The 111591-nt window shown below is 70.8% G+C and carries 107 protein-coding genes, 1 tRNA gene and 1 pseudogene (1 of these 109 cut by a window edge); 50 read left to right on the top strand and 59 right to left on the bottom strand.

What is annotated here, in order from left to right:
- From ACWC9R_RS07725 to ACWC9R_RS07715, 3 genes are all read right to left on the bottom strand, one after another.
- On the bottom strand, positions 1–17 hold the 5' portion of the coding sequence (locus ACWC9R_RS07725; protein ID WP_450729466.1) for an AMIN-like domain-containing (lipo)protein. 559 nt of this gene lie to the left of the window's left edge; the window shows 17 of its 576 coding nt (coding positions 1–17); it begins with the start codon at positions 15–17; the stop codon falls past the left edge of the window.
- Positions 18–223: 206 nt separating this feature from the next.
- Entirely contained in the window at positions 224–1012 is a 789-nt protein-coding gene (locus ACWC9R_RS07720; RefSeq protein WP_393361739.1) for a DeoR/GlpR family DNA-binding transcription regulator, read from the bottom strand.
- Between the two features lie 36 nt (positions 1013–1048).
- Positions 1049–2089: an NAD(P)-dependent alcohol dehydrogenase gene (locus ACWC9R_RS07715; RefSeq protein WP_450729465.1), complete on the bottom strand. Its 1041-nt coding sequence runs from the start codon at positions 2087–2089 to the stop codon at positions 1049–1051.
- 252 nt (positions 2090–2341) lie between these two features.
- On the opposite strand from ACWC9R_RS07715, the gene ACWC9R_RS07710 reads away from it, so the two are divergent.
- Positions 2342–3700, top strand: coding sequence for an MFS transporter (locus ACWC9R_RS07710; protein WP_450729464.1), 1359 nt, complete (start codon positions 2342–2344; stop codon positions 3698–3700).
- A 102-nt stretch (positions 3701–3802) separates the two neighbouring features.
- On the opposite strand, the gene ACWC9R_RS07705 is transcribed toward ACWC9R_RS07710, so the two are convergent.
- Together ACWC9R_RS07705 and ACWC9R_RS07700 are read right to left on the bottom strand one after the other, a co-directional pair.
- A complete protein-coding gene (locus ACWC9R_RS07705) occupies positions 3803–5158 on the bottom strand; it encodes a vanadium-dependent haloperoxidase (RefSeq protein ID WP_450729463.1) in 1356 nt (451 codons plus the stop codon).
- 155 nt (positions 5159–5313) lie between these two features.
- The gene (locus ACWC9R_RS07700) at positions 5314–6708 is read right to left on the bottom strand and encodes a tetratricopeptide repeat protein (protein ID WP_450729462.1); all 1395 of its coding nucleotides are present in this window, start codon (positions 6706–6708) and stop codon (positions 5314–5316) included.
- 245 nt (positions 6709–6953) lie between these two features.
- Here ACWC9R_RS07700 and ACWC9R_RS07695 point away from each other — a divergent pair, with 245 nt between their 5' ends.
- Together ACWC9R_RS07695 and ACWC9R_RS07690 are read left to right on the top strand one after the other, a co-directional pair.
- A complete protein-coding gene (locus tag ACWC9R_RS07695) occupies positions 6954–8639 on the top strand; it encodes a purine-cytosine permease family protein (RefSeq protein WP_450729461.1) in 1686 nt (561 codons plus the stop codon).
- A gap of 209 nt (positions 8640–8848) precedes the next feature.
- Entirely contained in the window at positions 8849–9088 is a 240-nt protein-coding gene (locus ACWC9R_RS07690) for a chaplin (protein WP_450729460.1), read from the top strand.
- 168 nt (positions 9089–9256) lie between these two features.
- Here the strand turns inward: ACWC9R_RS07690 and rho are convergent, their stop codons facing one another.
- Positions 9257–10357 (bottom strand): transcription termination factor Rho, encoded by a 1101-nt coding sequence (rho, locus tag ACWC9R_RS07685; protein ID WP_450729485.1) that lies wholly within the window; start codon positions 10355–10357, stop codon positions 9257–9259.
- Between the two features lie 438 nt (positions 10358–10795).
- On the opposite strand from rho, the gene ACWC9R_RS07680 reads away from it, so the two are divergent.
- A complete protein-coding gene (locus tag ACWC9R_RS07680) occupies positions 10796–11527 on the top strand; it encodes a class I SAM-dependent methyltransferase (RefSeq protein ID WP_450729459.1) in 732 nt (243 codons plus the stop codon).
- Between the two features lie 97 nt (positions 11528–11624).
- Here the strand turns inward: ACWC9R_RS07680 and ACWC9R_RS07675 are convergent, their stop codons facing one another.
- The 3 genes from ACWC9R_RS07675 to ACWC9R_RS07665 all read right to left on the bottom strand — a co-directional run bounded on the left by ACWC9R_RS07675 (position 11625) and on the right by ACWC9R_RS07665 (position 14021).
- Positions 11625–12527, bottom strand: coding sequence for an MBL fold metallo-hydrolase (locus ACWC9R_RS07675; protein WP_450729458.1), 903 nt, complete (start codon positions 12525–12527; stop codon positions 11625–11627).
- Between the two features lie 268 nt (positions 12528–12795).
- Positions 12796–13266, bottom strand: coding sequence for an SRPBCC family protein (locus ACWC9R_RS07670; RefSeq protein WP_450729457.1), 471 nt, complete (start codon positions 13264–13266; stop codon positions 12796–12798).
- Positions 13263–14021, bottom strand: coding sequence for an alpha/beta fold hydrolase (locus ACWC9R_RS07665; RefSeq protein ID WP_450729456.1), 759 nt, complete (start codon positions 14019–14021; stop codon positions 13263–13265). The genes ACWC9R_RS07670 and ACWC9R_RS07665 overlap by 4 nt, the downstream gene beginning before the upstream one ends.
- Positions 14022–14084: 63 nt before the next feature.
- Between ACWC9R_RS07665 and ACWC9R_RS07660 the strand changes: the two genes are divergently transcribed.
- From ACWC9R_RS07660 to ACWC9R_RS07650, 3 genes are all read left to right on the top strand, one after another.
- A complete protein-coding gene (locus tag ACWC9R_RS07660) occupies positions 14085–14675 on the top strand; it encodes a TetR/AcrR family transcriptional regulator (RefSeq protein WP_450729455.1) in 591 nt (196 codons plus the stop codon).
- Between the two features lie 171 nt (positions 14676–14846).
- Positions 14847–15521 (top strand): hypothetical protein, encoded by a 675-nt coding sequence (locus tag ACWC9R_RS07655; RefSeq protein WP_450729454.1) that lies wholly within the window; start codon positions 14847–14849, stop codon positions 15519–15521.
- 179 nt (positions 15522–15700) lie between these two features.
- Entirely contained in the window at positions 15701–16546 is an 846-nt protein-coding gene (locus ACWC9R_RS07650; protein ID WP_450729453.1) for an endo alpha-1,4 polygalactosaminidase, read from the top strand.
- A 30-nt stretch (positions 16547–16576) separates the two neighbouring features.
- On the opposite strand, the gene ACWC9R_RS07645 is transcribed toward ACWC9R_RS07650, so the two are convergent.
- The 3 genes from ACWC9R_RS07645 to ACWC9R_RS07635 all read right to left on the bottom strand — a co-directional run bounded on the left by ACWC9R_RS07645 (position 16577) and on the right by ACWC9R_RS07635 (position 19811).
- Positions 16577–17632 (bottom strand): cytochrome d ubiquinol oxidase subunit II, encoded by a 1056-nt coding sequence (locus ACWC9R_RS07645; RefSeq protein ID WP_450729452.1) that lies wholly within the window; start codon positions 17630–17632, stop codon positions 16577–16579.
- Positions 17629–19113, bottom strand: coding sequence for a cytochrome ubiquinol oxidase subunit I (locus ACWC9R_RS07640; RefSeq protein ID WP_450729451.1), 1485 nt, complete (start codon positions 19111–19113; stop codon positions 17629–17631). The genes ACWC9R_RS07645 and ACWC9R_RS07640 overlap by 4 nt, the downstream gene beginning before the upstream one ends.
- A 359-nt stretch (positions 19114–19472) precedes the next feature.
- Positions 19473–19811 carry a hypothetical protein gene (locus tag ACWC9R_RS07635; RefSeq protein WP_362615183.1) on the bottom strand — a complete coding sequence of 113 codons (339 nt, stop codon included), beginning with the start codon at positions 19809–19811 and terminating at the stop codon, positions 19473–19475.
- Between the two features lie 192 nt (positions 19812–20003).
- On the opposite strand from ACWC9R_RS07635, the gene ACWC9R_RS07630 reads away from it, so the two are divergent.
- From ACWC9R_RS07630 to ACWC9R_RS07620, 3 genes are all read left to right on the top strand, one after another.
- A complete protein-coding gene (locus tag ACWC9R_RS07630) occupies positions 20004–21617 on the top strand; it encodes a PucR family transcriptional regulator (protein ID WP_450729450.1) in 1614 nt (537 codons plus the stop codon).
- 261 nt (positions 21618–21878) lie between these two features.
- Entirely contained in the window at positions 21879–23210 is a 1332-nt protein-coding gene (gene alr, locus ACWC9R_RS07625; protein ID WP_450729449.1) for an alanine racemase, read from the top strand.
- A gap of 61 nt (positions 23211–23271) precedes the next feature.
- Entirely contained in the window at positions 23272–24747 is a 1476-nt protein-coding gene (locus ACWC9R_RS07620; RefSeq protein WP_450729448.1) for an amino acid permease, read from the top strand.
- 117 nt (positions 24748–24864) lie between these two features.
- Here the strand turns inward: ACWC9R_RS07620 and ACWC9R_RS07615 are convergent, their stop codons facing one another.
- Positions 24865–25335: a lamin tail domain-containing protein gene (locus tag ACWC9R_RS07615; protein ID WP_450729447.1), complete on the bottom strand. Its 471-nt coding sequence runs from the start codon at positions 25333–25335 to the stop codon at positions 24865–24867.
- A 503-nt stretch (positions 25336–25838) separates the two neighbouring features.
- Here ACWC9R_RS07615 and ACWC9R_RS07610 point away from each other — a divergent pair.
- On the top strand, positions 25839–27170 hold the full coding sequence (locus ACWC9R_RS07610) for a M64 family metallopeptidase (RefSeq protein ID WP_450729446.1): 1332 nt from the start codon (positions 25839–25841) through the stop codon (positions 27168–27170).
- 130 nt (positions 27171–27300) lie between these two features.
- On the opposite strand, the gene ACWC9R_RS07605 is transcribed toward ACWC9R_RS07610, so the two are convergent.
- Both ACWC9R_RS07605 and ACWC9R_RS07600 read right to left on the bottom strand, forming a co-directional pair.
- Positions 27301–28308: an NADP-dependent oxidoreductase gene (locus ACWC9R_RS07605; protein ID WP_450729445.1), complete on the bottom strand. Its 1008-nt coding sequence runs from the start codon at positions 28306–28308 to the stop codon at positions 27301–27303.
- 117 nt (positions 28309–28425) lie between these two features.
- Positions 28426–29937, bottom strand: coding sequence for a sigma-70 family RNA polymerase sigma factor (locus ACWC9R_RS07600; RefSeq protein WP_450729444.1), 1512 nt, complete (start codon positions 29935–29937; stop codon positions 28426–28428).
- Between the two features lie 310 nt (positions 29938–30247).
- On the opposite strand from ACWC9R_RS07600, the gene ACWC9R_RS07595 reads away from it, so the two are divergent.
- Positions 30248–31171 carry a CAP domain-containing protein gene (locus tag ACWC9R_RS07595; RefSeq protein ID WP_450729443.1) on the top strand — a complete coding sequence of 308 codons (924 nt, stop codon included), beginning with the start codon at positions 30248–30250 and terminating at the stop codon, positions 31169–31171.
- A gap of 145 nt (positions 31172–31316) precedes the next feature.
- On the opposite strand, the gene ACWC9R_RS07590 is transcribed toward ACWC9R_RS07595, so the two are convergent.
- On the bottom strand, positions 31317–32126 hold the full coding sequence (locus ACWC9R_RS07590) for an alpha/beta hydrolase (RefSeq protein ID WP_450729442.1): 810 nt from the start codon (positions 32124–32126) through the stop codon (positions 31317–31319).
- Between the two features lie 170 nt (positions 32127–32296).
- Here ACWC9R_RS07590 and ACWC9R_RS07585 point away from each other — a divergent pair, with 170 nt between their 5' ends.
- Positions 32297–32806, top strand: a complete 510-nt coding sequence (locus ACWC9R_RS07585) for a MarR family winged helix-turn-helix transcriptional regulator (RefSeq protein ID WP_093636098.1) — start codon at positions 32297–32299, stop codon at positions 32804–32806.
- Positions 32807–32815: 9 nt separating this feature from the next.
- Here ACWC9R_RS07585 and ACWC9R_RS07580 read toward each other — a convergent pair whose 3' ends face one another.
- The 8 genes from ACWC9R_RS07580 to ACWC9R_RS07545 form a co-directional block, all read right to left on the bottom strand.
- Complete coding sequence (locus ACWC9R_RS07580; protein WP_450729441.1) at positions 32816–34078, bottom strand: amidohydrolase family protein; 1263 nt, start codon at positions 34076–34078, stop codon at positions 32816–32818.
- Complete coding sequence (locus tag ACWC9R_RS07575; RefSeq protein ID WP_450729440.1) at positions 34075–34602, bottom strand: nuclear transport factor 2 family protein; 528 nt, start codon at positions 34600–34602, stop codon at positions 34075–34077. Before ACWC9R_RS07575 ends, ACWC9R_RS07580 begins: the two co-directional genes overlap by 4 nt.
- A 76-nt stretch (positions 34603–34678) precedes the next feature.
- Complete coding sequence (locus ACWC9R_RS07570) at positions 34679–35356, bottom strand: O-methyltransferase (RefSeq protein WP_450729439.1); 678 nt, start codon at positions 35354–35356, stop codon at positions 34679–34681.
- The gene (locus ACWC9R_RS07565) at positions 35353–36294 is read right to left on the bottom strand and encodes a TauD/TfdA family dioxygenase (protein WP_450729438.1); all 942 of its coding nucleotides are present in this window, start codon (positions 36292–36294) and stop codon (positions 35353–35355) included. The genes ACWC9R_RS07570 and ACWC9R_RS07565 overlap by 4 nt, the downstream gene beginning before the upstream one ends.
- A complete protein-coding gene (locus tag ACWC9R_RS07560; RefSeq protein WP_450729437.1) occupies positions 36291–37862 on the bottom strand; it encodes an AMP-binding protein in 1572 nt (523 codons plus the stop codon). The genes ACWC9R_RS07565 and ACWC9R_RS07560 overlap by 4 nt, the downstream gene beginning before the upstream one ends.
- The gene (locus tag ACWC9R_RS07555) at positions 37849–38499 is read right to left on the bottom strand and encodes a thermostable hemolysin (RefSeq protein WP_450729436.1); all 651 of its coding nucleotides are present in this window, start codon (positions 38497–38499) and stop codon (positions 37849–37851) included. Before ACWC9R_RS07555 ends, ACWC9R_RS07560 begins: the two co-directional genes overlap by 14 nt.
- Before the next feature lie 29 nt (positions 38500–38528).
- Positions 38529–39533, bottom strand: a complete 1005-nt coding sequence (locus tag ACWC9R_RS07550; protein ID WP_450729435.1) for a methyltransferase — start codon at positions 39531–39533, stop codon at positions 38529–38531.
- A gap of 882 nt (positions 39534–40415) precedes the next feature.
- Positions 40416–41027 carry a flavodoxin family protein gene (locus ACWC9R_RS07545; protein ID WP_450729434.1) on the bottom strand — a complete coding sequence of 204 codons (612 nt, stop codon included), beginning with the start codon at positions 41025–41027 and terminating at the stop codon, positions 40416–40418.
- A gap of 500 nt (positions 41028–41527) precedes the next feature.
- On the opposite strand from ACWC9R_RS07545, the gene ACWC9R_RS07540 reads away from it, so the two are divergent.
- Positions 41528–41833: a hypothetical protein gene (locus tag ACWC9R_RS07540; protein WP_450729433.1), complete on the top strand. Its 306-nt coding sequence runs from the start codon at positions 41528–41530 to the stop codon at positions 41831–41833.
- A gap of 107 nt (positions 41834–41940) precedes the next feature.
- A complete protein-coding gene (locus ACWC9R_RS07535) occupies positions 41941–42027 on the top strand; it encodes a DUF4326 domain-containing protein (RefSeq protein ID WP_450729484.1) in 87 nt (28 codons plus the stop codon).
- 42 nt (positions 42028–42069) lie between these two features.
- Here ACWC9R_RS07535 and ACWC9R_RS07530 read toward each other — a convergent pair whose 3' ends face one another.
- Positions 42070–42468 (bottom strand): DUF3662 domain-containing protein, encoded by a 399-nt coding sequence (locus ACWC9R_RS07530; RefSeq protein WP_450729432.1) that lies wholly within the window; start codon positions 42466–42468, stop codon positions 42070–42072.
- Between the two features lie 117 nt (positions 42469–42585).
- On the opposite strand from ACWC9R_RS07530, the gene ACWC9R_RS07525 reads away from it, so the two are divergent.
- Positions 42586–43152 carry a GNAT family N-acetyltransferase gene (locus ACWC9R_RS07525; protein ID WP_450729483.1) on the top strand — a complete coding sequence of 189 codons (567 nt, stop codon included), beginning with the start codon at positions 42586–42588 and terminating at the stop codon, positions 43150–43152.
- Between the two features lie 164 nt (positions 43153–43316).
- Positions 43317–43751: an HIT family protein gene (locus tag ACWC9R_RS07520; RefSeq protein ID WP_450729431.1), complete on the top strand. Its 435-nt coding sequence runs from the start codon at positions 43317–43319 to the stop codon at positions 43749–43751.
- A 43-nt stretch (positions 43752–43794) separates the two neighbouring features.
- Here the strand turns inward: ACWC9R_RS07520 and ACWC9R_RS07515 are convergent, their stop codons facing one another.
- From ACWC9R_RS07515 to ACWC9R_RS07480, 8 genes are all read right to left on the bottom strand, one after another.
- A complete protein-coding gene (locus tag ACWC9R_RS07515) occupies positions 43795–44214 on the bottom strand; it encodes a hypothetical protein (protein ID WP_450729430.1) in 420 nt (139 codons plus the stop codon).
- Positions 44211–45785, bottom strand: coding sequence for a hypothetical protein (locus tag ACWC9R_RS07510; protein ID WP_450729429.1), 1575 nt, complete (start codon positions 45783–45785; stop codon positions 44211–44213). The genes ACWC9R_RS07515 and ACWC9R_RS07510 overlap by 4 nt, the downstream gene beginning before the upstream one ends.
- Positions 45786–45800: 15 nt before the next feature.
- Positions 45801–47081 (bottom strand): OmpA family protein, encoded by a 1281-nt coding sequence (locus ACWC9R_RS07505; RefSeq protein ID WP_450729428.1) that lies wholly within the window; start codon positions 47079–47081, stop codon positions 45801–45803.
- Complete coding sequence (locus tag ACWC9R_RS07500) at positions 47078–47980, bottom strand: hypothetical protein (RefSeq protein ID WP_450729427.1); 903 nt, start codon at positions 47978–47980, stop codon at positions 47078–47080. Before ACWC9R_RS07500 ends, ACWC9R_RS07505 begins: the two co-directional genes overlap by 4 nt.
- Positions 47981–48009: 29 nt before the next feature.
- Positions 48010–50319, bottom strand: a complete 2310-nt coding sequence (locus tag ACWC9R_RS07495) for a hypothetical protein (protein WP_450729426.1) — start codon at positions 50317–50319, stop codon at positions 48010–48012.
- Positions 50316–50939 (bottom strand): toll/interleukin-1 receptor domain-containing protein, encoded by a 624-nt coding sequence (locus tag ACWC9R_RS07490; protein ID WP_450729425.1) that lies wholly within the window; start codon positions 50937–50939, stop codon positions 50316–50318. Before ACWC9R_RS07490 ends, ACWC9R_RS07495 begins: the two co-directional genes overlap by 4 nt.
- Before the next feature lie 232 nt (positions 50940–51171).
- Positions 51172–52485: a helix-turn-helix domain-containing protein gene (locus ACWC9R_RS07485; RefSeq protein WP_450729424.1), complete on the bottom strand. Its 1314-nt coding sequence runs from the start codon at positions 52483–52485 to the stop codon at positions 51172–51174.
- A 276-nt stretch (positions 52486–52761) separates the two neighbouring features.
- Positions 52762–52911: a hypothetical protein gene (locus tag ACWC9R_RS07480; protein WP_450729423.1), complete on the bottom strand. Its 150-nt coding sequence runs from the start codon at positions 52909–52911 to the stop codon at positions 52762–52764.
- A gap of 60 nt (positions 52912–52971) precedes the next feature.
- On the opposite strand from ACWC9R_RS07480, the gene ACWC9R_RS07475 reads away from it, so the two are divergent.
- Positions 52972–53481: a VOC family protein gene (locus tag ACWC9R_RS07475; protein ID WP_450729422.1), complete on the top strand. Its 510-nt coding sequence runs from the start codon at positions 52972–52974 to the stop codon at positions 53479–53481.
- A gap of 19 nt (positions 53482–53500) precedes the next feature.
- Here the strand turns inward: ACWC9R_RS07475 and ACWC9R_RS07470 are convergent, their stop codons facing one another.
- Positions 53501–53959, bottom strand: coding sequence for a hypothetical protein (locus tag ACWC9R_RS07470; RefSeq protein WP_450729421.1), 459 nt, complete (start codon positions 53957–53959; stop codon positions 53501–53503).
- A 97-nt stretch (positions 53960–54056) separates the two neighbouring features.
- Here ACWC9R_RS07470 and ACWC9R_RS07465 point away from each other — a divergent pair.
- The 3 genes from ACWC9R_RS07465 to fabV all read left to right on the top strand — a co-directional run bounded on the left by ACWC9R_RS07465 (position 54057) and on the right by fabV (position 57836).
- A tRNA-Gly gene (locus ACWC9R_RS07465) sits at positions 54057–54128 on the top strand.
- 3 nt (positions 54129–54131) lie between these two features.
- A complete protein-coding gene (locus tag ACWC9R_RS07460; RefSeq protein ID WP_450729420.1) occupies positions 54132–56450 on the top strand; it encodes a hypothetical protein in 2319 nt (772 codons plus the stop codon).
- A 177-nt stretch (positions 56451–56627) separates the two neighbouring features.
- On the top strand, positions 56628–57836 hold the full coding sequence (fabV, locus tag ACWC9R_RS07455) for an enoyl-[acyl-carrier-protein] reductase FabV (RefSeq protein WP_450729419.1): 1209 nt from the start codon (positions 56628–56630) through the stop codon (positions 57834–57836).
- A gap of 385 nt (positions 57837–58221) precedes the next feature.
- On the opposite strand, the gene ACWC9R_RS07450 is transcribed toward fabV, so the two are convergent.
- From ACWC9R_RS07450 to ACWC9R_RS07425, 6 genes are all read right to left on the bottom strand, one after another.
- Positions 58222–58692, bottom strand: a complete 471-nt coding sequence (locus ACWC9R_RS07450) for an ATP-binding protein (RefSeq protein WP_450729418.1) — start codon at positions 58690–58692, stop codon at positions 58222–58224.
- Between the two features lie 555 nt (positions 58693–59247).
- Entirely contained in the window at positions 59248–60666 is a 1419-nt protein-coding gene (locus ACWC9R_RS07445; RefSeq protein ID WP_450729417.1) for a purine-cytosine permease family protein, read from the bottom strand.
- A gap of 186 nt (positions 60667–60852) precedes the next feature.
- On the bottom strand, positions 60853–62652 hold the full coding sequence (locus tag ACWC9R_RS07440) for a coagulation factor 5/8 type domain-containing protein (protein ID WP_450729416.1): 1800 nt from the start codon (positions 62650–62652) through the stop codon (positions 60853–60855).
- 287 nt (positions 62653–62939) lie between these two features.
- Complete coding sequence (locus tag ACWC9R_RS07435; RefSeq protein ID WP_450729415.1) at positions 62940–64775, bottom strand: glycoside hydrolase family 15 protein; 1836 nt, start codon at positions 64773–64775, stop codon at positions 62940–62942.
- Positions 64776–65093: 318 nt separating this feature from the next.
- On the bottom strand, positions 65094–65897 hold the full coding sequence (locus tag ACWC9R_RS07430; protein ID WP_450729414.1) for a class I SAM-dependent methyltransferase: 804 nt from the start codon (positions 65895–65897) through the stop codon (positions 65094–65096).
- 99 nt (positions 65898–65996) lie between these two features.
- A complete protein-coding gene (locus ACWC9R_RS07425; protein ID WP_450729413.1) occupies positions 65997–66647 on the bottom strand; it encodes an SRPBCC family protein in 651 nt (216 codons plus the stop codon).
- A 204-nt stretch (positions 66648–66851) separates the two neighbouring features.
- Between ACWC9R_RS07425 and ACWC9R_RS07420 the strand changes: the two genes are divergently transcribed.
- Positions 66852–67505 (top strand): TetR/AcrR family transcriptional regulator, encoded by a 654-nt coding sequence (locus ACWC9R_RS07420; RefSeq protein WP_450729412.1) that lies wholly within the window; start codon positions 66852–66854, stop codon positions 67503–67505.
- A 33-nt stretch (positions 67506–67538) separates the two neighbouring features.
- On the opposite strand, the gene ACWC9R_RS07415 is transcribed toward ACWC9R_RS07420, so the two are convergent.
- On the bottom strand, positions 67539–67922 hold the full coding sequence (locus ACWC9R_RS07415) for a winged helix-turn-helix transcriptional regulator (protein ID WP_450729411.1): 384 nt from the start codon (positions 67920–67922) through the stop codon (positions 67539–67541).
- A gap of 114 nt (positions 67923–68036) precedes the next feature.
- Between ACWC9R_RS07415 and ACWC9R_RS07410 the strand changes: the two genes are divergently transcribed.
- Positions 68037–68444, top strand: a complete 408-nt coding sequence (locus ACWC9R_RS07410; RefSeq protein ID WP_450729410.1) for a RidA family protein — start codon at positions 68037–68039, stop codon at positions 68442–68444.
- Between the two features lie 90 nt (positions 68445–68534).
- On the opposite strand, the gene ACWC9R_RS07405 is transcribed toward ACWC9R_RS07410, so the two are convergent.
- Together ACWC9R_RS07405 and ACWC9R_RS07400 are read right to left on the bottom strand one after the other, a co-directional pair.
- Positions 68535–69275 (bottom strand): DUF6193 family natural product biosynthesis protein, encoded by a 741-nt coding sequence (locus ACWC9R_RS07405; protein WP_450729409.1) that lies wholly within the window; start codon positions 69273–69275, stop codon positions 68535–68537.
- A gap of 115 nt (positions 69276–69390) precedes the next feature.
- On the bottom strand, positions 69391–70191 hold the full coding sequence (locus ACWC9R_RS07400; RefSeq protein ID WP_450729408.1) for an alpha/beta fold hydrolase: 801 nt from the start codon (positions 70189–70191) through the stop codon (positions 69391–69393).
- 109 nt (positions 70192–70300) lie between these two features.
- Between ACWC9R_RS07400 and ACWC9R_RS07395 the strand changes: the two are divergent.
- The 3 genes and pseudogenes from ACWC9R_RS07395 to ACWC9R_RS07385 all read left to right on the top strand — a co-directional run bounded on the left by ACWC9R_RS07395 (position 70301) and on the right by ACWC9R_RS07385 (position 74290).
- Positions 70301–71118, top strand: a pseudogene (locus ACWC9R_RS07395) (IS5 family transposase).
- Positions 71119–71191: 73 nt separating this feature from the next.
- Positions 71192–72316 carry an NAD(P)/FAD-dependent oxidoreductase gene (locus ACWC9R_RS07390; RefSeq protein WP_450729407.1) on the top strand — a complete coding sequence of 375 codons (1125 nt, stop codon included), beginning with the start codon at positions 71192–71194 and terminating at the stop codon, positions 72314–72316.
- A gap of 354 nt (positions 72317–72670) precedes the next feature.
- Positions 72671–74290: a serine/threonine-protein kinase gene (locus ACWC9R_RS07385; protein WP_450729482.1), complete on the top strand. Its 1620-nt coding sequence runs from the start codon at positions 72671–72673 to the stop codon at positions 74288–74290.
- A 133-nt stretch (positions 74291–74423) separates the two neighbouring features.
- On the opposite strand, the gene tpg is transcribed toward ACWC9R_RS07385, so the two are convergent.
- The gene (tpg, locus tag ACWC9R_RS07380; RefSeq protein WP_450729406.1) at positions 74424–74981 is read right to left on the bottom strand and encodes a telomere-protecting terminal protein Tpg; all 558 of its coding nucleotides are present in this window, start codon (positions 74979–74981) and stop codon (positions 74424–74426) included.
- A 9-nt stretch (positions 74982–74990) separates the two neighbouring features.
- Positions 74991–77279, bottom strand: coding sequence for a telomere-associated protein Tap (gene tap, locus ACWC9R_RS07375; RefSeq protein ID WP_450729405.1), 2289 nt, complete (start codon positions 77277–77279; stop codon positions 74991–74993).
- 271 nt (positions 77280–77550) lie between these two features.
- Here tap and ACWC9R_RS07370 point away from each other — a divergent pair, with 271 nt between their 5' ends.
- Positions 77551–77964, top strand: coding sequence for a hypothetical protein (locus ACWC9R_RS07370; RefSeq protein ID WP_450729404.1), 414 nt, complete (start codon positions 77551–77553; stop codon positions 77962–77964).
- A 466-nt stretch (positions 77965–78430) separates the two neighbouring features.
- On the opposite strand, the gene ACWC9R_RS07365 is transcribed toward ACWC9R_RS07370, so the two are convergent.
- Positions 78431–79420 (bottom strand): ArsR/SmtB family transcription factor, encoded by a 990-nt coding sequence (locus tag ACWC9R_RS07365; protein WP_450729403.1) that lies wholly within the window; start codon positions 79418–79420, stop codon positions 78431–78433.
- A 260-nt stretch (positions 79421–79680) separates the two neighbouring features.
- On the opposite strand from ACWC9R_RS07365, the gene ACWC9R_RS07360 reads away from it, so the two are divergent.
- From ACWC9R_RS07360 to ACWC9R_RS07345, 4 genes are all read left to right on the top strand, one after another.
- The gene (locus ACWC9R_RS07360; RefSeq protein WP_450729402.1) at positions 79681–80904 is read left to right on the top strand and encodes an alpha/beta hydrolase family protein; all 1224 of its coding nucleotides are present in this window, start codon (positions 79681–79683) and stop codon (positions 80902–80904) included.
- Positions 80905–81204: 300 nt separating this feature from the next.
- Positions 81205–82206 (top strand): trypsin-like serine peptidase, encoded by a 1002-nt coding sequence (locus tag ACWC9R_RS07355; RefSeq protein WP_450729401.1) that lies wholly within the window; start codon positions 81205–81207, stop codon positions 82204–82206.
- 203 nt (positions 82207–82409) lie between these two features.
- Entirely contained in the window at positions 82410–82907 is a 498-nt protein-coding gene (locus ACWC9R_RS07350; RefSeq protein WP_393361907.1) for a potassium channel family protein, read from the top strand.
- A gap of 102 nt (positions 82908–83009) precedes the next feature.
- A complete protein-coding gene (locus ACWC9R_RS07345; RefSeq protein ID WP_450729400.1) occupies positions 83010–83360 on the top strand; it encodes an MmcQ/YjbR family DNA-binding protein in 351 nt (116 codons plus the stop codon).
- Positions 83361–83415: 55 nt separating this feature from the next.
- Here ACWC9R_RS07345 and ACWC9R_RS07340 read toward each other — a convergent pair whose 3' ends face one another.
- Positions 83416–83574 (bottom strand): hypothetical protein, encoded by a 159-nt coding sequence (locus ACWC9R_RS07340; RefSeq protein ID WP_450729399.1) that lies wholly within the window; start codon positions 83572–83574, stop codon positions 83416–83418.
- Positions 83575–84098: 524 nt separating this feature from the next.
- Here ACWC9R_RS07340 and ACWC9R_RS07335 point away from each other — a divergent pair.
- The gene (locus tag ACWC9R_RS07335) at positions 84099–84983 is read left to right on the top strand and encodes a glycosyltransferase family 2 protein (RefSeq protein WP_450729398.1); all 885 of its coding nucleotides are present in this window, start codon (positions 84099–84101) and stop codon (positions 84981–84983) included.
- Between the two features lie 57 nt (positions 84984–85040).
- Positions 85041–85451 (top strand): hypothetical protein, encoded by a 411-nt coding sequence (locus ACWC9R_RS07330; RefSeq protein WP_450729397.1) that lies wholly within the window; start codon positions 85041–85043, stop codon positions 85449–85451.
- Between the two features lie 161 nt (positions 85452–85612).
- Here ACWC9R_RS07330 and hemC read toward each other — a convergent pair whose 3' ends face one another.
- Positions 85613–86548, bottom strand: a complete 936-nt coding sequence (hemC, locus tag ACWC9R_RS07325) for a hydroxymethylbilane synthase (protein ID WP_450729396.1) — start codon at positions 86546–86548, stop codon at positions 85613–85615.
- Positions 86549–86675: 127 nt separating this feature from the next.
- On the opposite strand from hemC, the gene ACWC9R_RS07320 reads away from it, so the two are divergent.
- Entirely contained in the window at positions 86676–87338 is a 663-nt protein-coding gene (locus ACWC9R_RS07320; RefSeq protein ID WP_450729481.1) for a hypothetical protein, read from the top strand.
- Between the two features lie 157 nt (positions 87339–87495).
- Here ACWC9R_RS07320 and ACWC9R_RS07315 read toward each other — a convergent pair whose 3' ends face one another.
- Together ACWC9R_RS07315 and ACWC9R_RS07310 are read right to left on the bottom strand one after the other, a co-directional pair.
- On the bottom strand, positions 87496–88194 hold the full coding sequence (locus ACWC9R_RS07315; RefSeq protein WP_450729395.1) for a class F sortase: 699 nt from the start codon (positions 88192–88194) through the stop codon (positions 87496–87498).
- A gap of 125 nt (positions 88195–88319) precedes the next feature.
- Positions 88320–88655 (bottom strand): hypothetical protein, encoded by a 336-nt coding sequence (locus ACWC9R_RS07310; protein WP_393361919.1) that lies wholly within the window; start codon positions 88653–88655, stop codon positions 88320–88322.
- 51 nt (positions 88656–88706) lie between these two features.
- Between ACWC9R_RS07310 and ACWC9R_RS07305 the strand changes: the two genes are divergently transcribed.
- Positions 88707–89099, top strand: a complete 393-nt coding sequence (locus tag ACWC9R_RS07305; RefSeq protein ID WP_450729394.1) for a hypothetical protein — start codon at positions 88707–88709, stop codon at positions 89097–89099.
- Positions 89100–90269: 1170 nt separating this feature from the next.
- Here ACWC9R_RS07305 and ACWC9R_RS07300 read toward each other — a convergent pair.
- Entirely contained in the window at positions 90270–90998 is a 729-nt protein-coding gene (locus tag ACWC9R_RS07300) for a Mut7-C RNAse domain-containing protein (protein WP_450729393.1), read from the bottom strand.
- A gap of 244 nt (positions 90999–91242) precedes the next feature.
- Here ACWC9R_RS07300 and ACWC9R_RS07295 point away from each other — a divergent pair, with 244 nt between their 5' ends.
- Positions 91243–92532 carry an ATP-binding protein gene (locus ACWC9R_RS07295; RefSeq protein WP_450729392.1) on the top strand — a complete coding sequence of 430 codons (1290 nt, stop codon included), beginning with the start codon at positions 91243–91245 and terminating at the stop codon, positions 92530–92532.
- A gap of 257 nt (positions 92533–92789) precedes the next feature.
- Positions 92790–93986, top strand: coding sequence for a cytochrome P450 family protein (locus ACWC9R_RS07290; RefSeq protein ID WP_450729391.1), 1197 nt, complete (start codon positions 92790–92792; stop codon positions 93984–93986).
- A gap of 66 nt (positions 93987–94052) precedes the next feature.
- On the opposite strand, the gene ACWC9R_RS07285 is transcribed toward ACWC9R_RS07290, so the two are convergent.
- Positions 94053–94571, bottom strand: coding sequence for a phenolic acid decarboxylase (locus ACWC9R_RS07285; RefSeq protein ID WP_450729390.1), 519 nt, complete (start codon positions 94569–94571; stop codon positions 94053–94055).
- A 104-nt stretch (positions 94572–94675) separates the two neighbouring features.
- Between ACWC9R_RS07285 and ACWC9R_RS07280 the strand changes: the two genes are divergently transcribed.
- Positions 94676–95107 carry a MarR family winged helix-turn-helix transcriptional regulator gene (locus ACWC9R_RS07280; protein WP_450729389.1) on the top strand — a complete coding sequence of 144 codons (432 nt, stop codon included), beginning with the start codon at positions 94676–94678 and terminating at the stop codon, positions 95105–95107.
- A 209-nt stretch (positions 95108–95316) separates the two neighbouring features.
- On the opposite strand, the gene ACWC9R_RS07275 is transcribed toward ACWC9R_RS07280, so the two are convergent.
- Positions 95317–96081, bottom strand: a complete 765-nt coding sequence (locus ACWC9R_RS07275; RefSeq protein WP_450729388.1) for a chitinase — start codon at positions 96079–96081, stop codon at positions 95317–95319.
- Between the two features lie 191 nt (positions 96082–96272).
- On the opposite strand from ACWC9R_RS07275, the gene ACWC9R_RS07270 reads away from it, so the two are divergent.
- Both ACWC9R_RS07270 and ACWC9R_RS07265 read left to right on the top strand, forming a co-directional pair.
- A complete protein-coding gene (locus ACWC9R_RS07270; RefSeq protein WP_450729387.1) occupies positions 96273–96404 on the top strand; it encodes a hypothetical protein in 132 nt (43 codons plus the stop codon).
- Between the two features lie 158 nt (positions 96405–96562).
- A complete protein-coding gene (locus ACWC9R_RS07265) occupies positions 96563–96892 on the top strand; it encodes a hypothetical protein (protein ID WP_450729386.1) in 330 nt (109 codons plus the stop codon).
- A 244-nt stretch (positions 96893–97136) separates the two neighbouring features.
- Here the strand turns inward: ACWC9R_RS07265 and ACWC9R_RS07260 are convergent, their stop codons facing one another.
- Positions 97137–97367, bottom strand: coding sequence for a DUF6296 family protein (locus ACWC9R_RS07260; protein ID WP_362613595.1), 231 nt, complete (start codon positions 97365–97367; stop codon positions 97137–97139).
- Between the two features lie 768 nt (positions 97368–98135).
- Here ACWC9R_RS07260 and ACWC9R_RS07255 point away from each other — a divergent pair.
- From ACWC9R_RS07255 to ACWC9R_RS07230, 6 genes are all read left to right on the top strand, one after another.
- Positions 98136–98525 carry a VOC family protein gene (locus ACWC9R_RS07255; RefSeq protein WP_450729385.1) on the top strand — a complete coding sequence of 130 codons (390 nt, stop codon included), beginning with the start codon at positions 98136–98138 and terminating at the stop codon, positions 98523–98525.
- An 824-nt stretch (positions 98526–99349) separates the two neighbouring features.
- Positions 99350–100051, top strand: a complete 702-nt coding sequence (locus ACWC9R_RS07250; RefSeq protein ID WP_450729384.1) for a hypothetical protein — start codon at positions 99350–99352, stop codon at positions 100049–100051.
- Between the two features lie 291 nt (positions 100052–100342).
- Positions 100343–100900, top strand: a complete 558-nt coding sequence (locus ACWC9R_RS07245) for a methylated-DNA--[protein]-cysteine S-methyltransferase (protein ID WP_450729383.1) — start codon at positions 100343–100345, stop codon at positions 100898–100900.
- Between the two features lie 26 nt (positions 100901–100926).
- Positions 100927–101487 (top strand): hypothetical protein, encoded by a 561-nt coding sequence (locus tag ACWC9R_RS07240; RefSeq protein ID WP_450729382.1) that lies wholly within the window; start codon positions 100927–100929, stop codon positions 101485–101487.
- A 275-nt stretch (positions 101488–101762) separates the two neighbouring features.
- On the top strand, positions 101763–102401 hold the full coding sequence (locus ACWC9R_RS07235; protein WP_450729480.1) for an alpha-ketoglutarate-dependent dioxygenase AlkB family protein: 639 nt from the start codon (positions 101763–101765) through the stop codon (positions 102399–102401).
- Between the two features lie 28 nt (positions 102402–102429).
- A complete protein-coding gene (locus ACWC9R_RS07230) occupies positions 102430–102663 on the top strand; it encodes a DUF2277 domain-containing protein (protein ID WP_450729381.1) in 234 nt (77 codons plus the stop codon).
- 223 nt (positions 102664–102886) lie between these two features.
- Here ACWC9R_RS07230 and ACWC9R_RS07225 read toward each other — a convergent pair whose 3' ends face one another.
- The 3 genes from ACWC9R_RS07225 to ACWC9R_RS07215 form a co-directional block, all read right to left on the bottom strand.
- Positions 102887–103504 (bottom strand): flavin reductase family protein, encoded by a 618-nt coding sequence (locus ACWC9R_RS07225; RefSeq protein WP_450729380.1) that lies wholly within the window; start codon positions 103502–103504, stop codon positions 102887–102889.
- A 492-nt stretch (positions 103505–103996) separates the two neighbouring features.
- Positions 103997–104263, bottom strand: a complete 267-nt coding sequence (locus ACWC9R_RS07220) for a three-helix bundle dimerization domain-containing protein (RefSeq protein WP_450729379.1) — start codon at positions 104261–104263, stop codon at positions 103997–103999.
- 299 nt (positions 104264–104562) lie between these two features.
- Positions 104563–105021 (bottom strand): alpha/beta fold hydrolase, encoded by a 459-nt coding sequence (locus ACWC9R_RS07215; protein WP_450729378.1) that lies wholly within the window; start codon positions 105019–105021, stop codon positions 104563–104565.
- 386 nt (positions 105022–105407) lie between these two features.
- On the opposite strand from ACWC9R_RS07215, the gene ACWC9R_RS07210 reads away from it, so the two are divergent.
- The 3 genes from ACWC9R_RS07210 (at position 105408) to ACWC9R_RS07200 (ending at position 108508) form a co-directional block, all read left to right on the top strand.
- A complete protein-coding gene (locus ACWC9R_RS07210; protein ID WP_450729377.1) occupies positions 105408–106139 on the top strand; it encodes an SDR family oxidoreductase in 732 nt (243 codons plus the stop codon).
- Positions 106140–106168: 29 nt separating this feature from the next.
- Positions 106169–106615, top strand: coding sequence for a cupin domain-containing protein (locus tag ACWC9R_RS07205; RefSeq protein WP_450729376.1), 447 nt, complete (start codon positions 106169–106171; stop codon positions 106613–106615).
- A 435-nt stretch (positions 106616–107050) separates the two neighbouring features.
- Entirely contained in the window at positions 107051–108508 is a 1458-nt protein-coding gene (locus ACWC9R_RS07200) for an FG-GAP-like repeat-containing protein (RefSeq protein WP_450729375.1), read from the top strand.
- A 174-nt stretch (positions 108509–108682) separates the two neighbouring features.
- Here ACWC9R_RS07200 and ACWC9R_RS07195 read toward each other — a convergent pair whose 3' ends face one another.
- Together ACWC9R_RS07195 and ACWC9R_RS07190 are read right to left on the bottom strand one after the other, a co-directional pair.
- Positions 108683–109126 carry a cupin domain-containing protein gene (locus tag ACWC9R_RS07195; protein ID WP_450729374.1) on the bottom strand — a complete coding sequence of 148 codons (444 nt, stop codon included), beginning with the start codon at positions 109124–109126 and terminating at the stop codon, positions 108683–108685.
- Positions 109127–109482: 356 nt separating this feature from the next.
- Positions 109483–110208, bottom strand: a complete 726-nt coding sequence (locus tag ACWC9R_RS07190; protein ID WP_450729373.1) for a dienelactone hydrolase family protein — start codon at positions 110206–110208, stop codon at positions 109483–109485.
- Between the two features lie 523 nt (positions 110209–110731).
- On the opposite strand from ACWC9R_RS07190, the gene ACWC9R_RS07185 reads away from it, so the two are divergent.
- On the top strand, positions 110732–111181 hold the full coding sequence (locus ACWC9R_RS07185) for an SRPBCC family protein (RefSeq protein WP_450729372.1): 450 nt from the start codon (positions 110732–110734) through the stop codon (positions 111179–111181).
- Positions 111182–111591 lie beyond the last annotated feature (410 nt).

The raw sequence follows: 111591 nt of genomic DNA, 5'->3' as shown, positions 1-111591 counted from the left end.
GTCCCCAACCGTCGCATGACTTACCTCCAGAGAAGTGCCTGTGTACAGATGCGTGCGGTAGGACGGGCGCGGCAGCCCGGACGTTGTGCGCCGGTCCGCATTTGGCCGACGAAAGCACCACGTTGTCGCGAAACCGGGGTGATGGCCCCAAAGCACCCCCGCGGAACGGATCACGTCCCCGCTCCGGACGGGGCATCGGCTGCGGGGGCCCGCGTTGGTGCGGTCAGGCGTCGACCACATCGACGGTCACGCCGCCGCGGCGCAGTGCGGCCAGTTCCTCGGCCGGTGTGCCGCGGTCGGTGACGACGCGGTCGTACTGGCCGGTGTCGCCGTAGGCGTGCGTCGCGGTCTTGCCGAACTTGCTGTGGTCCACCAGCAGCAGGGACCGCTGGGCGCACTCCAGCATGGCCTCCTTGACCTCGGCGTACTCGCGGATCGGGTGGAAGAGGCGGCCGTCGAGCACGGACACCGCCGACATCACCGCGAGGTCGGCGCGGATGCGGCCGAGACCGCGCAGGACGTCGGGGCCGACACAGGAGCCGAACTCACCGCGGTAGCGCCCGCCCAGGAGCGTCACCTCGGTGCCCGGCGCCTCGTCGAACAGCCGGGCCACACCGAGGGAGTTGGTGACCACGGTGACGGCTTCGGTCCGGGCGATCCGGGCCGCGAGCGGGAAGACCGTGGTCGAGTCGTCCAGGACGACGGTGCCGCCGGGCCGGATCTCGTCGGCGACGGCGGCGCACAGCGCCTCCTTCACCGGGTGGTTGACGCCGACCCGGAAGCGGGTGGCGGTCTCCATGGTGAGGCTGGGGAAGGGCGCCGCCCGGCCGCGTTCCTTGCGCAGCAGCCGGCGTTCGGCGAGCTGGTCCAGATCGCGGTGCATGGTCGCGAGGCTGACCCCGAAGTGTCTGGCCAGGTCGTCGATGCGGACTTCGCCGTGCTCGACGACATGGGCCAGTACGTCCTGCCGTCGCCGGTCGACCTCGGCCAGCGACGACCGTGTGGAAGCCATCGGGGCCGCCCCTTTCCGGTCGGACAGCGGCAGCGCCTACCGCTGCGGGTAGATGACGGCCTTCACCGCGGTCGCGTCGTGGGTGGCGACGGTCAGTGCGCTCTCGGCCTCGGCAAGACCGTAACCGTGCGAGACCAGCGAGTCGAGCCGGACCGCACCCGAGGCCACCAGCGCCGTCGCGGTGGGCCAGGTGTGGGCGTAGCGGAAGGTGCCGGTCAGTTCGAGCTCGTGGTTCTGCACCCGGCTCAGCGGGAGCGGGATCTCGTCACCGCCCATGCCGACGAGCACCACCCGGCCGGCCCGGCCCACCGTCCGGATCGCCTCGCCGCTCACCGCGGGGACGCCGGAGCACTCCAGGAGGACGGTGGGGGTGTACCCGGCGTCGCTCAGCGGGGTGGCCGAGACGTCGAGGGCGGTGGCGCCGGCGGCGCGGGCGAGTTCGAGGCGGTGCGGGAGGACGTCGGTGACCATGACCTCGCGTGCGCCGAAGGCCCGTGCCGTCTGGGCGGTCACCAGGCCGATGGGGCCCGCGCCGGTGATCAGGACGCGGTCTCCGGGGGCGACCCGGGCCTTGCGGCAGGCCCAGACGGCCACGGACAGCGGCTCCAGCAGCGCGGCCTCCTCGATGGTGAGACCGTCGGGGACCTCGTGGGCGAAGTCCTGGTGCACGGCCAGGTATTCACAGAAGGCGCCGCCCACCGGAGGTGTGGCGAGGAAGCGCATGTCCGGGCACAGGTTGTAGCGGCCCGGCCGGCACTGGCCGCAGCTGCCGCACGGGGTGCCGGGTTCGATGGAGACGCGCCGGCCCATCCGGCGGGTGTCGGTGCCCGGGCCGCAGGCGACGACCGTGCCGGCCGCCTCGTGCCCGAGGACCAGCGGCTCCCGTACGACGAAGTCGCCGATGCGTCCGTGCCGGTAGTAGTGCACATCCGAGCCGCAGGTCCCGACGGCCTCGACCCGGACCAGGACCTCTCCCGGGCCGGGTTCGGGGACGGGGCGTTCCGCGAGGCTCAGCTGCCCGGGTCCGTGCAGGACGGCGGCGCGCATGGTGGCGGGAATCCCGGATGTGGCGGTCATGACGGGCTCACGGCTCCCTCGGGGTGTGGCGATGTGGAGGGGACGTCGCGCGATCCGGCGCTGGACCGGCGGGCTGCAGCGTCGCCCCTGGGCTACAGCACGGTACCGCGCATTTTTCTATCAGAGGAGTCTTGACTTCTCACAAAATGCGAGAAGACTTGCGCCGGCTCACCGTCCGCCCGGCGCACCGGTGCGCCTCTCCCCCGCCTTCGCCCCCTCGCCCCCGTCGAGATCCGCCCCCTTGGAGGGCCCATGAGCAGCCCCGCTTGCAGCCAGCCGGTACGGCCCCCGGACACCGGCACCCCGCCGGTCGGCCGCCTCCGCTCCGGCGTCGCCCGCCTGGGCATACCCCCCGCCCTGACCTGGGGATTCGTCGGAATCCTGCTGTTCATGACAGGCGACGGGGTGGAGACCGGCTTCTTCTCCAAGTACCTGGCCGATCAGGGGCTCGCGAAGGCCGACGCGGCGGTGGTCATCGCCGTCTACGGGATCACCGTCGCCCTCGGCGCCTGGCTCTCCGGAGCCCTGTCGGACCTGTGGGGACCCCGGCGGGTGATGACCGCGGGCTTCGCCATCTGGCTCGTCTTCCAGGTGCTGCTGCTGACGGTCGCGCTGCCGGCCATGAACTATCCACTGCTGCTGCTCATCTACGGACTGCGCGGCTTCGGCTACCCCTTGTTCGCCTACGGGTTCCTGGTGTGGGTCACCGCGGCGACCCCGCCGCAGCGGCTGGGTACGGCGGTCGGCTGGTACTGGTTCGCCTTCACCGGCGGTCTGCCGACCCTCGGCTCCCTGGTCGCCAGCGCCACGATCCCGCTGGCCGGCTCCTACCGGACCCTGTGGCTCGCGCTCGGCCTGGTGATGCTCGGCGGTCTGCTCGCCCTGCTGCTGGTCCGCGAGCCCACCGGCCGGTCCGGGCTCGCCCCCGGCAGCGGGAACCCGCTGACGACCCTGGCGGGCAGCGTCTCGATCATGCGGCGCCGTCCGCGGGTGGCCATCGGCGCCGCGGTGCGCGTCATCAGCACCGGTTCCCAGTTCGGCTTCCTGGTCTGTCTGCCGTTCTTCTTCACCGAGACGGTCGGCTTCAGCACCTCGGCCTGGCTGCGGCTGCTCAGCGTCATGTTCGCCGCGAACATCTTCGCCAACCTGTTCTTCGGCGCCGTCGGCGACCGGCTCGGCTGGCAGCGCACCATGACCTGGTTCGGCGCCGTGGCCTGCGCGGTGACCTGTCTGGGGCTGTACTACGTACCGGTCGTGGCCGGTCCGCACTTCGCCGCCTGCGCGGTCGCCGCCGCCCTCTACGGCATCGCCCTCGCCGGCTACGTACCGATCTCGGCGCTGATCCCCGCGCTGGCCCCGCGCCACAAGGGCCAGGCCATGTCCGCCCTCAACCTGGGGGCCGGTGCGAGCACCTTCGCCGGACCGGCCGTCGTCGCCGTCGCCCTGGGGCCGCTCGGGGTGCAGGGCATCGCCTGGATCTTCGCCCTGCTGCATCTCGCCACCGCGGTCGCGATCCGCTTCCTCGAACCCGACCCGGAGTTCACCGCGTCTCCCACCGCCGCTCCCGTCCCGGCCGCCGACGGCACGGAGCTCCCCGCGGGCCGTCACTGACTTCGCGACGGGCTTCCCGCTGCGCTCGCCGCCGGCCGGGCACGTACGGGCCTGCCGGTGGCGGGCCCGTACACGGAGAGCGGCGAGCGCAGCAGGGCCCGGTCAGTCCGCGGGGTCGCGCGGGCACAACTGACGCACCGGCGGCACGTCGTGCGGGCCCGCCGGGCGCAGCGGCCGGAAGTAGTGGGCGAGCGCCCAGCCGCCGATGCGGCTGCCGGCGCGGCATCCGACGAGGTCCGCGGTGCGGAAGTGAATCCCGCCCCAGACACGGGCGTTGACCATGTCCTCGTTGAACCGCTCCGCCTCGTCATAGTGGCGTGTGGTGCCGGTGATCTCGGAGGGCACATTGAGGTCGAGGTGGGTGGTGCCCAGGATGCCGGTCAGGGTCCGGATCACGGCGCCGGCGACCGTGGTGTGGCCACTGAGGTAGTCGGGGTGCGGTGGCGTGACGAGCAGTGGCTGCCACTGCGGGTCGGGGTCGGTCGCGGGGTTGCCGTCGGTGCCGGCCAGCTGGACGGCGGTGATCGGGCGCCAGAATCCGTAGTGGAGTTTGGCGTCCCATGCGGTGACGACGGCGTCGGTGGCCGACGCGTTCGCCGCGGCGAACAGCCGCGCCGTGTCGGCGATGTCCAGGTGGTGGCGGGCGGTGTGGTCCCGGAACGCCGCCTGGAACTGCACCGCCAGATTGCCGCCGAAGAACAGCGCGGTCTCGGTCTGTTGCGCGGTGCGGCCCGAACCGGTCCTCGCCCCCATCGTCCTCACCTCGTTCACGTCCCGTGCGTAGCGGGCCGAGGAGAGCGCGGGCGGCCCGCCGGGACGGAACTGGTCCGGGGAGGTGAGCAGCAGCGGGCGCAGTACGGCGAGCCACGGGTCGATGAAGGGCTGGTGGGCCGGCGGGGTGGGCCGCCAGACCCCGGGCGCGGGCGCCGCGGTGAACTCCACCGGTGCGAACCGGCCGTCGTTCTCGCGCAGCGCGATGAGGTGGTCGGCGGCGCGCTTCCCGAAGGCCACGCCCTGCCGTTTCGCCGGGCCGTCGGGGATCTTCGCGAGCGAACCGGCGTACGCGGCGTCGAGCGAGGTCTGCGAGGCCGGGAAGTAGGTGCGCAGTACGCGGTGTGCGGCGGCCACCGCCGCGGCCTCGGGCGAGGCGGTGGCGGGTCCGTGCGCCCGCCACTTGTACGGGGCGTAGGTGCGCCGGATGCCGACCACGGCGTTGTAGACGGCGGCCGAGACGAACCCGTGCCAGATGACCACCTGTCCGGAGGGGCGGGCGGGGCCGAGGTGGGCGCTGATGGTGTCGGTGGCGATGACGTTCCAGTCGCGGACCGCCTCGGGGTCCGCGGCCGGCTGCCGGTGGTGGTTGGCGGCCGCCGGGCCCGCCACGGCCGTGAGGGTGAGGAGGAGCAGCGCGGTGACCGCGCTGATGACTGCTCGTCTGACCGAACGAGAAGTGTCCATAACCGGCTTAACAGCCGAACGGGTGGGGGGTCACGCCGCCGCACGGCCGGGTGCGCGTACGCCGGCGCGTCAAGGGGACAGTCGGCGCGGGCCCGGGGCCGTCGAGGGCGCATCGCCGGGTGCGGTGCGCCCGTGGGCCCGGCGTCCCAGGGCGCTCAGCCCGACGCCTGTGTGGCGGCGCGCTCGCGGGCGGCCGCGGCGCGTGCCGGGTCGCCGAGCTGTTCCTCCAGCCGGGCCTTGGCCGACCAGTTGTACGGGCAGACCGGGCGCAGGTGGATACGCTCGCTGAGCAGCGTCCGGGCCAGGTCGGTGCGGCCGGCGCGGAGGGCGGCCTCGACGAGGGTCCGCTGGATCGCGTCCCGCTGGGCGTGGCTGCCGCCGAAGTGGTGCAGCCGGTGGCGGATCGGCAGCAGCAGATCGGCGGCCGCGCCGTACTCCTGCCGTCCGTAGGCGATCAGGGCGCGGCAGACGGGCAGTCCGATGTCGGCCGTCATGGCGCGGTTCGATCCGCCGGGCTCCGTCGCCACCCAGCGTTCCCGGTCCTGGACGAGGCGCTGCGCCTGGGCGACGCGCCCCGCTCCCACATAGGCCATGACCGCGTGTGCGTCGTTGAAGGCGTAGTGGGGGCCGTCCCGGCGGCTCTCCCAGGCGTCGGCGAGCCGGGCCCACCGTGCGCTCTGGTCGTCCCCGGCCAGGTGCAGCCGCCACAACAGGGCGGCGGCGTCGAGCAGTTCCATCGCCACACCGGCCGACCCGTCGTGGTGGAGCGCGGCGTCGTAGATCTCCAGTACCCGGGCGGTGTCGCCGGTCTCCAGTGTGAAGAGGGCGTAGTGCCACCAGTTGTGAACGGTGAGCAGGCTGCCCTCGGACCAGTCGTCGGTGCGGGCGTCGAGGAAGCGGATGCCGTCGGTGAAGCGCCCGCGCATCTCGTAGGTGTGCACCACGCCGTGGATTCCCCACACATCGCGCGGATGCCGCGCCAGGGCGTCCAGGCCGACCTCCTCGGCACGTTCGTAATGGCCCGACTCCTCCAGGCCGAACGCGTACATGCCGAGCAGCGGCCCGCGATGGGGGTCGTCCTCCTCCCAGGCGTCCAGGGCGCCGCCGACGCGGTCGCGCAGGCGCACGGCGTCCCCGGTGAGGAAGTCGTGCTGATGCCCGGCGAAGAGGGCCAGGGCGTCGCGCGGGAAGGCGAGGGTGAGGTCTCCGAGGGTCCGGCCGGCCGTGTGCAGATCGCCGTCCAGCCATGCCGTCGCGGCCGTGAGATGCATACGTTCCCGGGGCGTCAGCCTCGCCGTGTCCAGACCGGAGCGGAAGCGGGCCAGGCCCTCGCGCGCCTCGGCCGTGTCCCGCTCCTCGGTCCCCAGTACGCCCAGATACGCGGTCAGTGTCTGCCCCATCACCGACCGCGGTGCGGCGGCCCGTACCTCCTGGGCTGCCTTGGCGACCTGCGGCCGGAAGAACAGCAGGTCATCCAGCGCCTGTTCGTAGGCGGCCAGGGCCGCGGTGCCGGTGTCACTCATCAGATGTCCGTGGCGGTCCGCTGTCATGGTGGCTCCTGCGGGCTGAGTGCGGTGCGGGTGTGCGCAACTGACGGTGAGTCATCACCTGGTCCCCATCCTTACCCGCTCCACGGCTGGAGCCACGGCGGAAACATCGGGTTCATCTGGGACGAGGCTGCGGGAAACACGTGCTGCCTAATGTCCCCGCCAACGCCGTCGCGCGGGACACGGCCGCCCCTGCTCCGGGTGAGGTACGGCACCGCGTTCCGCTTGTAGCCCCCAGGAGGTCCGGCATGAGTGTCGAGCAGCAACTGACCGCCCCCGACAGCGGCCGGCGGCCCCCGCGCGGCGAGGCGCCCGCCGGGTCCCCCGCGCCCGCCGCGAGCGCGGTCAGCGAGACCCTGGAGGACTACACCCTCCGGTTCGCCCCGCGCAGTTACCGCCGGTGGACCCCGATGGTCGTGGCGACGACGGCGCTCGGCGGCATCGCCTACCTGGCCGACTTCTCGATCGGTGCCGGCATCGGCCTCACGCACGGCACCGGCAACGCGCTGGCCGCGATCGCCGTCGCCGCCGTGGTCATCTTCGTCACCGGCTTCCCGCTCGCCTACTACGCGGCGCGCTACAACATCGACCTGGACCTGATCACCCGGGGTTCCGGCTTCGGCTACTACGGTTCGGTGCTGACGAGCGTCATCTTCGCCAGCTTCACCTTCATCTTCTTCGCCCTCGAAGGCTCGATCATGGCGCAGGGCCTGAAGCTGGGCTTCGGTCTGCCGCTGTGGCTGGGGTACGCGGTCTCGACGCTGATGGTGATCCCGCTGGTCATCTACGGGATGAAGGCGCTGAGCAAGCTCCAGGTCTGGACGACCCCGGTCTGGCTGCTGCTGATGGTGGGCCCGCTGGTGTACCTGGTCGCCACGGAGCCCAGGACGGTGCACACCTTCCTCTCGTACCCGGGCTCGCAGGGCGGCGGAGGCGTCAACGCGGCCTCGGTGCTGCTGGGTGCGGGGGTGTGTCTGTCGCTGATCGCACAGATCGGTGAGCAGGTCGACTATCTGCGCTTCATGCCGCCCAGGACCGACCGGAACAGGCGCGCCTGGTGGACGGCGGTCGTGCTGGCCGGCCCCGGGTGGGTGGTGCTGGGCGCCCTCAAGCAGGCCGTCGGGGTCTTCCTGGCCGTCTACATCCTCGCCGAGGTGGGCCCGGCCTCGGCCACCGAGCCCATTCAGCAGTTCACCGGGGCGTTCGCCGCGATGATGCCGTCCTGGCTGGTCGTCCCGCTGGCCGTGGTCCTGGTCGTGATCAGCCAGATCAAGATCAATGTCACCAACGCCTACTCCGGTTCGCTGGCGTGGACGAACTCGTTCACCCGGGTCACCAAGCGCTACCCCGGCCGGATGGTGTTCGTCCTCGCCAACCTGGGCTTCGCGCTGGCCCTGATGGAGGCGGACATGTTCCGCGTCCTCAACAACATCCTCGGGTTCTACGCGAACTGCGCCATCGCCTGGATCGTCACCGTCGCCACCGACATCATCGTCAACAAGTACCTGCTCAAACTCTCCCCGCACGCCCCCGAGTTCCGCCGCGGCATGCTCCATGCGGTCAACCCGGTGGGGGTGGTGGCCTTCGTCGCCGCGTCCGGGCTGTCGATCGCGATGTACTTCCATGCCCTGGGTGACACGCTCCAGCCGTGCTCCCCGGTCGCGGCGGCGGTGATCGCCTTCGTCGTCACCCCGCTGATGGCGCTCCTGACCAAGGGCAGGTTCTATCTGCGGCGCACCTCCGACGGGATCGAGGCGCCGCTGCTGGACCCGGACGGCAACCCCAGCGCGGCCACGTTCCCCTGCCATGTGTGCCGGCAGGACTTCGAGCGCCCGGACCTCGCCGCCTGCCACAGCCATGACGCGATGGTCTGCTCCCTGTGCCTGAGCACCGACCGGACCGGTGTCCATCTGCTGCCGGCGGAACCGGCCTGACGTAGCGACAGCCCGCGCCTCCGGGGGGGGGCGTCAACACGAGCGGCCATATCACCTAAAGGTCTGCTCTTCACGCCCGGTGTCTCTGGAGCGGGAGCCGGTGGGGAACGAAAAGGCCTGTACGGGCGGCTCACAGCCGTGGCGCACCGCGGTCGTCGGGACCGCGTCGCCAAGAGCCGCCTTTCCTCCACCAGTTAGGAGACCGACCGATGTCTCACCGGATCAAGAGTGCTCTGGTAACTGCGGGTGCCTGCGCCGTCGTTCTCGGCGGGGCGGGCCTCGCCGGCGCCGACAGCGGCGCCGGGGGCGCGGCTCTCGACTCACCGGGGGTGCTGTCCGGCAACAACATCCAGATCCCCGTCCAGATCCCGGTCCACCTCTGCGGCAACACCATCAGCATCATCGGGGTGTTCAACCCCGCCTTCGGCACACCCTGCTGGACCGACTGACGCCGGCCGGCACCCGGCCGTTCAGGAGAAGCCACCCTTCCCGGCCGGTGCCGGCCGAAGTGGCCCCCGGAGATCTCCGGGGGCCACTTTCCATGGGACGGCACGGAGCGGGACGAGCACGGCGCGGGCACAACGGGGGTGGAACGGAACCGTGTGCGGGCGCGCCGGTCAGGCACCCGGTGCGGTGTGCTGGAGCTGCCGCAGCAGCGTCGCGTTGTCGGGAGTCCGCCGGACCTTCTCCAGCAGGGACTGCATGGTGGCCGGTCCGTCGCCGGCCTGGAGGGCGCGGCGCAGCCGGCGCGTCGCCGTCAACTCAGCGGGCGGAAGCATCAGCTCCTCCCGGCGGGTGCCGGAGCCGGCGGCATCGACCGCCGGATAGACCCGCCTGCCGGCCAGCACCCGGTCCAGACGGAGCTCCATGTTGCCGGTGCTCTTCAGCTCCTCGAAGAAGTAGTCGTCGGCGCGGGAGCCGGTCTCGACCAGGGCGGTGGCGAGGATGGTCAGCGAACCGCCCTCCTCGGCGAGCCGCGCCGCGCCGAAGAGCCGCTTGGGGCCGTGCAGCGCGGCGGCGTCGACACCGCCGCTCAGGGTGCGGCCACCGGACGCGGCGGCGTTGTTGTGGGCCCGGCACAGCCGGGTGAGGGAGTCGAGCAGGATGACCACGTCCTGTCCGTGCTCGACGAGCCGTTTGGCGCGCGCCACGGCCAGTTCGGCGAGGGCGATGTGTTCCCTGGCCGGACGGTCGAAGGTGGAGGCGAGCACCTCGCCGCGTACGGAGCGGCGCATGTCGGTGACCTCCTCCGGCCGTTCGTCGATCAGCACGACCATCAGCCGGCATTCGGGGTGGTTCCCGGCGACGGCGGCCGCGAGCTGTTGCAGCAGCACCGTCTTCCCCGTCTTCGGCGGAGCCACGATCAGCCCGCGCTGCCCCTTGCCGACCGGCGCGAGCAGGTCGACGATGCGCGGGGCCGGGCCGCCGGTGGCGCTCTCCAGGCGGAGGCGGTGGCGGGGGTGCAGCGGTGTGAGGTCACGGAAGTGCGGCCGACCGCGCACGGCGCTCGGCCGGTGCCCGTTGACCGTTTCGATCCGGGCGAGCGACCGCGGCCGGTCGCAGGTACCCACGACCAGGTCGCCGGTGCGCAGGCCGGCCGAGCGGATCAGCGCGGCGGGCACCCGGACATCGCGGGGTGAGGCGAGACAGCCCTCCACGCGGAGAAAGCCGGAGTCCTGCCGCTCGTTCACGAGGTCCAGGACCCCGGTGGCCGTGATGACGGGGGCTGCCGAGGTCGCGGCAGCGGGCCGTGCGGCGGTGGGGGCGGTCCTGGGAGTGGAGCCGGTGGTGGGGGTGCTGAGTTGGGTGCTACTGGTCACGGGTGTCCTCTCGGGACGTCGGTGCAGGGCCGATGGGATGGGAGGGAACCGGCGAGGGGGGCGGTGGGATCACGCCCCGCGGGCGGGCCGGAAAGCCCGCGGCCGGACAGAAACTGCGGCAGCGCCGGGCTGCGGGTGTCGAAAAGCGGTGCTGGTTTGCCGGCCGGAAGCGGCGGGCGCGACAGCGGGAGAAGCGATCCGCGAAGCAGTGCACAGCGGAGCAAGAGCGGCACGGGCGCCGAAAATGCGGCGAACACTCGTGCGTCTCTCCAGCACGGTACCACCACCGGGCACGGGCGGTGCGGTGAAGTGGGGGCCGGATCTATGCTGAGGGCGATGTTCGCACCCCAGGGACCCACCGTTCGTGAACTCGCCGTCCAGGCGCTGTCCTCCGTCGAGCGCGGCTATGACCTGCTCGCCCCGAAATTCGACCACACGCCCTTCCGGACCCCGGAACGGGTACTGACGCCGGTGTCACGGGCGCTGCGGGAGCTGGGACCGTTCGGCAGCGGTCTCGATCTGTGCTGCGGAACGGGCGCGGGCATGGACGTCCTGCGGCAGGTCTGCCGGGAGCGGGTCACCGGTGTCGACATCAGCGCGGGGATGCTCTCCGCGGGCCGGACCCGGGAGCGGGTGACCGCGGCCGCACCGCGGGTCGAGTGGGTCCGCGCGGACGCACGGGCGCTGCCGTTCGGGCCGGTCTTCGACCTCGCGGTGAGCTTCGGTGCGTTCGGGCACTTCCTGCCGCGGGAGCGGCCGGGGCTGTTCGCCCAGGTGCACTCCGTGCTGCGCCCCGGCGGCCGGTTCGTCTTCCCGATCGGTGCGCCCGCCCGGCCGGGGTCGGCCGGCTACTGGACGCTGCTGGCCTTCGACGCGGTGATGCGGGTGCGCAACGCGCTGTGGCGGCCGGAGTTCGTCATGTACTACCGCACGTTCCCGCTCGCCGAGGTGCGCGCCGAGCTGACGCGCACCGGCTTCGACGTGCGGCTCCAGGCGCTCCCGGAGCTGGGTCACCGGCCCGACGGCAGCCCGCGGTGCCGGCTGGTGGTGGCCACCCGGTCCTCCTGACCGCGGGCACCGTACGGGCGGATCGCCGGGTCCGGGCGGGCGGCCCGTACGCACCGCAGCAGGCGGCCTCTTCAAGGGTCGGTGCCGCCCGCCCTCGTCACCAGCGGACCGCGGTGAAGTCGACGGGCTGCGGCCGAAGTGCGCGGGTGCGGACGGTCAGCTGTTGCAGGCGGCGGGTCATCTCCTCGGCCGGGAGCCGCTTGCGGTCGCCGTGGCCGGGCAGCACCCACTCGAAGCGCAGCCGGTCGGCCGTCCGGGCCAGGGAGGCGGCCAGTTCGGTGATCGAGTACCAGGTGACACTGGCGGCCACCTCCAGATCGGCGGTGGCCCGCGACCAGTAGAAGCTGTCGCCGCTGAAGCAGTACTTCCCGTCGGCGAGGAAGAGCAGGCTGCCGCGGGTGTGACCGGGCAGCGGATACGCCGTGACCCCGGCGCCGATCTCGACCGGGTCGGTGCCGCGGATGACGAGGTCGGCGTCCGGGGCGGCGTCGAGGTCGCCCTCGTGGATACACAGCCGGGCCCCGAACCGGTCGGCGTAGCGGCGGCCGTGTGCGGCATGGTCCCGGTGGGTGATCAGGACGTCGGTGACGGGGCCCAACGCCTCGTAACGGGAGGCCAGTTCGTCGCTCCAGCGGGGTGTGTCGATCATCATCGTGCTGCCATCGGGCCGGCGCAGCAGGTAGGCGTTCGCCGCGGCCGTCTCACGGGAGTTGTGGCCGCAGAGATGAACGGCGTCGTCGAGGGCGAGGGGGAAGGGGTCGAGGTCGGGGGTGAGGCGTTGAGCCGGGTGGCGGATGGAGCGGGTGTGGCAGGAGAAGGCGGCCGCGTACAACTGCCGCTGCTCCACCTCGTTTCGCGGCTGCCGGATCACCTCCGCCCGCCCGTCCCGTTCCTGGATGACCTCGGGGGCCAGCTGTCGGGCCACGTCGCAGTTGGTGCAGCGCGCATCGACGTACCAGCCCTCGTCGGCCCTCGCCTCGGGCGCCAGGTCCTTGCTCATGACAGGTCCGTCCTTCCGGTTCGTGGGGGTGTTCTGACGAATGGTCAGTGCGCGCGCTGACATCAGAAGTACCCCGCCGTGCGCCAGAAGCGGAAGAGGGGGCAGACCTTGTGGTTTGCCGCGGGAACGTCTCTTCCAGCGAGGAAACGGACACCGGGACGGGGGTGCTTTCCACCCATATGACCTACCTGTCGAGGGCCCCACGGGGCGCGGGCGAGGGACCCTTCCGTCCGTCGCCCGCTCCCCCGCCCGGGTGGGCGCGCACGGGTCAGGCGGCCCTCTGGCACGCGGCACTCAGCCGGCGGAGGGTCGTGCGCATGCCGGCGCGGTTGACCTCGGCGCGCCGGGCGGCCGGGGTACCGGTGAAGAGCAGCCCGAGGAGTTCGGCGAGCCGGCGACGCCACCCGCGGCGGCGGTGGTCGGCCCAGTACTCCGTGACCAGGGTGCCTCGCTCCGTCGGTTCCAGCCGGTAGCCCCAGCGCGCGATGGGCAGACCGAAGGTGATGTTGTCGAAGGCGAACTCCCGGCCGGGGTCGGCGGTGACGATCCGGCAGGTGCCGAACCAGATCCAGCAGGCCTTCCGGTTGACGCCCACGAAGCGGTCCCCGCGGGACCACACCCGGACGACCTCCGGGCTCCACTCCTTCATCCGCCGTACGTCGGCGAGGGCCGCGTAGACATCCCGCGGCGGGACCGGGATCTCCAGGGATTCCTCCACGCTCCATATGCGGCCGGTCATCGCTTCCTCCCCTGGGGCGTCGCCCCGTGTGTCGTCCGGGCCGTGATGACCGCTGCGGCATCGCGCACCTGCCCGGCGAGACCGGCCGTGTCGGCGAGACCGGTGATGTGTCCGCACCTCGGCCGGAGGGCGAGGCGGCCGTCGCGACAGGCGTGGAGGAAACGGCGTTCATCGCGGCGGAAGTGGTCACGTTCACCGTTCAGCAGCCAGACCGGGCCCGGATACGCGGAGAGTGACGCGAGCGGGTCCATGGTCCGTACGGCGTCGACGACGCCCGGTACGACCTCGGAGCTGAGGCCACCCGCGACCATGGCGTCCGCCTGGCGACGGGGCAGTGCGCGGCGGAACGCGAAGGCGCTGAGCCGGTTGACCTCCTCGGGGTGCCTGGCCGCCAGCCGCGCCAGGCCACGGTAGACGGCGCCGAACGACCCGTGGGGCAACGCCGTACAGCCCATGGCCACCAGGCCGAGGGCACGGTCCGGATGGGCGGCGGCGGTGGCGAGGGCGACGTAGCCACCCAGCGACAGCCCCACGAGCAGTGCGCGCCCGCCGAGTTGGTCCATGGCGTCGGCGACCGCCGCCACGGCGCCGGTCATGCTGAACGGCTCTCCCCGCCGTACACCGTGGCCGGGCAGGTCGGGCGCCGCCGTGGGGTGGCGGTCGCCGAGGGCTTGGATCACGGGGTGCCACATCGTGCCGCTCACGCGGGTGCCGTGCACGAAGACGATGGGCAGCCCGGCTTCATTGGGCTCCATGACCGGCACGCTACCCCAAATGCAACGCAACGTTGCGTTGTTTTTTACTGCTAGCCTCTTCTCATGAGCGAGGAGCGGCACGGAACACGGCGCAGCGGCGGCCCACGGAAGGCGCAGGAGATCTTCGATGCCACGCTGGACCTGCTGGCGGAGAAGGGGTACGAGGGGCTGACCATCGAGGGGGTCGCCCAGCGGTCCGGCGTCAACAAGACCACGATCTACCGCTGGTGGCCCTCCAAGGGGGCGCTTCTGGGCGCCGCGCTCATCGGCGCGCGGCAGCTCGACTTCACCCCGCCCGACACCGGCACCCTCGCCGGGGACCTGACGGCCCTCCTCCGGACGATGGTGTCGCTCCTGACCGAGCAGCCGGCCTCCGACATCGCCGTCTCCGTCCTGGGCGCTATCACCCAGAGCCCCGAACTCTCCGCCCCTGTAAGGGAGTTCTTCGCCGACCGGATCGCGCTGGAGCAGCCCGTCTTCGATCGCGCCGTAGCCCGCGGGGAACTCCCGGCGGACACCGACACCATGCTGCTGATCGACCTGCTGGCCGGGGCCGCCTGGGTCCGGTGCGTCCTGCGCGGGCTCCCCCTGGAGCAGGACTTCGTGTCGCGCGCCGTCGACACCGTCCTCGAAGGAGCGCGCGGTCGGAGCTGATGCCGCCTCCGTTTGAGCCCCTATAAAGAGTCTGTTTCAGCATCAACTACAACTTTGCTAATTCTTGGTGTAGTTGAAACAGATTTCACACCAGTCTCAAACGTAACAGCGACGAAGGTCACACTCGGACTCGTCGCTTCCACAAGGCTGGGCGAGAGGTAACACAGCACGATGACAAGAAGCAGACTCATCCGCCACGGAAGCCGGCTGCTGGCGCTGTCCACGGCGGCACTGGGGCTGGTCGCGACCATGACCATGCCGGCCGCAGCGGAGGACCAGCCCACCCGGGAGCAGCTGATAGCCGACTGCGGTTCGGGAGAGGGGAAGTGCAGCTTCAACGAGCCGAAGCTCGGCAAGGCGTTCCTCGGGGACTTCCGCCAGGTCTCCAACTCCCTCTACAACTGCTCCACTTCGGACGCCACCCAGTCCATGGGCTGGTCCGACACCGTGGGCTCGACCGACTCGGCGGGTGTCTCCGTGACGGCCGGTGGAAACATCGCCGGTCTGATCGACCTGAGCGTCACGGCGACCTACAGCCACACCTGGTCGTCCTCGCACACCGAGAACAGCTCGCTGAACATGACGGTGAAGCCGGGCGAGGTGGGCTGGATCTCCCGTGCACAGGTGATGCAGACCGTCTCCGGCACCTGGCAGACGCACTACGACGACCCGAAGTGGGGCCACTACTTCTGGTTCGTGCCGGACACCGTCACCGGGCCCGCGCCCAACGGGACGGACGGGCGGAGCAACGCGGTGACCGTCAAGACCCGCAAGATGACCACCGCGGAGAAGAACTCCTGCTCGGCCGAGTCCAAGAAGGGCACGTCGTTCGTGGTCAAGCGCTGACCACGGCGACACCGCGCAGCTGAACGGGGGCGCGGTCCCGCGCTGTTGGCGCGGACCGCATGATCACAGCCGCCGGCCCCGTGCCTCTCGGCTCCCAGGGAACCGGGAGGCACACTCGGACCACCTGGCCGGCGTCCCGGCCGGCGTACGGGTACGGCGCCCGCGCGTAGGCTCCGTCCGTGCACTCCCCACGCTTCCGCGCCGTCGGCGCCCTCCTCCTGATTGCGGTGCTCGGCACGGCATGTTCCGCCGGGCCTCCCCCGCACTCCGCCGGGTCCGCCACTTCGGCGCCCGCCGCTCCCACCGCGGTACGGCCACCGGCCGCCAACGCAGTCTTCGACTATCAGCTCGGCGGGGCGTATCCGCCGCCCGGCGAGGTCCGGGCGGTCTCCCGGGACCGCACGGCACGGCCGGCCCCCGGCCGCTACAACATCTGCTACGTGAACGCCTTCCAGGCGCAGCCCGACGACACCGGCTCCTGGGAGGACGACCACCCCGGCCTGCTGTTGCGGGACGGGCACGGCGACCCGGTCATCGACGAGGACTGGAACGAGCCGCTGTTCGACATCTCCACCGGCGCCAAGCGCGCGGCCCTCATGGAGATCGTCGGCCCCTGGATCGACGGCTGCGCCAAGGCCGGTTACGACGCCGTGGAACCCGACAACCTCGACTCCTACGAGCGCTCCGAAGGCCGTCTCACCGCCCGGCACGCCGCCGCCTTCGCCCGGCTCCTGGCCGACCGCGCCCACCGGCGGCGGCTGGCCATCGCCCAGAAGAACACCGCCGATCTGCTGCCCCGGCGCCGCCGCATCGGCTTCGACTTCGCCGTGGTCGAGGAGTGCGCCCGCTACCGGGAATGCACCGGCTTCGCCACGGCCTACGCCAACCGGATCTTCGTCATCGAGTACGCGCGGCGGGACTTCACTGCTGCCTGCCGCGCCTGGGGCACGAAGCTCTCCCTCACCCTGAGCGACCGCGAGGTCCGTCCGGCCGGCACCAAGGGCGCCTTGCGCCGCCGTTGCTGACCGCGGCCGGTCCGGCGGCGGCAATCGTGGTCAGTTGTACTCGGCCGGGTCGTCGCGGGCCGGTTCGGCCCGGCGCAGGTCGGTGTCGGAGAGCGGTTCGAGTTCGCCGTGGGTGTCCAGCCAGTAGAGGAAGGCCACGGCCGGGCAGACGAGCACCACGGCCACGAGGCTGACCAGAGCGGTCCAGCGCAGGCTGGCGGGGTCGCCGGCGCCCGCGGCCACGGTCAGGGACGTGGGGATGAGGTAGGGGCGCTGGGCGGCGCCCCAGGCGATGACCGCCGCCGCGACCACGCCGACGGCGGTGACCCGGGACCAGACGCCGGACCCGCGCAGCAGCAGCCAGCCGGTGGCGAGGGAACAGACTCCGGCCAGGATGACCAGACCGAGGCCGACGCCGTGGGTGAGCCCGTGCCAGACGTGCGGGGCATCGCTCCGGGTGACGGTCAGCATGACGCCCGCCAGTACGGCGAGGACGACGACGCTGCCGAGCGCCCGCCGCCGGAAGTAGCCGACGAGATCGGGCGCGCCGAAACGCGCGGCGTCGCCGGCCAGGAAGACGGCGCCGAGGAAGGCCGTCGCCACGATGGCGATCAGTCCGAAGAGGACGGAGGTCGGGTTGGACCAGGCGTGCGCCGAGGCCTCCGTTCCCGGGACCGCCCGGCCCGAGGCGACCCCGCCGACGGCGGCGCCGAGGAAGAACGGGGTGAGCAGCGAGGAGATGGCGAAGACCGCGCCGTAGAGGCGCCGCCCGGCGATCCGGCTGAGGGGTTTGCGCAGCGCGAAACCGGCGCCGCGCAGGACCAGGCCGATGGCGGCCAGGGCCAGCGGCAGCCACATGGCGGAGAACACCGTCTGGAACAGCGTCGGAAAGCCGGTCCACATGATGACGAGGACGAAGACCAGCCAGACGTTGTTGACCTCCCACACGGGGGCCATGGCGTGGTCGATCAGCCACCGGGGACGCGCCCCGCGCGCCGCGCCACCGGCCGTCAGGTCCCAGAACCCGGCCCCGTAGTCGGTGCCGCCGGCGCAGGCGTAGGCGGCCACGGCGAGCAGCAGCACCACGGCGATCACATCGGCGATCATGACCGGCCGTCCTCGGCCGGTCCGGGCCCGGCGGCGTCGGCGGGTGGCGGGTCACCGGCCGGTACCCGCGCGCGGGGCCCGTACGGGGTGTCGGCCTCCGGTTCCCCGGCCCCCTCCCCCGCCGCCCGGCGTGCGTCGGCGAGCCGCCAGCCCGTACGCATCTTCAGCAGCACGGCGAGCAGCGAGCCGAAGATGAACACATACACCACGATGACCAGGCCCAGCATGATCCAGAGACTGGTGGACCGGGTCGCCGTCACCGCCTCGGCGACCCGCATGTGCCGGTAGACGATCCACGGCTGGCGCCCCACTTCGGCGGTGATCCACCCGCATTCGACGGCGATGACGGAGGCGACGCCCGCGCAGGCCGCGCCGCGGAAGAACCACGGGGAGGCGGGCAGCCGGTGCCTCCGCACGCGGCACCAGCCGTACCAGAGGGCGAGGAGGATCAGCAGGGAGCCGATCACCACCATGAGGTCGAAGGCCCAGTGGGCGATGGTGGCCTGGGTGGCCGTCGGCCGGTCGGCGGCCGGGACGGAGGTCAGTCCGGTCACCTTGGTCCCGGGGGTGAACCCGGCCAGGATGGAGTCGAATTGGGGGATCTTGATGCCGCCGGAGATGGTGCCGTCCGGGTGCAGTCGCCCGAAGATGTACTCGGGTACATGGGTGTCGGTCCGCCAGACGATCTCCGTCGCGGCGAACTTCACCGGCTGCTTGTGGAAGACCGACCGGGCGATCGAGTCCCCCAGCAGGAACTGCACCGGGGTGAACACCGCGGCGAGGGTGAAGGGAACGGTGAACCCGAGCCGGTGGTAGCGGTCGCGGCGGCCGCGCAGCCAGCCGACGGCGTAGACACCGGCGACGGTGTAGCCCGCGGTGATCAGCATCGCCACGACGAAGTGCCAGTACTGCGGCCCGAACATCGGCGTGAAGATCGCCGACCAGACGTGCACGTCCCGGGGTGTGCCGTCGGCGTCGAGGGTGAAGCCCTGGGGCGTGTTCATCCAGGAGTTGGCCGCCAGGATGCCGAACGCGCCGAGCAGCGCGGCGGCCGGCAGGGGCAGGCCGAGCAGGAAGTGGGTCCGGGGCTTCAGCCTCCGCCAGCCGTAGAGGTAGATGGCGATGAGCACCGCCTCGAGGAAGAAGGCCCAGGCCTCCACCCCGAAGCCGATACCGAAGACGCTGCCCCACTTGCCCATCAGGCCCGGCCAGAGCAGTCCGAACTCGAAGGACAGCACGGTGCCGGTGACCACGCCGACCGCGAACTGCACCGCCATCACCGCCGACCAGCGCCGCGCGAGGAGCAGCGCGACGGGGTCGTTGCGGCGGAGACCGCGGTGGTGCATCACCAGGGTGATCAGCGGGAGCGCCACCCCGAGCGGCACCAGGATGATGTGCGTGGCCAGGGTGAAGGCCATCAGCTCCCTGGCCGGGAGGAGTTGGGCCGGGGCGCCGGCCAGCAGGGTGACCGTGGTGTGCATGGCTACGTGCCTTCGCTGCTCGGGACGTTCAGGAGAGCGCCGGCCTCGGCGTCCACGCTTGCCTGCCTCCTCGGTGCACGGCCCCGGCCCTGCGGGGCACCGCGCCGGTCGCGCGGCTCGTCACCCAACCACCGCGGAACGCGGGGCGGCACGCACCGTGCGCCCGGGTTGAGCCGTTGCGCCGACGTTCTTCGCCCGGTCGGCCCAGCCGGTGGACCGCCGCTCCTCAGGAGCGGTCCGGCGGCAGGCCGTCGGACCGACCCCGGACAGCGCGGGAGGGGCCCGGCAGCCCCACACCACCGAACCCCTCCGCCGGGAGACCCGCCGGTCTCCCTCGCGCCACTGAGCTTCTCGTCCCCCTATGCCGTCTCGTGGCCGGCGTTGCCGTTGATCTTCTCGATCGCCTGCCGGGCCTGCTCCTGCGGGGAGCGGGCAGGCAGCGGCGACACCGTCGTGGACGCCACGGCGGGCTGGGCCCGCTCCTGCGGCATGGTCTTGGCATGGGCAGCGGCCGGCCGGATGCGCAGCCGGTGGCTGGCCGCCTCGTCCAGGGTCACCGGGCGTTTGAACCGGGCAGCCAGCCGCGCGGCGTCCTGACCGAGGGCGGCGACGTCCTCCCACTGCAGACGCACCACCAGAGAGACTTCGGCGTCTCCGTCCGGCATTGCCTGCAGCTGCGGGATACCCGGGTCAGTCATGCTGCCTCCTCACTTCGTGGACCGGTGCCCAGGGGCACGGATATGGAGAGATACGCAGCCACGGCCGCTGCCGTTCACCTCCCGTCGGCGGAAAACGAGGCCGGTGGCGGTCGCCGGGGCGGCCCGGCCGGCGGAGGCACGAATTCCGTAAGGCACGATGGTGGGTGGAACGGTGAGCGGGTGATGCCAGTGATGAGTCTGCAGCGGCTTCTCAGCTCCGTCGGACCGGCCGTACTGTCGGGGGTGTGCGCTCCCGGAGGCACCGCGGTGCCGGTGGGAGACGTGGTGATCGCCGAGCCGGACGGTGGCTTCGATCTGCGGCCGGGTGATGTCGTCCTCGGCGTGAACCTCACGGACCGTGCGCAGGCCCTGCGGCTGTTGGCGTGGTGTGCCGGGCGGTCGGCCGGCGCGCTGCTGCTCAAGGCTCCGGCCGCGGTCGAGGAGTCGGTGGTCGCGGCCGCGAGCGCCGCGGGACTCCCACTGGTGCGGGTCGAGCAGCAGGCGGGCTGGGCGCAGGTGGTGTCGCTGCTGCGGGCGGTGCTCGACAGCGAGGGGTACGCGGACCCCGGCAGCGGGACGGCCGGTGCGGAAGCGGGTGATCTCTTCGGGCTGGCCGACGCGATCGCCGCCGTGATCGACGCCCCGGTCACCATCGAGGACCGCAGCTCCCGTGTCCTCGCCTACTCCGCACGGCAGGAGCGCGGTGACGAGGCGCGGGTCGCCACGATCATGGGGCGGCACGTTCCCGACGAGGTCAACGCCCAGTTCCGCCGGTACGGCGTCTTTCACAAGATCGCCCAGGACACCGGCCCGATCTATGTCCCCGCGGTGGTGGAGGGAACGAAGCCTCGGCTGGTGATGCCGGTGCACGCCGGCGGGGACGTGCTCGGCTCGATCTGGGCGATCGTGCCAGGACCGGTGCCCGCCGAGCGGGCCGCGGCCTTCGCCGACACGGCCGCGACGGCGGCGCTGCATCTGCTGCGCCGGCGGGCCGGTGCCGATGTGGAGCGCCGGGTGCTGACCGACATGGTCGCCACGGTGCTGCACGGCCAGGAGGGGGCGGCGGACGCGGCGCGGCGCCTGGGCCTCACGACCGGCCCCTGGCGGGTGGTCGCCGTGGGGGTGCGCTGCGCGGACGAGGGCGAGGCGGAGCGGCAGCGGCTGACCGTATGGGAGCGGATGTCCCGGTTCCGCGGCAGCCGTCTGCGGTCCCCCGCGGCGGTCGTGGGAGGCGTGGTCTACGGGATCGTCCCGGCGGAGACGGTCACCCCCGGCGGCGGCGAAGCGCCCGGATGGCTGGAGGCGCTCCGTACCACCACCGGGAGCCCCGCCCCGCTCGTGGCGTTCGGCGGGCTCGCGGCGTCGGTCCCCGGGCTGGCCCGCTCGCGTGCGCAGGCCGATGACACGCTCGATCTGCTGCGGACGGGGCTGATATCCCGCGACCGGGCCGTGCACGACGAGGTGTGGGCCACGGTCGTGCTGCGCCATCTCGCACGGTCCGCCGCGGCGGACCGGATCGCGGGCATCGGGCCGCTCCGGCAACTGGTGGACCACGACCGTGTGCACGGGACGACCTGCGTACCGACGCTGCACGCCTGGCTGCAGGAGCGGGGCGACCCACGGGCCGCCGCCGCCCGGCTGCACATCCACCCCAACACGCTCCGCCACCGGATGCGCCGGCTCCAGGAGGTCGTGGCGCTGCCGCTCGACGACCCCGAGGTCCGTACCGCCCTGCTGCTCCAGCTCACTGCCCGCCGCTACGGCACGGAGGGCGGCCCGGACGACGCGGTGCGTGCTTCCGGGTGAGGGATTCCGGGCCGCTGCCCGGTTTTTCGACCCCCACCGGTATGTCGCTTTGGCGGATCTGCCTCCCGGTATGCCGGGATTGACTCATGCCGCCCTCCCGTATGCCACCTCCCGGCCCCCTCCCCTTCCCGTTGTCCCGGCCCCACTGCCGGGCGGCCCGGGACGGTGCCGAGCGCACGATGACGGGCCGTTCCCCCGCCGAAACCATGGGTCCACCCGCAGCCCACCGGGCAGCAACGGTTTCCCTGGAAGGACGGTGGCATGGCATTCGGCATTCCCCGCGAGGCCGAGAGCGCAGCGGCCGGCCCCGGAGCGGCGGTGACCGCGGTCGTCGACCGGCACCCTCCGCAGAGGTCCGCCGGGCCGGCCCCGGCAGCGGTCCCGGCGCCCTCCGCAGGACCGGACCCGGCCACCGGACCGGCGGACGACGGACCCGCCCGGCCCCCGCAGCCGGCCGGAACACCCCACGCCCAGGCCCGAGTTGACCTGGCGGCGATCCGGTCCAACGTCAGCCGGCTGTGCGCGACGGCGGGGTCCGCCGAGGTGATGGCCGTGGTCAAGGCCGATGCCTACGGGCACGGCATGGTCCCCGTCGCCCGTGCGGCGCTCGCGGGCGGTGCCACCTGGCTCGGTGTCGCCGGGATGCGGGAGGCGCTGACCCTGCGCGCGGCCGGTCTCTCCGCGCGGCTGCTTGCCTGGCTGCTGACACCCGGTGACGACTGGACCGCCGCGGTGGCGGCCGGAGTCGAGCTGTCGGCCGGTGCGGAGTGGGCGGTAGGGGCGGCGGTCCGTGCGGCGCAGGCCGTGGACCGGCCCGCGCTGCTCCACCTCGAAGCGGAGACCGGGCTCGGCCGCGGGGGCGCCGCCGCGGGAGACTGGCAGGCGCTGGTGGACAGCGCGGCGGCCGCCGAGGCCGCCGGGTACGTCCGGGTGGTCGGCGTGTGGTCGCATCTGGCGCGGGCCGACGAGCCGGGGCACCCGTCCTGCGCCCGGCAACTGGCGGAGTTCCGGGACGCGGCCGCACTCGCCCGCCGGGCCGGGCTCACCCCCGACGTGCTGCATCTGTCCAACTCGGCCGCCACGCTGACGCTTCCGGAGGCCCACTTCGACCTCGTCCGGCCCGGACTCGCCGTCTACGGACTGAGCCCGGTGCCGGACCTGGCCGGGCCCGCGGAGCTGGGGCTGCGGCCGGCGATGACCCTCACCGCCCGGCTCGCCTCCGTCAAACGGGTCCCCGCCGGGCAGGGCGTCTCGTACGGCCACCGGTACCGCACCACCCGTGAGACGACGCTCGGGCTGGTGCCGCTCGGCTATGCCGACGGCGTGCCCCGGCATGCGTCGCAGGCCGGGCCGGTCCTCCTCGGCGGGCGACGGCTGACGGTGGCGGGGACCGTGTGCATGGACCAGTTCGTCGTGGACCTGGGAAACGCACCGGCCGCGCCCGGGGACGAGGTCGTGCTCTTCGGGCCCGGCGACCGCGGGGAGCCCGGCGCGGCGGACTGGGCACGGTCCGCGCACACCATCTCGCACGAGATCGTCACCCGCATCGGCTCCCGCGTGCCCCGCACCTACGACGACACCGCCCCCGGCTGACACGCCCCGCCGCCCCACGCCCTCCGGATGACCACCGCCCCCGACGAAAGGAGCCTCCACCATGTCGCACCGGCCTCCACCGCCCGCACCGCGGCCCGCCCACCGCGCGGAACCCGGCCCCGACTGCTCCGGCCCCGAACTCCACCGGGGTCTGCGGTCCCGCCACATCCAGATGATCGCCATCGGCGGCACGATCGGTGTCGGGCTGTTCCTCGGTTCCGCCGGAGCGCTCCATGAAGCCGGTCCGGGCCTGCTGTTCAGCTACGCGCTCGCCGGCGTGGTCATCTTCTTCGTGATGCGCGCCCTGGGTGAACTCCTGGTCCACCGGCCCGTGTCGGGTTCGTTCGCCACCTACGCGGAGGAGTTCATCGGGCACTGGGCCGGGTTCGCCACCGGCTGGAGCTACTGGCTGATGTGGGTCGTGACCGGCACCGCCGAGCTGACCGCTGCCGGGATCTACGTCCGCTTCTGGTGGCCGGAGGTGCCTCAGTGGCTGCCCGGGCTCATCGCCCTGGCGATCCTCGGCGTGGCCAATCTGGCGGCGGTCCGGCTGTTCGGGGAGTTCGAGTTCTGGTTCGCCCTGATCAAGGTGCTGACCATTGTCGTCCTGCTGGTCATGGCGGCCGCCATTCTGGTCTTCGGCTTCGGCCCTCTGGGGGACAGCGCGTCGCTGAGCAACATCTGGACGCACGGCGGCCTCTTCCCGCACGGCATGGCCGGGCCGTTGCTCGCCCTCCAGGTGGTGGTGTTCGCCTTCGTCGGGGTCGAACTGCTCGGGGTGACCGCCGGCGAGAGCAAGGACCCCGAGAAGACCCTGCCCACCGCCGTGCGCCGGGTGATCTGGCGGATCGGCCTGTTCTACCTGGGTGCCCTCACCGCGGTCATGGCCCTGGTGCCGTGGAACCAACTCGATCCGGAGGTCAGCCCGTTCGTGCTGGTCTTCGCCAAGGTCGGCATCCCGGCGGCGGCCGGTGTGGTGAACCTGGTCGTGCTCACCGCGGCCCTGTCCTCCTGCAACAGCGGGGTGTTCTCCACCGGCCGCATGCTGCACACCCTGGCCCGGGACCGGCACGCACCGGCCGCGCTCGGGAGGGTCAGCCGCCAGGGCGTCCCCGCCGCGGGCATCCTCGCGTCCATGGCCGTCATGCTGCTGGGTGTGGCCGCGAACTACTTCGTTCCGGAGCAGGCCTTCGCGTATGTCACCAGTGTGGCGACCATCGCCGCGGTCTTCACCTGGGGCATCATCACCTGGTCCCATCTGCGCTACCGGGCCGCGGTCCGCGCCGGCCGCCTCCGGCCGGTGTCCTTCCGTATGCCGCTGGCCCCGGTGTCGAACTACTTCGTCTTCGCCTTCCTCGCCCTGGTGCTCGTCCTGCTCGCCTTCGGCACCGAGACCAGAATCGCGCTGTACGTGGCCCCGGTCTGGGCGGCGATCCTCGTGACCGGCTACCTCGTTGCCCGGCGCCACCGGGCCGCAGAGCCCCAGGCCACACCGCCGCCCGACGAGGAGAGCCCGGAGCCGTCGGGGAGCAGATAGCCGGTCGGCGAAAATGGCGGTGCGCCACAGGCTGGCTGCCTGGGCGCACCGGGTAGAGGATGGGTGCCCGGTGAGGGGGACATGGGCCGTCTCCCTCACCGGTCACCTCCTGGTGGGTCAGTGACGGTGACCGTGGCCCCAGCGGACCTGGTCGACGACCCGGCGGTGGTCGTTGCGCAGGGTCGCGGAGTCACGGCTGTCCCAGACGTAGTCGCGCCGGTCCTGGTAGACGTCCCAGCGGTTGTCGTGGCCGCGGCCGGTGTGCACCCGGACCTGGCTGTGGCCGGCCAGTCGCACGTTGCCGAAGCGGTAGGTGTTCCCGCTCCTGTCGGAGAGGGTCCAGCCCCGGAGGCTGACGGGCATGCGGCCGTTGTTCCGCACCGTCACCCACTCCGCGTTGAGGCTGCGGTTCGAGCGGTCGTCGCGTCCCGGGCTGTCGTACTGGACCGGCCCGAGGGCCACGGCGGAACGCGAGTGCTGCGGGGTGTGGCGGTGGTGGCCGTCCGCGCTGGCTGGGAGGGCGGCGGTGGCTGCCAGGGCGGCGGAGCCCAGAACAGCCAAGGCGACACGCGAAGCGTTGCGGAACATCGAACCTCCTGTGGTGGACGTCGCTTTCAGGGCGTCCAAAAACCGGATTCCCGGCCGGTTTGACCGGGCCCCCACAGAGTGACGGCCGGTCACGCCTTGCCGGAAGAAATCCGTGTTGGTGTTACAAAACACGGACATATACACAACCACACCACGCCAGGCGCGTACGCCCCCGCGCTCGCACCACCACCCGCAACACCCCTTACACGTATCCCGGTGCGTCCCGATGGCGCGCCGGTCATCCACGGACCGAGCAGCTCAGGCACGGGCCGACCGCCCGGACAGCGGCAGCCCCTGCGCCGGTCACACAAGTCCCTTGCCAGTAACGGATGTTGCTCCCGTGGGCGACTTCACGTGCCCTGGGGTGACCCGAAACCGGCTGCCCGGTGCGCCACTCAGGCACCATCCGTTGCCTGGAGCCCCCGGAGCCTCTACGTTGAGCGCGCCTGAATTCAGCTCAGCCCGCCGCCCTCGCGGCGGGCTTGCTTCGGGAGGAACCCCCCATGCAGAGAAACACCTCCGGGCCTCGCCGCAGACGCCCCTCCATACGCACCGCGGTGTCCGTCGGCGTGGCCGCCCTGGCGGTGGCCACGGCAGCCACGGCCACCGCCGAGGGCGCCACACCGGCCCCGCCCGCCCAACGCACCCAGCACGTCGAGTACTTCAACGGTGCCGACGGTCACCCACGGCAGACCACCGTCCCGGCACCGAAGCCGCTCGCGCCGTCCGAGAAGGCCGCGATCGCCGCCGGCGACGGCGATGTCACCTCGGTCGTGCGGAGCGGCCCGGTCGACTCCACGCTCGATGTCGTCTTCATCGGCGACGGCTACACCGCCGCCCAGCAGGAGGACTTCCACTCCGACGTCCGCGCCAAGTGGGCCAAGATCTCCGCCGTCGAGCCGTACGCGACCTACCGCGGCCTGTTCAACGTCTGGGCCGTGGACGCCGTCTCCCACGAGTCCGGCGTCTCCGGGGACCCGACGAAGGACGTGGTCCGCGACACCGCCCTCGACTCCGCGTTCTTCTGCGAAGACACCGAGCGGCTGCTGTGTGTCGACACCGACAAGGTCGAGTCCTACGCGTCCAAGGCCCCGGCCGCCGACCTCGTCGTGGTCCTGTCCAACTCCACCAAATACGGTGGTGCGGGCTACAACGACATCTCCTCGCAGGTCGGTTACGACGGCATCGCCACCGCCTCCTCCGACAACGACCAGTCGGACCAGATCGCGGTGCACGAAACCGGTCATTCGCTGGGCAAGCTCGCCGACGAGTACGACTACGGCCAGTCCGGCACCTACTCAGGCCCCGAGCCCGCCCAGGCCAACCTCAGCAAGCTCTCGGCCGACCAGATGACCGCCCAGCAGCAGAAGTGGTACCGCTGGATCGGCCAGCAGTCGCCCGACGGCGGCGCGGTGGGCGCGTTCGAGGGCGGCGGCTACTACCAGTACGGGCTCAACCGCCCCACCGAGAACTCGATCATGCGGACCCTGGGCCAGGAGTTCAACCTCCCCGGCCGTGAGGGGATGATCGCGGGCTTCTACCGCTATGCGAAGGTGCTGAGCAGCCCGGTCTCCACCCACCACGCGGTGTCTCGCGGGACCCGTATCCGGGTCACCGCACCCGCCTCCGCGACGCTGACCTGGTCCGTCGACGGCCGCGAACACAAGGCCGCGCGCGGCCGGTCCACGGTGGTCCCGCGCACCCTGGGCGTCCCGGCCGACGGCCGTACCCATACGGTCACGGCCCGCGCCACCGACCGTACGAAGGCGGTCCGAGACCCGGCACTGCGCAAGCTGCTGTCCCGCTCGCTGACCTGGCACGTGGCGCCCCGGTAGGCCGCTGCCGCCACTCGCACAACGCCCCGGTCACCGGGCGGGCCGTTCCACCCGCCCGCCCGGTGACCGGGGCCGAGCCCTACCCGGGGTACGACGACGCGGCCCCCGAAGTGCCGGGTATCCGCCGCGGTCAGAGGCGCACCACCATCTTTCCGGTGTTCCGGCCGTCCATCAGCCCGAGGAACGCCGCCACCGCGTGAGTGATGCCGTCCTCGACCGTCTCGCGGAAGGTGATCTCCCCGTCGGCCAGCCAGCCGCCCATCTCCTCGGCGAAGCGCGGCTGGAGACGGGCATGGTCCCCGACCTCGAAGCCGCGCAGGGTGATCCGCTTCTTCACCAGCTCGACCATGTTGCGCGGGCCCGCCGCGGGCTCGGTGTCGTGGTAGCCGGAGATCGCCCCGCACAGCGCGGCCCGCCCGTTGAGGTTCAGCGCGTCGATGGCGGCCTCCAGGTGGTCACCGCCGACATTGTCGAAGTACACGTCGATACCGTCCGGGGCGGCCTCGGCGAGCAGTTCGCGTACCGCGCCGGACTTGTAGTCGAAGGCCGTGGTGAAGCCGAGTTCGCCGGTCAGGTACGCCACCTTCGCCGCGGACCCGGCGCTGCCGATCACCGCCCTCGCCCCGCGCAGCCGCGCGATCTGCCCGGCCAGACTCCCCACCGCTCCGGCCGCGCCGGAGACGAAGACCGTCTCGCCCGCGCGCAGGCCCGCGATCTCGGTCAGCCCGACGTACGCACTCAGTCCGGGCATCCCCAGCACGCCGAGGAACGCGGAGTCCGGTATCCCCTCGACGCGCCGCAGCCTGGTGAAGCGTCCGGCCGGGGCGACCGCGGCGGTACGCCACCCCAGATCGCTGAGCACCAGGTCCCCCGGCGCCAGACCGGCCGCCCGCGACACCACCACCTCACCGACCGCGCCACCCGTCATCGGCCGGTCCAACGCGTAGGCCTGGGTTCCGGTCTCCTCGGTGCTCATCAGGGCCCGCATGTACGGGTCCACCGAGAGGAAGGTGTTGCGGACCGACACCTCACCTTCGGCCGGCGCCGGCAACTCCCGCTCCACGAGCCGGAAGTCCTCCGGCACCGGGCGCCCCACGGGACGTGCGGTCAGCTGCCACTCCTGCGCGGTGTCGGGCATGCGCGGTGCTCCTCGTGTGCGACGGACTGGTGCTCCGTCAGGTGCAGCGCTGCCGGCCGGCGGGGCATTCCCGGAGCGCCGTACGTCGGTCCCATGACTTCTGACGCCCCGTCACGGTCAGCGGGGTGCCGCGAGGTCCTGGGTCCACCAGGGCCCGCCCGGCCCCTCGACGACGCCGATTCCGACGTCCGTGAAGGAGCAGTTGAGCAGGTTGTCGCGGTGCATGGAGTCGCCCATCCAGTCGTTCACCGCCCCGGCGGCGGTGCGCGGGCCGCGGTCGAGGTTCTCGCCCCAGCTGCTCCACCGGTAGCCGGTGGCGGTGATCCGCTCGTCGGGGCCGGTGCCGTCCGGGGCCTGGTGCTCGTAGTACTGGCGTGCCGCCATATCGGCGGAGTGGCCCTGCGCCGCGGTGTGCAGGCGCCGGTCGATGCGCAGCGGGCCACAGCCGGCCCGCGCCCGCCGCTGGTTGATGAGTGCGGTGGCCTGCTCTTCGAGGTCGGGTGGGGTGGCCGACGGGGTGGGGGTCGGCGAGGCGGACCGGGTGGGGGGCTTGGGCGTGGAGCGCGACGGGGTCGGGGTGGGCGTGGGAGTGGGGCGTGGCGAGGGAGTGCGCGCGGCCACCGTACGGGTCGTCCGCGGCTCGTCCTTCCGCTTGTCGGGGGGCGTACTGGACGACCACCACACGGTGGCGCCGACGGCCACCACGAGGGTGGCGGCCCCCGCGACGACCGGGCCGGTCTTCCCCCGGGGCGGCCGCTTCGCGAGGTGGTGTGCGGCGGAGGTGTCGGACGGGTGGTGCGGGGCTGCCGCGGCCGCCTGCGCGGTCGCCGCGGCGGGGGCGGGGAGGACGGTGTCCGGGGTGAGGTGCGAGGGCAGCGGCAGCAGGGCGAGACCGGCCAGCAACCCCTCGGCGGGCACCAGGCCGTCCCAGTGCCCGGAGCAGTCCGTGCACTTCCGTGCGTGGCGGGCTATTCGCTTGCGCCAGAGGGCGCAGGGCTCCTGGTCCCAGCCGGCCGTCAGCCGGGACAGCTCGGGGCAGCGGGGCGTGGCCGCGAGCGCGCGGACCACGACCCGGCCGGCCTCCAGCTGTTCCTTCATGCGCTGTACCCGGACCGCAGTGTGACGGGAGTCGATCCCGACCGCGGCGACCAGCTCCGGCCGGGTGATCTCGCCGGCCGCCTCCAGCCACCACAGGGACAGCAGCGCCCGGTCGCCCTCGTCCAGCCAGCGGGTGGCCGCGGCCACTTCACGGCGCTGGCCGGACAGACCCAGTTTCAGGATGGTCAGGTCCGTGAAATCGGCCGCGCGGTCGGCCCGTTCCGGCGCCTGGTCCAGGCCGACGACGGGGGTCTTGCGGGCGGTGGTCCACCGGCGGCGTACCTGGTTCATGGCGATGGCCACCAGCCAGGAGCGGAAGGACGCCGGTTCCCGCAGGTCGGCCAGCGACTCCAGGACCCGCAGCATGGTCTCCTGCACCACGTCGTCGACGTCCGCATGGCCGTCCAGGGCCCGCCCCACGACGTTGTAGATCAGCGGCAGGTATGCGGCGACCAGCTGTTCCCGGGCCTCTTCGTCCCCGGCCTTGGCTGCCGCGACGGCCTCCGTCGCGTTTTCCTGCTTCACGCCCATTCGTTCCTGTTCGTTCGTGCGTACCCGAAGCCCCCGCACTCCGGAGATCCCGCGCGCTCGCCGCGATAACGGAAAACCTACGTGTATGCGGATGAGCCCTGTTCCCGGGCCCGCGCGCGGGGTGCGCTCCGGTCTCCCGGGCCCGCGGGCACCGCGCGACATCCGGCCGTCGGGGGCGCACGAAAAAAGTTTTCGCACTTTCCGTTATCCGGCCCAGGTCCCGCGCTCTCCCATGTGCCGGCCGCAAAGGCACCGGGTCTCCCCGGGCTCCGTGGCCGGCGGATCGCTGTCCCCCACAGGAAACGGAACCATGAACAACGACCACCTTCAGAACGGCCGCCACGACGAGACTCCGGCCGGGAGCAGCCGCGGGGCGGACGGGGCCGGGGCGCACCGGCGTTCCGGCGGGGCGGACGGCCGTACGGGAGGCCGGCACGGGCGGACCAGCGGCCTGCACCGCGCCGCGGGCACTCCGCGACGCAAGGCCACCCTGCTGGCGGTGGCGGCCGTGGTCACCGTGGGCGGCGCGTCCGCGGTGCTGATACGCCCCGACTCGGGAACCGACCGGGCGCTCGCGGCGGACCCGGCCGTGCCGTCGGCGCCCGCGGCGAAGCTCTCCGCTTCCGCCACGCCGGACTCCTCGCCCTCGCCCAAGAAGCCCCGCAAGCCCTCGGCCTCCCCGTCGAAGGCCAAGAAGCACCCCAAGCAGCACGCTTCGCCGCGGTCGCAGGCCAGCCGTCCGGGCAGCGACACCCGCAGCGCCCGGCAGACGACGCCCCGTGAGCCGCACCTCGATTCCGGGGCAGGTGCCACCACGCCGAACGGGGCGCGGGCCGCTTCGGGCACCGCCGCGCAGTTCGCGCAGAAGGTCGTCGAGCTGGTCAACGCCCAGCGGGCGCAGCACGGTTGTGGCCCGCTCACCGTCGACGCCCGGATTCAGCGCGCGGCGCAGGCCCACTCGGACGACATGGCGGCCCGCAACTACTACGAGCACAACACCCCGGAGGGCGTCGACCCCGGCACCCGGATGACCAAGGCCGGTTTCCCGTGGGCCAGCTGGGCCGAGAACATCTTCAAGAGCCCCAAGGACCCGGCCACGGCGGTGGACGGCTGGATGAAGAGCCCGGGCCACCGCGACAACATCCTCAACTGCTCGTACAAGTCGACCGGCGTGGGCGTCAATCTCAGCGGCAACGGCCCGTGGTGGACGCAGGACTTCGGCACCCGCTCGTAGGGCACCAACCCCCTTCGGACGGTGGCCTGTTCGGATGCCTCATGGCACAGGCGGGCGGGCCGCCGCTTCCCGGTGTGACGGGACGGGGTTCCCAGCGGTGCGCGCCGGTTCCGGCCGCACCGCTGGGGCCCGCGGGGACGACCGCTCAGCCGCGTGCCGGGGCGAAGGTCCGGTCGAGGAAGCCGTCGAGGCTGCGCCGGGCCTTCGCGGCGTCCGGGCCGGCGAAGATCTCGGCGGCGTGGAGCTTGCCCGGCAGGACCGTGACCTCCGCCTCGGGGAAGCCGTGGGCGACCTCGCGCAGCCGGCCTTCGTCGGAGAGCGGGTCGTCGGCGGTGCCCAGGAGCAGCAGTTCGCCCTCGTAGGACCTGCCGTTCCCGGCGGAGTAGCCGCCCAGTGAGGCGAGCGGGCTGATGCCGGCGACACCGGCCGGGCGGGCGGTGCGGTCCGTCAGCATGCCGAGCATCAGCGTGCCCCCCATGCAACCGCCCACCCATGCCACGTCCTTGGCGCCGCGTGAGCGCAGCAGCCGGGTCGCTTCGGACACGGTGCGGCGGCGGCCCCCTCCCCAGTCGAAGGTGACCACGTGATAGCCATCGGCGGCGAGCCGCTTGGCCTCGGCCGCCCACTCACAGGCGTCGCCCCAGGAGATGGGGGCGAAGACCACCCCGCGGGGGCCGGTGCCCAGGGTGACCATACGGCCGTCCCCCGAGGAACCGGGCGGGCGGTACGCGGTGGCCCCGGAGACGCCGTGGAAGCACGACGGCAGCCGGTCGGGTGTGGCGCTGAACTCTCGCACTGCGATGGTTCCTTCCTCCGTGGAGCGGCGGTTTTCCGCCATCGCGCTCCTCTGCGGGGGCGTCTTCGCGTCACCTCCGGCGCAGGCGGTGGCGCTGGTCAGGGCCAGAATCAAGACCGCCGTCATGGCCAGGGCACGTCTCGGCTCACGCTTGAACATGACAGAAGCATAGAGAGAAAGCATTGGAAAAAGCTATATTGAAAGGTAGATGGAAAGCTTTCACCGCGTCCACATCTGGCAGGCACACAGTCTCCCCAGGTCAGAACGTGCCCGCGTGGAGGGTGAGATATCTTTGTACTGAGCATCGGGTAGAGGGAAGGCGGTTCACAGTGGAGCCTGACCACGTAGACGAGATCATCTCGGCATGGGGCCACGAACTGCCCGAAATCGCCGGTCTCCCACTGGAACTGGCCAAAAGGACCGCCCTGTTGGTTTCGGCCTTCGACATCGCGGCCGGCGCCGAGCTGGAGAAGCTGGGGCTCACCCAGGCCGAGTACGGAGTGCTCGCCACCCTCCGGCGGATCGGCGCCCCCTACCGCCTCAAGCCGACCGACCTCACCCATGCGCTGCTGCTGTCCTCCGGCGGGACCAGCAACGTCATCAAGCGCCTGGTGGCCGCCGGCTATGTCACCCGCGCGGCGGCCGAGGACGATGCGCGCAGCAGCTGGGTGCAGCTCACGCCGAGCGGGGTGGAGACCGCCGAGGCGGCGGTGCGCGCCACCACCGCCGTGCACGCCCGGCTCGTCGACCGCATTCCGGAACGCACCGCGAAGGCCCTCAGCGAACAGCTGCGCATCGCGCTGGCCGCCATCGAGGAGGGCGTGCTGATCCGCCGCTGAGGCGAGAGGTCAGGGGCGGGACAGCCGGTCGCACACCTCCTCCGCCCGTGCCAGCAGCCCCGGCAGTCCGGCGTACCGGAGCCGCCCCGCGCGCTTCACGATCCGCCCGGCGACCAGCACGGTGTCGACATCGGCCCGGTCCATCGACGACACGACAGCCGCGGTGGCGTCGTGCACCGGCGCCACACCGGGGCGGTCGGTCCGCAGTACCAGCAGATCGGCCTGCTTGCCCGGGGTGAGAGAGCCGATCCGGTCCGCCATCCCGAGTGCCTCGGCGCCGCCGAGCGTCGCGAACTCCAGCACCTCGCGGGCCGTGAGCAGCGGCGCGTCCGGACCCGCGTGGCCCTGCAGCGCGGCGAAGCGTCCGATCTGGAAGGCGGCCCGCATCTGGGTGAACATGTCGCTCGGCGCGGCGACTTCGACATCGACGCTGAGGCTGGGACGCAGACCGGCGGCCGCCGCCGCGGCGAACGGCGGCAGTCCGTGTCCCATGGTCATCTCGATGGCGGGCGCGACCGACAGCGCCCCACCGCTGTCGCGGATCAGCTCCAGCTCGCCGGCCTCCATCCCGGTGCCGTGGATGAAGACCGTGCCGGGGCGCAGGACGCCGAGGCGGCGCAGCCGGGAGACCGGGCGGCCGCCCCGGACGTGCAGCGCGGTCGGCACACCGAGTTCGTCGGCCAGGGCCCAGCCGCGCCGGATGGTCGCGTCGCTGCCCGCCTCGGCGTTCAGCGCCATGGTCACCAGGCCGTCCGCGGAGTGCAGCCGGCCGCCGCGGATACGGCGGGCGTCCTGTGCCGTGCCCTGCCCGTAGGCGAAGACGCTGCGCAGCCCGGACTCGATGAGCGCGTCGAGCAGCGCGTCGGTGTGCCCCTCGGTCGTCTTGTCGACGTTGGAGATGTCCTGGACGGTGGTCACCCCCGCGTCCAGGGCGCCCAGTGCGCTCAGCAGATTGCCCAGGTGGAGGTCCTCGGCTGTGAGCCGGGGCGCCTGGGTGTGCAGGACGGTCGTGAAGTACTGGTCGAGGGTCTGGTCGGCGCCGCTGCCGCGGAGCGCCGCCTGCCACATGTGCCGGTGGGTGTCGACGAAGCCGGGGAGCACCAGGCACCCCCGGGCGTCGATCCGCTCGTCGGCCTCCGTGGGGTCGATGTCCGGGCGTACCTCGGTGATCCGGCCGTCCGCCACCAGGATGTCGGCGGACGGCAGTTCACCGGTGGCCGGGTCCATGCTGAGGACCCGGCCACCGGTGACGAGCAGACGTGCGGAGGTCATGCAGTGCCCCACCCCTGCGGCGGTGTCAGGCGGCCCATCTGCAGGTTCCAGTACTCGGTGTTGCGCCGGCAGCGGCCGTCGGGCGCGAAGGTCAGGATGTTGCTCTCCAGCAGGGTGACCCAGTGCTCGCCGTCGGGGTTGAGGGCGGGGGCCCGCATCGTGACCCAGAGTTCGACGGCCGCCCGGTTGCCGGTGATGACGGGGGTGCCGTGCCGGCCGGTCATCTCGCTCTGGCCGGCGGTGATGTCGCGCCAGTAGCGGCCGATGGCCTCGCGGCCGCGAAAGGTCTGCGCGGCCACGCCGGGGACCGCCTCGTAGAGGGCGTCGGGGGTGAAGAGCCTGACCGCGGCGGCGTCGTTCCTGGTCCGCCAGGCCTCAAGATAGGCGTCGGTCCAGCTCGACACCTGGCCGACGCTGAGTTTGGCGGGTCGTTCGGCGGCCTGTGCGGCCGATGTCACTGCCGCCAGGGGCAGCGCGGCGACACCGGCGCGGAGCAGGGTACGGCGGTGGGTACGGGGATTCACAGGTGTTCGGTGCCCTTTCCGTGCATACGGGGTGACGCGGTCGGCGACGGCTTCGGGAAGCCGGGCGGAACCGGTGTCACGGCCCTTCCTGGAGGCGGACGGAGAATTCGATGCCGTCGCCCAGCGGAAGCTGCTGGGAGAGATAGCCGTTGCCGGCGGTGCGGACGTGGTCGGTGAACTCGGGTGGCAGCATCGGCAGGTTGTCGGAGACGACCAGGCCGCCGGTGCGCAGTGCGGGTTCGAGCAGCTTGAGGACCGGGAGGTAGAGCTCCTTCCAGCCGTCCAGCAGCAGGAGATCCACCGGGCCGGGCAGCGCGACGAGCTGGTCGCGGGCGTCGCCGGTCCTGATCTCGGCGTAGTCGGCGAGCCCGGCGCGCTCCAGGTGGCTGCGGGCCCGGTCGGCCTTTCCGGGGTGCAGCTCGGAGCCGATGATGCGGCCGCTGCCGTTGTCGCGCAGGGCGGCCGCCGCATAGATCGTCGAAGCGCCGAAGGAGGTGCCGAACTCCACGACGAGGGCCGGGCGCAGGCTCCGTATGAGCTGGTACAGGAAGGTGCCGACCTGCGGGTGCACGGGCAGCGCGGCCTGGGCGCACAGCTCGGCCGCCTCCTGGGCGGTGGGCGGCTGCGGCCAGTCGGCCGCGGTGGCGTAGGCGCGCTTCATGACGTCCGGGTCGTTGCGCTCGGCGCTCCGGGCGATCTCGCCCAGGACGGCGCCGACCCGCTCGTCGTCGAGGCCGGTGGCGGCGGTGGTCATGCCTGTGCCCTCCCGTCCCGCACGGCGGCCAGCAGCGCGGGGTCGAGGTAGCTCTGCGCGTTGTAGATGGTGCGGTCGGTGTCGAGTATCTCGCGCCGGCCGTGCATCACCCGGGTGTTGTCGATCAGGGCCACGTCGCCGTCCTGCCAGTCCAGCTCCTCGGTCAGCTCCTCAGTGAGGCGGCGGAACTCGGCGAGGAGCTGCTCGGGGATCTCCGTGCCGTCGGCGAAGGTGATGTGCGGCGCCTCGTAGTTGTACGAGGGGCCGAAGACGCTGTTCGCCCAGGAGAGCCGGCTGCCGAAGAGCGTGCGGTGGACGGCGCCGGTGCGGTACGCGTAGTGGAGGGAGCCGTCGTCGTCGAGCTGGAGGGTGGTGGACACATTGCCGCCCACCAGGTCCTTCATATCGGCGAAGGTGATGTCGTCGAGCTTCTTGCGGCCCTCCGTCTGGTGGCAGACGAAGGCCTTCCACTTGGCCTCCTCCACCCGGCGGGTGTACATGATGTCCTTGACGCCGAAGACCTCGCGGGCGGTGTCGCTCGCCGCGTCCCAGACGCGGTAGCCGTCGCAGACGGTGGTCTGGGAACCGCTGGCGGCGGCCTTCTCGCACAGGAACCAGGTCAGGTCGGGGCCGAAGGGGCTGTTGCCGTTCTCCAGGTGGAGGCCGACGGCCGCGGTGCCCGCGTCCACCTTCTGGGCGACCTCGCCGCCGTGGAAGGAGCGTGCCGGGTCGAGGGTGATCCGGCTGGAGTGCGCCTTCACGAAGGAGGTGAACTCCTCCAGGTCGGTGCGGAAGCCCCGGAACAGCAGAAAGCCGGCGTCGGCGAGCAGCCCGGTGACCCATGCGGGGTCCAGCGCGCCGAGCGACCTGTCCCCGGTGGGCAGGACGAGCCGACCGGTGGCGGCCCCGTAGGGCTCGACGTCAGCGATGGTGGTCATGCGTCTGCTCCTTGGTGGTCGTACAGCGTTCCGTTGGACAGGGCGGTGCGGATGGCTGTCCGCATGGGTCTTCCGGTGACGGTGAAGAACCGGCGGTAGAGGCGCTCGTCGGCGACGGTGAGGTGCGGTACGGCGATCCGCTCCACCTCGGAGAGGTGCGCTTCGCCGAACTCCCTGACCGCGGCCTCGGCCGCCGCCAGGTCGGTGGACTCCTTGACGAGGAAGAGCCCGTGGAGGGCGGTCATCCCGTCACCGATCACGGCGACCGCGCGGACGAACGGGAGTTGGGCGTACTGCGCCTCGACCCATTCGGGCGCCACGTTGCGGCCGGCCGCGGTGATGATGACGTTCTTCTTGCGTCCGGTGATGCTGATGAACCCGTCCTCGTCGATCCGCGCCAGATCGCCGGTCCGGAGCCAGCCGTCGGCGTCCAGGACCAGGCTGGAGGGGTCGTCGCGGGTGTACCCGGCGAACAGCGAGGTGCTGCTGACGAGGAGTTCACCGTCGTCCGCGGTCCGGACGCGGACATGTGGCAGCGGCCGGCCCACGGTGCCCGGGCGGCGCGCGTCCGGGGTGTTCCAGCTGACCACGGAGCTGTTCTCGGACAGTCCGTACCCCTCGTGCACGGGGAGCCCGTGGTCCTCCAGCCGCCGCAGCAGATCGGGGTGGACGGGCGCCCCGCCGCAGCAGATCAGCGGCGCTCCGGGCGTGCCGAACAGGGCCGGCGCGACCGGTCGTCCGCTCGCCACGGCGTCGTCCGCGGCGGCGGCGAAGGCGTCGGCCAGCGCGGGCGTGGCGACCATCGCGGTCGGCCGGGCGGCCGTCACATACGGCAGGACATCGGCGGGGGCCGCCGCCGCGGTGCCGACCAGGGCCTTGCCGGGCGGCATCAGGACCACGGTCCCTCCGTCGAGCAGGACCATGTAGAGGCCGGTGACCTGCTCGATGAGCAGGCTGAACGGGACGACGGAGAGATAGCGGGAGAACGCCCCGTCGGGCATCACCGACCCCAGTGAGCCCAGCAGTTCGTTCAGGGCCGCCGCCCGAATCCGTACCCCCTTGGGGCGTGAGGTCGTCCCGGAGGTGTGGATGATCTTGCATTCCCAGTCCGCCGCCCCGGCGCCGGCCGGCGGCAGCACCAAGGGCGCGGACGGCACCGGCCCGTCCGTGGACAGCGGCAGCACCGTGCAGTGCGGGGGCAGGACGCGTTCCCTGCCCCACTGGTTCAGCTGCGCCTGCCCGGCGGCGTCCACCACGCACAGATCGGTCTCCTCCAGCAGACCGGCGGCCTGCTCGGCGGAGAACGCCAGCGGGACGGGCACCTCGGTGGCGCGCGCGGCGATGAGCGCGAGGTCGGCGACCACGAATTCGGGGGTGTTGCCGCAGACCACACCGATGCGCGGCGGCCGCCCCGCTCGGGCGCCGATCCGCTCGGCGAGCTCCGCGGCCCGGCGCGTCACTTCCTGGTAGCTGAGGGTCCTTGCCAGGGTGCCGTCCTCGCCCAGCACCTCGATCAGCGGACGCGCCGACTCGCCGAACCTGACCAGGCTCTGCTCAATGCCCAGCATGACCGGCCACCTCCATGGCGCTGATGCTCAGTTGGAGATCGGTGACGGAGTAGCGTCCGGTGGCGTCGGAGAAGAGCCGGTCCAGGGCGTTCAGCGGGATGACGCCGACCTGCGGCTCGTGCTCGTAGTACGTGCCCCAGCGGGCCGCCTCGTCGGGAGTCAGCCGGAGCGGGTCGGCCGGGGCGAACGGCACGAAGGAGATGCCGGTGCGGTCCAGCGTGGTGATCAGGCTCCGGGTGACGGTGCACAGGATGTACTCCATGCCCAGGCACCAGGCGATGATCGGGGTGGCTCTGATCAGTTCGCGGCCGACCGAGGCGCGGCGGGTGGCCAGTGCCCCCACTTCCACCACCCGCCTGCGGTCGACCGGGGTCCCGAGTCGGGACAGCGCGGCGTCCTCGACACCGGTATCGAGGTACCGCTCGGAGAACAGCTCCTGGTCTCTGCCGAAGGTGAGCCCCGCGCAGGCCAGTGGCGCGCAGGGCTTCTCCGCCGCGCCGCAGGCCGGCCGGGCGACGATGAACGAGTCGGGCCGGGGCGCCACATCGGCGCCGTATGCCTGGGCGTACACCTCACGAGCGAGGTCCGCGGCGTCCAGCCATGAGCTGGTCGACCGGTGTGCCAGATCGATCTGCACGGTGCTCCCCCCTTCCCCGGCTGCCGGCTTTACTTGGTGCCGACGACCAGAGACACGGATGAGGGCAGCGCGATGCGCTCGACGGACTTCATCCCCGCGTCGCTGAGCCATCCGGAGATCTCCGGCTCGCTGTAGGTGCGGTCGCCGGAGCAGGCGTACATGGCCAGCGAGAACGCCGCGTTGTGCTCCTCGAGCTGCTCACCGCGGACGTCTTCGAGCACCACGATCCGGCCGCCGGGACGCAGCGCCTTGGCGGCCCGGGCGACCAGGTCCCGGTTCTCCTCGTCGGTGTGGTTGTGCACGATCTCGAAGAGGAAGACGACGTCGTACCCGGTGCCGAGGTCGCCGCTGAGGAAGCTGCCGCGCTGGAGCGTGATCCGGTCGGCCAGGCCCGCCTTCTCGATCGCGGTGCCGGTGTCGGCGAGCGCCTCGGGCAGGTCGAGGATGGTGGCGGAGAGTTCCGGGTGCCGCTGGCACATCGCCATGGAGTGCAGTCCGTGCGAGCCGCCCAGGTCGAGGAGGCGCCGCGCCCCTTCGGGCAGCGGGACGGCGTCGACGATGGGCAGCACGGTCAGACGCGACTTGACCCGCATGTACGCGGAGAAGTCCCGCCCGGCCTCCGGGTTGTCGGCCCAGCGCTCCCACAGGGACTGGGCGGGCTTGCCGTCCCGTACGGCCTGCGGCAGCTCCCACATCACGTTGGTGAGTTCGTACGCCCACAGCAGCGCCGGGGTGAAGTCGTACTCGGCGTTCTTGCCCAGCCAGCGCTCGGCGAGGGGGCCGTTGCGGTAGCGCCCGTCCTCCAGGGTCAGCCAGCCGAGGACGGCGGCGACGTCGGCCACCGCGCGGGTGCCGTCCGTGCTCGCGCCGATCGCGGTGGCCAGCTCGTCGAGGGTCTTGGGGCCGCCCTCCTCCAGGGTGCGGAAGATGCCGAGCTTGGCGGCGGAGGTGAGCGCCGCGTAGCGGATGGTGGAGCCGATCACCTCATCGATCGGGTTGCCCGCCAGTTCGGCGTCGGTGGTGGTCTTGAACATGGCTGATCTCCTCGGGATGGCAGGGAACGGCCGCACAGCGGATGCGCGGCCAGGACATCCCGTGCGCGCGGCGGGCGCGGGCACGGGAAAGGTACGGGGACTGCCGAACGGGGACGAGCTTCAGCCGGCCGGGACCGGTGGGAACCGGTACGCCTGGGGGCGTACCGGCTCCGGCGGCGCCGCGAGGGCGCGCAGGAGGTGTGCCACGCCGTGCCGGCCGTGGTACCTCACTCCGGGGAAAGGTCCCCGGGGCGGTGTGGCGTCGGGCCGCGATCGGCTGCCTGTTGACGCCGTCCGGCGCCGGGACGGCACCGGAGCGACCGGCCGGGCCTCGCGGGGCCGCGGAGCTTGCGCGGCCCCGTCGCTTCCTCTCCGGTCCCGTGACGGGGCCGGCAAGGAGCCGGGAAAAGGCGGCCTGGGCCGGTGGGTGGAGGAGCGGACATCGGAGGGTCGGGGCCGGATGAGGCAGGCCTCGCGGAGCCCGTGCGGCGACGACGTCACCGCCTCCCGGGACATGCCGGCCACGGGTGGCGCCGGGCGGCGGCCACACGGGGCCGGGAGGACAGCCGGGCCCTCCGCTCCGGCCCGCGGCGCACGGCTGACGGCCGATGTGCCGGGGCCAGGGGCGCCGCACGGCGGGCGGCCCCGGGGGCGGGCCGTGGCGCCCGGAGGGGCACCTGGAGCGAGCGTGGCCATGGTGCCCGCGCCCCCACGACGCGGGCCGCCATTGCCCCGGCCACCGCCGTCCCGATGAGTGGGTGACGGCTGATCACGCCGCGGTGCACCACCCCGGACCGTGAGTCCGCAGGGGACGCCGCCGGCTCCTGACGGCTGTTCATCGGGTCCCCCCGTCGCAGCTGCCTCAGTGCGGGTCACCGATGATCAGGCGGACACCTCGTCGAATCCGACGGCCGCGCGTCCCGCCACGTGGACGTGGGCGGTCTCGGCGATCCGGCGGCCGAGTGCCTCGGCGGTGCGCAGGTCGCTGGCACAGGGGGTGACGTCGGCGCCCTCGTCGTTGTTCGACTGGGACATGGCGCCCAGCCAGCTGCCGAGCCGGTTGAGGTCCTCGGGGCTGCCGGAGGAGGTGTTCCAGCCGCCGTACTCGGCGAGGCCGACCCAGACCATGCCGTGCTGGGCGGCGAACAGCGCGATGTCGATGAGGGCGTTGAGCTTGTCCCCCGCCATGTTGCCGCTGTTGGTGAAGCCGCCCGCGATCTTGTTCTTCCAGCGCATGTTGTCGCCCCAGACCTGGCTGGTGGCCTCGACGAACGCGCGGAAGACGGCGCTGCTGCCGCCCATGTAGGTCGGCGTGCCGAAGATCAGGGCGTCGGACTCCTGCAGCACCTCCCACAGTTCGTCGTTCAGCTCGGCGAGGGAGACCAGTCGCACCTGGGTGTCGGGGACCTTCTCCGCGCCGGCCGCGACGGCCGCGGCCTGCTTTGCGGTGTGGCCGTATCCACTGTGATACGCCACCGCAACCTTGATCTGCATACTTCTCCCCCACCCGGGAACGAAACGATGGTTTTAGCTTTCACTAAAGCTGTCCAGAAAGCTTTAGGCGCTGGTTACGCTATCCATGCCCGCACATCCAAGGCAAGCGTCTCCGGCCAACACCCTGAAAAGAACAGGTAAATCCGCAGGTCGGGACATCCTGCACAAGCAATCCCACACCTCCCGACACGGGCACATCACGCCGTACACCCGCCATCACGGCCGATTCGGCGCCGACCTCGCACCCCCAGACGAAATCGGGCGCCACGGCACACTTCCCTACCAGACACGCGGAGCCACTCCCAGGGGGCCGCCCACCCGTCAAATCCCTTTTCGGTCAAGGAACTTCGCCGGTCGCCGCCATGAGCACGGGACCCCGCTCACCCCCAACAGTGATGTGACCCAGGTCACATGAAGAGGTGTCATACGTCGCGGGGGTGTCATCCGTGTGCAGGGTGACGGGCCCGCACGGGGCCCTGATCACGGGGAAAGGACAACCCATGCGTAACAGGCGAATTCTCAGCACCGCGGTCGCCGCGGCCGCGCTCACCGTCATCGGCCTGACCGGGGCCTCCCAGGCGCACGCCGCCACCGGGGCCGAGGGCGCGGCGCCGACCGTCTCCTCCGCGCAGCAGCAGGTCAAGCCGATGGACGGCCCTCCCGGAACGGTGTGGACCGGCAAGAAGTTCTGGACCCTCAGTGGCTGCCAGGCGGCCGGCACCGACCTGGTCAGCAGCGGCAAGTGGGCCGACCCCTTCTGCGACGGCTCGGGCCTCCAGTACGACCTGTGGGCCCGGCCGCTGTAAACCCGCCACGGAAGCGGCAGTTGACCGGTAGCCGCTGACAGTGACCCGAGCAGGGCGGCCCGTTCCCGCGCACATCCGCGGTCACGCGGGGACGGCCGTCCGGCCGGTTGCGGGGCCGCCGGCTCGGCTGCTGGTGTGTTCCGGAGCCCCGCCATGCCCAGGTGCTCGCCGAGCTGGCCGACGCGGCGGAGTGAGCGCCCGGCGCCGGCCGGGGTTCGGGGTCGGGCCCCGGCGGGTCACGCCCCTCGGGGACCGGCGGCGACGGCGGGAATATGGGCGAGGGCCGCGCTGGAGATGCGGTAGCGGCCGTTCGGTACCTCGGCCGCGGTGACATGGACGGTGAGCGGGCCCGCCCATTCGTAGCCGCGGTCGGCGGCGTGCCGGGCCAGCACATCGGTCAGTTGCCGGCCCACCTCCCCGCCACGGGCGGCCAGTTCGTCGTGCACCCGCTGCGCGAGTTCGACGGTGTAGTCGTTGGGGACGAGGACCCGGCTCGGGCTGCACACGACCGCGTGGTTGTCGCATTCCTGCCGTAGCGCGTGGAGCAACTCGACCGGTTCGGTGTGGAAGATCTTGGCCAACAGTGCGCTCTCGCAGTCCTCCACCACGCGCTCCCAACGCCTCAGTATTCCCATGCTTGTCGCCTGCCCCAGGGGGAACGCCACATGCCGGCACCATGCGGGGGCGGGGTCCGGCGCCGGAACTCCCTTGGCCTCCGCCGTGCGGGCCGTCACAATGAGCGCGTGCCGATCATGACGTTCCCGGAAGCCGCCACCCCACCCGCGCTGCGGACGCAGGTGTGCGAGCTCCAGGACGAGGCATGGCCACCGGACTCCGCGTCGGCGCCCGGCACGTTCGCCCACGACCCGGCGTTGCGGCCGGTGTCGATGCTGCTGGTCGAGGGTGCCACGGTGCTCGCCGCGCTGGACATCCTCACCAAGGAGATCGTGCACGCCGGACAGCGCTACCGGGCCGCGGGCCTGAGCACGGTCGTGACCCGCGGCACCGCCCGTGGAATGGGCCACGGCCACCGCCTGGTGACGGCCGCCCGTGCGGCGATGGCCGGCATGGACCTGGACGTCGGCCTGTTCACCTGCGACCGGCCGCTGCGGACGTTCTACGAAGGCGCGGGCTGGCAGTGGCTGCCCGGTGCCGTGCTCATCGGCGGCACGCCTGTGAACCCGTTCCCCAGTGACCGGCCCGGCTTCGACAAGGTCACCCTGGGCGGCTTCTTCTCGCCTCTGGCGCGGAGTCACCGTTCCGCGTTTCCGCACTCCCGTATCGAGGTGTATCCGGGCGAGGTCGACAGGCTCTGGTGAGGACGGCTCGCCCGGGACGGCGGACGGCGGCGTACACATGGCCGGAAGCGGGTCAAGCGCCGCATGCGCGGGGCCCATGGTCGATTATTGAGGCAGAGGATGTGCCCGTCGGCCCGGGCCGGTGACACCAGTCCGACCCGCCCGGCCAGCCCTGCGGAGGAACGATGGTCAGTGATGGGGAGTTCCGCGAACTGGCCGACGAGACACCGCCGGAGGTCCGCCCGCGGCGTCCGCTGAGCCCCCGGCTGCCGGGCTGTCCCTTCTGTCTGATCGTCTGCGGGCGGGCGCCGGCCACGGTGCTGCGCGAATGGCCGGAGACCATCGCCATCCGGCCCCGTCACGGTGGTGTCACCGACGGGCATGTGCTGGTCATCCCCCGGGTGCATGTCGCCGATGTCGCCGAGGACCCGGTGGTGTCGGCGGCCACCATGCTCCGGGCCGCCGAACTCGCCGCGGAGGCCGGGGACTGCAACGTGATCACCTCGCGCGGCGCCTCGGCCACCCAGACCGTCCGCCATCTTCATCTCCACCTCGTCCCGCGCGCCGAGGGCGACGGCCTGCTGCTGCCGTGGACCGCCGTTCGGCCCGCGGGGAGCTGAACCGCAGCGCGGGCCGTGCGGGTGCGGGGACCGTCCCCGGCGGTCAGGCGAGGAAGAGGACCGTGATGGTGTCGATGGCGACCAGGACGCCGTAGGAGAGCAGCATCGTCCGGGACAGTGCCACCGCCCGCCAGGGCACGGGGCCGCCGTGCCGCTCGGCGTCCATGCTGAACGGCGGCACCCCCGGGCTCCCGCGCTCGGCGACCTTCTCGTACAGGCCGCGGAACCTCCGTTCCTGGCGGAGGTAGTAGCTGTCGAGCAGCCAGAACCCGGCCGCCAGGCCCAGGGCGACCGTGGCCGTCTTCCAGCTCGGCCCGCGGGTGGCGACCGCGATGAAGGCGCCGCTGACGGTCATGGCCCAGCTCTTGACCAGGAACGAGGTGTTGGCATGGCGGGCGATCACGGCCTGCAGGAACTCCAGGTGTTTCACCTCGTCCGGGCCGAGGTGGGCGGGCGCGGTCATGAGGCCGGGCCTCCTGCCTCGGGCGGCCGGCGGTCCGTCCCGGCGTCGTGGGACTCCCCCGCGGGTGGTTCCGCGGGCCCCGGCCGGTCCTCCTCAGGTGCCTGGTGCTCCTCAGCCGCCTGGTCCTCTTCCGGCGCGTGGTCCGTCTCGGAGGCCGGGACGTCCTCCGGTGCCGGGGCCCCCTCAGGTGTCCGGTCGCCGCCCGGACTCGTCGTCTCGGGCTGCGCGACGGGCTGCCCCGGCGCGGCATGGAACTGCGCGTTCAGGTCGGCGGCGATGTCGTTGAGGCGTTCTTCGAGCGCGTCGGGGCCATAGCGTTCGAGCACCGTGTAGGCGTGGTCGAGGAGTTCGAGGCGGGCCCGGGGCGGGGTGGGACGGTCTCCGGTGCCCGGCCGGGTGCCGTTGCGTGCGGCGGCGGGGCGGGGCCAGACGGGTGCGGTCAGCGGAAGGTCGTAGCTGCCGGCCACACCGGTGCGGGCGCGCTCCTCGACGATCCGGATACAGGCCTCGTCGAGCGTACGGTGGGCCTCGCTCACCGCCGCCTCGACGGTGGACCGCAGTCGCCACCAGGACGCGGTGTGCGCCACCAGGCTGCGCCGGGCGGCCCGCAGCAGCTTCCCGCCCTGCTGCTCGGCGTCGGCGACCCCCTGCCGGGCCTCCCGGTCACTGTCGGCGCAGGGGTTGTGGGCGAGCACCTTGACCACGATCGCGGCGGTGCTGAGCACCAGGGTGAGGATGACGACGGCGCTCTGGTCCGGTGCCAGGTCGACGTGCTCGCGCACCGCGCCGGCCGCACGCATCCGCGCCCAAATGCCGACCATGGTGAGGATGGCCAGGGTGAAGAGCACCGGCCCGGCCGCGTTGGGCCAGGGCAGCTCGCCGGCCCTGCGGCGTTCCGTACGCGGGCTCCTGGGCCAGAGCGCCTCGCGCAGGGCCGCGATCGGGCCGCGGCGCGTCCGCTCCAATGTGCGGGCGGTACGGGTCCGCCGCCGGAAGACCGACTCGGCGAGGAGGCTGCCCGCGGCCAGCAGGCAGACCGCGACGCCGAAGCCGGGCAAGTAGGCGAGGTAGTAACCGAATTCGCCGTCGCCCAGTCCGAAGAACCGCTGCATCAGGGTGCCGATGAACATGGTGTCGAAGGCCACGCAGGCGACCAGGGTCGGCCACAGCAGCCGTCGCCAGAGCACCGGCCGGCGGCGCAGGCTCTCCGGCCCGTCATCGGCATGGCGGGCTCGCAGTTCTCCGACCCGCTCCTGGGCCTGCTGGGATGACCGGGCCACGACGAACCGCTCGGCCGCTTCCAGGGTCGTCCGGGCGTCCTGGAAGGTCTCGGTGACCGCGGTGGCCGCGGTGCCGAGTCCGGGCTGTGCCGCGGTCAGCGCGGTGTTGGCATCGGTGAAGGCGCGCATGAGGGCGGCCTGTTCCCGGCTGTCGGTCTGGTCCACGGGCCTGGCGGACGGCCGTTTCCTGAGGTCCAGGCCGACAAAGGCGGGGTCGCCGCCGGAGCAGTCGACCGCCGACTGGTAGCGGGCGGCAGGCCCCGCCCGGTCCTTTCCGTTGGTGGTGTTCATCGCTGCCCGCCGCCCTCACTTCCTGGTGATGTGGATATCGACGCGCCGGTCGCACTGCAGCCTGTCCTCGGCGGACATCCGGCCCCCCGCCGCGTGGTCCGGCTTCGCGCAGCCCGTGGGCAGGCCCCGGCCGTGTGCCGTCACCCGCCGCACCCCGAGTCCGGTCAGCACGTCCTTCACCGCGTCGGCGCGTGCCTGGGACAGCTGGTGGTTGTTGTCCGGCCGGCCGCGCGGGTCGACGTAGCCGAGGACGGTGACCCGGCTGCCGGGGGTGGTGCGGGCGCTGACCGCGACATCGTTGAGCAGGGGCAGGGCCTGCGGGCGGACGGTGGACGCGTTGGTGTCGAAGAGCGCCGCACCGGGGAGTTCGTAGCTCTCCGGGCGGTCCTGTGCGTAGCGCACGGCCGGGTCCTGGGGCACCTTCTTCCGCGGGCGGCTGTGCTCTGCCGTGCCGATGGCGGTCGGGGCGAGGGTGCAGGAGGTGCCGGAGGTCTTCTTGCGGCCGGCGCCGCACAGGGTGCGCCACAGGTCGCTCAGCCAGGTCCGCTGGGCCGCCGTGGGCGCGGGCCGGTCAGCGGCGGGCTGGCCGAGACCGGCGAGCGTGAGATGTACCCCGGTCAGGTCCGGTGTCTCGTCCCGGGCGGTGCAGACCCGGGTGATGGCCTTGATCTCGCTCCGGTCGCGGAAGGCGGCCGCACGCAGATCGGCGCAGCCCGTTGTGGACAGCCCGTCGGTCAGTACGAGCAGGCCGCGGCGGCCGGAGGTGCCGTCGAGCGAGGACGCTCCGGCCGTGAGGGCGGCGAGGACATCGCTGCCGCCGCTGCGGGGAGCGGCCCGCTGCGCCTTGCCGACCAGGCCCGTCAGGCATCCGACGGCCTGTTGCTTCCGCTTCTTCTGGTTGATGGCGTTGTTGTTGTCCCTGAGCCAGTCGGTCGAGCGGTCCTTGGCGATCCAGGTGATCTGCGCGGGGTCGCCGCTGAAGCTGCCGACCGAGACGGTGTCCTTGCGCTCGACCAGCGCCGTGAGCAGCGGGCCGATGCTGTGGGCGTAGTCGCGTCCGGCGGTTTCGCCGCGTACGGAGCCGGAGTCGTCGACGAGGACGACCGTATGGCCGGTGCTGTCGGCGGGTTCCTTCATCCAGGCGCAGGCGTCCAGGCGCGGTGCCTCGCCGCATGCCCCGAGGAGGCCGGCCAGCAGCGCCGTTCCGAGGGCGCCGGCGAGGGCGGGCGTGCCCCGGCGCCGTCCGGTCCGCCGGACCGCTGCCGCCGTGTGGTCCGTGGTGTCGGTGACGTTCACGGAGCAAGCTCCCCGACCTCGCCCACGGTGTCCACCCAGGAGAAGGGGCTCAGCCCCATCTGGCGGCAGAACTCGCTCAGGGCCTTGTCGTAGGCGTTGGCGTACTCGAACAGGCCCACCTGCTCATGGTGTTTGGCCGCTGCCGTGAGGACGTCGGCGAGCGCCTCCGCCCCGTTGCGGCGGGTGTTCTTGAGGGCCTGCATCACCTTGCAGAAGTCCTCGTCGGCGAGCGCCGCGGCGAACGGCACCAGGAGCCGGCGCTCAGCCGCGCCGAGGGTGCCGAGGAGCTCCAGTTCGCTCATCACCTGCAGCCAGCGCTCGGTCAGTTCCTGCACCTGGTCGGCCTTGAGCCTGCCGAGGCGGTGCTCGTTCACCATCCGTACCTCGGCGAGGTGGAAGGGCCGCACATGGTCGCGCAGCGCCGGGTCCATCCGCATCCGCACCGAGGGGCGGCAGCGGATGAGGCCCTTGTCGTCGTGGTAGCACCAGCCGCCGCGCAGCTCCTTGTTGACAGTCTTCTCGGCGGCCACCGGGTCGCCGGGGTCGCAGGCGCGGGCGACGGACCAGGCGCGTCGCAGCAGTTTGCGGCGGGCCGCCTCCTCGTGGAGGGCCGCGCGCTCCCGCAGGACGTCCAGCGTCATCTCCCGGCTGCTCCAGCGGAAGTGGGGGACGAGTTCGAAGGTGAACACATCGCCCTCGGCCGCCACGGACAGCGTCTCCTCGGCGGGCGGCAGCTCCACGGCCACCTCGTGCTGTGCCGCCTGTCCGAGCGCCGGGCCGTCCTCGTGCTCCGGGTCGTCGGCGGTGTCCGGGCCCCCGGTGGGCTCCGCGCCGTCCCTGCCCGTTATCCGGTGCCACCAGTTGCGCAGCCTGATGCGGAGTCCTGTGCGCTGGGTCATGGTCTCGCTCCTCTTCGTACGGGGTGTCGTCAGGACGCGGCGCCGGAAGCGGACCGCGCCTCGGGCGGCCCGTCCCGGAGCTGGCGGATGGTGCGTGAGTCGGGGTGCCGGCCGGCCCATATGCCGAGGTAGAACCCGGCGCGGAGGGAGAGCGGCGGGGCCCAGACGCGCGGCACGAGGACCTCCAGGAAGGCGGCCAGTTCCTTGTCCGCGTCCCCGGCGAGCAGCCAGCGCCGCAGCAGGTCCCAGGAGCGGGTCGCGCTGTCCTGCCCCATCAGGGCGTGGCGCCACAGGCGGACCAGGGCGTCGGCGCGGTCCTCGTCGCTCATGGCGGTGTCGGCCAGGACGGGCCGGTCGCGGCGGTCCGGCCCTGCGCCGTAACGGCTGAGGATGAGCAGGGTGCGGATCGCGTGTTTGCTCAGATGGTCGTTGCCGGAGGTGATCCAGCGGTCCAGGGCGTCGGCGGTCGGGCCCGGGGCGCCGGCGAGGTAGAGCCAGGACATCGAGAACGCCACCGAGCTGCTGAACGCCAGCTCCGGCCGGGTGCCCAGTTCGCGCAGCGCCCAGAGCGCGTCGGGAACGTCCTGGGCGCCGACCAGGGTGCCGTACGCGCGGGCCGCGCTGTCCTGGAACTCCCACCGGGGGCTGCTCAGCCAGCTTCTGATCTGCGCCCGCACCCTGCCCACCATGCGGGGGTCGTGCGCGGCCATCTCCAGGGCGAGCGCGGCGGACTGCCGGTACGCCGCGGACTTGCGGGCCCAGTGCCGGATCAGGTCCCGGTAGACGCTGTCGAAGTCATGGCTGAGCAGAATCCCGGCGATATGCGCGGCCCGCACCCGAATCCGTTCCAGCGGCCCGGCGACCAGCGCGGTCAGCCACTCGCGCAGGGGGTCGCGGAGGCTGTCGTAGTCGTGCCAGACGACCTCGATGACGGCGTGCATCAGCTCCTCGTCCACGAGCCGGGCGCAGCGGGGGTTGTCGTCGGCCCGGCCGCCGGACATGGCATCCCCCGAGGCGCGCATCTCCGGTGGGATCAGCTGGTCCAGCTCCCGCTCGAAGACGTGGTTGGTGGGTGCGGGTTCCCGGGTCTCGTAGCGCGGCAGCACGGTCGCGCTGAGGACGGCTCCGGCTTCGAAGACGTCGGAGAGCGGGTGGCCGTGGAAGAACGCGTAGGCGATCCGGAACGCCTGGCGGTGCGGGTCCAGGACCGGGCCGTGGGTGGTGTCGGCGGGGACCTGGAGCAGCTGTTTGGCCAGTCGGCGCAGCCGGTCGCGCCACTGGCCGATGAGGTCGCTGAGGCTGGTGTCCTCGGCGTGGATGCTCTGCGCCAGCAGCTCGGCGAACTCCACGACGCTGCGTACGGACGGGGCTCCGTCGAGGGTGCGCTGCACCTGCTGGGACTCCAGCATCCGTGTGGTGAACGCGGTGGTGTGCTCGGCGGTGCAGTCCTGGTGGGGGCACCCTCCGGGGTGTCCGGCGAGCAGTCTGCGCAGATGGACCGCGAGGATCGCGCCGAGGGCCGGGCGCCGGTGCTCGACGGCGTGGGGCTGGAGCCGGTCGGGGTCCACCCGGCCCAGTTCGCCGAGGATGACGAGGTAGGCGCGGTGTTTGCGGGCGAGGTGGCCGAGGGTCTCCAGGGTCGACAGTTTCAGCGGCTGGTCGTCGAGGTCCACCACGAAGCCGCCGGGGGTGAGGAGTTCGTCGGCGCGTTGGCAGAGCGCCTGGAGGATGCCCTGGGCCTCGCTGTGCAGGATCTTGAGGTGGTCGTCGGGGCAGCGGCCGGCGAGCAGCGTCAGTGCCGTGGCCTGGCGGCCGCTGCCCGGCTGCCCGGCGAGCACCAGGACGTGCTGGGCGGCGAGCCGGGCGGCCATCTGGGTCTGCTGGTCGACGTCCTGATGGGAGTCCAGGTGGTGGGCGACGGTCAGCGGGGAGACGCTCAGCACCTGGATCTCGACGCCGCTGTCGCCGCCGAGGGTCAGCTGCTCGGCGTAGAAGGCGGAGCCGCTGCCGTTGGCGACGGCACTGCGCTTGAGCTTGTTCAGGGCGTTCTGCTGCCGGGCCTCCTGGTAGCGGGTGAAGTCGCCGGCGTCGCCGGTTTCCCGGCGGGGAGTTGACCGGACGGTGTCCTGGGCCGACGGCCGACTGTCGCCGTTCGTGGCCGCGGCCGGGTCGTCCGGCGCGTTCGCGGTGGTGGTCCCGGTGCTGTCGGACGGTCCGGCCGGGCTCGGCTCCGCGGGGTCGGCCGCGGGCGGTGCCGGTTCGGCCACGGCGGCAGCGGACTCCTCGACGGGCGCTTCCTCCGCCGCGGCCTGCGGCCCGGCCTGTTCGCTCTCGCTCACTGCCGGCCTCCGCCCCGGGCGTCGCGGTTCTGGTTCACGGTGGCGTTGCCGCTGCCGTTGGCGACGGCGCAGCCGTCATAGGTGGAGTGCGAGCCGGGCTGCGGGGCGCCGTACGCGGGCGGCGACGGCTGCGTGGTGTGCTGCGGCTCCGTCCTGCGCACGGGTACGTGGGCGCGCAGTGCCTCCGTGATGACGGGGAGGTCGAGATGGGCGTACGGCACCCGCAGCTGCATGAACTGCCGCTCCGCCAGCTCGGCGATGCCGGCGGGCAGTTCCTCCTTGGCCGGGAGCCGGGCCGAGTCGATCAGCACGGGGATGACGGTCCTGCGCCAGGTGAGGGCGTGGTGGATCTCGTCGTGGACGTAGTCGCCCGGTACGTCGATGCGGCGTCGGCCGTCGGTGTCGCACACGGAGAGCCAGTTCGGGCCGATAAGGACGAGGAGGACCCCGCTGCTTTCCAGGTGGCGCCAGAGCTCGGGCGGAAAGTGGGCGCCCGGCGCCGTGGTGCGGCGGTCCCGGAAGACGTTCTCCGGCCCGAATACCTCCTTCAGTTTCTCGTCGAGCAAGACAGCCGCCACGGCACCGTCGCCGGTCCGGTAGTTGATGAATACTCCGGCCATGAGTGTTCTGCCTTTCCTCAGGATGACAGCGGTGGATTGCGGCAGCCGGATGCGGTGAGAGTTCCTAGGGCTGTCGCGGGCACAGGGGGATAAAGCCGAGATTCACAGGGGTTTGAGGCGTGGTCAACGCGTTGCCCTCGGCCTTTCGGCCGGGCAACGGAACACCACGGGTTCGGCGGGTGTGCGGTTCTTCGCGCGGTCTTCCGCGCGGGGCGGGCGGCGGTTCGGGAAGTCAGGCCGGTGCGCCCGGACCGGTCCGGTGGGTGTGCAGGCCGATCGCGAGCTGGGGAAGGGTCCGACGGACGAGAGGATTCTTTGGCCAACGATTCAGGGCGCGGCTCAGACGGAGAAGATCAGCGCGGATGGTGGCCGAGTCGATGAGGGCAACATGGGAGGCGACCAATTCCGCGATCGCACAGGCCTGCTCGATTTCCCCGACGTTCGCCAGTGCAAGCGCCAGCCGGGCACCATATCGGGCTCTGGCGCGGCGGAATTCCGGCGGAATGGCGTCCAGACCATCGGCGAGCAACGTCACGGCCTCCGCCGGGGAACCGAGGTCGTGCATGCACCAGCCGGCGACGAACACCGTCAGATCCGGCAGATGGATACTGCCGAGGACCGGGTCCGTACCGTCCGGCGGCACCGCACCGGACGTCAGCTCCGCTCCGCGGTCGAGCGCCCGGCGGCAGGCGTCGCGGTCCCCCACCAGCGCGTGCCCCTGTGCCTCGCGCTGTGCGGCGAGACCGCGGATGCGAACGCTGCGGGCCTGCTGTGCGGCCCGCCGTGCCAGCTGGACGGTGGCCACCGAATCGCCGGTGTACAGGGCGAGTTCGGCGCGCCGGATCAGGGCGTAGGCGGCCAGTTCGTCATCGCCGCCGTCGGCGGCCAGCTGGACCGCCTGTTCGGTCCACCACAGTGACGCGGCGTCGCTGCCCGCCTCCTGCGCCATCCAGCCGGTGTACTCGGCGAACCGGGAGGCGAGCCGGAGCACGACGGCGCGGTGGGCGGGCTGCGCCTGGTGCGCCATGCCCCGCAGCGCGCTGGTGGCCGCGATGCTGAGCTGCGCGACCACCGAGGGTCCGAAGAGCTGCCCGAGCCGGCGGAACTCGTCGAAGACATTGCGGAAGTACGGCAATGCCGAATTCGTCTCCCCGCTTTCGAGGAGCGGTGGCGCGAGAGACCAACTCACAATGGTGGAGGGCAGGACACCACCACCGGGCGATCCCGGATCGAATGCCGTGAAGTCGCTCTCGCCGCCGGCGTGCATACGTAAGGACCAGGGCGTCCCGACATCCGCCTCGGTCATGGGCGTGACGGCGGTATTCCGCTCGGGTGCGGAAATGAGGCTGCCGAGTTGCCCGTCGGCGTGGAGAGCGCTGTCGCATAACTGGGCAAGATCGTGACTGGGCGCCTTCACGCCACGTTCGATCTTGCTCAAGTGCCCTTTGGAAAAGCAGATCAGGCTCGCCAGTTCACCCAGCGACAGCCCCGCTTCAATCCTTCGCCGGCGTAACTCCGCCCCGAACCGCACAGGAATCCGCTGCACCCCGCTCGCCCCCCTCGTCGTTCGCGACCGGTGAAGGGAGTGTGCCACGCATCACAGCAACTTCCACATACCCTTCACGAATTGCTTGCTATCGGTTTCATCACGCTCCGCTTCTGGCAAGGTAAATCGCCTTCTCCCAGGAAGGACGCCGTACACCACGGCCACTTCGAAGCCGCCGCCCGTTCCGCAACACCCAGAACTCCGCCCGGACGGACGCCCTTGTCGCCCCCTGGGCGAGGGCAGCGGCGGGACGGGGCGACGGTCCGGCTCGGCCGTTCAGCTCCCGACAGGGACCGGACCGTGCTCCAGGAGATGGCCGACGGTGTGGACAATGCGCTCCAACAGCGCCTCGTCATACGGCAGGAACGGCAACGGAGCGGCCCGCCGGCCTGCGGGCGGGGCGATCTCGACCGGATCGCCCTTCAAGCCCGCCGCATTATGGAGTTTTCCCGCCGAAGAGGGCGATATCTGTGGCAGGGTCACGGCATGACGATCAAGGATGAACCGGGCCCCGTTCCCGCTGGCTACTCACGGATCGACCCCTGGGTGATATCGCAGGACACCGGTGCGGAGATCGAGTTCCTGCACCAGGTGTTCGGCGCCACCGAACGCGGTGCCCGCGTGCTCAACGAGGACGGGAGCGTCGGCCACGCCGAGGTGGACGTGGCGGGTTCGGTGGTGTTGATGTTCGACCGTCAGCCCGGCTGGCCGCACCTGCCCTCGCATCTGCGGGTCTACGTCGAGGACGCCCGGACGACCGTCGAGAAGGCCCTCGCCTGTGGGGCCCGGCTGGTGACGCGGCCGACCGAGCTGGCCTTCGGCCAGATGGCCGCGCGCGTCCGCGACCCGCAGGGCCACCTGTGGTGGATCTTTCAGCGCCTGGAAGAGGTCTCCGCCGAGGAGATGGCGAAGCGGTTCGCCGAGCCGTCCTACCAACGAGCCATGGAGTATGTGCAGAGGTCTCTGGCAGAGGAGCTGGAAGGTCACACGCCGTAGCCGGGAGCGAGTGCTCCGGTCAGCTGATGAGGTCCTCGGGCCGCAGGTACCCGGCGGGCCGCTCGTGTTCGCCGAACCAGCGGTGTGCGGCGCCGGAGCGGGCCGCCTCGATCAGTGCGCCGCCGTAGTGGCGGACGGCGAAGACCGGGAGGCCGATCCGGTAGCGCCGGTCCGGTATGCCCGCCGGACCGGCCTGCTCCTCGACGAACAGCGGTGCCAGCTCCGGTTCCTGCGGTTCCGGCACGCCGCCGGTGGGGCACAGTTCGAGGCTCATCAGCCGCCGCCCCGTGTTGCCCGGCCCCGGGCACCAGAACAGGCCCACGGTCTCCAGCGCGTCCCACGGCATGACCGCATGCGCCGACTTGCCGTGCCACCGCCACACCCCGGTCGCGTCGAACGCCGGGTAGGCGTCCCGGTCACCCCACACGGCCCACGCCATGACCACCCCGGCCGGACCGAACACCAGGAACCAGATCACCGCGAACACCCAGGTGCCGACGCCAAGTCCGGGTCATACGCCCGCCGTCGAAAACTCGTTTGCCCGGCCGCCGTGCTGCCTCTACTCTCCCGATCATCGACGTGTAGCTCAGCAGTAGAGCGCCGGGCTTCCTACCCGGAGGGCGCGGGGGCGGCACCCGCCACGTCGGCTTATGAACGACGACGCTGAGCAGCAGCCCCTCACCCGGGTCCCGTCCTATGCGCACGACCAGTTGGCGAAGGCCTTCGTCACCGCGCTGACCCACGAGGAAGACGGGACCCGCCGGCGCGCGGAGGACCGGGCCCACCGCTGGCAACGCGTCCTGGACGGCCTGGCCGGCGGCTCGTTGACGGTCGGTTCGCGCACCCCGGTGGCCGGTCTTCCGGCCTGGGTGACCCCCGAGGTCGTCCGGGGTGGTTTCGCGACCGGTGAGGCGAGCGCCGGCGGACCGCTCCAGCCGTACGAGGAGGAGGCGGCGCGCCTGGCGGGTGTGGCGGCCGACCGCCGGGCGCTCTTCGTGCACGCGCTGTCCGCGGCCGGGCTGGCCGGCCTGTGGGCGCTGCTGGACAACGGGCGCTATGAGGTGGCGGTGCCCGAGGAAGCCGCACTGCTCACCGTCGCCTGGCTGGTGCGCTCCGGGCGGCTGACCGAGGCGGCGGAGCTCGTCGAGGTGCTGGAACCGTTCGCCGGCCGGCTGCGGTTCACCCCCCGGCCGTCGGCGGCGCCCCTGCCGGACGCGTCCGCCGTGCATCGCCGGACGGTCGCCGACGCCGGCCGGACCCTGGCGCGGCGGCGGCCGCACGCCGCGGTCGAGGCCCAGCGGGAGGCGCTCACGGTCTGGCAGCCGTTCGCCGACGAACTGCTCGTCCTCTGGCTGGAGACGGCGGAGGGAGAGCGTGTGCTCGCGCGCACTCCGGACGCGGACTGGCGCGAGCGCGGGGCCGTGCTGCTGCGCCGGTACCGGCAGCTCGCGGCGGCCCATACGCACTGCCGAAAGCACCGCAGTCCCAAGGAGAACCTGGGCATCCTGCGCCGCGCCCTGGCGGAGACCGTCGCCGGGCGTCCGCTCAGTGCCCGCCGGCTCGGGCTGCTGCGGCATGCCGTCGCCTCGATGGTGCGGCGCCGTGGAGTGCCCGGGTCCGAACGGCATCAGGCGCTGCGTGGCCGGCAGGCGGCGCAGGGGGCGCTGCCCTCGCACCACGCGCTGGCACAGCTGGTGCTCCGCCGTCTCGGCGCGCTCCCCCAGGACATCGGCGCGGCCGATGTCGACGCCCTGGTGGTCCCGGTGACCGAGGAGGAGCGCCGGGAGACCGGGCTGCCCTCGGGGGCGCCGGTCCCGGCGACGATCCGCAGGGTCGTCGAGGCGGCGCTCAGCGCTCCGCTGGGCACCCTTGTCGAACGGGGTGTGGTGCCGTCGGCCGAGGTCCTGGCCGAGCTGGTGCCGCAGCTGGTCGCCGCCACGACCGCTCAGGCGTACCCCGACGCGGCGCTGCGGACCCTGATGGCCGCGAACTACCGGGCGTTCCGTAACCGCCGTTCGCTGCTGCTGCTCCGTCTGGAGCGGCAGGTACGGGTCGAGGAGCTGCCGTGGGTACGGGCGGTGTCCGGGCAGCGGGGCGACGAGGCGGCGCAGGAGGAGGCGCATTCCGCGCTGCGGCAGCTGGGCGAGCTGGCGGTGCAGGGCTTCCCCGGCACGCTGCTGCCCAACCCCCTGGTCCGCGAACTCGGTGTGCTGGCCCGCCAGGCCGACCTCGGCGCGCCGATGGTCGAGGAGCTGGCGGCGGACATCTTCATGGGCACCTTCAGCCCGAAGTTCCTCACGGCCGCGCGGATCGCGGGCGAGCTGCTGCGCGGCTCGCTGTACGAGCGCTACTACGGCATCGACTACAAGGCGATCCGCGACCTCGCGGTCGTCGAGGCCGGTGAGGCGCTGACCCGCAGCTACCGGCCGCGCAGCTCCCCGCGGTTCGCGCAGCTGTGCATCGCACGGGCCGGGTCGTCCGGGCGGAGCTGGGTGGCGGCGAACGGCCAGGTGATCGAGCAGGCGCAGATCCTCACCACGCACAACCTGGCCACGCTCGTACGCCAGGTGGGCATCGCCCCGGAGCCCGGCTGGCAGGACCTGGCGGGCCGCTGCTTCCGTACGGTCTGCCGGCTGACGGCCCAGGTGCACCACCACCCGCGGCCGTTGGCCACGATCAAGGACGCGGCGTACGCGTGGCGGCAGCTGGTCTTCTTTCTCTCGCTGTGCCCGCCCGCCGAGCAGCCCCAGCTGCTCGACCGGCTGGACGAGGAGACGGCCCGTCACCCGGCCCATGTCGCCGCCCGGCTCGCGCCCGCGCTGGCGGGGCTGCGCCTGGTCGCGGGCGGCGGAAGCTTCGCCGACGACGGAACGGCGCTCGACGGCCGGGCCCGCCGCTTCCTCGGCTGGAGCACCGGGGAGCACTGGCTGCGCCGGCTGCCGCCGACGGGGCAGCCCGCGACACGCTGATACGTCAACACGCCGCCCGCCCTGCCCGAACTGAGCGAAAATCTCCAAAACCCCCTGCTCATTACTGTGCCCGCGCAATCGATCATGCGAGGGTGCTTGGTCGCAGACTTGCAGGACGCGGTGCGCGCCGGTGCGCCGGCCGCCCCTTCCTCCGCGACGACCCGAAGGACGTGCGTCATGAGCGAACGAGTCATCACCCCGCGCAGCCGCGGTTTCCTCTTCCTCGACTCCCATCCGGCCGGCTGCGAGCGTCTGGTGCAGGAGATGTGGCACGACGTCCCCTCCCCCGCCGAGGTGCCGGGCGATGCGCCGGTGGCGCTCGTCATCGGCTCCTCGGCGGGCTACGGGCTGGCCGCGACGATCGCCGGCCTCGCCCGGGTGGGCATCCGCGGCATCGCCGTCTGCTTCGAGAAGGCCCCCACCGAGCGGCGCACCGCCACGGCGGGCTGGTACCGCACCGCCGCCACCGCCGAACTCGCCCGCCGGCACGGTCACGAGATGGTCTTCCTCAACGGCGACGCGTTCTCCGACGCGATGAAGGACCAGGTCGCGGAGCTGCTCCGGGAGCGCTTCGGCCGCCTGGACCATCTGGTCTACTCGGTCGCCGCTCCGCGCCGCACCGACCCGGACACCGGCGCCACCTACGCCTCGGCCCTCAAGCCCATCGGGGAGGCGTACCGCACCAAGACGCTCGTCTTCGACAGCGACGGGACGCCGGAGGTCAAGGAGGTGGAGACCGCGCCGGCCTCGGAGGACGACATCGAGCAGACGGTCGCGGTCATGGGCGGCGCGGACTGGGAGCGGTGGATCGACCATCTCGCCGGCCGCGAGCTGCTCGCCGACGGTTTCACCACCGCCGCCCTGTCCTACATCGGTTCGCCGCTGACGGACGGGATCTACCGGCAGGGCACCATCGGTGCCGCCAAGTCCCACCTCGAAGCGACGGCCCGTACGCTCGACGAGCGGCTGGGCAAGCTGGTCGGCGGCCGTGCGGTGACCTCCGTCAACGGCGCCGCGGTCACCCAGTCCTCCACCGCCATCCCCGGCATCGCGCTCTACGTGGGCCTGCTGCGCGGCGTGCTCGGTGACGGCATGGTGCCGCCGGTCGCCCAGCTGGCCGGCCTGTGGGACCAGCTCACCGGTGCCCGTCCCCTCGACGTCGACGACGACGGCCGGGTCCGTCTCGACTCCTGGGAGCTCAACAGCGCGGTCCAGGCGGCGGTCACCGAGCGGTGGGAGTCGGCCACGACCGAGAGCATCACCCGCCTCGCCGACCTCGACTGGTTCCACTCCGAGGTCCAGCGGCTCTACGGTTTCGCGGTGCCGGGAATCGACTACACGGCCCCGACCGCCACCCAGGTGCCCTGGCCGGACGCCCGCTCCTGACCCGGAAGAATGCCGACGAGCGCTCGGCAGCGGTGAGGACGAGGATTTCGAGTGCCCGTCACCGGATGTGGTCGCGTTTCCGTCACCCTGGGGTTTGCCGGAGTAACTCGCTGCGTTGACCCGGCTGTTGACCGGCCGGGGATTCGAACAACCGTGAGGCGGTGCAATCGGAACGGGATTGCGCCCTCAGACAATTCGGGGGCGATGTCGGGGCGTCGTCTCGGCCCTTCCGGTTTCGCCGTCCTCATCCATCTGCCGATGGGGATGATCCGTCTCACCGCTGATGCCGCGCGCCTTGCGTGTATACCCCCATCAATTCCCAGGGGATCAACTGGCGGGCGCGGTGACGGGAGTCACCGAGAATTGCGGGGTGTGCGGTGCGCTCTCAGGCCGTGGCTGTCGCGTCACGGTCTGAGGGACCGCTGCCCGAGGAGTCCTGACGGGGGATGACCGCCGTCACCGTCTTACCGGCCGGCTTGCTGTGGACCTCTACGGAGGACGCGAGGCGACAGACCATCGACCAGCCGAAGCCGCCGCCCTCTCCGGACACGTCGGGGGTACGGGGCCGCGGCAGCGCGGGGCTGGAGTCGCCCACGGTGACCAGCACCGACTCCGGGTCGGCGGTCAGCCGCAGCGTGCAGAGCTTCCCGCCCGCATGTCGTACGGCGTTGGTGACCAGTTCGGAGACGACCAGGATCACCGCGTCCCTGGAGTCCTTTTCCAGGGCGGGCTCCAGGCGCTCCAGGAAGGTTGCCGCAAGATGCCGGGCGGGCCCGACCACTTCGGAATAGCAGTCCAGTTGAAGCTCCAGCACCGGCAACGCCGTGACCGTGCGCGGAGCCTCGGCGGTGCTCATGATAAAGCTCACCTCGTATCGCGTCGACTTGCCTTCAGGCCGGAAAGCGTGCCCCCTTCCCGAGCTATCAACCACACATATCCGAGTTCGGACGAAAATGTTTGCCGTTCGCAACATCGGAATGATCGAACCCTGACCTGTCCCGGCGGACACGGACAAGCGAAGTGCCGCGGACCATCTCACGGTGCCGGAAGCCGGACGGTGAGCACGATGACCTCCCGGGCCATCAGGCTCACCGTCCGATTCCGGCACCGAAAACGATCAGTGCGGCAGCATCAGAAGAAGGGGTACCGCAGTTGTCATCCTCCGGACATTCGCGTGCCCGTATCCGTCGCGGGCATTCGGAATTTACGCCGCAGTTTGCCGTTCGATTCGACGGGTAAAAGTGCCTGCGTTCCTTCCGTCGCACGGCGGGCGCCTCAGTGCAGCGGCCCCCGGACCCACCTTCCGCCCGCCCGGGGACGCCCTTGCCACACAAGGGCGGCGCAGCCACAGACACGCCTCAGGGCAGACGCCGCGCCCCACGCCCGGCGCCGTCCACAGCCCGCCCCCGGCTCACCCTTCCGTTCCCCGTGCGGCCGCGACCGGCTCCGCCACCTTGGCACCGTCAGCGCGCGCCAAAAGCCGCAAAGGTGCATAGGTCGCCACAGACACCAGGAAAGCCACGTAGTACGCGAAATCGGCACCGTGCAGCGCGGCCGCCACCGGGCCGACGAAGAGGGTGGTGTCCATGAAGGGCACGGCCGCGGCGAAGGCCACTACGAAGGCGACACAGGCGGGCCACCACGGCTGGGGACGGCCGAACTCGGCCTCGACGTCGATCGGCGCACCGCCCCGGGCCCTGGCCCGCAGCCACGCGTCGACGAGCACGATGCCCACGAAACCGGGAATCCAGTAGCCGACGAACAGCAGCACGTTCTGGAAGCGGAGCGCGGTGTCCGCGCCGTGCATCCAGAGGACGAGCAGAAAGCCGAGCACGGCGGCCGCGGCCGCGGCGAGCGGCCGGGGAACCCGTATGCCGGCCGCCTGCAGGGCCAGCGAGCCGCTGTAGTCGTTCATGGCGTTGCTGCACACTGCCGCGGCGGCGATGGCCAGCAGCCCGAAGGCGCCGAGGACGCCGCCGCCCAGCAGTCCGTGCACCCCGGCGGCGGTCTGGTCGGTGAACAGCTCGGCTCCCCACAGCCCCAGCGCCTGGACCCAGGCGAAGGAGAGCACCATGCCGAGCAGGGAGTACCAGAACATCCGGCGCCGGGATGTCGTCCGGGGCAGGTAGCGGCTGAAGTCCGAGGCGTAGGGCGCCCACGAGACGGCCAGGCTGAGCGCGATGGTGCTGGTCAGGACGAAGGCCCCGAACCGGTCGGCGCCGTGCGCGGAGCCCGAGACGGGCAGCGGCACACCGGACAGCAGCCGCACGCTGAGCACCACGAACGCGGCGCCCAGCACGAAGGTCATCACCGTCTGGAGCTGATGGAGCGCCTCGTAGCCGAAGACGCCGACGACCCCTTGGAGCAGTAGGACCACCAGCGCCCCCAGCCAGAACGGCCAGCCGAGGAGCTGCGCCAGCGCCTCGCCGCCGAAGAGGCCGATGAGCGCGTCCCAGGCCACAGAGGAGAGCCACTGCATGATGCCGGGCAGGGCCACCCCGCGCCCGAAGGCGAGCCGCGAGAGCGGGAGCTGACCGGTTCCGGTCTGGCTGCCCCACGTGCCCAGGTAGGCGGCCGGGACCGCGCCCACGACCGTACCGAGCACCATCGCGGTGAACGCCGTCCAGAAGTCCAGCCCCAGCGTGACACCGACCGTGCCGGAGAACACTCCGGTCATGGTGAGGTTGGGGGCGAACCAGACGGTGAAAAGGCGGGCAGCCTTTCCATAGCGGTTACTTTCGGGCACCGGGCCGATTCCGTGCCGCTCGACCGCCAGGTCGCCGGGCCGGGCAGGCATCCGCCCCCGGAAGGCGGATTCTTCGATGGTCATGACTCTCCAGGCATCAACAGATGCGCCCTACGGTAGGCCGGACAGCCGGCCCGCCCGTCACGGCCCCCTGACACGGCGCCGCCACCGCGGCCGCTACCGTACGGAGGCTGTGCCGTCCGCAGGGCGCCGGGCGGGTGCGCCGTGGCCTGGGATGGCGGCGGTCCCCGGATCACCTCCACCGGACGGTCACGGGTAGGAGACCAGCGTGGACGGCAGGGTCGAGGTGCCCGAGGTGGCAGCACCAAGGTTGTTGATCACGTGCTCGTACTGCCCCTTGCCCCCGAGGGAGACCACCAGCAGATGGTGGAACCGCACGCCCGGTGTGGCCGGCGCCTGGAACCCGTGGTCCTGGCGGATGGTGGGATCGACGTTGTAGTAGCAGTAGCTGCCCAGACCCCACCCCTCGTGGGTGGTCACGGTGTCGGCGACCTTGTAGGCGGCGTAGCCCTTCGTGGCGCCGTTCTGGATGGCGGCCTGGTTGGGCGCGTCGTAGGCCTTCTCGTTCTGGAAGAAGACCGTGCGTCCCCGCTCGCCGCGCCACTCCACGTCGAACTTGTTGAAGTGCTCGACGAAGAGCCCGGTGGCCAGGACGTCGTCACCGTTGACGCGGACCCCGTAGTCGGCCCGGTTCGTCTCCCAGCCCACGCCGTCGCCGTGGTCGGCCCGCCAGACCCAGGTGTGATCGATGACGGTGTGGTTGCTGTTGATCACCATGCCGGTGGTCGCCTTGCCGGGTCCCGCCCCGCCGATCCGCAGGAAGACGTCCTGAACCGTGGTGGGGTTCGCGGCATGGTCGGCGGACGCGCCGTCAGGGCCGACCTCCAGGAGCGTGGCGGAGTTGACCGGGCCGGCATCGATGAGGAACCCGGCGAGCCGCACCCCGTCGACATCGGCGACCTTCAGGGCCGTCGCGCCGTTGTCCGGAACGAGGGTCGGGTATCCCAGCCCCAGGACCACGGTGTTCGCACGCCGCACCTCGACCGGCCGGTCGAGGTGGTAGATCCCGGGGGTGAGCAGCAGGTGGAGCCCCTGGGTCAGCGCCGCGTTCAGAGTTGCCGCATCGACACCGGGCCTGGCCACATAGAACTCACTGAGCGGAACGGACTCGCCCCTCGGTGTGCCACTCCCCCATGTGGTGCCACGGGAGTTGGTCCGCTTCTCCGGGAGGAAGACCTTGTAGTCCGCCCCGTCGAGATACAGGAACGGCTTCTCGCGGGAGACCGGGGTGGTGGCGAGCGTGGTGTACGGCGGGTCGGGGAAGCTCTGCGCCGGGGCGCCCTCGACGCCCGAGAACACCATGTTCCAGACGGCGTTCTGCCAGCCGCCCACCGCACTGTCGCGGATGTACCACTGTTGCTGTGAGTAGGGCGCCACGGTGCCGTCGATGCGGCTGTCGGCGATATAGCCACCGCTGGCCCAGCCGTAACCGTCCGGCGCCAGGTTCAGTCCGCCCTTGACGTGCATCCGCCGGAACGGCGCCGCCTGCGCCACGGCCCACCGGTTCGTGCCGTTGGCCGGATGGAGTGTGAGGTTCTCGGCCGAGCGCCAGAAGTTCTGTGTCGCGTTGCCGTCGAACCAGCCGGCGTCGACGGTGACATCGCCGTGGAAGGTGGTGTCACCGGGCGACAGTCCGAGGCCCGCGATCGAGGTGTAGAACCCGATCTGGGCGTTCAGGCCTCGGTACGTGCCCGGTTTGAAGAGGAGCGCGAACCGTCCGTCGCCGAACTGGGCCGACTCCTGCCGCCGGAAGATCTCGTCAAGTCTGCCCTGGATATCGGGCATGGCGGGATCGAAGACCAGCACATTCGGACCGAGGTCCCCGCCGCCCGGCAGCGCAGCGGGGGCAGGCGCCGCGGACGCCCGGGTGGAGAGGACCGACAGGCTCGCCGCGGGAACGGCGGCCGCCACCGCGGCCAGCACGCTGCGTCGGGAGGGCTTCGGCGTGCCGGGCGCGGGCGCCGAGTCGGCCGTGGGGGGTATGGGCATGGGGCAGCTCTCCTCATTCAGGAAGTGAACGATGGAAGTTCATGGGAGCGCTCTCTTGCCCGAAGCATGTTCACCATGTGTGATCGATGCGTCAAGGGTTCTGTCAGGAAACCGGGAGAGCAATTGATAGCCCGTCACATTGCTGCCGTTCAGGGCTGGTTGATGCAGCACGAAACCGTACCTTCAAGATCCCAATGCTGCGTCCGCTGAGGCTCCGCCTTCAGGAGGTGGTGTCACCGGGCCCGCAGCACATCGAGCGGGCGACCATCTGCCTGATGTGCGCGGCCTCAGCCCAGGGCGCGGTCGAGGTTGAATGCGGCGCTGATGAGCGCCAGGTGGGTGAAGGCCTGGGGGAAGTTGCCGGTCTGTTCGCCGGTGCGGCCGATTTCCTCCGCGTACAGGCCGAGGTGGTTTCCGTAGGTGAGCATCTTCTCGAAGGCGAGCCGCGCCTCGTCCACACGGCCGGCCCGGGACAGCGCCTCGACATACCAGAACGAGCAGATCGAGAAGGTGCCTTCCTCGCCCCGCAGCCCGTCGGGACTGCTGCGGGGGTCATAGCGATAGACCAGCGAGTCGGACACCAGCTCCTCCCCCAGGGCGTCCAGAGTGGAAAGCCACTTCGGGTCGGTCGGGGAGATGAACTTGGCCAGCGGCATCATCAGAACCGAGGCGTCGAGCACATCGTCACCCTCGTGCTGAACGAACGCCTGCCGCTTGCCGGACCAGCCACGGTCCATGATCCGCCGGTAAATGGCGTCCCGGGCCGCGCCCCAGCGGATCATGTCCGCCGGCAGGCCCCGGTGAAGGGCGATCCGCATCGCCCGTTCCAGCGCCACCCAGCACATCAGCTGTGAGTAGAGGAAGTTCTGGGTCTTTCCGCGGGTCTCCCAAATCCCTTCGTCGGGCTGGTCCCAGTTGTCACAGACCCAGTCCACGAGTTTGCCGACGGTGTCCCAGTGCTCGCTGGACAGCGGCTCTCCCCATTTGTCATAAAGGTAGAGCGAGTCGATCAGCGCGCCATAGATATCCAGTTGGAGCTGGTTGACGGCGTCATTGCCGATCCGGACGGGGCTGGAGCCCAAGTGGCCCTCCAGATGCAGGAGTTCCTCCTCGGGCAGTTCGCTGCGCCCGTCGATTCCGTACATGATTTGCAGCGGACCGGCGGCACAGTCCGTGAGGCAGACGTTCTGGGACAGGAAGTGCACAAAGGCCTTGGCCTCGTCGGTGAAGCCCAGCCTGAGCAGCGCGTAAATGCAGAACGCGGCGTCCCGCACCCAGGCATAGCGATAGTCCCAGTTCCGCTCGCCGCCGATCTGTTCCGGCAGGCTGGTCGTGGGCGCGGCCACGATCGCGCCGGTCGGCGCGTAGGTGAGGAGCTTGAGAGTGAGCGCGGAGCGGTGCACCATCTCCCGCCAGCGTCCTCGATAGCGGGAGTGCGACAGCCAGTTACGCCAATACCGCACCGTGCTACCGAACAGCTCCTCCGCCTCCGTCAGCGGACAGGCCCGCGGCGCCACCCCGTCACCGATCCGGTCGAGGGCGAACACCGCGGCGTGGCCCTCGTCCAGCGTGAACGTGCAGCAGGCGTCCGGACCGTCGATCTCGACCGGAACGCTGGACGACAACGCCAGCGAAAGACCCGGGGAGTCAAACACGATCTGGCCCTGCTGAGAACTCACGGTGTGCACACTGCGCCCGTAATCGAAACGGGGAGCCACCCGGGCGGTGAACGGCAGCGATCCGCGCACGCAGAGCACCCGCCGGATCAGCCGGTGCCGGTCCGCTTCACGGGAGTCGTCGACGATCGGCATGAAGTCCTGGACCTCGCCGACCCCGTTGTCCGCGAAGAATCGCGTGATGAGGATATTGGTGTCGGGAAAGTAGAACTGTTTCGTCCGGGCAGGCACGTCCGCGGCCAGCTCGAAGGCCCCGCCACGATCGGCGTCCAGGAGCGCCCCGAAGACACTGGGCGCGTCGAACCGTGCGCAGCAATACCAGTCGATGGTGCCGTTGGTACCGACGAGCGCAGCGGTACGCATATCGCCGATCATGCCGTGCTCGGCGATGGGCGTATAACGGAGTGCGTCCGCCTTACTGGGGCGGAGGCTCACACCGGCGGTCATATACCCTCCCCGGCTGGGGGAGCAGATGCAGTGAATTCAGATTACCCCCCAGACAATGCGAGCGGCGACCGGCCGGATGAAGCAGAACTACCCGGCCCGGCGGTGCGATGGCGGTGTCGTGGGGCATCGTGGGGCGGGCGTAGAGGCATGCGTCGTGGTGCTTGTGGCGTGCGTCGTCGCGCGGCGGGAGAGGGACGATCCTCGGTCGTCGCCCACCCCAGCCACAGGGTGACCATTGGCCACTCACCGTGACGGGCATGTCGACTCCCGCGCCCTCGCCTTGCCCGGCTCCCCGCGCCCCGGCGCCCTCGGGGCGGGTTACGGACGGCGTCCCCAGGCGGAGATCATCGGGGCGGTGGCCAGGTCGAGCCGCCCGGTGGCGACGTTCGCCAAGTGCCGTTCGATCTCCGCCTCGGTCGCCAGTCCCTCCGCCACCAGACGGTCGCGGATCTGCCGTACGGTCGCGTCCTCCAGCACGGCACAGGCCGGCGAGGTGACGGGGAAGTACGCGTCGGCCTGCACCTCGCCCAGGCCGGCTTCGCGGAGCACTCGGGGCAGGGTCCGCCCGTAGGCGAGGTCCGCGCCGCGCGCCGCCATCAGGGAACGGAAACCGGACCGCAGCCGGTTGGCGAGCTGCTGTTCGGGGCCCGACTCGTCCGGGCACAGCAACGGCTGCAACGCGGGGTCGGCGTCCTCCAGGAGCAGCCAGCCACCGGGCCGCAGCGCCTGGACCATCCGGCGCAGGGCTTCGGCGCGGTCGGTGACATGCACCAGGACCAGCCGGGCGTGCACCAGGTCGAAGCCGCCGGGCGGCGGCGGGTCGGCCGCCACGTCGTGGCGCAGCAGCTCGATCGGGCCGCCCGCGATCTCCCGGGTCCAGGACACATCGATGTCGGTGGCGACCACCGCACCGCGCGGGCCGACGCGTTCGGCCAGCCCGAGGGCTACGGAGGGACCACCGGCGCCGACTTCCCAACACCGCATGCCCGGACCGATTCCGAGCCGGTCGACGTGCCGGAACGTCACCGGATCGAACAGCTCGGCAAGGGCACCGAAGCGGACTCCCGCCTCGGACTGCCTGTTGTCCAGAAGGTAGCCGCGTGCAGCGTCGTCCTCAGCCATGCGGCGATTCTGGCAGACAGCCGGAGGCGGGCCCGTGTGCCTGTGGACAGGCGCTGGAACCGCCGACTGACGCGCAGTGGCCGCGGCCCGGTCCGCGGCTCAATGCGGCCGGTTGTGGGCGCGGGCTTCGGCCTCGGCGGCGGACTTCAGGTCGCGCAGCCAGGCTTCGAGGCCCTCGCGGAGGAGCCTGGTCGCGGTGGGAACGTCCGCTTCGACCTGGGCGCCGGTGTGGGTCTCCTCGGTACTCACCCGGACACCGCCCCTGACCTTGGTGAAGCTCCACACGTGAACACCCTCGATGCGCAGTCCGTCGCCGATCGCGGGGCCGGTCCAGCGGATGCACGCATGGTGCCTGATCTGCTGGACGGTCGAGGTGATGTCCAGGCTGGTGGCGGGAGTTGAGGGGTTGGGGGGTATCGGAGTCGTCCACCGGAATGCCGAACCCCTGCGGAAGGGGCCCTGGTCAAGGCGTTTCACCGTCTCCACGGGGGACTGCCAGGACGGCCAGCGCTCCACGTCGGTCTGCAGCTTCCAGATGATGCGCAGCGGGGCGTTGATGACGGTCTCGGTCCGGTGGCGGACGAGGGCAGCGGGGTCGACACCCTTCCCACGGCAGGTGAGGGACTTACCAGGGTGGGAGGTGTGGGTGCCGGTGGCCCCGGCGGGTGCGGCGGCGGCGCCGAGGACGGCGAGGGCGAGCGGGGCGGCGAACAGGGTGGCGCGGAGGCCGGTACTGCGGATGCCGGACATGGAGTTCTCCTCTGTCGGTCGGGAGGTGAACGCGGCCCGAAGCGCGGGCGGCGTGGCCGTGCTGCGGCGCCGCACCCCCACCTAATTAGAGGCTCACACGTTCGTTATAAGTTGTAACGCTTACAAAGTAGCCGGTCAATAGGCGCGTGATAACTTCTCACCATCCCTTGAGGGTGTAGCCGATTGATTGGGGACGGGCAGGCCATGGCGACGACGGGCACGAACACCCCACGGGAGCGCTATCGGGCCCAGGTGCGAGCGGAGATCACGAAACGCGCCTGGGAGCAGATCGCCACAGCGGGGGCCTCCGCGCTCTCCCTCAATGCGATCGCCAAGCAGATGGGCATGAGCGGACCGGCGCTCTACCGCTACTTCGCCAGCCGCGACGACCTGGTCACCGAACTCGTCCGGGAGGCGTACCGAAGTCTCGCCGAGACCCTCAGTACGACCGCCGCCAACGGCGCCGACCTGGCGGGGCTGGCACACGCCCTGCGCGACTGGGCCCTGACGGACCCTCAGCGGTACTTCCTCGTCTACGGCACCCCCATCCCCGGCTACCACGCGCCCGCGGACATCACCGCCATCTCGTCCGAGATCATGACGACCCTGCTCGACGCGTGCACGGCGCTCGCCCCGGACAGCGCCACGTCACTCTTCGCCGCCTACCTGGAGGACCACCGGGACTGGGCCGCCGACCACCCCGCCACGCCCGAGGCCCTTCACCGGTTCCTGACCTTCTGGACCCGCCTGCACGGCGTCCTGTCACTGGAACTCGCCGGCCACTTCACCGGCATGCGCCTCGACCCCGCCCGGCTCTTCGCCGCCGAACTGGACGACCTCTTGGCGCCCCGGGCCTGAGGTCGGGCACGGCCCGCCTTGAGCCGGGCGCCGTCAGCCGTCGAAGCGGTGGCGGGCGGTCTCGATTTGGGCGAGGTACCGGTGGGTCCAGTCGCACATGCCGGAAACGGTCGCTCGCAGGGCTCGTCCCGGCTCGGTGAGGGTGTACTCGACCCGGGGCGGCACGGTGGGGTGCACGCACCGGTCGACCAGGCCGTTGCGCTCCAGCATGCGCAGGTTCTGGGTGAGCATCTTGTGGCTGATGCCCTCGATCGCGTCGCGCAACTCAGTGAAGCGCAGGGTGCGTTCCCCCACGGCCTCGATGATCAGGAAGGCCCACTTGTTGGCGACGTCCGAGAAGATCTCCCGCGCCAGCGAGTCCGCGCGCGTCAGGTCCGCCTCGTCCTTGGGCGAGCCCGTGAACTGCTTGGTCACCATCAGGTTCCCCCGTCACCGAAAAGTGCGTTCTTCCATGTCAGCAGGCACTCTCCTACGGTTCCTGAGTAACCACAAGAGACCACAGGGGTCTCTCGCGACATGGAGGCAGGCAGCATGACCGTCACCCTGATGAACCCCAGCGGACTGCCCAGCATCGACGTCTACCGACAGGTGGCGGTCGCCTCTGGGTCACGACTGGTCTTCATCGCCGGACAGGTGGCCTGGGACGCCGAGGGAGTCACGGTCGGCGAAGGCGACCTCGCCGCACAGGTCGAGCAGTGCTACCTCAACATCGGCACCGCCCTGGCCGCGGCCGGCGGTTCCTTCGACGACGTGGCGAAACTGACCGTCCACGTAGTCGACTGGACCCCCGACAAGATGCCGCTGCTCCTGGAGGGGATCTCCCGGGCAGCCGCGAGACTGGGAGTCACCCCGGTCCCGCCGGCCACACTGCTGGGTGTCGCGGCGCTGGACGTCCCTGCCCATCTGGTCGAGATCGAGGCCACTGCGGTCCTCAACTGAGCTGCCGATCCTTGCCTGTTGAGCGTCGAAGTGACCACCTGCGGTGCGCAGCAATCTTTCACCGCGGCACGGCCGTGCCGCCGAGCAGAGTCATTCGCCGAGCGCGACCGGGCCGAGCCCGGACGGCAGTTGGCACACAACCAGCGCCACTGCCTCCTGCGCCGTGGAGAATCGACCGAGATCCTCGCGGGCAAAGTCCCGTTCCACCCTGTACGTGCCGTCGCTGTTCGCCATCAGACACGGTCCGACCACGGTCAGGCGCGGCCGGGTGGTGGACGAGAAGCGCAGCGCCCAGTGGCTCGTGAACGGGTAGAGGGCGCGCAGCGCCGGCTCGGCGTGCGCCGTCTCGATCAGGGCTTGGTACGCCTCCTGCCAGACAACATCAAGCTCGCTCGCCTCCTGGCGCAGGCTCTGCCACTCGGATTCCGCCAGGCGTGCGGGATCGGGGGCGGGCACCTCGAACCGTCCGGTCAGGTGCACGAAGGGCGCCGCCTGGCGGATGTCGTTCAGGGGCGCCCCGTCGTGCCACGCCCGGGCGGCCCTGGCGACCTCCGCCAGGTCGTCCGTCGTGCCTTTGATGAGGGTCAAGCCCTGGAACGGTTCCGTGCCGCGGATCGACCACTGCCGTTCGTGCCACCAAGCGCTGATCTCCAGCGGATCGCGATGCGGCAAGGTGCTTGCGACGGCCGCGTGGAGCAGCGGAGCGGTGTCCCGGGACGTCACGGGGACGGCATCAAGTCGGCTTTCGGCCTCTGCCTGGAGCGCTGCGGCGAGACTGCCGTAGGCCGCGACGTCGGGGTACAGGACTGCGGGGTCAGGTGCGGTGGCCACGGCTCCTGATTGTGCCCGAGCCACCGAATCCCGGGGCGGGCGGCCCCGGCGGTGAGCAGACAGCGGCCGCTCGTTCGTGGTCTTGGTAACGAGGCACCAGGCCCCGGGACCGGCGTCAGACCACGGCGAGGAAGTCGCGGACCGCAGCCGCGAATCCGGCCGGGTCGTTGGCGTATACGAAGTGGTCGGTGTCCAGCTCGACGAGGTCGGTGCCGGGGCGTCGGGTGACCATCTGTGCCGCCTGCTCAGCCGGCAGCACGCCGCCCTTGGCGCCACGCACCAGCAGTGCCGGGCAGGTGGAGCCGGTCCAGTCGGCCCAGTGGTCGCCGTGAACTCGGTCCTCGGAGTCGTATATGTCCTGGGGATGGAAGTGCAGGCCCCAGGTGCCGTCCGGCCGCTCGCGAACGGCTGACTCGAAATGCGGTGCGTACGGGCCGAGTTGTGCGACGAAGGCCTCCCGGTCGGGGGCGCCGCCCTCCGGCAGGTTCCGTACGAACGCCAGCGGATTGCTGCCGTCCAGGCCGAGTTCGGCGCACCCCTCGGCATTGATCAGCGCGGTGACGCGCTCGGGGTGCCGGGCCGCGAACTGGTAGGCGTTGATCGCGCCGAGCGAGTGGCCGAGGACAGCCGCCCGGTCCAGACCCAGGTGATCCATGAGGGCTTCGAGGTCGGCGAGGTAGCCCTCCCGGCCGTAGTCGGCCACCCGGTCGGACTCGCCGTGGCCGCGCTGATCGGGGGCGATGACCCGCCACTCCGGGGCGAGACGGGCGGCGAGTTCGGCGTACGACAGGCCCTCGGACATGTGCCCGTGCAGGGCGAGCAGCGGCCGGCCGGTGCCGCCGAAATCCACGTAGGAAAGGGCGCGGCCGTCGACGGTGAACGCGGCGCGCTTGGCGGTGTCGGTGTCGGTGTCCATGGCATCACCATAGAGAGGATCTATACGCACGTACAAGACGTTTGTTTAAGTGTGACTGGGCACTTTAGACGTCATCTCATTTGGCGGGGTCAGTAGGCTCAGGACCGTGATGGGGATCGTTGAGCGGCTGGTGCCGGACGAGTTGTGGGCGTTGTTCCAGCGGGTGGTGCCGGAGGCACCGTCGCGCCCGCAGGGCGGTGGCCGACGCCGCCACGGGGACCGCGAGGTGCTGGCCGCCATCGTGTTCGTCGCCACGTCAGGGTGCACCTGACAGCAGCTGCCCGCCGCGTTGTTCGGGCCCTCGGGAGCGACGGCCCACCGCCGCTTCGCCGAGTGGACGAAGGCCCGGGTCTTTGCCAAGCTGCACCGTCTGGTCCTGGCTCAACTCGGCTCCCGCGGCAAGCTGGACTGGTCGCGCTGCGCGATCGACTCGGTGAACATGAGGGCCTTGAAAAGGGGGACCTGACAGGTCCGAATCCTGTCGACCGAGGCAAGTACGGCTCAAAGATCCATTTGATCACCGAGCGGACTGGTCTGCCCCTGTCCATCGGTGTCTCCGGCGCCAACCTGCACGACAGCCAGGCCCTGCTCCCGCTGGTCAAGGGCATCCCGCCCATCCGCTCCCGCCGAGGACCACGGCGCCGCAGACCGCACAAGCTCCACGCGGACAAGGGATACGACTCCGCCCACCTGCGGCGATGGTTATCCAGCCGCGGTATCCGGCATCGCATCGCCCGAAAGGGCGTCGAGACCTCGCAACGACTGGGCCGGCACCGCTGGACCATCGAGCGCACCATGGCCTGGCTCGCCGGCTGCCGCCGCCTGCACCGCCGCTATGAACGCAAGGCCGATCACTTCCTCGCCTTCACCAGCATCGCCTGCACCCTCATCTGCTTCCGCAGACTCACCAATGAGCTGACCTCATAGTGCTCACCGTTCCACATGCCTGCATGCTAGAAACGGGAGTTGAGTTCGCCCGTAATCCGGGAAGGGGGCGTTCGTGAGGACCGAGTCCGTGAAGCGGCCTGAACGTGTTGCTGTCATCGGAGTGGGCATCCTCGGAGCCAGCGTGGGCTGGAACCTGTCCCGGCGCGGTGCCAAGGTGGTCTTCATCGACGCAGGCCAGCCAGGCGAAGGCGTCACCAACTGGTCTTTCTCCTGGGTCAACGCCAGCAACAAGACCACGCGCAAGTCCTACTTCGACCTGAACGTCGCGGGCATGGCAGCGTACCGTGAGCTTGCCAGGACCATCGGGCCAGACTCATGGTGGTATCCCAGCGGCCACCTGCGCTGGGCAGACGATCCCGCAGCAGAGACAAAGCTCCTCAAAACGGCCGAACAGCTGGCCAACTGGGACTACCGGGCTGAGGTGTACACGGGGGCCGAGGTATGCCGCCGCCTCGAACCTGCTCTCACGATGCCCAGTGAGGTTCCAGTCGTGTTCTACCCCGACGAAGCCTGGGTGCACGGACGTCATCTCGTCAGCCGCCTGGTCGGCCAGGCCGTTGCATCCGGCGCCGAACTCCGGTCCGGCACCGCGGTCTGCAACATCGACACAGGTGCCGACGGGAGCATCCAGAAGGTTGCTCTATCGGATGGGAGCTGTCTCGACGTCAACATCGTCGTGAACGCAGCAGGCCCCAGCGCCTCCCACGTCGCCGAGCTCATCGCACGGCACTTGCCGATGCGCCGGGAACCCGGAGCCGTCACCCGGATCGACTGCACTCAGGTCCCGGTTCACCGGGCCATGCACGCGCCGCACATCGAGATCCGTCCTGACGGAGACGCTTCGGTAGTCCTCCACAGCCGCGAGATCGACGCACTCATCGACGCAAGCGAAGATCCAGCGCAACTCGCACGGCTGCTCCACGAATCGGCGCGGCAGGTCGTTCCCGAACTCGGCAACGCCCGCATCGCACAGACACGGGTAGCCCACCGGCCCATCCCAGCCGACGGATTCCCCTCGGTGGGAGCGGTGCCGTCCGTGCCGGGCTACTACGAGGCCGTCTCCCACAGCGGCATCACCCTCGGGCCGGTAATCGGCCGGCTGCTTGCTTCGGAGATCCTCAGCGGCAAGAGAAATGAGATGCTCGCGGACTTCCGCCCGGAGCGGTTCCCGCCGTGACAGCCCGGGCAAGTGCCACCAGTACCGCGACCAGGCGGGCGCGTCTCCGTGCGCCCGAAACAGTCTCGTAAAGCCGCGCCGCCGCGTCACACGAGCCGGAAAGACCGGACGGTCCTCCACCTCTGCCGCTCCACCCCGCGCACGAGTCACCCGCGTCTGGTGGTTGAGCGCCACACCAAGAGACGTGTTGCAAGCATCACCAGCTGCTCAGCGATCCCCATCACGGTCCTGAGCCTACTGACCCCGCCAAATGAGATGACGTCTTAATTGGCGAGTTGAGCAAAGCTGCCCGCCAGATACTGCCGGACCGGCCTACCGTTGTCCGCTGTCGGGCGGCATGATCTGTGCTGGGAGGTGGTGGCGGTGGAGCCCCTGGCGGAGGCTGACCCACGGGAGATCGGGCCATACCGATTACTGGCCGTACTGGGCCATGGCGGTATGGGCCGAGTCTTTCTAGGCACTGCGCCGGACGGCCGGGTGGTGGCCGTCAAACTCATCCGCGCAGCTCTTGCCGGCGACGCGACGCACCAGGCACGGTTCAGGCGGGAGGTCGCCGCGGCGCGGAGGGTGCGGGGCGCCCATACCGCCCCTGTGCTTGACGCGGACCTCGACGCGTCCACCCCATGGTTGGCCTCGGCCTTTATCTCCGGCCCGTCCTTGCAACAGGTGGTCGATGTTGGTGTGGCTGCCGGCGGCGTCACCGCCGATGCCGCCACCGTCGGCGTCGCTGCTGGGACGCTTCCGGAGGAGGCTGCTTTGCGGCTGGCTGCCGGCTTGACCGCCGCCCTCGACGAGATCCATGGGGCAGACCTGGTGCACCGGGACCTCAAGCCGGACAACATCCTCCTCACCGATGAAGTCACCACGACGGGTGTTCCGCTCACCGGCCGGGGCAGCGCGCTGGTCAACGACGAGGGCGTCCGAGTGGTCGATTTCGGTATTGCGCTGGCCACCGATGACGCCCCAGGCAGCACCAGGCTGACACGAACAGGGTGGGTGGTTGGCTCGCCGCCCTACATGTCTCCCGAACAGGTCGAAGGAGCCACGATCACGCCGGCGAGCGACATCTTCTCGCTCGGTTCGGTGCTGGTCATGGCGTGTACCGGAGCGAGCCCGTTCGCGGGAACGTCGCTGCCGCAGGTGCTTCACAACGTCCTCCACTCCGAGCCCGACCTGTCGGCGCTCCCCGACCCCATACGCGGGATCGCAGAAGCGTGCCTGGCCAAGCACCCGACTGAGCGGCCCGACCTGAACCGGCTGCACGACCTCATCGGTCAAGCCGCCACGTCCACGCGGCCCTGGCCTTCGCGCATCAAGGGCCTCATGCGGGCCCAGCGCGCCGAGGTCGACCGGATTCTCGGACCCGTTCACGGCACGACCACCGCGGGAACAGAGGGAGACGAAAAGATCGATCCGGCGTCATGGCGCAACATGGCAACCGATCCGGTTCCGTTCACGGCGGACGCTCTGTTGCCCGAGAAGTTCGTCAACGACCTCGAAACCGAGTACCTACGGGTGGCGGCGGGTCCCCGGCCGACTGAGGAGGTCGGGCCCGGAAACGTGGTCTCCATGCTTACCTCCTGTGGCTGTCCGCAGGTGATGGCCGGGGTCTACCTGGAGCAGCGCAGCTCGAACCCGCCCGTCCTGGTCTCCGTCACCGTTTTCCCGATGCCGGACAGCGCGACGGCCGAGATGACCTACAACTTCCTCCAGAAGGACAGCTTGTACTTCAAGGAGCTGACACTCTGGTCCGCCCAGACCAACAGCGATGGCAGCCCCCGCCGCAGCAACTTCAGCGACGGGTATTTCATGCGTGCCCACATCCGCTGGACAGGGCGTTATGTGATCACCGTCCGCGCTCTGCGCACCGACCTCGCCACGGATGCATGGCTCTATCCGTTTGTACTTGCCGCGGTAGGCCGAGCGGTCCGTTCCTGTGGCCCGGAGAACTACGGAAAGCGCTGGCTGAGCTGATTCTCGACGCCTACGCCGCCCAGCTCAACCGAGCCGACGACGCAGCCCGCTCAAGTCGCCAACTCGCACGCTCACTCGCCAACTGAGGCACACAGTCACATTAAGTCCGGTGCCCACCCCCTCAGCGCAACCGCTAGAAGTCCAGCTCCACATAGTCGATGTCGGTGAACTCCACCTGGAGCCCGTCGGCCCGTCGGCCGCTGTCCTTGAAGTAGATCTCCTGCAGGCCTTCCGCTGCGATGTCCTGCAACTGCTGTTCCGACGCTCCGGTGGCTTGGGCGTCGAACAGGCGGGCCGCGTACGACGGGGGCAGATGCTGGGTGATGAGCCGGATGCGGCCGTCGTCGGTGGTGCCCGGTGCGGCGGTGAACCCGAAGCGCGCCCGGGTCTCGATGACGATGCCCGTCGTACTCGCCGCCTTCTTCTTGGCCCGCTCTCGGACCCGCGGCTGCCAGCCCTTGGTGACCTCGGCGACGAGACGAGCGGCCAGTTCCGCACGGGGGCGCTTGATCTGGTCCTTGAGGTAACGCTCCACCGTGCGCTGGGAAATACCCAGCCGCTGCGCCACCACCCTGGTCGATCCCTTCTCGCGCTTGACCAGGAATCGCATCTGCGCGCCGGCGGATTTCGGGATGGGGCGCGTGGCGGTATGCGCCGCGGCCTTGTCGAGGCTGTCGCCGAGAATTCCCATCGCGTATGCCTACTCTCCGCCGACCGCGGCGTCGCTGCCCTTGATGTGCCGGGCCGGGTTGATCTGCTCGTCCTCGATCATCGAGGCCACCCACAGGAAATCCTGGGTGCCCTCGTGCTTGACCATTCCCGGGGAGACCCCGAGCCGGAACCCGCCCGGCAACGGCTTCCCGTCCTCCGTACGCGGAAGGAAGTCGAGCGGGCCGGGACCGTGCGAGAGGTAGACGGCGCAATCCGACAGCACGGCGACCGGGAAAACCCCGGCCGAGGCGAGCTTCCGCATTTTGCGGTGCATGTTGGTGCGGGCCTTGCCGATCAGTTCCGCGCGAATGTGCGGGCTCCAGGTCGGCCGCTCCAGAGCAGGCCACCGCTCGCCGTATGTGTAGCCGATGCCCTGCGGCCGCTCACGGAGCTTGCCGATACCGCCCTTCACGGACGACTTGATGGCCGACAGTACGGCGGTCTGTCCCGGGTCGACGTCCTTGTGCCGGGCCATGGCGGCGAGGAACTCGTCGTCCGGCATCCCGGCGGTGACACCGAGATCCGCCATGGTGGCCATGTACGCGTCGCGCAGCCGGGTGTACCAGGCGTCCAGGTAGGCGCCGTTCTCGTACCGGACGTACGCCTCGGCCGGCTGCACCCGGGCACCGAGTTCCACCGCGTAGGCGACGGTCGAGGTCGCGTACCAGGCCGGGCCGGCGGGGCGGGTGCCCCTGGGGGTGAAGGGCGACGGAAGCCGCGGATCGAGGTCGATGTGGGAGAGGTCCACCAGCCAGGTGCCGGGCAGCTTGGGGTCGAACGCCGGGGAGCTGACATGTGTCGCCGGGCCGGTCCCGACGGTGAGGCGATTCGCGGCGGCGGCGAAGGCCATGTTGACGTCGATCCCGACCCCGTAGGCGTAGCCCTGGGCACACTCCTCGTCGGTGAGCGGCCGGAACCAGTCGAAGGCCTCCTCGTCCAGGACCTGGTCCGGGGTGCGTTCGTGGTGACGGGGGTAGTGGGCGGCCACGACCGGATGCTCGCCGGGCGCCTCCGGGGGCGCGGGGTCGGCGGGCTCGGTCAGGGCGCCGGGGTTCGGACCGGACACCCATGAGCCGGTGGCCCCGTCCCTGACGGCGCGGGTCGGCGGGCGCAGTGCCGTCATCAGCTCCAGGCCGCAGACGGCCGTCGAACCGCGCGGGGTGATGACCCGGGTCGCGTACGAGCCGAGTACCCGCGCGAGTTCGGCCGGCGGCAGCTGGCCCGAGTCCCCCCAGGAGCGCGTGTCGAGCGCACCCCAGGGAAGGATCGCGAACTGCACACACTGCCGCTCCCCGCCCTGCGCCGGCCGGTAGATCCGCGGCCAGGGCCCGAAGCCCCGGCGGGTGAGCCGCCACTTCGCACGCAGGAGTTGCCGGACGACCCGGTGGTCCTCCGGCAGCCGCAGACCACGCCGGTCCGCCAACTCGCCGGGCAGGCCCAGGCGTTCGGCGGCCTCGGCGGTGATGACGACGAGCGGATCAGCGTCCTTGCCGTGGCGGTGGAGGCGGGGCGCACCGAGCTTCGCCTCGTTCAGCGCCCAGTCGACCAGGGCCGGAAAGGTCGTGGCAGGGCAGTCGAGCACCAGACCGTCGACACAGTAGGCCGAGCCGTCGCCGTCCAACACGGCGAGCGGGCCGTGGACGAACCGGGGGTCGGCGGCGGGCGGGGGCGCGGTCGACGTAGCGGCCGGACGTGTGGCCGGTGTTTTGCCCGCGGTCTTTCTGGCGGGCGGGCGGCGGGACGTGGACGGGAGTGGGGCGGAGGACGAGGGCGCGGGAGTGGACGAGGGTCCGGTACGTCCGGTGTCTGCCAGCCGGGTGGGAGCGGGGACGGGTGCAGACTCGGGGGCGGGAGCAGGCCCAGGGGCAAGGGTGGAGGCGGCAGCGGGATCGGGCGCAGGGGCGGGGCCTGGCGCCGAGGCCTCAGCCCGGGCCGGAGGTGGTGGCGTGGCGGCCGAACCATGGCTCCCTCCGGGCGCAGCAGGGGCCGGCGTGCCGCCATGCGCGTGAGCCCCCTGAGCGGGGAAGCGTTCGGCCAGGCCCTCCAGGAGCCGGATGTAGGCGGCGCGCTTCGGGGCCCGTGGCTCGGTCCGGCCCAACTCCCAGCTGGTGATGGTCTCGCGCCGCACCGACAGGGCCTTGGCGACCTGATCCTGACTCAGGCCACCGGCCTCCCGCAGCCGCTTACGCTCGGTCGGCTCGGGCAGAGCGTCCTGCACGGCAGCCTGCGCGAGCAGCGCATCAACCGACGCGAACAACGCATCCTGATCATTGGGCACAGGGAACACCTCCGCCACCACCCTATCCGAAGCGCACCACGAAACACCGACGAAACGCACACCGGATCGCACCGCCCAGCAGGCGGTCTACACATGTCCTGTCCGGGCTGGTCTGGCACCGTTTGGTAGGTGAACCCAGTCGCTCCGTCATCCCCCGGGGCGACGCCGACAACGCCGCCGGCGTCGCCCCGGCTCACCGGCTCACCGGCTCACCGGCTCACCGGCTCACTACTAGAGGTGTTCGCAGATCAGGCCGCGTACCCTCGGCTGCGTGCCTCGCCATGCGAAGAAGTCCCGCCGGCTGGTCGCCGACGGGCGCGTGTACCTGTGGACGATGCGCCACAGCCACCGAACGGACGACGACGGGCGGTCCGTGGACTGCCGCCAAGTCCTGGCCCTGTCCCCGCAACCGGCCGGCACCGGCGGCCCGCTGCGCATTGTCTTTGCCGACGGTCCCGGCAGGTACGTCCCGGGCGGCGCCCCGTTCGGCTCCGGGGACGTGGGCTTCACCCGGGGCGCAGGCCTGAATCTGCACGAGCCGGGCGCCGTCCGGGCTTTGCTCGATGTGGCACTGGCCGGTGGGTGGCAGCCAGGGGAGCGGCGGGCGGTGGAGGTCGACGGCTGGTCGCTGCTGGAGCCGGCGGCCGCCGCGCGAGCCGGGGACACCAGCCCCGAGGGCCGGTAGGGGGCTCCTCGCCGCCTGACTTCATTGAAGCCAAGGCGAGCCCACCACCGCGCGGCGAGCAAACTCCGATGAGACGGGCTCCGAACAGGCCCCCGTCCACAAGCGACACAGCTCTCGCGGAGAGCCGGAACTTCGTGCCTCCCGGCGGCCGGCTCGTTCGGCGCCGTGACGAGGACGGTGTCAGCGATCCGTACGACCCCCGTCCAAGACGGCGGACACCATCGCGACCCGGGCGCGACCACCACCCTCGCCGCGCCTGAGGGACGGAACTCGACCGGTGTGCCCGCCAGCTCCACCCACAGCTCCTGGGCGCGAGCGAGTAGGAGAGCGTCTGCCATGGCCGCATCCTGTCGGCTTCGCCCCCGGAGCGCGACCCGGATTCCTGCCGTATAGGCAGCCCGTACGGCAGGGGCACGCCCAACAGGCCCCGGGGCCTCACACCTCCCAATCCACAGCAGCAGCAGCCTCAACCCCTCGCCCCACTCCCCCGTCGGTCACCGTGACGTACCAGCAGGCTCCCGAGCGCGGTGCGCCGGTGCAGGACCGATCGTCCCGCGCGGGTCGTGGTGATCAGGCCCGCGCCGCGTAGTGCGGCGGTGTGTGCGGAAGCCGTGGCGTTGCTGACGTTCAGGCGGCGGGCCAGTTCGCTGGTGGTGTGCTCCGCCGCGAGGTGGAGCAGGATGTCGAAGCGGGTGCGTCCCAGTACTCCGGCGAGCGCCTCGTCCGTGCCGACCGCCCCGGACGGCGAGAGCGGCAGCCCCGGTCCGGCCGGATAGGTCACGGCCACGGGGTGGTCGGGCAGGTCGGAGATGAGCGGGTGGCCGGTCCAGTGGAAGGTGGGCAGCAGCAGTACGCCGCGGCCGTGCAGCTCGATGTCGTTCTCGTAGGGCGTCGCGCATTGCCAGACGTTGTCGTGCAGCCGGGCGCCCGGGACGAGTGCGGCGAGTGCGGCGCCGATGCCGTGCTCGGCGACGGCCAGGGCGTGGCGGGTGAATTCCGCCTGGTGGAGATCCTGCACCAGGGGCCATACGGGGCCCAGGGCCGTATCGAACGCCGCCTGTTGGGCGCGGCGGAGGACGTGCCAGGCCGCGCCGTCGCCCTGGTGCAGATCGCGGAGCCACAGCGGTGCCGGGGACGGCTGCCGGGCGTAGACCCGCTCGATTTCGGAGCGGACCAGGGCAGGGGGCGCTGCGCGGACGGTGTCCAGCCCGTCCTCCAGGGTGTCGCTGAAGACATCGAGGAAGTTGGGGGCCACCTCTGCGGGAACCAGGTCGCCGAGCGGCTGGACGGCGGGCGGCAGGGACCGGAGCAACCGTCGTCTCCAGCGGCCGAAGAGCAGGGGTTCGTCCGGGTAACACATCTTCATCAGGGCCACGTTCAGCTCTTGCAGCGGGGCCGGACGGGGTGCGAACCGGACACGGGCGAAGTCGGCAGCCGTGAAGTGAATACGGAGCACTACTCCCCCTGTCGGCAGAATCGCCATCGTTTAGGGCAGGGCCTCAACGATGGCCCGCTCTCCCCGCCGGGTGCCAACCTCCAGGTCAAGCCCCCTCTATTCACTCAGGGGGCCGCCGGAAGGCACAAGGACCGACGTCACAGAAGCACAAGGGGAGAGTCATGTTCCGGAAGAGCGTCCATGGTGGTGAGCGCGCAGGCGGAGCTTCTGCGGCGGATCACGGCAGCGATGGCGTGCCCAGGGAGGAGAAGGCGACGGGGGTGAACCGTCGGGCCGTCACCAAGTCAGCCGCGGTGGCGGGCGCGATGCTGCTCGCGGGCGGCGGCGTGGCGCGGGCACAGACCGGGAAGCCGCGCAGCACGAAGGAGCTCACCCTACGGTTGCCGGCCCCGACCGGGCCGTACCGGATCGGGGTGACCACGCTGTATTTGGTCGATCACGCCAGGCGCGACCCATGGGAGTCGCTGCCCGTTCGGGAGGTGATGGCCACGGTGTTCTATCCGGCCCGCACGGTGAGCGGCTACCCGGCCGCGCCGCAGATGACCAGGGGCGCCGCGGAGCGTCTGCCGTTCATCGACCCCCTCTTCCATGAGGGGCTGCCGGCGAAGGGGGTGAACTGGGCGGCCACCAGGACGCATGCGCACACGGGCGCGCCCGCGCAGGCCGTGCGACGCCCCGTGCTCCTGTACAGCCCGGGAGGGGGCGATCCGCGCACCCTCGGTACCGGGATCGCAGAAGAGCTGGCCGGCCGCGGATACGTGGTGGTGACCATCGACCACCCCGGCGACGGCAGTGAGGTCGAGTTCCCCCGCGCGCGGGCGGGGAGGAAGAGGGTCCGCGAAACGGTCTTCCGGGGCGACCCCCGAACAGACCCGGCACTGTTCCGCACGGTGATCGACACCCGGATCGCGGACATCCGGTTCGTGCTCAACCAACTGGAGACCCTGGCAGCCGGGCGGAACCCGGACGCGGCGGGCCGCCCGCTGCCGCAACACCTCGGTCGGGCCCTGGACCTGCGGCGGGTGGGCATCTACGGCCACTCGGCCGGCGGCACCACCGCGGCCGAGGCGATGTACGAGGACCGGCGCATCCACGCCGCGATCAACCTTGAGGGTTTTCTGGACCATCCGCCGGAGTCCCCCGGCCAGGAGGGCCAGCTCTTCCCGATCGCCCAGTACGGCACGGACCACCGTCCGCTGCTCCTGCTGGGAACCGATGGCTTCCCCCACCAGAAGGAGCTGGAGCGTTCCTGGTCGGCGATGCTCGCCCGCTCGCCCGGCTGCACCAGCCGCCGGGAACTCGACCACGCCGCGCACTGGGTATTCACCGACTACGCCGCCCTCGCGCCCCAGCTGCAGGCCGCCGGGCTGATGACCGCCGTCAACCGGATCAAGCTGATCGGCGCACTGGACCCGGCCGTATCGGTTCCCCTGGTACGCCATCACGTGCACGCGTTCTTCGCCCGGCATCTGCCGGTGCGCTGACGGCGCGGTCGGGGCCTGTCGGACGGGCCGGGCTAACCGCCGCCCCTGGGCCCGCCGCTGGCCCCGGACCCGCCTCCCGGACCGGCGGCCGCGGCGGCCAGGCCCCGATGCCCCGGTCCGAGTACAACGAGCAGAAGAAGCCCTGATTTCCACACCCGGCCCCCATCCCCGCTCCCTTGACGGCCAGTCACGAATTCCGGGCCCGTCCTCTCGCCATACGCTCGCGAGCCGTAGGACCATGGCACGTCGCCTCGCGCATGTCTCTCGTTCCGTACGCCGGCCCTCGGAAGGACCTGGCTCATGAGCAGACCGATTGCCGTACGCCGCCGCCTCGCCCTGCTGCTCACCACGCTGCTGCTCGGAACGCCGTTCGCTCTCGCCCCGGCACCGTCGGCGCACGCCGCATCTCCCCCGAACGGACCCGGGCAGTGGCAGTGGCATCAGCAGGGCCACAAGTCAGGTCTCGCCGCGTCGGCCGACACCTACTGGACCCCACAACGGATGCGGGCGGCACGCGCGGCCGCCCCGGGAAAGGGCACTGCGGCCGCGCGCCCGGCGGCGGCCGCCACCCCGCCGAGTCACCCCTTCGACGGCCTGCCCCAGGTGGGGACGTTCTTCTGGACGGACGGCAGCAACACCGGCCGGTTCTGCGGCGGCACGGTCGTCCGCAGTCCGCACCGGAACCTGGTGGTCAGCGCCGCCCACTGTCTGCGCTCCCCCGATCCGAAGCGGCGGCTGTCGTTCGTGCCGCAGTATCACGACGGCCTGAAACCGCACGGGATCTACCCCGTCGAGCGCCTCTACCTCGACCAGCGGTACTACGACCTCGGCACGAGCGCGGGAGCCCGCTGGGACTACGCCGTCGTGCGCCTCGGGGCACGGGAGGACGGGGCCGAGGTGGGGGAGGTGACCGGCGGCTTCGACCTACTGCCGTACCCGGGCTATGACCACCGGAAGGTAAGGCTCATCGGCTACCCCGGCAACAAGGACAGCAGCCACCCCAAACCCCTCGACTGCACCTCCGCCACCCACCGCTACACCAGCTCCGACCCGGCCGCCCCCGGCGACTTCCTGGAAATCTCCTGCGCCGGCTATATCGGCGGCACTTCCGGCGGGCCGTTCCTGGTTCGGGGCCTCACCGGATACGCCCTGATCGGTGTCATCGGTGGTTACCACACAGGCGGCGATTCCCCGGACGTCTCCTACAGCTCGTACTTCACGGTCGACACCCTCGCCCTCTATCTGCACGCCGTCCATGGCGATCCGCCCGCCACACCACATCAGGGAAACGCGTCGCTCTGATCGTGCAGTGTTGCGGCCGGGCAGGCCTGAGGTGCAGACCGCATAACGTCCACGGAGAAGCGGAACGGAGCGGTGACCACGGGACCACCACCGCACTCAGGTGCTCACCCACCGACATATCCGGGCACGGCACTGCCTCCTGTTAATGTCGGCGAAGGCGGAGGGCCGGTTGCCCGCCAGGCCACAGTGGAAGGTGACGCCCGTTGGTGCCGTCGTTTCTCTTGTCCGTACTGAATCGCCTCTTCCGTAATGAGGCGTGGCGCCGGCTGCACGCACAAGCGGCGCTCTGGGTCACCGTGGTCATGACCTCGGTACTTCTTGCCGGTGCCGCACTGGTCGTGGTCGCCGAATCCGGTGCGCCGCACGCGAATATCACGTCGTATCCGAAGGCCTTGTGGTGGGCGATCGAGACGGCGACCACCGTGGGGTACGGAGATTTCTACCCCGTCACGCTGTGGGGCCGCATCATCGCTTCGCTGCTGATGCTCAGCGCGATTACGGCATTCGGGGTCATCACAGCGGCGCTGGCCACCTGGTTCGTCGGCCGCGCGGAACAGGACATGGTCCGCCTGGGCAAAGCCGTGGGGAACCATGCACGCGAGGACGCGGAGGCACTTCGTTCAGAGCTGCACACACTGCACGAGCGCTTCGACCACGTCGAGAATCTGATCCGGGACAAGGGGACGCACTCCGCCTCCTGAGAAGGGAGGCGCGGGCACGGGCCACAGGCCTCGCCGGGAGTCTCCGCGTGCGCGGGAAGCCCGGGAATACCTGTTCGTGCGGTCCGCCGCGCGTCTAAAGTGATGCCCGTGATCGATTCAGCAGACGTCCGACGTATCGCCCTCTCGCTGCCCGAGACAGTGGAGAAGGAAGCCTGGCAGATGCCCACGTTCCGGGTCGCCGGGAAAATGTTCATCACGGTCCCCGACGATGAGACGTCATTCGCCGTGCGCTGTCCCATTCACGAGCGCAAGGAGCTGATCGCAGCGGAACCGGAGAAGTTCTGGGTGCCTCCGCACGAGGCGAGCTCCCATTGGGTGCGCGTGCGGCTGGCCGCACTCGAGGACATCACCGAACTGCGGGACATCCTCGTCGACTCCTGGAAGCAGGCGGCCCCGCCACGACTGGTGGACACATTCCCCGGAAGCGACTGACCCAGCGGGTGATCCTGCGACTGCTTCCGCGGTCGCCGGCTCCCGCCCCTCGCCCTCAGTCGCGGCGGCGCAGATCGCTCCAGTCCAGCGCCTTGGACGCCGTCAGCTGCGAACGCTCGGCGGCCTCGCGGGCCTCGGCGAGAATGTCTCCGTGCTCCTCGACGAGCTCTTCGTAGATCGGCGTGGTGCTGGAGGTGTGTGTGGAGGTCGTCATGTCTGATCCCGTTCCCTTGTGATTCTGTGTGCTGCGGCTTGGTAGGTTCTGGCCGCCCTGGGAAGAAGGGAGCACCACGGTGGAAAACGTGATGCGCAAAGGGAGGTTGTCCCCACACGTGTGCCGCTCCCCCGTGCGGCGCTGGACATCGTGTCATGTGCGCGGCGAGCACGCAAAAGATCATCCCAGAGCCTGAGACCGCTGGTGGCACCACACGAGCCGAGCAGATCGGCTGGTCCATGACCGCGCGTCGACACACTCTGCGGGCGCCTGGCCGAGCCGACCACCTATCGGTTGCGCGTGTTCGTACCCGACGCCGCGGCCGATTCCACCAAGGGCCGACCGACCGGCCGCTAGGGTGAGCCGACCCAGCAGGTGAATTCCGGGCATCGATAAAGGGTTTACGGCATGAGCGGCGCCTTACGGGTGGCCGGGGCGCGTCGGCCGGCAACTACGGACGGCGCTCTCGTCACCCGCCCCGGGATTGCAGACCTGGCCGACGCAGCTCCCATGAGGTACCGCTGATGCCCCTCCCCGTGCCCCTGCCTCGCTTCGGCGCGATTCTGCTCACCATGAACGACCGGCCGGAAGACTTCCCCCGCGCCCTGGAGTCGCTGCTGACTCAGCAAGGCATCGAGCTGGAAGTCGTGGTCGTCGGCAACGGTGTGGTGCCCGAGCAGGTACCCGACGGCATCAGGACCGTCACCCTCGAGGAGAACGTCGGCATCCCGGAAGGCCGCAACATCGGCGCCCGCGCCCTCGTCACCGACCCCGACCTGTTGTTCTTCTTCGACAATGACGCGGTGCTCCCCGAGGCCGACACCCTCGCGCGGCTCGCCGAGCGCCTCCGTTCCCATCCGCGACACGGTTACATCCAGCCACGTATCGCCGATCCGGCGACCGGCACCACGGTCCGCCGGTGGGTACCCAGGCTGCGCGCGGCGGACGTACAGCGATCGGGGACCGTGACGGTCATGGCGGAGGGCGTGGTCGTGATCCGTCGCGAGGCCTTCGAACGGAGCGGTGGCTGGCCGGGCCATTTCTTCCTCTACCACGAGGGCATCGACCTCGCCTGGCGCATCTGGAACCTCGGCTACACCGGCTACTACGCTCCGGACTTGATCGTCCATCATCCGGCGACCGACCCGGCTCGCCACAGCCGCTACTACCGGCTGGTCGCCCGGAACCGGGTCTGGCTCGCCATAAGGCTCCTCCCGCTGCCGCTCATCCCCGTATACCTCGCCACCTGGGTCCTGCTCAGCCTCGTCCGCATCCACTCCCCCAAGGCGCTCCACACGTGGTTCGGCGGCCTCCGGGAGGGACTGATGGGAGGCTGGGGAACACGAACTCCCTTGCGGTGGCGGACCGTTCTGCGGCTGACGCGCGCCGGCCGGCCACCGGTCGTGTAGCCGGAGCGCCACTGCGACCGGGACATGAGCACGGGCATCAGCAGGAGGCGATGATTCATGAGTAGCATGTCATATGTGCGGTTTCAGGGGCTTACGCGTAGCCCGCGGGGCCATTTCCCGGGTGTTTTCGCTCTCGCCAACGGCCTGGCGAGGAAGGGAAAACTGACCGACGAGCAGTTCCGGTTCTGGCGTGCCGGTAATGATTGGTACGACGCGAATTACCCCAACCCCACGGACGTGGACCCCAGCGCCTACGACCCCAGTCTGAACCCGGGAGCGGTGGCATGGTTCAAGGCCTCCGCGGTGCATCTGATCGAGCGAGTGGACGGCTACCTGGAGATCCTGGCCGCCCATGAAGTGGGCTGTGAACGCGTCGAGTCCACGGCCCCGGGGCGCATTGTCTACGAGGACGAGGTGCAGGTTGTTGTCGTGCCGTGGGAGAAGGAATCCGCCCCGGCTGGAGAGTGAGCCGACAGGCCGCGAGGAGTCGCGTCGGGGCCGTTTCAGGAATGGGTGACGCACACGCCCGCAGCCGCCCGACGCGGCCCGCCCCGGACCACTCCCGGCCCGGAGAGCAGGGTCCCCGCCGGTCGGGCCGGGCCGGACCGCCACCCTCGGGGTACGCGGCCTCAGTGCGCGATGCTGTCGATGAGTTCGCGCGCGCCCTGGCGCAGCAGGGCGACGGCCACCGAGGTGCCGAGGGTCTCCGGGGTGAGCGGACCGGCCCACTCGTGCGCGTTGAGGACGGTCTTGCCGTCCGGGGTGAAGACGCAGGCCCGCAGCGACAGTTCACCGCGACGGTCGGTCTTGGCGTAGCCGGCGATCGGGCTGTTGCAGTGGCCCTGCAGGACGTGCAGCAGCATGCGTTCGGCGGTCGTCTCCTGGAACGTCCGGGGGTGTCCCAGACCGCTGACGGCGTCAATGGTGTCGTGGTCGTCCTCGCGGCACTGGAGGGCCAGGACGCCCGCGCCAATGGGTGGGCACATCTCGTCCACGGAGAGGATCTGGGTGATCACGTCCGTGCGGCCGATGCGTTCGAGGCCGGACACGGCCAGCAGCAACGCGTCCGCCTCGCCCGCCGCGAGCTTCTCCATCCGGCGGTTGGCGTTGCCGCGCATCGGCACACACCGCAGATGCGGGTGGGAGGCGGCGAGCTGTGCGATCCGGCGGACCGACGAGGTGCCGATCCGGGTGCCCGCGGGGAGTGCGTCGAGACCGAGCCCGCCGGGGTGGATCAGCGCGTCCCGGACGTCATCGCGTTCCAGGAAGGCGGCGAAGGTCGTGCCGGCCGGCAGCGGACGGTCGCCGGGGATGTCCTTGACGCAGTGCACCGCGAGGTCCGCCTCACCAGCCAGGAGGGCCGCGTCGACCTCCTTGGTGAACGCCCCCTTCCCCTCGACCTGGGAGAGGGCGCCCATCCAGCGGTCGCCGGTGGTCTTGACCGGGACGACCTCGGTGGCGATGCCGGGGTGCAGCGCGCCGAGTTCGGCGCGGACCCGCTCCACCTGGGCCAGGGCCATGGGCGAGTCGCGGGAGACGATACGGATCAGTTCTGGGGCGGACATGGGCCCACGATAGACCGTCAGATACCTGTGCCGACCCACCCGCACACCCCGGCGCCGCCGGTCTCCCGCGCCTGCGCGATACGGTCCCACCATGTCCTGGTCAACATCTCGATCGACGTCCCCCACCATGTCCCGGTCCACCGAAGCCGCGATTCCGGTCCCGCCACCCGCCGTCACTGCGGACGATCTGGACCGTACGGTGCAGCTCGCCGTGTCCGTACTGCGCCAGGCGCCGGCAGCGGCATGGGATGGCAAGGCAGGCTCGCTGGAGTGGGACTGCTGGGAGACCGTCGAGCACCTCAGCGATGACCTCTTCGCCTACGCCGTCCAACTCGGTCCCAGAAGGCCGCCGTTGGGGGGCAATGTGCCCTTCGTGTGGGAGAGCCGACGGGCCGGCGGTCCCGCGAACGCCGTGCATGCCGACCGTGCGGCGGGGCCCGCCGGGCTGCTGCAGGTGCTGGAGGCGAGCGGCGCGCTGCTGGTGGCGATGGTGCGGACGACGCCGCCCAAGGTACGCGCACACCATGTGTTCGGGGTGTCGGACCCCGAGGGCTTCGCCGCGATGGGGGCGGTGGAGACCCTCGTGCACACACATGACCTGGCGGAGGGCCTCGGACTCTCCTGGAACCCGCCCGCCGACCTGTGCGCCGGGGTACTCGCACGACTGTTCCCGGACGTCCCGGAGTCCGCCGACCCGTGGCGCACCCTGCTGTGGGCCACCGGGCGCGCCGAACTGCCGGATCGCCCCCGGCGCACCACATGGCGCTGGGACGGGAGCGTGCGGGCGTAGGTCAGCGCGGCTGCGCCACCCGGGTGAGCCGGGCGGCCCGGCCGTCAACCAGCCGTTTACAGTACGCAGTCACCGAGCCCAGGCCGACGACGGAGCGACGGCCTGGGCTTGTGCCGCGGATGCCGGGGCGGTCTCCGCGATGCGCAGAAGTTGCCGCTCAGGCGTTCCGGAACGAGGCGAGGTGGGCGAACACCACCACGTTGTCCACGTAGTCCTTGACCTTCCGGTCATAGGCACCACCGCAGGTGATCACGCGGAGCTGCGCGGTGGAGGCGTCGGCGTAGACCCTTTCGTTGGGGAACCTCGCCTTGTTGAAGGTCTCGACGGAGTCGACCTTGAAGGTGGCGACGATCCCGTCTTCCCGGGTGATGTTGATCGTGTTGCCCGGCTTGAGCGACTCAAGTTGCAGGAACACCGCCGGTCCGGTCTTGGTGTCCACGTGACCGGCGATGATCGCCGATCCGCGCTCGCCCGGCGCCGCGCCGTCCTTGTACCAGCCGACGAGGTTCTTGTCCCCCGCGGGCGGCGCGTTGAGCTGCCCGGTCGGGCTGATGGTCAGGGGGGTGAAGGGCGCGTCAACGGCGATCTGCGGAATCGACAGCCGCTTCGGTGCGGAACGGGGCAGGGCCAGGTCAGGAGCCGCCGGAGAGGCGGAGCCGCGCGGAGCTGCGGACTCGGCCACGGCGGAGTGGGACGACGGCTTGGGGTCCGCCGAGGTGTCCACGGAGTTGTAGACGAGGAGTGAGCCGAGCAGAAACGCTCCCGCAGACCACAGCAGACCGCGGCCAACGGGGCGGGACGCGGAAGCGGTCCGGGAGGGATTCGAATTCGGCTGGGGCGACTGCGGGGCGGTCATCTCAGGGTGCCTTTCATGAGCGACGCGGGGGGCGTGAGGGGGACATCGGTAGCGCAATCGCCGCGGCCACCGTCCACGTGGAACGGTGGCCGCGACAGCGCTTCGGTCTCCGTGCGGGTGCCTTATCAGGCAGCCGCGCTACCCGAGGCGTTGCGACGACGCAGCATGTACGCACCGGCGCCGAGGCCACCGAGCATCAGGACGGAGCCGGCGGCCATCCCGCCGCCGGTCGCCAGGCCGCCACCACCAGTGTGGATGCCGCCGTGCGGCTTGCGGTGGTCGCCGCGCCCGTAGCCACCGTCACGGTCGTGGTCGCCGTAGCCACCCCGGCCGTGGTCGCGGCCGTGGTCGCGGTCGCCGTAGCCGCCGCGGCCGTGGTCACGGTCGCCGCGTCCGTGCTTGTCGTGGTCGTCGCCGTAGCCGCCGCCCTGGTCCCAGTCACCGAGCACGGTCTTGGCCATGGCGCCGCCACCGGTGTGCACGCCACCGCTCGGCCTGCGGTTGTCACGGCAGTGGTCGCGTCCGTAGCCGCCGCGGCCGTGGTCCCGGCCGTCGCGGCCGTAGTCACGCCCGCCGTCGCGGCCACCGTCACGGCCACCGTCGCGGCCTCCGTCACGGCCTCCGTCACGGCCGTTGCCCCGGCCGTCGCGGCCGTCGCGGCCATCGCGGCCGCCACGCCCGTCACGGCCATCGCGGCCGTCCCGGCCGTCACGGCAGTGGTCACGCCGGCGGTCACGGTCACGGTCGCGGTCGCGGTCCCGACCGTGGTCACGGTCACGGTCACGGTCGCCGTTCGTGGCCTGCTGGTGGTTGCTGGAGGAAGCGCTGTCCGACGCAATGTCCTCCGTGATCATGGCGTTCGCAGCGGGAGCAGAGATTGCAAGCACCGCCGTAATGGCGGCTGAGGCGAACAGGGTGCGAGCAGTGCGCATGGGGACATGTTCCTTTCGGCGCGACTGCGAAGGCTGACTCTTTGTCGGCTCATCGGATCGCAGTGGCGACGTGATCACCGTCAGCCGGATTGCGACCGCGCACCACCGGAGAACGTCGCATTCGAGGTACGCCGTGGGCTCTTTGGGTGGCGGAAGGCGGCGGATTCACCCATTGGACGGCGCGCGTCGTCGGCGTGTCGCGTAACGAGTGGGCTAGAGGCGCTTCTGCGGCCCTCCGCGGCGGCTCATTCCTCGCGAACGAGCACGGCGAGCGGGGCCCTTCCACGACACATCGACGGCTCCTGACTGCGACACGCCGAAGGTCCCTGACGGGTCGAACAGCTCTGCGGCAAGGGTGCCGGGCGGACGTCGCTGCCCCGGACCCTCGCGCGGACGGCGGCTCATATTCGGCTCGGTTGGGAGGCTGTCGCTGGCTGGCAATTCATGGACAGCCAAGGGAAATTGGTTCGGATTTCCCTGCCGTCCAGGGTCGCGCCGGGCCGCGAAGCCTCTCGATATCCGCGAAGTCACCATGGTGGTTCGCCTCTTGGCATTCTGGCCTTGTCCAGAACGCCGACCACGATTTCCTCAACGGTCCATTGATGCCGGGCTCTTCGCGTCGGACTGCAGGCCAAGTCTCGTCGGACAGCACCGGCCGGAAACGGCTTCGGGGCCGCAGCGCCCCGACCCCCCTCGCCATGATCGGCGGAAGCGATCGCCCTGGGCCGAACGCCGAGGCCGGTATCGCCTTGCTTCCAGAGGAAGTTGGGCTGTACTGCGGCCCTGGTCACCGGCCTGTGCGGCGGTCCCATCGCGGAGGAGCAGCGCCCACCCTGGCACGGCGGCGCCTTGGACGAGCCCCCGGCCCTGCCAGGCCGCGCGTCGCCGACAGCGGCTCCGGCGCGGCGCCGGCGCCGCCCGCCCGACACGGCGACCTCACTGCCCATAGGCGCTCCCCCGCACTACCCATTGACGCCCCTCCGCCGTTTCGGGCGGCTCCCGCACGTACGGAATGACCGGCCCCGTGCACACCAATGGTGAAGCGTCCCTCACCCGGATTGAGGAATGCGTACGCCCACAGGGGCCAGCCGAGAGGCTGGCCGATGTTTCATGTGAAACATCGCGGGCGGTCCGCCCCGTCCCTCAGGTGGTGCTCTCCCGAAGCGCCTTCTCGACGATTGCCTCCAGGCGGGCGTGGTGTGCACCTCGCCAGTAGACGCGGCCGCATGCCGTGCATTGCGCGAAGACGTCGTACGTACGCTGCGTGCCGTGTTCCAGGTGCTCACGGACGGAGTTCTTGTCGGCGTCCATGAGCCGGCCGTTGCACGCGGTGCAGCGCGTCCAGGGCGCGAGGGTGGGGGCGAAGCGCCCCAGGATGTCACGGAGTTGGTCATCGGGACGGTCGCTGTAGACGAACGCGCCCGCCCAGATCTCCCGCCGCCGCAGCAGTCCGCGGTCCCGGGAGAGCAGTACCCGCTGCTCCTTCGCCGAGAGCGCGGCCAGCGCCGCGTCGCCCGGGTCCTCGTTCGTGTAAGCCGCGTCCACGCCGAGCAGCCGCAACCTGCGCGCGAGGGTGCCGAGGTGAACGTCGAGCAGGAACCTCAGCGGCGCACCGGGCAGCCGCTGCGGACGCTCGACGGCTTGCACCTCGACGCTCTCGCCGGCCTGCGGGACGTGGGAGACCGGAACCTCGGTGCCGTCCACGACGAGTCGGCCGACCTCGGTGAGCGGGACGCCGAGCGACTCGACGACATGGCCGAGTGTCGACGATCCATCTGTCGCCACGGGCGTACTACCGGCGGTGCTGTGCGCTGAACCCACAAACAGGTGCAGGGCGGGGTCGAAGCTGAAGTGGATCTCGGGTCCGTTCACGCCGGACAGCATGCCATCGGGCGCGCCATGGCAGCCAGCGGATTCCTGCCGGTCAGAGGGGTGCGGCGGCCACTCGGACAACTCGTGACGGGCGGCGGGCGGCGGGCAGCCGTCCATCTGGCTACGTACGGACCGTAGCGGTCCACGCCCCCGGTTTGTTCATGATGGAGCAGGCTCCGCTCCCCCGCCGCCCCTAGCCTCACTGCCACCACATCACCACCATCACCAGTGAGGGGCGGTACCGGTGAACTGGCTCATCCACGACTACCGCGAGGACGATCTCGCCGAAGTGGTCCACCTCATCGACTCCACGGCCGAGCTCGGGCAGGAGTCCGTCTTCTCGCTCGCCGAGTGCATCAGCGCGCTGACCTCTCGGCAGCCCGCCGTGGTCGCCGTCCACCAGGGCGCGCCCATCGGGGCGGCGCTCGCCTGCGTGGCGGGTGAGCGGGGCTGGGTGATGCGGATCGCGATCTCCTCGGCCTGGCGTGGGCGGGGGCTGGCGAGTGCGCTGCTGGTGGAACTGGAGCGACGGCTGATCGCCGCCCGGGTGAGCCGGATCGCGTATGTGCTTCCTGAGGAGGATCTGCTCGGGGAGGGGCTGCTGAACGCGGGCTATACGCGGCAGCCCGCGGTGGCCTACTTCGAGAAGGTCGAGCCGCACCACGGGCCCGCGGCCAGCCTCCTGGAGGACCTCGGCGGGCGGTTCCTGCCCGCTGACCTGTGGGCGAAGGTCGCCGGTATGGCGGCGGAGAAGGACCTCATCGAGCGGCGGGTCGTGCTGCCGCTGGCGGAGCCGGAGCGAGCCGCCCGGCACGGGGTGCGGCCGCCGCGGGCCATCGCCCTGTTCGGCCCGCCGGGCACCGGGAAGACCACCTTCGCCAGGGGTATCGCGGCCAGGCTCGGCTGGCCCTTCGTCGAGCTGCTCCCCTCCCGGCTGGCCGACGAGGGCAACCTTGCGGCGGCGCTGCGCAGCGCGTTCGCCCGGATCGCGGAGCTGGAGCGGGTCCTCGTCTTCATCGACGAGGTCGAGGAGATCGCTCCGGTCCGCCATGAGCCGGCGCAGCCAGGCGGACTGCACGGGGTGACGAATGAGCTGCTCAAGCTGATACCCGGGTTCCGGGAGCGGGACGAGCGGCTGCTGGTGTGCGCGACCAACTCGATCCGCTCGCTCGATCCGGCGTTCCTGCGGCCCGGCCGGTTCGACTACCTGATCCCGATCGGTACGCCGGACACGGCGGCTCGGTCGGCGATCTGGTCCCGGTACACGGACGGCCGGGCCGAGGTGGACGTGGCGGCGCTGGTGGCGGCCAGCGAGCTGTTCACCCCGGCCGATATCGAGCACGCCGCTCGGGTGGCCGCCCAGACGTCCTTCGAGCGTGACCTGGAGGCGATCGGCGGCGGCGCGGGCACCCACGGACGGCTCGGCGCGAGCACCGACGACTACCTCGCGGCCATCGCCCGGTGCCGGCCGACGGTCACCCCCGCCATGGTCGACGAATTCAGCGCGGGCATCACCGCCCACGCCCGCTGCTGACGGCTGATGGGCCCCGGTGTGCCGCCCCCTAGACTCCGACGGCCGCCGCCGTGCACCTTGCCGTACCACCACGGGGCCGCGACCGGACGACAGAAGGCTGGCGGTCGGCGCACTACAACGAAAGCAGTACAGCGGGTGGGCAGCGGCCGCTGCGACTCCTCCGTGGGGCCGATGTTGCTGCCGGGATTCGCCGCATACGGTCTGAACGGTGCCGGAAGTCGTGCATCATCGGGGATCATCAAGAGGGGCGGGCGCGTATGGCGGAGATTGTCGATCTGGAGGCCTACGGCAAGGACTTCACCACAGATCCGTATCCGTACTACGCCAAGCTGCGCGCCCAGGGGCCCGTACACCGGGTGCGTCTCCCCTACGGCCAGGAAGGGTGGCTGGTCGTAGGGCACCGTGCGGCCAGGGCCGCGCTCAGCGATGCGCGCCTCAACAAGGACTGGCGCAAGACCGGGCTGCAGAACGACGCGGGCGAGGAGTCGGCCCTGTGGACGAGCATGCTGGACGCGGACCCGCCCCACCACACCCGGCTGCGGAAGCTGGTGGCCAAGGAATTCACGTCCCGCCGCGTCGAGGCGCTCCGGCCGCGGGTGCAACAGATCACCGACGAGCTGCTGGACGCCATGCTCGCCGCCCCGGAGGGCCGTGCCGACCTGGTCGAGGCGCTCGCGTTCCCGCTGCCCATGACCGTCATCTGCGAACTGCTCGGCGTCCCCACCGTGGACCGGGAAGCCTTCCGAGCCTGGTCGAACGAGATCGTCGCACCGACCGGTGAGGAAGCGGCCCAACAGGCGGTCGTGGCGATGTCCGGCTATCTCGTCGACCTCATCGAATCCAAGCGGAAGGCCCCTGGCGACGGCCTGCTCAGCGCCCTGATCCGCACCAGCGATGAGGACGGCGACCAGCTCTCCCGCGACGAGCTGATCGGCACGGCCTTCCTGCTGCTCGTCGCCGGCCATGAGACGACCGTCAGTCTCCTGGCCAACGGGGTACGAGCCCTGCTGCAGCACCCGGCCCAACTGGCGGCCCTGCGGGCCGATTTCTCCCTCCTCGACAACGCCGTGGAGGAGATGCTGCGCTACGACGGCCCGGTGGAGACGGCCACCTGGCGCTTCACCGCGGAGCCGGTCCAGATCGGCGACACGCTGATCCCGGCCGGCGAGACCGTCGTGATCGCCCTTGCCTCCGCCTCCCGCGACCACGAACACTTCGCCGCCGCCGACGACTTCGACATCACCCGCGACGCCCGCGGACACACCGCCTTCGGCCACGGCATCCACTTCTGCCTCGGCGCCCCACTGGCCCGCCTGGAGGCCCGCATCGCGCTCCGGTCCCTCTTGGAACGCTGCCCCGACCTCGCCCTGGACACCGATATCGACGACCTCATCTGGCGCACCGGGATGCTCATCCGGGGAACGGAACACCTGCCGGTGCGCTGGAGCAGCTAGGGCCGCATCAAACGCCGTTCGCCCTGTTGAGGAGAGTCGAGGAGAGGGGTATACGGGAGCACGGGGTCAGTTGACGCGGTCGGCATAGCCCTCGGGCAGGTCGGCCGGGTCCACGGCGATGACGCCTTCGTTGTTCTCGCCGCAGTCCTCGAAGAAGGTGATCTTCGCGAACTCGGGGACCACGCAGATCGGGTAAGCCGGGCCCTGCTCACGGTACTTGGCCATCTGCTCCAGGTGGTCGTTCTGGTAACAGACGCTGCGCTCGGGGTGCTGGTGCACCCAATGCGGGAAGAAGATCACGCCGTGGAGCAGGCGCTTGGCGGGCAGCACGTTGACGCTGACCGAGGTGCCGGTGGGTTCGGTCCAGGAGATCTTGTAAACGTCCGAGTCGAGACGGACGAGGTCAACTGCCTGGTCCTTCACCCAACGACCGCCGACCATGCCGGTGTGGATGCGGTAGTCGATCGTCCGGGAGTTCTTCACGTACATCTCGTACTGCCAGCCGTTGGCATAGGTGTAGATGAAGTGCTTCCCGGTGAGGCCCGAGAGGTCCTGCGCAGGGACGGGGTTCGCGACGGTCGTCATGGCCTGGCTCTCCTTGCTGGTGTACGGCGTCTCGCGCTGTCCGTCACTACACTTTGCAACAAAACTACTTTGAAGCAAAATCATCCTGCTGCCACAATGGAGCCGTGAACACCGCCGCCGACCTCAGCCGCCTCCTCGGCCCCCTACGCCGGGCCGTACTGCGCTCGACCCGCGCCGCCGAGGGCCTCCCCGACTTGCCCGACGCCCAGATCGAGCTGTTGCGGGTGCTGTCCGCCGACGGCCCGCTGGGCACCCGGGCGGTCGCCGAGAGGCTTCGCATCTCCCCCTCGACGGTCAGCAATCTGGTGCGCACGATGACAGCGGCAGGACTCGTGGAACGTCACTCGTCCACGACGGACCTCAGGGCGGTGGACCTGTCCGTGACCCCGGGCGCGCGGGAACTGCTCGAGCGCTACGACCGGGCCAGCCGGGAGACGCTGGAGCAGGCGATGGACAGGCTTCCCCCCGGCGACCGCGACACACTCACCGCAGCCATGCCGGCCCTCGCGCGCCTGGTGACCACCCTGGGCGGATGAGCGGACGGCCGGTGGAGGCCGGTGGTGACGCCGTTTCGACGGTCACCAACGGGGCGCGTCTTGATCTGATGTGGCACGCAGCTGGCCTGATGCGGCATCAGGGGTGGGGTTCGGCGGACCGTAGGCCGGGGCCTGCGGGGCAGCGCCCAGCAGTGGGAGATCCGTCCACCACCCACCGCCGGCCACTGCGGCCCTGCCGCACCTTCGCGTCAGCAGCTCAGATTGCCGCCGGGCGTGGTCCCCAGGATCTGCACGAAGCCCTGGTAGCTGTTGATCCGGCTCTGCACCTGGCCGGGGTTGCCGCCGTTGCATTCGAGGGCACCGTTGATACTGCGGATGGTCTCGCCGAAGCCGGCGCCGCTGACCATCGCCTGGTGCGGGGTCATGGTGCCGGGCCCGGTCTGGGTGTTCCAGTACCAGAGGGCGGTCTTCCAGGCGACGGCGGCGTCCTGCTCCACCAAGGAGGGGTTGTTCAGCAGGTCGATGCCGAGCGCGTCGCCCGCCGCCTTGTAGTTGAAGTTCCAGCTGAGCTGTATCGGCCCGCGGCCGTAGTAGGCGGCCTGGCCGGCGGGGCACCCATACGGCTGGGTGGCGTCGCAGTAGTGGGGATAGTTCTCGGTGTTCTGCTCGACCACGTGGACGAGGCCACCGGTCTCATGACTGACGTTCGCGAGGAAGGCCGCGGCCTCCTGACGCTTCACGGTGTCGCTCCCGGTGTTCGCGAACTCCGGATAGGCGCTGAGCGCCGCGGTCAGCCCGCTGTAGGTGTAGAACGCATTCCGGTTCGGGAACATCTGGTTGAACTGAGCCTCGCTGACGACGAACCCCTCGGCCCTGACGTCGGCACCGGGCGAAGCCGCGGCACAGTGGGAACCACACCCCGTCGCGGCAACCGCAGGCATCGTCGGCACCACGAGGGCTACGCCCACGGCGACGGTCGCGGCACTCAGCAGCGCGGCAATACGTGACCTCATTACGGTGACTCCTTCTCGCCGGCCACCCTCCGGGCAGGGAGGGGTCACGGCGTGTGGGGGGATCGCTCAACCGGCAGCGTCAGTTGCCGCCGATCACCAAGACCAGGAGCGCGCGGCCTGTACCACCGGGCGCCGGACCAACTGGCGTGCGGGAAGCGGGGCGTTGGAGCGCGGGCGGGTCAGTGGGGCAGGTGACACGAGACCGCCAACTAGCGCGGCGCGACGGCAATGACAACTACGGCTACGGCTACGGCTACGGCTACGGCTACGGCTACGGCTACGGCTACGGCTACGGCCAGCATCGCGGGAATGCTGCGGTCTAGACCAGCGTTAGATTATGGCTCCGCCTTGTGCATGTCCATACCAATACAGTGATCCATCGCAAGGCACGGGTTGAGGGCATGGCAGGCGCCAACTTCACACACTCCCCCGGTTTTTGTGGCGGGCCGAGGTTTGAACTGACGGCAGGTACCCTGACGTGGTGTCGCGTACCGAGTTAGAACGACTGGCCAGAATCCGGATGCAGGTCACCGGTGAGACGCTCGAACGCGCCATGGCGGTACTCGAAAGCCATACCGCCCGCACCACACCGCAACCCGGACCCGCCTCCCAGCCCCACTCCGCCGAGATCAGCGGCGGCGAGGAGGGCGAGCAGGAGACAAGCCAGGCCGAGAACGACCGAGGCGACGAAGCCGGCACGGTCAGCGAACTCGGCGCGACCGGCGAAGAGAGCGCTGCGGATTCCGCACAGGCGCCGAAGCCCGACGCCCCCCGATCACCTCGAAGGCGCGGCCATCTGCGCGGCCTCTGAATTTCACCCGGCCACGGAATGCGGCCGGAGATCACGATGCTCACCACCCCCAGATATCGCGCGCCGCGAACTGCTCACCTGACGCAGTCAGCGAAACACAGAAGGCGATGGGTGGCTTGCAGGAGGAGGTTCGCAGCGGGGCGAGGCGCTCGAATGTCGCGGGCTCCACACAGCGCAAGGGGTGCTCTACAGAATGTGCGCACGCATACGCACACCCACCTACGGGATGGGCTGCTCCTGAAGCTCACGGGGTGAGGGGACGCGCGAGCATCGGCGTGCGGAGCATCTGGTGTCCCCCGCTGGCCTGCATGCGGACCTCGCCCCGGTCGCTGATCTCTGCGCGTACGATCCCCGACTCGTCCTCGTAGACCGGATACCCGCCCGCCCCCGCCCGCTCGGTGCGATGGACGATCACCACGTCGTCCTCCACCGCGGGAGCTTGAAATACCAGCTCATAGCATTCCGGGTAATCCATCAGGGCCTCCCGATGAAACTGGGCAGGTACCTCCGACGGCTCTCCCCGCCGCCTCTCTCAGCGCGCCGCTACACCCCGCCCTTTCCATCGTCACCCACTCCCGCCCGCAGCGCCTGAGGAGGATGCCGGGGAGAGGCCTATGCCTGGCCTCTGCACCACCACACCAATGGGGACGACGGAGATCGACTGCTGGCGGCAGCCCTCAACCGGCAGCGCATTCATGCCCCCGTCACCCTCGCCCCTTCGGCAGGCACCTGCGACTGAAGGTCGGCCACCGCCGACCTACTCGCGCAGACCGCGCTGCCACCTCCGCCGCCGCCTACTCTGCGGTGAGGAACGACGCCGCAGGGTGGCAGGCCGCTACGGGAGTCGCCGCCGTCGAACCGGCCACCCTCCTCGTCGCTCCGCCGCAGGACAGTCCGCTCCCTGCACGCCACCGAGAGGCCCGCTCTGCCGCTCGGACGAGTGCTCCGCTCCCGTGCGCTGTCACGGGAGCGGAGCGGGTCCGAGAAGCGCCAGCAGCTCGGATAGTTACCGAAACCACGGTACGGGGCACCACTGACAACGCGGGTCGACAGAACACGGCGGTGGGGCCAAGGAGCGGCCTCCCTGGGAGTTCCGCTGCCTGAGGTCGATGCGGGAGGGCCGCTGCTCCAGTGGGTATCCCCTGAGGTTCTGTCGTGGGAGGCCCCGTGCGCACCGGCGCCAACCGGGACCTGAGACGTCACTCGATCGAGAGGGGCAGGTGTGACGGGAGAGGTGTCAGCAGTGGGACGGACGATGGCCGGGCGGCCTCGGATTTCGTTTGCGGCGGTGGTCTTGGACTGCCTGGATGCTCATACGCTTGCGGACTTCTATCGGCAGTTGCTCGGCTGGGAGGTGAAAGCCAGCGAGCGGGACTGGGTGCTGCTCGCCTGCCCGGACGGCGGCACCGGTCTCTCATTCCAGTCCGAGCCCGGATACCAGGCGCCCGTGTGGCCGGAACGCCCCCAGAAGCAGCAGAAGATGCTCCATCTCGATCTCCGGGTCGATGACCTTGACGAGGCCGAGGCCTATGCGGTCGCGATCGGAGCGAGGCGCGCCACGTTCCAGCCGCAGGACGATGTCCGGGTACTTCTTGATCCGGCGGGGCATCCGTTCTGCTTCTTCCTCCATTGAGCGCAGCGGCGCCGGCGGGGGCGTGTCCTGGGTGCGGGCTTCCGCCGTGATCGCCAAGCGAATGCGGGCGACCGCGGAGCGTGTGGGAATGGACACATGCCGCCAGCAGGGGTGCCGGTAAGGGCCGATCGTCTTTGCTGGTCAGGAAGTTGAGAGTGCGTCGGAGTGTCGGCCAGAGCAGCAGCTGCGGGCCGTGGGCCAGTTGGCTCGGGGCCGCGTTGTCAGTGTCTGCCCCTAGCATTGCTCATATGTCCCCAACTCCTTCTGCCCATACTGGTGTACCCGTCCCTGCTTCCGAGGCGAACGAATCGATCCGGCGATTTGTACGCGCCCGGCGCGGCCTTGCGTGGTCGGCTCAGGACATGGCGGAGTATGCGGTGCTGCTGGAGATATGGACCTTGGCGGTGCGCTCGGAGGTAACAGAGGTCGTCGAGGCGGCGTAGAGCCCACAACGGTCAAGGGCAATGGTCCACTTCGGCCTCACGCCTGGACGACGTCAACCTCACCCCTCCGCCGGCGGGCGGCTCACGGTACGGCGCCGGCTCCTACCTTGGTTCCGCGCCGTTCCCTCCCCCATCCCCTCCCCTGGCCTTCCCCTGCCCCTGTTGCGGGTGAAATAGCGGCTCTCAGGACCGCGTTAGTGGTGCGTTAACCGTTCGCCAACGTGCGCGATCAAGCTCTACGTGTGTCGCGCACCGAAGCGGGTCGAGGCCTGACCCAAGGCTGTCGATCGACGCCAACGGCCGCACCCGCTCCATCACCAACGCAGCAACGCCGCTTCTCCGCAGGGATGTTGAGTGGCAGTCTTAACACAAGGGGGATTCATGTCCGGGAACCAGCACACCGAGGCCGATGTCGACGCCAACGGCACCACCAAGGCCGCCACTTCCGCCGGCTCGACGTTCCGTCGTCGTGGGCGTCTGATCGCCGCTGCTTCGCTGGCAGCCGTCGCCTCGCTCGCCTTGACCGCCTGTGGCGGCAACGGCCAGGACAACGCGCAAGGGAGCACCAAGGTCTCGACGAGCCCTCAGCCGGAGGAATCGTCGGCTGGCGGGGCGTCCAACGGCAGCACTGGCGGCATGCCGTCCAAGGACGGTGCGGCAGAGGGTCAGCAGAAGCCCCAAGCCGGAAAGACCGGCGGGAACAGCGAAGGGGCGGGCGGCAGCGGCACGGGTGGTTCCGAATCGGGCTCCGGTTCGGCGGGCGGCTCCGCATCGGCGCCCAAGGGCAAGGGAGTGAACGCCACCGTGAGCGGCGTCCTCAAGTACATGGCGCCCGGCAAGCTGACCGTGGCTCCGGCCTCCGGTACGGAGCAGGCCTTCTTCGTCGGGTCGCAGACCAAGACTCTGGGTGCCGCCACCATCTGCGCGTCGAACGGCAATGTCACCATGGACAGCAAGGGCAACGGCACCTCCCCGTGCACCGAGAAGCAGCTGGAGAAGGCGGCCAAGCTGGGGTCCGTCGAGGTCCAGGTCACCATCAAGGGCGGCATTGCGACGAAGGTCGTCGAGCACTACCGCTCCTGAGCACGGAGAGGCGGGGAGTGAGCCCCGAGCGGCCCTCCCCTCCCGAGTCTGGCGATGAGCAGACCCACGGATGAGCGTCCCCCCTGCCCTGAGCAGCGCCGTTGTATCCAGTCGACGACGCTGGTCAGGGCACTGTCCCACCGCCTGCGTCACGGTCCGGACGGGACACGGTGCGCCGCGCATGGCCCCAGCCCCGGCACCCCACCGTCACGTCCGATTCCCGCCAGCCGAAGCGCCTCCGCTCCCGCAGACTCAAGGAGTGAAAGCAGCGGACACGAACGAGGACGCGCCATGGATTCCCCCGAGACGACCACTGTCACCCCCGAGACCACCACTGTCACCACCCGCTACACGACCTATGACAGCCCCCTCGGTGAGCTGCTGCTCGTCGGAGAGGACTCGGCCACCGCCCCCGGCGGCACCGCCCTCGTCTCCCTCACCATGCCGCAGCAGCAGGGCAGCACCGTACGGCCGCACTGGCGTCACGACCCTGGCTCCTTCGCCGAGGCCGTCCGCCAGCTCCACGCCTACTTCGCCGGCGGGCTCACCCGCTTCGAGCTGGAGTTCCGGACAACCGGTACGGCATTCCAGGAGCGTGTCTGGCGAGCCCTGGAAGCGATTCCATACGGCACGACGACCTCCTACGGCCGGCTCGCCGATGCCGCCGGAGTGCCGCGGAGCGACGTACGGGCTCTGGCGGCAGCCGTCGGCGCGAATCCTCTCCTGATCCTGCGCCCATGCCATCGAGTGATCGGCGCGGAGGGAACGATGCGTGGCTATGCGGCAGGCGTCGAAGCCAAGGTTGCGCTGCTCACGCACGAGGGCGCCCTCCAGCCCACTCTGATCTGACCCGGCCACGCCCGGTCCCCCTCCCGATGACCTCGCCCCTGATTTCCCCCGCCGAGGTGGCCGCCTACGACGGTCTCCCCTCCCCCGCCCCGCACACCGAGGCGGAACTCGCCACCCTCCTCCGCCTGTTGACCGCGCCCCACCTACGTATCGCCACGGTGGTCGTCGGGCACAGCCGGGACGCCGCGTCGCGTGCGTCCGCGGCGGCTTTCACCGACGCCTGGTGCGGGATCGGGCGACAGCCGGTCCTCGCCGTGGTCGACTGGCCGGAATCCGCGGCGTCCTGGCTGCGGGCGGCTCGCCGCTTCACCGCCGGGGAACCGGATGCCTGGGTGGTGGCCGCCGCGCCCCTCGGCTGGGCCCAGATGAGCCGCCGACTGCGTCACAGCACCGACTGGGACCCCGCCCGCACCTTCGGCTTCGCGGCACTCGGCGACTCCCGCGTCCCCGCCCTGGCAGGCCCAGCGACGCTGCAGGGCATGCGCGGTGTCACGACGGACGGCGGCACCTGGACCATCGACCGCGGCTGGGTCGCCGAGCGGCTACCGGCCCGTACGACGCCGCTTCACCCCCGTGGCACGCTGTAAGCAGCCAGCCAGCAATGAGGCAGGAGCAGATGAGTACGCCACTTCCCGGATTCGAGGACTTCGGGGGCTACGGGGGCTACGAAGCCTTCGGGGAGCCGACGAGCGCCGATGGATCTGGCCGACCGGGTGACGGTGAAGGGCCTCAAGGTCCTGGGGGGCCTGGAGGGCCCGGAAGCCCTGGAGCTTCGGCCGGGTCCGGCGGAGCGGGAGAATCCGACGGTTCCGGGGGCCGCCGCTCCCCCGCCGGACCCGGCCGAAGCCATGCCCGTACCAACATCCGGCGGGAGATCGCCCCCGGCGCCGTCCACGTCCCCGGCTGGCTGACCGTGGCCCAGCAGCGCGAGCTGGTCACCGCGTGCCGTGGCTGGGCACGCGGCCCGGCCCCGATCCGGCACACCAAGCTTCCGCGCGGCGGAGTGATGTCCGTCCAGACGGTGTGCATCGGCTGGCACTGGCAGCCGTACGCCTACACCCGCACCGCCGACGATGTGAATGGCGCCCGGGTCCCCGAATTCCCTGACTGGATGGTGGAGTTGGGCCGTCGGGCGCTGGTCGAGGCGTACGAGGACACCGCTGCGGGTGACGGCTACACACCGGACACGGCACTGATCAACTTCTACGACGACCAGGCAAAACTCGGGATGCACCAGGACAAGGAAGAGCGCTCCGGCGCGCCGGTCGTCTCCCTCAGCATCGGTGACACCTGCGTCTTCCGGTTCGGCAACACCGAGACGCGGACCAAGCCGTACACCGATATCGAGCTGGCCTCCGGTGACCTCTTCGTCTTCGGCGGCCCGTCCCGCTTCGCCTACCACGGCGTGCCCAAGGTCCGACCGGGCACCGGCGACCCGGCGACCGGTCTGGCCGGCGGCCGCCTCAACATCACGATGCGGGTGACCGGACTCGACGGCTGACCGTGGCGGCGCGAGGCACACTGGACTCATGTGCCGCAGCATCAAGACACTCCGCCCGCCCGCCGCCCCCGAGGTCACCGATGAGGACATCCGGGCCGCGGCCCTCCAGTACGTCCGCAAGGTCTCCGGGTTCCGTGCCCCGGCCGCACACAACCGCGAGGTCTTCGACCAGGCCGTGGACGCCGTGGCAGCCGCGACCCAGGACCTTCTGGACGGCCTGCAGATCCGCGGGTCGGCCGCCCGTCGCCATACCCCCTCCTGACCGCGCGGGCGGCCAGGAGCAGAGCCCATGGCCGCGGCCACCCTGCTCACGCCCACCCATCGAGCAGCGCCTGACCGTTAGGTGATCGCTGGGAAACTGTCTGTGTGCGGAGTACGTATTAATGGTCGGGCGGCGCGTGCACACCCCCGAACGCAAGAGAAGTCACAGCAACGCCCCGCCTCAATTGCCTCCCCGGAGCACCTCTCCCCCTCTTACCCCTCCCCTACCGGTCGCCGGCCGGCCCCCGCCAGTCCGCGTGCCGGATACGGGAGATCTCCCGTACGTCGCCGAGCGTGCCCCACTCGTCCTTTCCGAGCCGTGACATCGGCTTCATCCTGGAGATCTCGGGGTGCCCGTCGACCAGCACGTCCTGCGACACCGCGGCATGCAGCACGCGCCCGAACACCACGGTGGCGTCCCCGATTCCCAGCGTGGTGTGCACCTCGCACTCCAACGCCACCGGGGAGGCTGCCACCCGCGGCGGCTTGACCCGCAGACTCGGCTCGGAACCGACCCCGGCCGCCTCGAACTCACTCACCCCGTGCGGGAAATCCGTCCCCGTGTCATTGATCTGCTCGAAGAGCCCCTCCGGCGCGAGGTTCACCACGAACTGTCCGGTCGCCTCGACATTGCGCAAGGTGTCCTTGCGCCCAACGGAGGTGAACTGCACAACGGGCGGCGCGACACTGGCAATCGTAAAGAAGGAGTGCGGCGCGAGATTGTGCGTCCCGTCCGCCGACGTGGTCGACACCCAGGCGATGGGCCGCGGAACGACCACCGCGGTCAGCAGCCTGTAGAACTCGTTGCGGGACATTGCGGCGGGGTCAAAGTCAGTGCGCATGGTGATCAGTATCCAGGTGCGCGGCCGCAGACCGTACAGCGGTTACTGGGAGGGCGGCCCCGCATGTGCGGCTGCTCCCCTCCCGTGCCCGGGACCGCGCCGACGTGGCGGAGGTGGCAGAGCACCGCCTCGGAGCGTTCCTCGCGAAGTCGCCCACCCCGGACGTCGTGGACGGCTCGCACTTCGCGCAGGTCGCGGAGAGACTGGCCGGCTGGAGGGCCGGGCGGGCCATGACGTCGTGGTGCGGCCCAACAACACCGCGGAGTTCGTCCCGTACGCACGTGAGCACGCCGACTACGGGCTCGGCCCCGCCACCTGCCGGAAAGCACCACGCGGCTTATGGCGGTGGCCCAACGGCCCGCAGCGACGACCGCGTTCTCGGAGAAGGCCAAGGCAGCTGCCTGGAGACACATCCCGTCGTGGTTCCTCGTCGCGAAGCAGGACAGGACCATCAACCCCGACCAGGAACGCTTCGAGGCCAGGCGTGCGGGTTCACACGCCGTGGAGATCGACTCCTCCCACGTAGCCATGATCTCCCACCCCGAAGCGGTCACCGACCTCGTCCTCCAAGCCGCCACTGCGGCCGATTCCGCCCCGCCCTCGCTGCCCACCACGGGGTCTGCCCATGGTGCCCGGGCCGAGACCGCACTCACCGGCATCGCGGGCCTCCGTGACGGCTGCCTCGATCTCCTCGGGGGTGCGTGTCGTGATGTAGGCGTCCGTGAGGCGTTCGGCAACGGCCTGGATGGCTTCTTTCACGCGTCCATCCATCGCCATGGTGTTCTCCCTGACCTGGGACATTGTCTGACTCGGCCGTCACCGGAATGCTCCCGCACGACCATCGAGTTGATCGTTGCACCGGGCGGGTGGCACGTTGCCGGAATCCGGCCATCACAGGCCGGAGCGTCAGGCCATAGCTGCTCCGGACACGGCGCGGGCCCACCCCGAGCCATACCTGAGGCAGAGACCGTTCACTGTGCTCAGAGGTGCCGGCGCCCCCCTCCACGCGGGCCGGGAGCGGGCCGACCCGAGCTGCGACCGAGCAGGGTCCAGTCGAGTCACCGGCGAAGCGATGCGGCAGACCACCCCTTGTCACAGGGCAGGTCACCGGCAAACGATGCGGGGAACCTGTCCCGGTCGAGGAACAGGAAGCCGTCCTTGGGTGGCAGGATCGGCGGCCCGGGCACGTCGGTAGGGAAACCGCCGGTGAGCGTATTCACCGAGTCGCCCGCGTCTGGCACAAAGGCCGCGATGTAGACCAGGGCAGCCACCTTCGAGTCGGTGCCCGCTTCGGTGATGACCGCACCGCCACAAGAGTGGCCGACCAGCACAACCGGGCCATCCTGCTCGTTGATGATCAACCGCGTGGCGGCGGCATCGTCCTGCAGCGACAGGGTGGGGTTCTGCACCACGGCTACCCGGTAGCCGTCGTGTGTGAGCAAGTCGTAGACCGCTTGCCAGCCGGACCCGTCCACGAAACCACCGTGCACCAGAACAATTGAGGGCTTGTCAGCCATGGGCAGGTCCCTTTCGGCGAAGCCAGGGGACTCTGACCCTAAGCAGAGCTCAGCCCGGCAACCATTGCACGCTGGACCCAGAGGACTGGACGAATGACCCGACTGGTTTCAGGAAGCCGCTCTGGTCGGCCACGGCCGGCAAGGGGTGCCCCACTGGCCGCTGCGCGGACCGGCCCACCACGCCGGTGGCGGCAACGGCGAGGGCGGAGCGCTCGGGCCGGCCGCAGCGGCCAAGGGAATGACTCTTAGCTCGATCGCGTTCAGTGATGACCCAAGCACTTAGCGCCACCCACATGCCCAGGAGTGCATGGTCCCGCGTGCACCGCGCACTGCCTCGCCGCAGTCTGGAGAGGCATGACCTATCGGTGCGCGACGAAAGGTGCCTCATGAGGTTCGCAGTCATCGGCGGAACCGGTCTGATCGGGTCGCAGGTCGTCAAGAAGCTGAACGCCGCCGGACACGAGGCCGCGCCGCACTCGCCGTCCACAGGGGTCGACGTGCTCACAGGCCAAGGCGTGGAGGAGGCGGTGGCCGGAGCCGACTGTGTCGTCAATCTGACGAACTCCCCGACCTTCGACGACGCCTCTCCCGCCTTCTTCCGGACCTCGATGGACAACCTCCTGGCCGCCGGCCACAAGGGCGGGGTGGGGCACTTCGTCATTCTCTCGATCGTGGGCGCGGACCAGGTGCCCGACCTCGCCTACTACCGCGCCAAGGTCCTGCAGGAAGACCTCCTCAAGGCCGGCCCGGTCCCCTATTCGATCGTGCGCGCCACCCAGTTCATGGAGTTCATCGACGCCTTCATGTCCTGGACCACCGAAGGCGACACCGTTCGCCTGCCCACCACCCCACTCCAGCCGATCGCCGCCCAGGACGTCTCCGACACCGTCACCGAAGTCGCCGCCGGTACCCCTCTGAACGCAACCCTCAACGTCGGCGGGCCCGACGTGCATCCCCTCGACGAACTCGGCCGGATCACCCTGAACGCCCGGCCCGACGGCCGCACGGTCGTCACCGACGACACCGCCGGCATGTTCGCCGCCGTCGACGGCGATGTGCTCACCACCAGGGACGACGCACGGATCGCCCCCACCCATTACACCGACTGGCTCGCCTGACCCGGCCCTCCCACGCTGGAGACCTCGCTATGTCGAACAACGAAAGGCCGGCAGGCAGCACCGGAAGTCAGCCGCGCTCGGAAGCATGGAAGACGGCGCTCACCGTGCTGCAGTCGGCGAAACCGCCGCTCATTCCGGAGGGAGCGGAGGCGATGACGGTTCTCATCGAGTTCCCTCCCGGCGATCCCGGCACCCCTCCGCACCGGCACTCGGGACCTGCCTTCGGCTACATGCTGGAGGGCGAGATGCGCTTCGAGCTGGAAGGTGAGCCGGAGCGGGTGATCAAGGCCGGGGAGACGTTCTGGGAGCCGGGCGGCGATGTCATCCACTACCAGGACGGAAACAACCGGACGGACTCCCGGAGCCGCTTCCTCGTCACCATGATGTGCGCGCCGGGTCAGCCCATGCTCACTCTGGTCGACGACGAGGAGCTGGCCCGGCGCCGGCACCTACGAGCCCCGCGCCCCGGCACCTGACCCGCCCCTGGCGGCCGGGACTGACCGCGATGAGCTGTGGGGCGTCGCCCCTGACCTGCGCACCGGTGCCCGGGTGCCCCGGGGGTGAGCATGTGACCTTCCGCTCCTGCAGGCGAAATGCCAGCGCGTGCGTGTCCTCCAACGTGTGTGGCGCCGTCTGCGGCAAAGACCATTGAACGCCTCTCGCTCCCGTACGTGCGCCCCTGGGGCACAGCAGATCGGGACCGCAACCGGGTGAGGAAGGGTCACGGCGTTGAGCCCAGGTATGGCGTCACAACAACTCCCGAGCCGCACGGCCCACTTCATGCCCCGGAAGTGCCCCGGTCGTTGCCGTGCGCCACGTCGTTGGCACCAAAACCTCCCCTTTCCCGTACAACCCTTCAGGTTCACCAGAGGTCATCTCCGAGTCCACACGTATGTCCTGGAGAGGAACTCATGTCCCGGCCCCATCACAAGCGCTCCCGGCGTCCCGTCGTCCTGGGCGCCACCGCCGTCGCGGCCGCACTGGCCGGTGGCCTGCTCATCACGCTGCCCGGCGGCGCGAGTGCCGCCGCGTCGGGCCTCGCCGACGACTTCAACGGTGACGGCTACCGCGATCTGGCGACAGGCGCCCCGGGTGCTGTCGCGGGCGGGAAGGCGAAGGCGGGCGCCGTGGTCGTCAACTACGGCTCGTCGAGCGGTATCAGCGCCGCGCGCCACAAGACCACGTCGCAGAGTTCCTCCGGCGTGCCAGGCGACTCGGAGACCTCCGACCGCTTCGGCACCGAACTCGCGCATGGCGACCTCAACAACGACGGCTACGGCGATCTCGTCGTGGGCACACCGCTGGAGGACGTCAGCGGCGACGTCGACGGCGGTTCGGTCACCATCCTGTGGGGCGGCTCGTCCGGCCTGTCAGGCGGCACGACGATCAGCGACCCGAACGTGTCGGGCCACGACCGGTTCGGCCAGTCCCTCGCCGTCGGCGACTTCACCGGTGACGGGAAGGCCGATCTGGCCGTCGGTTCCACCGGCAAGGACGTGTGGATCTTCAAGGGCGGCTTCACCAAGTCCGGCGGCGCGGCCGGGAAGCTGCGCTTCGACGCGCAGATCGAGTCCGGCGCGTACCCCAAGGGCGCCGTCCAGATGACCGCCGGGGACTTCGACAACGACAGGACGGACGACGTGGTAGTGGGGTCCTCCGCGGGCAACTTCGTCTACCGGGGCGCCTCGACCGGGCCCACGCTGCAGACCGAGGTGGGAGCGGGGTACGCGGGCGCGCTCACCGTGGCCGACTTCGACCGCGACGGGCACGACGACCTGGTCGTCGGCACCGACTTCGTCTCCGTCACGGACCAGACGGCGAAGGGTGGCTACGCCACCGTGTTCTACGGCGGTGCGGCGGGCGTCGACACCACTCACAGCGCCGTCTTCAGCCAGGACACCGCGGGTGTGCCGGGAACGGGCGAGTCCGACGACTCGTTCGGTGGCACACTCGCCGCGGGCGACGTCAACGGTGACGGCTACCCGGACCTCGCCGTCGGCGCGAGCTTCAAGACCATCGGCTCCGCGACCCACGCCGGCAACGTCTGGGTGCTGCGCGGCAGCGCCTCCGGCCTGACGGGGACCGGCGCCCAGTCCTTCAACCAGGGCACCTCGGGTGTCCCGGGCGCCAACGAGTCGTCGGACATGTTCGGCGACGCCATCCACCTCGCCGACCACAACAAGGACGGTCGCGCCGATCTGTCGGTGGGCGCGGGCGGCGAGAACAGCGACGACGGCGCCGTGTGGGTGCTGCGCGGCTCCACCGGAGGCATCACGGGCACCGGCGCGGTGAGCTTCGGTGCGTCGTCCGTCGGCATCGGGAACTTGGGGGATGACCCCATGTTCGGGGACGCCATGTCGGGCTCCTGAGCACGTAGACGGAGCGCCGGAAGGGGCGGCACCGGAGGATTCCGGCGCCGCCCCTTCCGTTGTGCTGACTTATGGTCGGCGACGTCGCCTATCGCGCACCAAGTCGTAAGGGCTGTCCCGTATCGGGAACGGGGCGCGGGCGCTTCACCCGATCAACCGGGCCACGTCCTCTCCCTACCATGTGCCTGTCTCCTTGACTTGGTACAGCTCGGGCACGGAGACCTTGATCGGCTCTTGGGTGGTCCGTGCGATCACGACGACCACGGGCTCGTTCGGGTCGGGGTTCTCCTCGCGATGCGGGACGAACGGGGGGACAAGCAGGAAGTCGCCAGGATCGGCGGAGATCCGTACCTCCTGTATGCCGTCGTGGAAGACGAACACGGGGTGACCGCTGACCACGTAGATCCCCGCTTCGGACTCGCCATGATGGTGGTCGTCCGTTGCACTCAACGGCGCATTCTCCACCAGGCCCATCCAGAGCTTCTTCGAGCCGACTGTGCCGCCACTGATGGCGGCATGGCCATCCAACTCACCGGCTCGAACGTGGTGGATGCGGCTACCCAGCTGCCCGTTGCCGTCTGCGCTCAGTGCGGATATGACGCCTTCATGGGTGGTCATCGGGTGGCCTCCTGATTGTTGTCGACGGCCTTTGGCCGAGCATCAGGCTGCGACCAGCGCGCACGGGACTACAACTCTTGTTGCTGTAATGGCAACGCGCGCCTCCGGAACCATGACGTCCCGCCCGGGCAATCACCAGTCACAGGCGAGATGATCTCGATGTGGCTGGTGTGATCACGGCGTCGGAGCCGTCCTGGACAACCCGGTTCACCAGGCTGAGCCCGCCCTGCTTTCGGCGAGTGGGTGACTGCGTTGCACTGCTCGCGCTGCACCCGCGGCAGCGGTTTCGCAAGGACACCGTGTTCGTCGCGGACGGCACCCTGGTTCGCGGCCCGGAACCGTGGTTGCCGACCAGATCACTCCGTTACGGGCAGGCACTCGGCGAGCAGGTCGACGATGTCGCGCCAGGCGCGCTGCGCGTGCCGTGGGTGATAGCCGACACCGGGGCGCACGGTGTGGTCGACCGGCGGGTGGTGGAAGGCGTGCAAGGCTCCGCCGTAGACCGTGAGGCGCCAGTCGACGCCCGCGGCCTGCATCTCGGCGGTGAACGCCTCCCGTTGCGCGGGCGGCATGATCGGGTCTTCCGACCCGACCCCGGCCCACACTGGGCAGCGGATGCGCGCCGCCTCGCCCGGTCGGCCCGTGGTCAGTGCGTTGACTGTCCCGATCGCGCGCAGGCTGACGCCGTCGCGCCCGAGTTCCAGCCCGATGGCGCCCCCGGTGCCGTAGCCGACGGCGGCGATCCGGTCGGGGTCGGTCCGCGGTTCGGCGCGCAACACGTCGAGCGCCGCGTGGCCGATGCCCCGCATCCGGTCGGGGTCGGCGAGCAGCGGCATGCAACGGGCCAGCATCTCCTCGGGGTCGTCCAAATAGCGCCCGCCGTGGAGGTCGAAGGCCAGCGCTACGTATCCCAGCTCGGCGAGCGCATCGGCACGGCGGCGCTCGACGTCGCTGAGACCTATGCCCTCTGGTCCGAGCAGCACCGCGGGCCGGCGGTCGACGCCGGCCGGGAGCGCGAGGTGTCCGATCATCGTTAGGCCGTCGGCCTGGTACTCGACCGTGTGCGTGGTAACCGTCGTCATGCGACTGGACTGTAGTGACGATCGGGCCCGGTCGGGCTGGCGTTCACCGCTGGCAGAACAGCGCGAGTGTGCCTCTGGAGTGCGGCGATGACTCACACGATCCATCACAGACCCCTGCTCCCGCACCAGCTCGCGTCCAGCGTGGTGTGGCGGTGCCAGTGCTGCCGACCGGCGGCTACTGACCCTCGCGGCAGGCTTCTGGCGTGCCCCGGCCCCACCCCAACATGCCTTGCTTGTAGCGGAGTTGGGAGTTGGGAGCCGGCGCGGCCGACACAATTGGCAACAACCCGGCGCGATCAACCACAACGACGGCGGCCGGGGGGTGTACTTCACGGACCCGGCGGAAAGCACTGTGGCGTGCTGTCCAGGTCGCGCCCGACCCGGCTTGGCGATCTTCAGGGCGTCCACCGGGGCCTGGCCGAACTGTGCGAAGAGCTGCTCGCTCTTGTGGTCTTCGAGCCCGACGATGTTGTGCGTTCGCCCCGGGCAAGGGCCCGGAATACCCAGCGTCTAGGGTGAGATTGTGCAGCATTTCGAGGTCGTGACAGCCGTCGCCGCACCCCCGGACCAGGTGTTCGCGGTATGCCTGGACGTGGAGTCGCATACCCGCTCGATGGCCGGTTCTTCGGAGCGAGCGGTTGACGGCAAGACGCGGGGCGAGCTGGCGCTCGGTGACACGGTGACCTTCCAGGCTCGCCATCTCGGCGTGACCTGGCGGCTCAAGGCCCGCATCACCTCCTACGACCGGCCCCGATGTTTCGTGGACGAGCAGGAGTTCGGACCCTTCAAGCGGTGGCGTCACGCCCACCATTTCGAGCCGGACGGCATCGGCGGCACCCTCATGCGAGACGTCATCGACTTCGCCTCACCGCTGGGGCCTGTCGGACGCACCATCGACACACTCCTCCTACGCCGGTACATGCCCCACCTCATCAGAACCCGCAACGCCTACCTGGCCAGCACTTTCGACTGAGTAGCCCGGCCGGACGCCCGTATTGCCTGGCGCCTTCGCCGGCTTCTTCTTCCAGGGCGGCCATGTGGGCCGGTTTGTGCAAGGTAATTGACGTGCCTGCCCGCCGCGGGCTGTTGCTCATTGACCGGGAAGCGGCCGAAGTTCTCATCGTGACCCACTCCGCGTTCAGGCTTCGGGTGCGGGGCTGGGGCGTGATGGCTGTGGTCGGCCGCAACGGCGGGCAGCGCGACGGTAGCGGCGAGCGCCGCGGCACCGGCGACGGCTACCGCGACACGCGAGAAGTAACGGGACACAGCCCCCTCCGCAGAGGGCGAAGCGACGTCCGCGTGCCCTTGGAACGTCGCTGGATCGGCTCCGGAGGTGGGGCACATCTGGCGTCGGCTAACGGGACCGCCCCACCCGCCGACCGC

The organism is Streptomyces sp. NPDC001219, assembly GCF_053597915.1.
This window is presented reverse-complemented; position numbering and strand designations above follow the sequence as displayed.

What these genes read in the sequence shown, in the direction of transcription:
- ACWC9R_RS07695 (WP_450729461.1), top strand. Translation starts at nt 6,954, where the DNA reads ATGAGTGTCGAGCAGCAACTGACCGCCCCCGACAGCGGCCGGCGGCCC.
- ACWC9R_RS07635 (WP_362615183.1), bottom strand. Translation starts at nt 19,811, where the DNA reads ATGACTGACCCGGGTATCCCGCAGCTGCAGGCAATGCCGGACGGAGAC.
- ACWC9R_RS07420 (WP_450729412.1), top strand. Translation starts at nt 66,852, where the DNA reads ATGGCGACGACGGGCACGAACACCCCACGGGAGCGCTATCGGGCCCAG.
- ACWC9R_RS07415 (WP_450729411.1), bottom strand. Translation starts at nt 67,922, where the DNA reads ATGGTGACCAAGCAGTTCACGGGCTCGCCCAAGGACGAGGCGGACCTG.
- ACWC9R_RS07400 (WP_450729408.1), bottom strand. Translation starts at nt 70,191, where the DNA reads ATGGACACCGACACCGACACCGCCAAGCGCGCCGCGTTCACCGTCGAC.
- ACWC9R_RS07340 (WP_450729399.1), bottom strand. Translation starts at nt 83,574, where the DNA reads ATGACGACCTCCACACACACCTCCAGCACCACGCCGATCTACGAAGAG.
- ACWC9R_RS07605 (WP_450729445.1), bottom strand. Translation starts at nt 28,308, where the DNA reads ATGCCCGACACCGCGCAGGAGTGGCAGCTGACCGCACGTCCCGTGGGG.
- ACWC9R_RS07460 (WP_450729420.1), top strand. Translation starts at nt 54,132, where the DNA reads ATGAACGACGACGCTGAGCAGCAGCCCCTCACCCGGGTCCCGTCCTAT.
- ACWC9R_RS07675 (WP_450729458.1), bottom strand. Translation starts at nt 12,527, where the DNA reads ATGAGCAAGGACCTGGCGCCCGAGGCGAGGGCCGACGAGGGCTGGTAC.
- ACWC9R_RS07230 (WP_450729381.1), top strand. Translation starts at nt 102,430, where the DNA reads ATGTGCCGCAGCATCAAGACACTCCGCCCGCCCGCCGCCCCCGAGGTC.
- ACWC9R_RS07700 (WP_450729462.1), bottom strand. Translation starts at nt 6,708, where the DNA reads ATGACAGCGGACCGCCACGGACATCTGATGAGTGACACCGGCACCGCG.
- ACWC9R_RS07590 (WP_450729442.1), bottom strand. Translation starts at nt 32,126, where the DNA reads ATGTTCAAGCGTGAGCCGAGACGTGCCCTGGCCATGACGGCGGTCTTG.
- ACWC9R_RS07440 (WP_450729416.1), bottom strand. Translation starts at nt 62,652, where the DNA reads ATGCCCATACCCCCCACGGCCGACTCGGCGCCCGCGCCCGGCACGCCG.
- alr (WP_450729449.1), top strand. Translation starts at nt 21,879, where the DNA reads ATGGCATTCGGCATTCCCCGCGAGGCCGAGAGCGCAGCGGCCGGCCCC.
- ACWC9R_RS07240 (WP_450729382.1), top strand. Translation starts at nt 100,927, where the DNA reads ATGACCTCGCCCCTGATTTCCCCCGCCGAGGTGGCCGCCTACGACGGT.
- ACWC9R_RS07500 (WP_450729427.1), bottom strand. Translation starts at nt 47,980, where the DNA reads ATGACCCAGCGCACAGGACTCCGCATCAGGCTGCGCAACTGGTGGCAC.
- ACWC9R_RS07570 (WP_450729439.1), bottom strand. Translation starts at nt 35,356, where the DNA reads ATGACCACCGCCGCCACCGGCCTCGACGACGAGCGGGTCGGCGCCGTC.
- ACWC9R_RS07320 (WP_450729481.1), top strand. Translation starts at nt 86,676, where the DNA reads ATGTCCCGGTCCACCGAAGCCGCGATTCCGGTCCCGCCACCCGCCGTC.
- ACWC9R_RS07310 (WP_393361919.1), bottom strand. Translation starts at nt 88,655, where the DNA reads ATGGCCAAGACCGTGCTCGGTGACTGGGACCAGGGCGGCGGCTACGGC.
- ACWC9R_RS07475 (WP_450729422.1), top strand. Translation starts at nt 52,972, where the DNA reads ATGACGATCAAGGATGAACCGGGCCCCGTTCCCGCTGGCTACTCACGG.
- ACWC9R_RS07670 (WP_450729457.1), bottom strand. Translation starts at nt 13,266, where the DNA reads ATGACCGGCCGCATATGGAGCGTGGAGGAATCCCTGGAGATCCCGGTC.
- ACWC9R_RS07290 (WP_450729391.1), top strand. Translation starts at nt 92,790, where the DNA reads ATGGCGGAGATTGTCGATCTGGAGGCCTACGGCAAGGACTTCACCACA.
- tpg (WP_450729406.1), bottom strand. Translation starts at nt 74,981, where the DNA reads ATGGGAATTCTCGGCGACAGCCTCGACAAGGCCGCGGCGCATACCGCC.
- ACWC9R_RS07580 (WP_450729441.1), bottom strand. Translation starts at nt 34,078, where the DNA reads ATGACCTCCGCACGTCTGCTCGTCACCGGTGGCCGGGTCCTCAGCATG.
- ACWC9R_RS07715 (WP_450729465.1), bottom strand. Translation starts at nt 2,089, where the DNA reads ATGACCGCCACATCCGGGATTCCCGCCACCATGCGCGCCGCCGTCCTG.
- ACWC9R_RS07330 (WP_450729397.1), top strand. Translation starts at nt 85,041, where the DNA reads ATGAGTAGCATGTCATATGTGCGGTTTCAGGGGCTTACGCGTAGCCCG.
- ACWC9R_RS07210 (WP_450729377.1), top strand. Translation starts at nt 105,408, where the DNA reads ATGAGGTTCGCAGTCATCGGCGGAACCGGTCTGATCGGGTCGCAGGTC.
- ACWC9R_RS07660 (WP_450729455.1), top strand. Translation starts at nt 14,085, where the DNA reads ATGAGCGAGGAGCGGCACGGAACACGGCGCAGCGGCGGCCCACGGAAG.
- ACWC9R_RS07525 (WP_450729483.1), top strand. Translation starts at nt 42,586, where the DNA reads ATGACGTTCCCGGAAGCCGCCACCCCACCCGCGCTGCGGACGCAGGTG.
- ACWC9R_RS07445 (WP_450729417.1), bottom strand. Translation starts at nt 60,666, where the DNA reads ATGACCATCGAAGAATCCGCCTTCCGGGGGCGGATGCCTGCCCGGCCC.
- fabV (WP_450729419.1), top strand. Translation starts at nt 56,628, where the DNA reads ATGAGCGAACGAGTCATCACCCCGCGCAGCCGCGGTTTCCTCTTCCTC.
- ACWC9R_RS07545 (WP_450729434.1), bottom strand. Translation starts at nt 41,027, where the DNA reads ATGCAGATCAAGGTTGCGGTGGCGTATCACAGTGGATACGGCCACACC.
- ACWC9R_RS07645 (WP_450729452.1), bottom strand. Translation starts at nt 17,632, where the DNA reads ATGATCGCCGATGTGATCGCCGTGGTGCTGCTGCTCGCCGTGGCCGCC.
- ACWC9R_RS07520 (WP_450729431.1), top strand. Translation starts at nt 43,317, where the DNA reads ATGGTCAGTGATGGGGAGTTCCGCGAACTGGCCGACGAGACACCGCCG.
- ACWC9R_RS07260 (WP_362613595.1), bottom strand. Translation starts at nt 97,367, where the DNA reads ATGGATTACCCGGAATGCTATGAGCTGGTATTTCAAGCTCCCGCGGTG.
- ACWC9R_RS07640 (WP_450729451.1), bottom strand. Translation starts at nt 19,113, where the DNA reads ATGCACACCACGGTCACCCTGCTGGCCGGCGCCCCGGCCCAACTCCTC.
- ACWC9R_RS07245 (WP_450729383.1), top strand. Translation starts at nt 100,343, where the DNA reads ATGGATTCCCCCGAGACGACCACTGTCACCCCCGAGACCACCACTGTC.
- ACWC9R_RS07720 (WP_393361739.1), bottom strand. Translation starts at nt 1,012, where the DNA reads ATGGCTTCCACACGGTCGTCGCTGGCCGAGGTCGACCGGCGACGGCAG.
- ACWC9R_RS07690 (WP_450729460.1), top strand. Translation starts at nt 8,849, where the DNA reads ATGTCTCACCGGATCAAGAGTGCTCTGGTAACTGCGGGTGCCTGCGCC.
- ACWC9R_RS07435 (WP_450729415.1), bottom strand. Translation starts at nt 64,775, where the DNA reads ATGACCGCCGGTGTGAGCCTCCGCCCCAGTAAGGCGGACGCACTCCGT.
- ACWC9R_RS07710 (WP_450729464.1), top strand. Translation starts at nt 2,342, where the DNA reads ATGAGCAGCCCCGCTTGCAGCCAGCCGGTACGGCCCCCGGACACCGGC.
- ACWC9R_RS07430 (WP_450729414.1), bottom strand. Translation starts at nt 65,897, where the DNA reads ATGGCTGAGGACGACGCTGCACGCGGCTACCTTCTGGACAACAGGCAG.
- ACWC9R_RS07490 (WP_450729425.1), bottom strand. Translation starts at nt 50,939, where the DNA reads ATGGCCGGAGTATTCATCAACTACCGGACCGGCGACGGTGCCGTGGCG.
- ACWC9R_RS07665 (WP_450729456.1), bottom strand. Translation starts at nt 14,021, where the DNA reads ATGGAGCCCAATGAAGCCGGGCTGCCCATCGTCTTCGTGCACGGCACC.
- ACWC9R_RS07595 (WP_450729443.1), top strand. Translation starts at nt 30,248, where the DNA reads ATGAACAACGACCACCTTCAGAACGGCCGCCACGACGAGACTCCGGCC.
- ACWC9R_RS07425 (WP_450729413.1), bottom strand. Translation starts at nt 66,647, where the DNA reads ATGTCCGGCATCCGCAGTACCGGCCTCCGCGCCACCCTGTTCGCCGCC.
- ACWC9R_RS07530 (WP_450729432.1), bottom strand. Translation starts at nt 42,468, where the DNA reads ATGGGAATACTGAGGCGTTGGGAGCGCGTGGTGGAGGACTGCGAGAGC.
- ACWC9R_RS07550 (WP_450729435.1), bottom strand. Translation starts at nt 39,533, where the DNA reads ATGTTCAAGACCACCACCGACGCCGAACTGGCGGGCAACCCGATCGAT.
- ACWC9R_RS07450 (WP_450729418.1), bottom strand. Translation starts at nt 58,692, where the DNA reads ATGAGCACCGCCGAGGCTCCGCGCACGGTCACGGCGTTGCCGGTGCTG.
- ACWC9R_RS07565 (WP_450729438.1), bottom strand. Translation starts at nt 36,294, where the DNA reads ATGACCACCATCGCTGACGTCGAGCCCTACGGGGCCGCCACCGGTCGG.
- ACWC9R_RS07205 (WP_450729376.1), top strand. Translation starts at nt 106,169, where the DNA reads ATGTCGAACAACGAAAGGCCGGCAGGCAGCACCGGAAGTCAGCCGCGC.
- ACWC9R_RS07680 (WP_450729459.1), top strand. Translation starts at nt 10,796, where the DNA reads ATGTTCGCACCCCAGGGACCCACCGTTCGTGAACTCGCCGTCCAGGCG.
- ACWC9R_RS07225 (WP_450729380.1), bottom strand. Translation starts at nt 103,504, where the DNA reads ATGCGCACTGACTTTGACCCCGCCGCAATGTCCCGCAACGAGTTCTAC.
- ACWC9R_RS07195 (WP_450729374.1), bottom strand. Translation starts at nt 109,126, where the DNA reads ATGACCACCCATGAAGGCGTCATATCCGCACTGAGCGCAGACGGCAAC.
- ACWC9R_RS07355 (WP_450729401.1), top strand. Translation starts at nt 81,205, where the DNA reads ATGAGCAGACCGATTGCCGTACGCCGCCGCCTCGCCCTGCTGCTCACC.
- ACWC9R_RS07200 (WP_450729375.1), top strand. Translation starts at nt 107,051, where the DNA reads ATGTCCCGGCCCCATCACAAGCGCTCCCGGCGTCCCGTCGTCCTGGGC.
- ACWC9R_RS07335 (WP_450729398.1), top strand. Translation starts at nt 84,099, where the DNA reads ATGCCCCTCCCCGTGCCCCTGCCTCGCTTCGGCGCGATTCTGCTCACC.
- ACWC9R_RS07630 (WP_450729450.1), top strand. Translation starts at nt 20,004, where the DNA reads ATGAGTCTGCAGCGGCTTCTCAGCTCCGTCGGACCGGCCGTACTGTCG.
- ACWC9R_RS07275 (WP_450729388.1), bottom strand. Translation starts at nt 96,081, where the DNA reads ATGAGGTCACGTATTGCCGCGCTGCTGAGTGCCGCGACCGTCGCCGTG.
- ACWC9R_RS07285 (WP_450729390.1), bottom strand. Translation starts at nt 94,571, where the DNA reads ATGACGACCGTCGCGAACCCCGTCCCTGCGCAGGACCTCTCGGGCCTC.
- ACWC9R_RS07190 (WP_450729373.1), bottom strand. Translation starts at nt 110,208, where the DNA reads ATGACGACGGTTACCACGCACACGGTCGAGTACCAGGCCGACGGCCTA.
- ACWC9R_RS07515 (WP_450729430.1), bottom strand. Translation starts at nt 44,214, where the DNA reads ATGACCGCGCCCGCCCACCTCGGCCCGGACGAGGTGAAACACCTGGAG.
- ACWC9R_RS07540 (WP_450729433.1), top strand. Translation starts at nt 41,528, where the DNA reads ATGCGTAACAGGCGAATTCTCAGCACCGCGGTCGCCGCGGCCGCGCTC.
- ACWC9R_RS07615 (WP_450729447.1), bottom strand. Translation starts at nt 25,335, where the DNA reads ATGTTCCGCAACGCTTCGCGTGTCGCCTTGGCTGTTCTGGGCTCCGCC.
- ACWC9R_RS07620 (WP_450729448.1), top strand. Translation starts at nt 23,272, where the DNA reads ATGTCGCACCGGCCTCCACCGCCCGCACCGCGGCCCGCCCACCGCGCG.
- ACWC9R_RS07610 (WP_450729446.1), top strand. Translation starts at nt 25,839, where the DNA reads ATGCAGAGAAACACCTCCGGGCCTCGCCGCAGACGCCCCTCCATACGC.
- ACWC9R_RS07250 (WP_450729384.1), top strand. Translation starts at nt 99,350, where the DNA reads ATGTCCGGGAACCAGCACACCGAGGCCGATGTCGACGCCAACGGCACC.
- ACWC9R_RS07655 (WP_450729454.1), top strand. Translation starts at nt 14,847, where the DNA reads ATGACAAGAAGCAGACTCATCCGCCACGGAAGCCGGCTGCTGGCGCTG.
- ACWC9R_RS07345 (WP_450729400.1), top strand. Translation starts at nt 83,010, where the DNA reads ATGCCCGTGATCGATTCAGCAGACGTCCGACGTATCGCCCTCTCGCTG.
- ACWC9R_RS07510 (WP_450729429.1), bottom strand. Translation starts at nt 45,785, where the DNA reads ATGAACACCACCAACGGAAAGGACCGGGCGGGGCCTGCCGCCCGCTAC.
- ACWC9R_RS07410 (WP_450729410.1), top strand. Translation starts at nt 68,037, where the DNA reads ATGACCGTCACCCTGATGAACCCCAGCGGACTGCCCAGCATCGACGTC.
- ACWC9R_RS07215 (WP_450729378.1), bottom strand. Translation starts at nt 105,021, where the DNA reads ATGGCTGACAAGCCCTCAATTGTTCTGGTGCACGGTGGTTTCGTGGAC.
- hemC (WP_450729396.1), bottom strand. Translation starts at nt 86,548, where the DNA reads ATGTCCGCCCCAGAACTGATCCGTATCGTCTCCCGCGACTCGCCCATG.
- ACWC9R_RS07560 (WP_450729437.1), bottom strand. Translation starts at nt 37,862, where the DNA reads ATGCTGGGCATTGAGCAGAGCCTGGTCAGGTTCGGCGAGTCGGCGCGT.
- ACWC9R_RS07600 (WP_450729444.1), bottom strand. Translation starts at nt 29,937, where the DNA reads ATGGGCGTGAAGCAGGAAAACGCGACGGAGGCCGTCGCGGCAGCCAAG.
- ACWC9R_RS07705 (WP_450729463.1), bottom strand. Translation starts at nt 5,158, where the DNA reads ATGGACACTTCTCGTTCGGTCAGACGAGCAGTCATCAGCGCGGTCACC.
- ACWC9R_RS07315 (WP_450729395.1), bottom strand. Translation starts at nt 88,194, where the DNA reads ATGACCGCCCCGCAGTCGCCCCAGCCGAATTCGAATCCCTCCCGGACC.